Source organism: Bacillus sp. GM2, assembly GCF_056155945.1.
In genome coordinates this window covers 56,348-171,690 of the sequence record NZ_JBRKSZ010000008.1, presented here as the reverse complement: position 1 = coordinate 171,690, position 115,343 = coordinate 56,348, and the positions used below count along the sequence as shown (strand labels likewise).

The 115,343-nt window shown below is 46.6% G+C and carries 107 protein-coding genes and 3 pseudogenes (2 of these 110 running past the window's edge); 75 read left to right on the top strand and 35 right to left on the bottom strand.

Features of this window, described 5'->3' with window-relative positions:
* From ACVC9U_RS15690 to ACVC9U_RS15660, 7 genes are all read left to right on the top strand, one after another.
* Positions 1 to 369 carry the 3' portion of a YebC/PmpR family DNA-binding transcriptional regulator gene (locus tag ACVC9U_RS15690; protein ID WP_075755362.1) on the top strand. 351 nt of this gene lie to the left of the window's left edge, so 369 of the gene's 720 nt are visible here — the last part of the coding sequence; its start codon lies off the left edge, out of view; the stop codon is at positions 367 to 369.
* A 144-nt stretch (positions 370 to 513) separates the two neighbouring features.
* Positions 514 to 723 (top strand): helix-turn-helix transcriptional regulator, encoded by a 210-nt coding sequence (locus ACVC9U_RS15685; protein WP_020450493.1) that lies wholly within the window; start codon positions 514 to 516, stop codon positions 721 to 723.
* Positions 716 to 1,030 (top strand): DUF2178 domain-containing protein, encoded by a 315-nt coding sequence (locus ACVC9U_RS15680; RefSeq protein WP_441391280.1) that lies wholly within the window; start codon positions 716 to 718, stop codon positions 1,028 to 1,030. Before ACVC9U_RS15685 ends, ACVC9U_RS15680 begins: the two co-directional genes overlap by 8 nt.
* A 158-nt stretch (positions 1,031 to 1,188) precedes the next feature.
* Complete coding sequence (gene yfmT / locus ACVC9U_RS15675; protein ID WP_441391279.1) at positions 1,189 to 2,646, top strand: benzaldehyde dehydrogenase; 1,458 nt, start codon at positions 1,189 to 1,191, stop codon at positions 2,644 to 2,646.
* Positions 2,647 to 2,662: 16 nt separating this feature from the next.
* The gene (locus ACVC9U_RS15670; RefSeq protein ID WP_441391278.1) at positions 2,663 to 3,514 is read left to right on the top strand and encodes a methyl-accepting chemotaxis protein; all 852 of its coding nucleotides are present in this window, start codon (positions 2,663 to 2,665) and stop codon (positions 3,512 to 3,514) included.
* Positions 3,515 to 3,660: 146 nt separating this feature from the next.
* A complete protein-coding gene (locus ACVC9U_RS15665; protein WP_441391277.1) occupies positions 3,661 to 5,085 on the top strand; it encodes an SLC13 family permease in 1,425 nt (474 codons plus the stop codon).
* Between the two features lie 84 nt (positions 5,086 to 5,169).
* Positions 5,170 to 7,059 (top strand): ABC-F family ATP-binding cassette domain-containing protein, encoded by a 1,890-nt coding sequence (locus ACVC9U_RS15660; RefSeq protein ID WP_441391276.1) that lies wholly within the window; start codon positions 5,170 to 5,172, stop codon positions 7,057 to 7,059.
* Between the two features lie 29 nt (positions 7,060 to 7,088).
* On the opposite strand, the gene ACVC9U_RS15655 is transcribed toward ACVC9U_RS15660, so the two are convergent.
* Positions 7,089 to 8,003 carry a LysR family transcriptional regulator gene (locus ACVC9U_RS15655; protein WP_441391275.1) on the bottom strand — a complete coding sequence of 305 codons (915 nt, stop codon included), beginning with the start codon at positions 8,001 to 8,003 and terminating at the stop codon, positions 7,089 to 7,091.
* Positions 8,004 to 8,128: 125 nt separating this feature from the next.
* Here ACVC9U_RS15655 and ACVC9U_RS15650 point away from each other — a divergent pair, with 125 nt between their 5' ends.
* Positions 8,129 to 8,794 carry a DJ-1/PfpI family protein gene (locus tag ACVC9U_RS15650; RefSeq protein ID WP_075755015.1) on the top strand — a complete coding sequence of 222 codons (666 nt, stop codon included), beginning with the start codon at positions 8,129 to 8,131 and terminating at the stop codon, positions 8,792 to 8,794.
* A gap of 29 nt (positions 8,795 to 8,823) precedes the next feature.
* On the opposite strand, the pseudogene ACVC9U_RS15645 reads toward ACVC9U_RS15650, so the two are convergent.
* Together ACVC9U_RS15645 and folE2 are read right to left on the bottom strand one after the other, a co-directional pair.
* Positions 8,824 to 9,100, bottom strand: a pseudogene (locus ACVC9U_RS15645) (ArsR/SmtB family transcription factor).
* A 135-nt stretch (positions 9,101 to 9,235) separates the two neighbouring features.
* Positions 9,236 to 10,138: a GTP cyclohydrolase FolE2 gene (gene folE2, locus ACVC9U_RS15640; protein ID WP_075755017.1), complete on the bottom strand. Its 903-nt coding sequence runs from the start codon at positions 10,136 to 10,138 to the stop codon at positions 9,236 to 9,238.
* 132 nt (positions 10,139 to 10,270) lie between these two features.
* Here folE2 and ACVC9U_RS15635 point away from each other — a divergent pair, with 132 nt between their 5' ends.
* The 9 genes and pseudogenes from ACVC9U_RS15635 to ACVC9U_RS15595 all read left to right on the top strand — a co-directional run bounded on the left by ACVC9U_RS15635 (position 10,271) and on the right by ACVC9U_RS15595 (position 20,669).
* Positions 10,271 to 11,383, top strand: coding sequence for an NAD(P)/FAD-dependent oxidoreductase (locus ACVC9U_RS15635; protein WP_075755019.1), 1,113 nt, complete (start codon positions 10,271 to 10,273; stop codon positions 11,381 to 11,383).
* Positions 11,377 to 13,050: a nucleoside recognition domain-containing protein gene (locus ACVC9U_RS15630; RefSeq protein ID WP_441391274.1), complete on the top strand. Its 1,674-nt coding sequence runs from the start codon at positions 11,377 to 11,379 to the stop codon at positions 13,048 to 13,050. Before ACVC9U_RS15635 ends, ACVC9U_RS15630 begins: the two co-directional genes overlap by 7 nt.
* A 65-nt stretch (positions 13,051 to 13,115) precedes the next feature.
* Complete coding sequence (locus ACVC9U_RS15625) at positions 13,116 to 14,318, top strand: GTP-binding protein (RefSeq protein WP_075755023.1); 1,203 nt, start codon at positions 13,116 to 13,118, stop codon at positions 14,316 to 14,318.
* A gap of 181 nt (positions 14,319 to 14,499) precedes the next feature.
* Positions 14,500 to 15,285: pseudogene (gene bioW, locus ACVC9U_RS15620) on the top strand (6-carboxyhexanoate--CoA ligase).
* Entirely contained in the window at positions 15,266 to 16,612 is a 1,347-nt protein-coding gene (gene bioA, locus ACVC9U_RS15615) for an adenosylmethionine--8-amino-7-oxononanoate transaminase (RefSeq protein ID WP_441391273.1), read from the top strand. The pseudogene bioW and the gene bioA overlap by 20 nt, the downstream one beginning before the upstream one ends.
* Positions 16,602 to 17,753, top strand: a complete 1,152-nt coding sequence (bioF, locus tag ACVC9U_RS15610; RefSeq protein ID WP_441391272.1) for an 8-amino-7-oxononanoate synthase — start codon at positions 16,602 to 16,604, stop codon at positions 17,751 to 17,753. Before bioA ends, bioF begins: the two co-directional genes overlap by 11 nt.
* Positions 17,750 to 18,457, top strand: a complete 708-nt coding sequence (gene bioD / locus ACVC9U_RS15605; protein ID WP_441391271.1) for a dethiobiotin synthase — start codon at positions 17,750 to 17,752, stop codon at positions 18,455 to 18,457. Before bioF ends, bioD begins: the two co-directional genes overlap by 4 nt.
* The gene (gene bioB / locus ACVC9U_RS15600) at positions 18,454 to 19,455 is read left to right on the top strand and encodes a biotin synthase BioB (RefSeq protein WP_441391270.1); all 1,002 of its coding nucleotides are present in this window, start codon (positions 18,454 to 18,456) and stop codon (positions 19,453 to 19,455) included. The genes bioD and bioB overlap by 4 nt, the downstream gene beginning before the upstream one ends.
* Before the next feature lie 17 nt (positions 19,456 to 19,472).
* A complete protein-coding gene (locus ACVC9U_RS15595) occupies positions 19,473 to 20,669 on the top strand; it encodes a cytochrome P450 (protein WP_441391269.1) in 1,197 nt (398 codons plus the stop codon).
* Between the two features lie 37 nt (positions 20,670 to 20,706).
* Here the strand turns inward: ACVC9U_RS15595 and ACVC9U_RS15590 are convergent, their stop codons facing one another.
* Positions 20,707 to 21,537: an ion transporter gene (locus ACVC9U_RS15590; protein ID WP_145651942.1), complete on the bottom strand. Its 831-nt coding sequence runs from the start codon at positions 21,535 to 21,537 to the stop codon at positions 20,707 to 20,709.
* Between the two features lie 165 nt (positions 21,538 to 21,702).
* Between ACVC9U_RS15590 and ACVC9U_RS15585 the strand changes: the two genes are divergently transcribed.
* On the top strand, positions 21,703 to 22,125 hold the full coding sequence (locus tag ACVC9U_RS15585; RefSeq protein ID WP_003179703.1) for a MerR family transcriptional regulator: 423 nt from the start codon (positions 21,703 to 21,705) through the stop codon (positions 22,123 to 22,125).
* 59 nt (positions 22,126 to 22,184) lie between these two features.
* Positions 22,185 to 23,369 (top strand): MFS transporter, encoded by a 1,185-nt coding sequence (locus ACVC9U_RS15580; protein ID WP_441391268.1) that lies wholly within the window; start codon positions 22,185 to 22,187, stop codon positions 23,367 to 23,369.
* Between the two features lie 42 nt (positions 23,370 to 23,411).
* Here ACVC9U_RS15580 and ACVC9U_RS15575 read toward each other — a convergent pair whose 3' ends face one another.
* Complete coding sequence (locus ACVC9U_RS15575) at positions 23,412 to 24,968, bottom strand: ABC-F family ATP-binding cassette domain-containing protein (protein WP_441391267.1); 1,557 nt, start codon at positions 24,966 to 24,968, stop codon at positions 23,412 to 23,414.
* Positions 24,969 to 25,105: 137 nt separating this feature from the next.
* On the opposite strand from ACVC9U_RS15575, the gene ACVC9U_RS15570 reads away from it, so the two are divergent.
* Together ACVC9U_RS15570 and ACVC9U_RS15565 are read left to right on the top strand one after the other, a co-directional pair.
* Positions 25,106 to 26,236: a DEAD/DEAH box helicase gene (locus ACVC9U_RS15570; RefSeq protein WP_441391266.1), complete on the top strand. Its 1,131-nt coding sequence runs from the start codon at positions 25,106 to 25,108 to the stop codon at positions 26,234 to 26,236.
* Positions 26,237 to 26,355: 119 nt separating this feature from the next.
* Complete coding sequence (locus ACVC9U_RS15565; RefSeq protein ID WP_016886315.1) at positions 26,356 to 27,786, top strand: IS1182 family transposase; 1,431 nt, start codon at positions 26,356 to 26,358, stop codon at positions 27,784 to 27,786.
* A 38-nt stretch (positions 27,787 to 27,824) separates the two neighbouring features.
* Here ACVC9U_RS15565 and ACVC9U_RS15560 read toward each other — a convergent pair whose 3' ends face one another.
* Together ACVC9U_RS15560 and ACVC9U_RS15555 are read right to left on the bottom strand one after the other, a co-directional pair.
* Positions 27,825 to 28,847: an NADP-dependent oxidoreductase gene (locus tag ACVC9U_RS15560; RefSeq protein WP_441391265.1), complete on the bottom strand. Its 1,023-nt coding sequence runs from the start codon at positions 28,845 to 28,847 to the stop codon at positions 27,825 to 27,827.
* Between the two features lie 56 nt (positions 28,848 to 28,903).
* Positions 28,904 to 29,287, bottom strand: a complete 384-nt coding sequence (locus ACVC9U_RS15555) for a YfmB family protein (protein ID WP_145651935.1) — start codon at positions 29,285 to 29,287, stop codon at positions 28,904 to 28,906.
* Positions 29,288 to 29,484: 197 nt separating this feature from the next.
* Between ACVC9U_RS15555 and ACVC9U_RS15550 the strand changes: the two genes are divergently transcribed.
* The 6 genes from ACVC9U_RS15550 to ACVC9U_RS15525 all read left to right on the top strand — a co-directional run bounded on the left by ACVC9U_RS15550 (position 29,485) and on the right by ACVC9U_RS15525 (position 36,213).
* Positions 29,485 to 29,832 carry a YflT domain-containing protein gene (locus ACVC9U_RS15550; RefSeq protein ID WP_003179714.1) on the top strand — a complete coding sequence of 116 codons (348 nt, stop codon included), beginning with the start codon at positions 29,485 to 29,487 and terminating at the stop codon, positions 29,830 to 29,832.
* Positions 29,833 to 30,143: 311 nt separating this feature from the next.
* Positions 30,144 to 31,580 (top strand): anion permease, encoded by a 1,437-nt coding sequence (locus ACVC9U_RS15545; RefSeq protein ID WP_075755041.1) that lies wholly within the window; start codon positions 30,144 to 30,146, stop codon positions 31,578 to 31,580.
* 289 nt (positions 31,581 to 31,869) lie between these two features.
* Positions 31,870 to 32,289 (top strand): hypothetical protein, encoded by a 420-nt coding sequence (locus ACVC9U_RS15540; protein WP_145650776.1) that lies wholly within the window; start codon positions 31,870 to 31,872, stop codon positions 32,287 to 32,289.
* Between the two features lie 7 nt (positions 32,290 to 32,296).
* The gene (locus tag ACVC9U_RS15535) at positions 32,297 to 32,980 is read left to right on the top strand and encodes an ABC transporter ATP-binding protein (RefSeq protein WP_145650775.1); all 684 of its coding nucleotides are present in this window, start codon (positions 32,297 to 32,299) and stop codon (positions 32,978 to 32,980) included.
* A 12-nt stretch (positions 32,981 to 32,992) separates the two neighbouring features.
* Positions 32,993 to 35,551: an ABC transporter permease gene (locus ACVC9U_RS15530; RefSeq protein ID WP_145650774.1), complete on the top strand. Its 2,559-nt coding sequence runs from the start codon at positions 32,993 to 32,995 to the stop codon at positions 35,549 to 35,551.
* 83 nt (positions 35,552 to 35,634) lie between these two features.
* A complete protein-coding gene (locus ACVC9U_RS15525; RefSeq protein ID WP_441391264.1) occupies positions 35,635 to 36,213 on the top strand; it encodes a VanZ family protein in 579 nt (192 codons plus the stop codon).
* Positions 36,214 to 36,259: 46 nt separating this feature from the next.
* Here the strand turns inward: ACVC9U_RS15525 and ACVC9U_RS15520 are convergent, their stop codons facing one another.
* Positions 36,260 to 37,042 carry an MBL fold metallo-hydrolase gene (locus tag ACVC9U_RS15520; RefSeq protein ID WP_441391263.1) on the bottom strand — a complete coding sequence of 261 codons (783 nt, stop codon included), beginning with the start codon at positions 37,040 to 37,042 and terminating at the stop codon, positions 36,260 to 36,262.
* A 103-nt stretch (positions 37,043 to 37,145) separates the two neighbouring features.
* Between ACVC9U_RS15520 and ACVC9U_RS15515 the strand changes: the two genes are divergently transcribed.
* The 4 genes from ACVC9U_RS15515 to ACVC9U_RS15500 all read left to right on the top strand — a co-directional run bounded on the left by ACVC9U_RS15515 (position 37,146) and on the right by ACVC9U_RS15500 (position 42,325).
* Positions 37,146 to 37,940 carry an MBL fold metallo-hydrolase gene (locus ACVC9U_RS15515; RefSeq protein ID WP_441391262.1) on the top strand — a complete coding sequence of 265 codons (795 nt, stop codon included), beginning with the start codon at positions 37,146 to 37,148 and terminating at the stop codon, positions 37,938 to 37,940.
* 208 nt (positions 37,941 to 38,148) lie between these two features.
* The gene (locus tag ACVC9U_RS15510) at positions 38,149 to 39,792 is read left to right on the top strand and encodes a M14 family metallopeptidase (RefSeq protein WP_441391261.1); all 1,644 of its coding nucleotides are present in this window, start codon (positions 38,149 to 38,151) and stop codon (positions 39,790 to 39,792) included.
* A 388-nt stretch (positions 39,793 to 40,180) separates the two neighbouring features.
* On the top strand, positions 40,181 to 41,278 hold the full coding sequence (locus ACVC9U_RS15505; RefSeq protein WP_075755051.1) for a nitric oxide synthase oxygenase: 1,098 nt from the start codon (positions 40,181 to 40,183) through the stop codon (positions 41,276 to 41,278).
* Between the two features lie 15 nt (positions 41,279 to 41,293).
* Complete coding sequence (locus tag ACVC9U_RS15500) at positions 41,294 to 42,325, top strand: glycosyl hydrolase family 18 protein (protein ID WP_441391260.1); 1,032 nt, start codon at positions 41,294 to 41,296, stop codon at positions 42,323 to 42,325.
* Positions 42,326 to 42,365: 40 nt separating this feature from the next.
* Here ACVC9U_RS15500 and ACVC9U_RS15495 read toward each other — a convergent pair whose 3' ends face one another.
* The 3 genes and pseudogenes from ACVC9U_RS15495 to ACVC9U_RS15485 form a co-directional block, all read right to left on the bottom strand.
* Complete coding sequence (locus ACVC9U_RS15495; RefSeq protein WP_075755055.1) at positions 42,366 to 43,004, bottom strand: SdpI family protein; 639 nt, start codon at positions 43,002 to 43,004, stop codon at positions 42,366 to 42,368.
* Positions 43,001 to 43,285, bottom strand: a complete 285-nt coding sequence (locus ACVC9U_RS15490) for an autorepressor SdpR family transcription factor (protein ID WP_009329070.1) — start codon at positions 43,283 to 43,285, stop codon at positions 43,001 to 43,003. Before ACVC9U_RS15490 ends, ACVC9U_RS15495 begins: the two co-directional genes overlap by 4 nt.
* A 107-nt stretch (positions 43,286 to 43,392) precedes the next feature.
* Positions 43,393 to 43,665 (bottom strand): annotated as a pseudogene (locus tag ACVC9U_RS15485) (acylphosphatase).
* 111 nt (positions 43,666 to 43,776) lie between these two features.
* Here ACVC9U_RS15485 and ACVC9U_RS15480 point away from each other — a divergent pair.
* Positions 43,777 to 44,427 carry an MOSC domain-containing protein gene (locus ACVC9U_RS15480; protein ID WP_441391259.1) on the top strand — a complete coding sequence of 217 codons (651 nt, stop codon included), beginning with the start codon at positions 43,777 to 43,779 and terminating at the stop codon, positions 44,425 to 44,427.
* A gap of 40 nt (positions 44,428 to 44,467) precedes the next feature.
* Here ACVC9U_RS15480 and ACVC9U_RS15475 read toward each other — a convergent pair whose 3' ends face one another.
* The 4 genes from ACVC9U_RS15475 to ltaS form a co-directional block, all read right to left on the bottom strand.
* Positions 44,468 to 44,599 carry a DUF2639 domain-containing protein gene (locus ACVC9U_RS15475; protein WP_003179731.1) on the bottom strand — a complete coding sequence of 44 codons (132 nt, stop codon included), beginning with the start codon at positions 44,597 to 44,599 and terminating at the stop codon, positions 44,468 to 44,470.
* 130 nt (positions 44,600 to 44,729) lie between these two features.
* The gene (locus ACVC9U_RS15470; protein WP_441391258.1) at positions 44,730 to 44,885 is read right to left on the bottom strand and encodes a hypothetical protein; all 156 of its coding nucleotides are present in this window, start codon (positions 44,883 to 44,885) and stop codon (positions 44,730 to 44,732) included.
* 83 nt (positions 44,886 to 44,968) lie between these two features.
* Entirely contained in the window at positions 44,969 to 45,721 is a 753-nt protein-coding gene (gene map / locus ACVC9U_RS15465; protein WP_441391257.1) for a type I methionyl aminopeptidase, read from the bottom strand.
* 124 nt (positions 45,722 to 45,845) lie between these two features.
* Positions 45,846 to 47,807, bottom strand: coding sequence for a lipoteichoic acid synthase (gene ltaS, locus ACVC9U_RS15460; RefSeq protein ID WP_145650765.1), 1,962 nt, complete (start codon positions 47,805 to 47,807; stop codon positions 45,846 to 45,848).
* Between the two features lie 262 nt (positions 47,808 to 48,069).
* Here ltaS and ACVC9U_RS15455 point away from each other — a divergent pair, with 262 nt between their 5' ends.
* The 7 genes from ACVC9U_RS15455 to ACVC9U_RS15425 all read left to right on the top strand — a co-directional run bounded on the left by ACVC9U_RS15455 (position 48,070) and on the right by ACVC9U_RS15425 (position 57,575).
* Entirely contained in the window at positions 48,070 to 48,447 is a 378-nt protein-coding gene (locus ACVC9U_RS15455; RefSeq protein WP_075755065.1) for a DnaJ family domain-containing protein, read from the top strand.
* Between the two features lie 70 nt (positions 48,448 to 48,517).
* Positions 48,518 to 49,930: an alanine/glycine:cation symporter family protein gene (locus ACVC9U_RS15450; RefSeq protein ID WP_441391256.1), complete on the top strand. Its 1,413-nt coding sequence runs from the start codon at positions 48,518 to 48,520 to the stop codon at positions 49,928 to 49,930.
* Between the two features lie 188 nt (positions 49,931 to 50,118).
* Positions 50,119 to 51,531 (top strand): PTS system trehalose-specific EIIBC component, encoded by a 1,413-nt coding sequence (treP, locus tag ACVC9U_RS15445; RefSeq protein WP_003179744.1) that lies wholly within the window; start codon positions 50,119 to 50,121, stop codon positions 51,529 to 51,531.
* A 73-nt stretch (positions 51,532 to 51,604) separates the two neighbouring features.
* Positions 51,605 to 53,293 (top strand): alpha,alpha-phosphotrehalase, encoded by a 1,689-nt coding sequence (gene treC / locus ACVC9U_RS15440; RefSeq protein ID WP_441391255.1) that lies wholly within the window; start codon positions 51,605 to 51,607, stop codon positions 53,291 to 53,293.
* A gap of 21 nt (positions 53,294 to 53,314) precedes the next feature.
* A complete protein-coding gene (gene treR / locus ACVC9U_RS15435) occupies positions 53,315 to 54,031 on the top strand; it encodes a trehalose operon repressor (RefSeq protein ID WP_075755071.1) in 717 nt (238 codons plus the stop codon).
* 106 nt (positions 54,032 to 54,137) lie between these two features.
* Positions 54,138 to 54,830 carry an N-acetyltransferase gene (locus ACVC9U_RS15430; protein ID WP_025810396.1) on the top strand — a complete coding sequence of 231 codons (693 nt, stop codon included), beginning with the start codon at positions 54,138 to 54,140 and terminating at the stop codon, positions 54,828 to 54,830.
* 486 nt (positions 54,831 to 55,316) lie between these two features.
* Positions 55,317 to 57,575: an NTTRR-F1 domain gene (locus ACVC9U_RS15425; RefSeq protein WP_441391254.1), complete on the top strand. Its 2,259-nt coding sequence runs from the start codon at positions 55,317 to 55,319 to the stop codon at positions 57,573 to 57,575.
* 186 nt (positions 57,576 to 57,761) lie between these two features.
* On the opposite strand, the gene ACVC9U_RS15420 is transcribed toward ACVC9U_RS15425, so the two are convergent.
* The 4 genes from ACVC9U_RS15420 to ACVC9U_RS15405 all read right to left on the bottom strand — a co-directional run bounded on the left by ACVC9U_RS15420 (position 57,762) and on the right by ACVC9U_RS15405 (position 61,826).
* Complete coding sequence (locus ACVC9U_RS15420; RefSeq protein ID WP_075755075.1) at positions 57,762 to 58,853, bottom strand: DegT/DnrJ/EryC1/StrS family aminotransferase; 1,092 nt, start codon at positions 58,851 to 58,853, stop codon at positions 57,762 to 57,764.
* Complete coding sequence (locus ACVC9U_RS15415) at positions 58,850 to 59,392, bottom strand: acyltransferase (RefSeq protein ID WP_441391253.1); 543 nt, start codon at positions 59,390 to 59,392, stop codon at positions 58,850 to 58,852. The genes ACVC9U_RS15420 and ACVC9U_RS15415 overlap by 4 nt, the downstream gene beginning before the upstream one ends.
* Before the next feature lie 17 nt (positions 59,393 to 59,409).
* Complete coding sequence (locus tag ACVC9U_RS15410) at positions 59,410 to 60,384, bottom strand: NAD-dependent epimerase/dehydratase family protein (RefSeq protein WP_075755188.1); 975 nt, start codon at positions 60,382 to 60,384, stop codon at positions 59,410 to 59,412.
* Between the two features lie 68 nt (positions 60,385 to 60,452).
* On the bottom strand, positions 60,453 to 61,826 hold the full coding sequence (locus ACVC9U_RS15405; protein ID WP_441391252.1) for a glycosyltransferase: 1,374 nt from the start codon (positions 61,824 to 61,826) through the stop codon (positions 60,453 to 60,455).
* A gap of 321 nt (positions 61,827 to 62,147) precedes the next feature.
* Between ACVC9U_RS15405 and ACVC9U_RS15400 the strand changes: the two genes are divergently transcribed.
* The 5 genes from ACVC9U_RS15400 to ACVC9U_RS15380 all read left to right on the top strand — a co-directional run bounded on the left by ACVC9U_RS15400 (position 62,148) and on the right by ACVC9U_RS15380 (position 67,894).
* Complete coding sequence (locus tag ACVC9U_RS15400) at positions 62,148 to 63,230, top strand: glycosyltransferase (RefSeq protein WP_075755081.1); 1,083 nt, start codon at positions 62,148 to 62,150, stop codon at positions 63,228 to 63,230.
* 120 nt (positions 63,231 to 63,350) lie between these two features.
* A complete protein-coding gene (locus ACVC9U_RS15395) occupies positions 63,351 to 64,460 on the top strand; it encodes a DegT/DnrJ/EryC1/StrS family aminotransferase (RefSeq protein ID WP_075755083.1) in 1,110 nt (369 codons plus the stop codon).
* Positions 64,457 to 65,521: a Gfo/Idh/MocA family protein gene (locus ACVC9U_RS15390; RefSeq protein WP_075755085.1), complete on the top strand. Its 1,065-nt coding sequence runs from the start codon at positions 64,457 to 64,459 to the stop codon at positions 65,519 to 65,521. The genes ACVC9U_RS15395 and ACVC9U_RS15390 overlap by 4 nt, the downstream gene beginning before the upstream one ends.
* Before the next feature lie 85 nt (positions 65,522 to 65,606).
* Positions 65,607 to 66,902: a nucleotide sugar dehydrogenase gene (locus ACVC9U_RS15385; protein WP_075755087.1), complete on the top strand. Its 1,296-nt coding sequence runs from the start codon at positions 65,607 to 65,609 to the stop codon at positions 66,900 to 66,902.
* 80 nt (positions 66,903 to 66,982) lie between these two features.
* Positions 66,983 to 67,894, top strand: a complete 912-nt coding sequence (locus tag ACVC9U_RS15380) for an alpha/beta hydrolase (protein WP_075755089.1) — start codon at positions 66,983 to 66,985, stop codon at positions 67,892 to 67,894.
* On the opposite strand, the gene ACVC9U_RS15375 is transcribed toward ACVC9U_RS15380, so the two are convergent.
* Positions 67,891 to 68,283, bottom strand: coding sequence for a winged helix-turn-helix transcriptional regulator (locus tag ACVC9U_RS15375; RefSeq protein ID WP_075755091.1), 393 nt, complete (start codon positions 68,281 to 68,283; stop codon positions 67,891 to 67,893). The genes ACVC9U_RS15380 and ACVC9U_RS15375 overlap by 4 nt on opposite strands.
* A 131-nt stretch (positions 68,284 to 68,414) precedes the next feature.
* Between ACVC9U_RS15375 and ACVC9U_RS15370 the strand changes: the two genes are divergently transcribed.
* Positions 68,415 to 69,098 (top strand): NAD(P)H-dependent oxidoreductase, encoded by a 684-nt coding sequence (locus ACVC9U_RS15370; RefSeq protein WP_020450562.1) that lies wholly within the window; start codon positions 68,415 to 68,417, stop codon positions 69,096 to 69,098.
* A 249-nt stretch (positions 69,099 to 69,347) separates the two neighbouring features.
* Here ACVC9U_RS15370 and ACVC9U_RS15365 read toward each other — a convergent pair whose 3' ends face one another.
* A complete protein-coding gene (locus ACVC9U_RS15365; RefSeq protein WP_441391251.1) occupies positions 69,348 to 73,685 on the bottom strand; it encodes a multifunctional 2',3'-cyclic-nucleotide 2'-phosphodiesterase/3'-nucleotidase/5'-nucleotidase in 4,338 nt (1,445 codons plus the stop codon).
* A 229-nt stretch (positions 73,686 to 73,914) separates the two neighbouring features.
* Between ACVC9U_RS15365 and ACVC9U_RS15360 the strand changes: the two genes are divergently transcribed.
* Positions 73,915 to 74,430, top strand: a complete 516-nt coding sequence (locus tag ACVC9U_RS15360; RefSeq protein WP_043925908.1) for a type 1 glutamine amidotransferase domain-containing protein — start codon at positions 73,915 to 73,917, stop codon at positions 74,428 to 74,430.
* Between the two features lie 30 nt (positions 74,431 to 74,460).
* On the opposite strand, the gene ACVC9U_RS15355 is transcribed toward ACVC9U_RS15360, so the two are convergent.
* From ACVC9U_RS15355 to ACVC9U_RS15345, 3 genes are all read right to left on the bottom strand, one after another.
* Complete coding sequence (locus tag ACVC9U_RS15355) at positions 74,461 to 75,891, bottom strand: IS1182 family transposase (RefSeq protein WP_016886315.1); 1,431 nt, start codon at positions 75,889 to 75,891, stop codon at positions 74,461 to 74,463.
* 124 nt (positions 75,892 to 76,015) lie between these two features.
* Positions 76,016 to 76,231, bottom strand: a complete 216-nt coding sequence (locus ACVC9U_RS15350) for a DUF1128 domain-containing protein (RefSeq protein ID WP_065644584.1) — start codon at positions 76,229 to 76,231, stop codon at positions 76,016 to 76,018.
* Between the two features lie 90 nt (positions 76,232 to 76,321).
* Positions 76,322 to 77,680: an alanine/glycine:cation symporter family protein gene (locus tag ACVC9U_RS15345; RefSeq protein ID WP_441391250.1), complete on the bottom strand. Its 1,359-nt coding sequence runs from the start codon at positions 77,678 to 77,680 to the stop codon at positions 76,322 to 76,324.
* Positions 77,681 to 77,863: 183 nt separating this feature from the next.
* On the opposite strand from ACVC9U_RS15345, the gene ACVC9U_RS15340 reads away from it, so the two are divergent.
* Genes ACVC9U_RS15340 through ACVC9U_RS15330 form a run of 3 tightly spaced genes read left to right on the top strand, consistent with a single transcriptional unit; the run spans position 77,864 to position 79,519 of the window.
* Positions 77,864 to 78,334: a low molecular weight protein-tyrosine-phosphatase gene (locus ACVC9U_RS15340; RefSeq protein WP_075755095.1), complete on the top strand. Its 471-nt coding sequence runs from the start codon at positions 77,864 to 77,866 to the stop codon at positions 78,332 to 78,334.
* A gap of 22 nt (positions 78,335 to 78,356) precedes the next feature.
* The gene (locus ACVC9U_RS15335; RefSeq protein WP_020450568.1) at positions 78,357 to 78,707 is read left to right on the top strand and encodes a hypothetical protein; all 351 of its coding nucleotides are present in this window, start codon (positions 78,357 to 78,359) and stop codon (positions 78,705 to 78,707) included.
* Positions 78,704 to 79,519 (top strand): YihY/virulence factor BrkB family protein, encoded by an 816-nt coding sequence (locus ACVC9U_RS15330; protein WP_075755097.1) that lies wholly within the window; start codon positions 78,704 to 78,706, stop codon positions 79,517 to 79,519. The genes ACVC9U_RS15335 and ACVC9U_RS15330 overlap by 4 nt, the downstream gene beginning before the upstream one ends.
* A 211-nt stretch (positions 79,520 to 79,730) precedes the next feature.
* Here ACVC9U_RS15330 and ACVC9U_RS15325 read toward each other — a convergent pair whose 3' ends face one another.
* Entirely contained in the window at positions 79,731 to 80,909 is a 1,179-nt protein-coding gene (locus ACVC9U_RS15325) for an MFS transporter (protein ID WP_075755099.1), read from the bottom strand.
* Positions 80,910 to 81,009: 100 nt separating this feature from the next.
* Between ACVC9U_RS15325 and ACVC9U_RS15320 the strand changes: the two genes are divergently transcribed.
* The 3 genes from ACVC9U_RS15320 to ACVC9U_RS15310 all read left to right on the top strand — a co-directional run bounded on the left by ACVC9U_RS15320 (position 81,010) and on the right by ACVC9U_RS15310 (position 83,408).
* Entirely contained in the window at positions 81,010 to 81,390 is a 381-nt protein-coding gene (locus ACVC9U_RS15320; protein WP_075755101.1) for an OsmC family protein, read from the top strand.
* 104 nt (positions 81,391 to 81,494) lie between these two features.
* Positions 81,495 to 82,550: a calcium/proton exchanger gene (gene cax, locus ACVC9U_RS15315; RefSeq protein ID WP_075755103.1), complete on the top strand. Its 1,056-nt coding sequence runs from the start codon at positions 81,495 to 81,497 to the stop codon at positions 82,548 to 82,550.
* Positions 82,551 to 82,616: 66 nt separating this feature from the next.
* Positions 82,617 to 83,408: a YfkD famly protein gene (locus ACVC9U_RS15310; protein WP_075755105.1), complete on the top strand. Its 792-nt coding sequence runs from the start codon at positions 82,617 to 82,619 to the stop codon at positions 83,406 to 83,408.
* Positions 83,409 to 83,438: 30 nt separating this feature from the next.
* On the opposite strand, the gene yfkAB is transcribed toward ACVC9U_RS15310, so the two are convergent.
* Positions 83,439 to 84,560: a radical SAM/CxCxxxxC motif protein YfkAB gene (gene yfkAB / locus ACVC9U_RS15305; protein WP_441391249.1), complete on the bottom strand. Its 1,122-nt coding sequence runs from the start codon at positions 84,558 to 84,560 to the stop codon at positions 83,439 to 83,441.
* Positions 84,561 to 84,703: 143 nt separating this feature from the next.
* Here yfkAB and ACVC9U_RS15300 point away from each other — a divergent pair, with 143 nt between their 5' ends.
* From ACVC9U_RS15300 to ACVC9U_RS15290, 3 genes are all read left to right on the top strand, one after another.
* Positions 84,704 to 84,889, top strand: coding sequence for an SE1561 family protein (locus ACVC9U_RS15300; protein WP_003179806.1), 186 nt, complete (start codon positions 84,704 to 84,706; stop codon positions 84,887 to 84,889).
* 108 nt (positions 84,890 to 84,997) lie between these two features.
* A complete protein-coding gene (gene pdaA, locus ACVC9U_RS15295) occupies positions 84,998 to 85,789 on the top strand; it encodes a delta-lactam-biosynthetic de-N-acetylase (RefSeq protein WP_075755190.1) in 792 nt (263 codons plus the stop codon).
* A 174-nt stretch (positions 85,790 to 85,963) separates the two neighbouring features.
* The gene (locus tag ACVC9U_RS15290; protein ID WP_075755109.1) at positions 85,964 to 87,067 is read left to right on the top strand and encodes a glycerol dehydrogenase; all 1,104 of its coding nucleotides are present in this window, start codon (positions 85,964 to 85,966) and stop codon (positions 87,065 to 87,067) included.
* 179 nt (positions 87,068 to 87,246) lie between these two features.
* On the opposite strand, the gene ACVC9U_RS15285 is transcribed toward ACVC9U_RS15290, so the two are convergent.
* The 3 genes from ACVC9U_RS15285 to corA all read right to left on the bottom strand — a co-directional run bounded on the left by ACVC9U_RS15285 (position 87,247) and on the right by corA (position 88,860).
* Positions 87,247 to 87,468: a hypothetical protein gene (locus ACVC9U_RS15285; protein WP_441391248.1), complete on the bottom strand. Its 222-nt coding sequence runs from the start codon at positions 87,466 to 87,468 to the stop codon at positions 87,247 to 87,249.
* A 192-nt stretch (positions 87,469 to 87,660) separates the two neighbouring features.
* Positions 87,661 to 87,843, bottom strand: coding sequence for a hypothetical protein (locus ACVC9U_RS15280; protein ID WP_441391247.1), 183 nt, complete (start codon positions 87,841 to 87,843; stop codon positions 87,661 to 87,663).
* Positions 87,844 to 87,900: 57 nt separating this feature from the next.
* A complete protein-coding gene (corA, locus tag ACVC9U_RS15275) occupies positions 87,901 to 88,860 on the bottom strand; it encodes a magnesium/cobalt transporter CorA (RefSeq protein WP_075755113.1) in 960 nt (319 codons plus the stop codon).
* Positions 88,861 to 88,993: 133 nt separating this feature from the next.
* Here corA and ACVC9U_RS15270 point away from each other — a divergent pair, with 133 nt between their 5' ends.
* From ACVC9U_RS15270 to ACVC9U_RS15235, 8 genes are all read left to right on the top strand, one after another.
* Positions 88,994 to 89,857, top strand: coding sequence for a DNA-3-methyladenine glycosylase family protein (locus ACVC9U_RS15270; protein ID WP_075755115.1), 864 nt, complete (start codon positions 88,994 to 88,996; stop codon positions 89,855 to 89,857).
* Positions 89,858 to 89,859: 2 nt separating this feature from the next.
* A complete protein-coding gene (gene rlmD, locus ACVC9U_RS15265; RefSeq protein ID WP_154495829.1) occupies positions 89,860 to 91,266 on the top strand; it encodes a 23S rRNA (uracil(1939)-C(5))-methyltransferase RlmD in 1,407 nt (468 codons plus the stop codon).
* 49 nt (positions 91,267 to 91,315) lie between these two features.
* Positions 91,316 to 91,777, top strand: a complete 462-nt coding sequence (locus ACVC9U_RS15260) for a DUF6884 domain-containing protein (RefSeq protein ID WP_075755117.1) — start codon at positions 91,316 to 91,318, stop codon at positions 91,775 to 91,777.
* Between the two features lie 78 nt (positions 91,778 to 91,855).
* Complete coding sequence (locus tag ACVC9U_RS15255) at positions 91,856 to 92,818, top strand: hypothetical protein (RefSeq protein ID WP_075755119.1); 963 nt, start codon at positions 91,856 to 91,858, stop codon at positions 92,816 to 92,818.
* The gene (locus ACVC9U_RS15250; protein WP_441391246.1) at positions 92,815 to 94,482 is read left to right on the top strand and encodes a coiled-coil domain-containing protein; all 1,668 of its coding nucleotides are present in this window, start codon (positions 92,815 to 92,817) and stop codon (positions 94,480 to 94,482) included. Before ACVC9U_RS15255 ends, ACVC9U_RS15250 begins: the two co-directional genes overlap by 4 nt.
* Positions 94,483 to 95,150: 668 nt before the next feature.
* Positions 95,151 to 95,645 (top strand): RNA polymerase sigma factor, encoded by a 495-nt coding sequence (locus ACVC9U_RS15245; RefSeq protein ID WP_075755123.1) that lies wholly within the window; start codon positions 95,151 to 95,153, stop codon positions 95,643 to 95,645.
* Positions 95,635 to 96,198, top strand: coding sequence for a hypothetical protein (locus tag ACVC9U_RS15240; RefSeq protein WP_075755125.1), 564 nt, complete (start codon positions 95,635 to 95,637; stop codon positions 96,196 to 96,198). The genes ACVC9U_RS15245 and ACVC9U_RS15240 overlap by 11 nt, the downstream gene beginning before the upstream one ends.
* Position 96,199: 1 nt before the next feature.
* Positions 96,200 to 96,925, top strand: coding sequence for a YfjL-like protein (locus ACVC9U_RS15235; RefSeq protein WP_075755127.1), 726 nt, complete (start codon positions 96,200 to 96,202; stop codon positions 96,923 to 96,925).
* Between the two features lie 28 nt (positions 96,926 to 96,953).
* Here ACVC9U_RS15235 and ACVC9U_RS15230 read toward each other — a convergent pair whose 3' ends face one another.
* Complete coding sequence (locus ACVC9U_RS15230; RefSeq protein ID WP_075755129.1) at positions 96,954 to 97,529, bottom strand: TetR/AcrR family transcriptional regulator; 576 nt, start codon at positions 97,527 to 97,529, stop codon at positions 96,954 to 96,956.
* A gap of 107 nt (positions 97,530 to 97,636) precedes the next feature.
* On the opposite strand from ACVC9U_RS15230, the gene ACVC9U_RS15225 reads away from it, so the two are divergent.
* The 7 genes from ACVC9U_RS15225 to ACVC9U_RS15195 all read left to right on the top strand — a co-directional run bounded on the left by ACVC9U_RS15225 (position 97,637) and on the right by ACVC9U_RS15195 (position 103,870).
* Positions 97,637 to 98,830, top strand: a complete 1,194-nt coding sequence (locus tag ACVC9U_RS15225; protein WP_075755131.1) for a macrolide family glycosyltransferase — start codon at positions 97,637 to 97,639, stop codon at positions 98,828 to 98,830.
* A 99-nt stretch (positions 98,831 to 98,929) separates the two neighbouring features.
* Positions 98,930 to 99,250: a YckD family protein gene (locus tag ACVC9U_RS15220; protein WP_075755133.1), complete on the top strand. Its 321-nt coding sequence runs from the start codon at positions 98,930 to 98,932 to the stop codon at positions 99,248 to 99,250.
* A 103-nt stretch (positions 99,251 to 99,353) separates the two neighbouring features.
* Positions 99,354 to 100,559, top strand: coding sequence for an MFS transporter (locus ACVC9U_RS15215; RefSeq protein WP_075755135.1), 1,206 nt, complete (start codon positions 99,354 to 99,356; stop codon positions 100,557 to 100,559).
* Positions 100,552 to 101,055, top strand: a complete 504-nt coding sequence (locus ACVC9U_RS15210; RefSeq protein WP_075755137.1) for a YfjL-like protein — start codon at positions 100,552 to 100,554, stop codon at positions 101,053 to 101,055. Before ACVC9U_RS15215 ends, ACVC9U_RS15210 begins: the two co-directional genes overlap by 8 nt.
* 32 nt (positions 101,056 to 101,087) lie before the next feature.
* On the top strand, positions 101,088 to 101,291 hold the full coding sequence (locus ACVC9U_RS15205; RefSeq protein ID WP_075755139.1) for a hypothetical protein: 204 nt from the start codon (positions 101,088 to 101,090) through the stop codon (positions 101,289 to 101,291).
* Between the two features lie 320 nt (positions 101,292 to 101,611).
* Entirely contained in the window at positions 101,612 to 102,985 is a 1,374-nt protein-coding gene (locus ACVC9U_RS15200; protein ID WP_075755194.1) for a sucrose-specific PTS transporter subunit IIBC, read from the top strand.
* 42 nt (positions 102,986 to 103,027) lie between these two features.
* A complete protein-coding gene (locus ACVC9U_RS15195; RefSeq protein ID WP_075755141.1) occupies positions 103,028 to 103,870 on the top strand; it encodes a PRD domain-containing protein in 843 nt (280 codons plus the stop codon).
* Between the two features lie 31 nt (positions 103,871 to 103,901).
* Here the strand turns inward: ACVC9U_RS15195 and ACVC9U_RS15190 are convergent, their stop codons facing one another.
* The 5 genes from ACVC9U_RS15190 to ACVC9U_RS15170 all read right to left on the bottom strand — a co-directional run bounded on the left by ACVC9U_RS15190 (position 103,902) and on the right by ACVC9U_RS15170 (position 109,942).
* Positions 103,902 to 104,408, bottom strand: a complete 507-nt coding sequence (locus ACVC9U_RS15190) for a carbonic anhydrase (protein WP_075755143.1) — start codon at positions 104,406 to 104,408, stop codon at positions 103,902 to 103,904.
* A gap of 11 nt (positions 104,409 to 104,419) precedes the next feature.
* Entirely contained in the window at positions 104,420 to 107,041 is a 2,622-nt protein-coding gene (locus ACVC9U_RS15185) for a DUF2309 domain-containing protein (protein WP_075755145.1), read from the bottom strand.
* The gene (locus ACVC9U_RS15180) at positions 107,038 to 108,570 is read right to left on the bottom strand and encodes an NADH dehydrogenase subunit 5 (protein ID WP_075755147.1); all 1,533 of its coding nucleotides are present in this window, start codon (positions 108,568 to 108,570) and stop codon (positions 107,038 to 107,040) included. Before ACVC9U_RS15180 ends, ACVC9U_RS15185 begins: the two co-directional genes overlap by 4 nt.
* Before the next feature lie 175 nt (positions 108,571 to 108,745).
* The gene (locus tag ACVC9U_RS15175; protein ID WP_441391245.1) at positions 108,746 to 109,120 is read right to left on the bottom strand and encodes a Na-translocating system protein MpsC family protein; all 375 of its coding nucleotides are present in this window, start codon (positions 109,118 to 109,120) and stop codon (positions 108,746 to 108,748) included.
* 270 nt (positions 109,121 to 109,390) lie between these two features.
* Positions 109,391 to 109,942, bottom strand: a complete 552-nt coding sequence (locus tag ACVC9U_RS15170) for a DJ-1 family glyoxalase III (protein WP_075755149.1) — start codon at positions 109,940 to 109,942, stop codon at positions 109,391 to 109,393.
* Between the two features lie 214 nt (positions 109,943 to 110,156).
* Between ACVC9U_RS15170 and ACVC9U_RS15165 the strand changes: the two genes are divergently transcribed.
* The 5 genes from ACVC9U_RS15165 to ACVC9U_RS15145 all read left to right on the top strand — a co-directional run.
* Positions 110,157 to 111,131: a thiamine pyrophosphate-dependent dehydrogenase E1 component subunit alpha gene (locus tag ACVC9U_RS15165; RefSeq protein ID WP_075755151.1), complete on the top strand. Its 975-nt coding sequence runs from the start codon at positions 110,157 to 110,159 to the stop codon at positions 111,129 to 111,131.
* Positions 111,132 to 111,152: 21 nt separating this feature from the next.
* Positions 111,153 to 112,187 (top strand): alpha-ketoacid dehydrogenase subunit beta, encoded by a 1,035-nt coding sequence (locus ACVC9U_RS15160; RefSeq protein ID WP_075755153.1) that lies wholly within the window; start codon positions 111,153 to 111,155, stop codon positions 112,185 to 112,187.
* Between the two features lie 22 nt (positions 112,188 to 112,209).
* Complete coding sequence (locus ACVC9U_RS15155; RefSeq protein ID WP_075755155.1) at positions 112,210 to 113,337, top strand: dihydrolipoamide acetyltransferase family protein; 1,128 nt, start codon at positions 112,210 to 112,212, stop codon at positions 113,335 to 113,337.
* 18 nt (positions 113,338 to 113,355) lie between these two features.
* A complete protein-coding gene (lpdA, locus tag ACVC9U_RS15150; RefSeq protein ID WP_075755157.1) occupies positions 113,356 to 114,732 on the top strand; it encodes a dihydrolipoyl dehydrogenase in 1,377 nt (458 codons plus the stop codon).
* Positions 114,733 to 114,833: 101 nt separating this feature from the next.
* On the top strand, positions 114,834 to 115,343 hold the 5' portion of the coding sequence (locus tag ACVC9U_RS15145; protein ID WP_075755159.1) for a sigma-54-dependent Fis family transcriptional regulator. Its footprint extends 1,326 nt past the window's final position; 510 of the gene's 1,836 nt are visible here — the first part of the coding sequence; it begins with the start codon at positions 114,834 to 114,836; the stop codon falls past the right edge of the window.

Sequence of the window (115,343 nt, the reverse complement as noted above, 5' to 3'; positions counted from 1 at the left end):
GGCGGAAACATGGGTGTGAGCGGATCTGTCGCTTACATGTTTGATCCGACGGCCGTCATCGGCTTTGAAGGCAAAACGGCTGATGAGACGCTCGAATTATTGATGGAAGCGGATATTGATGTCCGTGATATTTTAGAAGAAGACGATGCGGTGATCGTCTATGCCGAACCCGATCAGTTCCACGCCGTACAGGAGGCGCTGCAAAACGCCGGCATCACAGAGTTCACGGTGGCCGAGCTGACCATGCTCGCGCAAAATGACGTCGCCCTTCCAGAGGATGCGCGCGCACAGTTTGAAAAGCTGATTGACGCGCTGGAAGATTTGGAAGACGTTCAGCAAGTTTACCATAATGTCGATTTAGGGGCGTAAAAAGAAATCGTGAAGTAAAAAGATAGATGAACAGGCGAAAGTCTGTTTTGTCTATCTTTTTTTATTTGTAAAGTTAATTTGACACCCAATTTTTTGTTAAGTATACTTTACGTATAGTAAACTTTACATTCCAATGGAGGAAAGATGAAAACGTTAATAAAGGAAAAGCGCACTTCGCTGAACATGACACAAGAAGAACTGGCTAAAAGGCTCGATGTGTCAAGGCAAACGGTGATTTCCCTTGAAAAGGGGAAGTATAAACCTTCACTTGTTCTGGCGCATAAACTGGCTCAAATTTTTGAATGTCTGATTGAAGATTTATTTATTTTTGAGGGGGATGAAAATATTGACTGAAACGATGACAAACACACTGATCGCTTTAGCAGGTTTAGGAATAGGCGTGCTTGGGATCGCAATGATTTACAGTGTAAACAGACGGATTGGAAAAAAAGAGAGGCTGTTCGATGAACGCCAGCAGAAAATTAATTATCAGGCTAAGGCGCTTTCCTGGAACATTACAATGGCGGCTATTTTAATTGCCTGGGCAGCGGCAATCATTTTCCAAGGGATTTCCTTTTCATTTTTCTTAATAACAGGTTTATATATCCTGCAATGTTTATCAATGCTGATCACAACCGTTTACCTTGCGCAGAAAAACTAAGATGTACTGTTCCCCTTTGCATCCGGATTTTACCGATTTATCGGTAAAATCTTTTTTTATATCCAAAAGACCCATAAGACTGAATTTTCTTGAAAGACTGCCGATACATAAGATGTAGTCTAACTTTTCCCAAAACTGTTTGATAGGAGATGGACTGAATGATTCAAATGACTGACCTCAACCGTCAATACATAGGAGGGGAATGGAGAGACGGCCAAAGTGAAAGCGTATTGGACGATCTGAATCCTTTTACCCATAAAACGATTACCTCTTTTCGGAAAGCAACGCGGGAGGATGTCGATGCGGCGTACAAAGCTGCGCTTGAGGCGAAAAAGAAATGGGATAACGTCAATCCCTATGAAAAAAGGGCGATTTTAGAAAAAGCCGCGGCTTATATTGAAGACAATAAAGAAGCGATCGTGTACCTCATTATGGAGGAACTTGGCGGAACACGGCTGAAAGCGGCTTTTGAAATCGATCTTGTCGTCAATATGATCAAAGAAGCGGCAGGTTTCCCGCTCAAAATGGAAGGAAAAATTCTCCCTTCACCGGTTGATGGGAAAGAAAATCGGATATACCGCATTCCGGCGGGAGTGGTCGGCGTCATCAGCCCGTTCAACTTTCCGTTCTTTTTATCTGTAAAATCGGTTGCGCCTGCGCTTGGCGCCGGGAACGGCGTTGTTTTAAAGCCGCATGAAGAAACACCGATTTGCGGCGGCACGCTGATTGCAAAGATTTTTGAAGAAGCCGGTCTTCCGAAGGGACTGCTGAATGTCGTCGTTACAGATATCGGGGAAATCGGCGACAGCTTTGTTGAGCATCCGATACCGAGAATCATCTCGTTTACCGGGTCAACGAAGGTCGGCAGCTATATCGGGCAGCTGGCGATCAAACATTTCAAAAAACCGCTGCTTGAACTCGGCGGAAACAGCGCATTGATCGTTCTTGAGGATGCCGATTTGGAATACGCCGTCAATGCCGCAGCTTTCAGCCGCTTCACACATCAGGGGCAAATTTGCATGTCGGCCAACCGGATTCTCGTTCAAAAAGAAGTGTATCCGGAATTTTTAAAGCTGTTCAGCCAAAAAATCTCCGGGTTTAAAACGGGTGATCCTCTGGATCCTGAAACCGTTATCGGCCCAGTCATTAATGAACGCCAAGCTGAACATTTAAGAAAATCGATTGAAAAAGGAATCGAAGAAGGCGCCACACCGCTTCTGAAAGGCGATATTAAAGGCAATCTCGTCGAGCCGACGATTCTTGCGGATGTCACGTCTGACATGTCTGTCGCCAAGGAAGAGCTGTTCGGCCCGGTTGTATGCGTCATGCCGTTTGAGACCGAAGCAGAAGCGGTTGAGATCGCGAATGACACTTCGTTCGGACTGAGCGGAGCCCTACACACGGGAAATGTGGAGCGCGGCGTTGCCATCGCAAAGCAAATCGAGACGGGCATGATCCATGTCAATGACACGACGATCAACGACGAGCCGCATGTCGCTTTCGGCGGTGAAAAGCAATCGGGGATCGGAAGACTGAACGGCGAGTGGAGCCTTGACGAATTTACGACATTAAAATGGATATCCGTTCAGCACCAGAAAAGGATTTTTCCATATTAAAAGGAGGATTTGATACATGAATGAAGTAGTAAAAACGGACATCCACCCGCTGCTGGATGCTTTTGTGAAAGTGGCGCCGTTTCTGAATCAGCTGATTCAGGACGATGTGACAGTGGGGATTTACGATACCGAAAAGCTGATCGTCAACATTCCGGGAAAGACATTTTCCCTTGATGTCAAAGCGGGTGATCCTTTGCAGGAAGGCGATATTATTACAGACGCCATCCGCCAAAACAAAAAGAAAGTGAGCATGGTGCCTAAGGAGCTGTTCGGCTTCCCTCTTGCGGCGAGAGCGATCCCGCTCCATGACGAGAACGGAAGGGTAATCGGCGGAGTCGGACTCGGCACGAGTCTTGAAAAATCGGATCAGCTTCACCGCGTCGCGGAAAGCCTGTCGGTCATCGTCGAGCAAACGGCCTCAGCCATTCAGGATATCGCCGAATCTGTCAGCGGATTTTCCGGACAAATGTCCGACATTTCCAAGCAGGCGAAAGAAGTCAGTGAAAGCGCCGGAGAAATCGAGAAAATTTCAGTCACCGTAAAAGGCATTTCAGATCAAAGCAACCTGCTCGGACTGAACGCGGCGATTGAAGCGGCGAGAGCCGGTGAATCAGGAAAAGGGTTCTCCGTTGTCGCCGACGAAATCCGCAAGCTTGCGACACACTCAAAAGAAAACGTCGGGCAGATTGACCAAATCACGAAAAAAATCCACGCGTTATTGAAAGACCTTGAGCATTCGATTGAAGTCATCAATGAACATACGAGCGGCCAGGCCGCCGGCGTTGAACAAATTTCCGCCACCATGCAGGAGATCAGCAGCAACGCGCAAAACCTCGCCAAGATGGCGGAACATCATTTTGAAGACTAGAACATTTACAAGCCCGTCGGCAAAACTGGCGGGATTTTCTCATATTTTCAATTATTAAAATTTTATTTTAAATTTTTTAGAGGAATTTTCCCCGGGCGAAGCGAAAGTGATGAATGGGAAATCGCTTTCAAAGGGGGAAGGGGTAAATGAGAGTATATACACCGACTAAACTGACCGGATTGTTATTGGGGCCGATCAGTTTTTTGCTGATTCTCGGCTTGATACCGGAAGCTGAGCTGGCTTATGCGCCGCGGATCGTTCTTGCGGTTACAGCTTGGACGGCCGCCTGGTGGATTACGGAAGCCGTGCCGATTCCGGCGGCATCGCTCTTGCCAGTCATTTTGCTGCCGACATTGGGCGGTTTAGATATGGAAGCGACGGCCAAAGCATACGGCGATCCGATTGTGTTTATGTATATGGGGGGATTTATCATTGCGATCGCCATCGAAAAATGGAATCTTCATAAACGGATGGCCTTGCATATTTTGAAGCGGATCGGGACTGAAAGCCATCGAATCGTGCTCGGCGTGATGGCGGCGACGGCGTTTTTATCGATGTGGATTTCGAATGCTGCGACCGCTTTGATGATGCTTCCCGTAGCGCTTGCAGTTATTAAAGAAGTGCAGGAAAAAGAAATTTTAAAAGGCGAATCGCTGCAGAAGTTCAGCAAAAGCATTTTGCTGGCTGTCGCGTATGCGGCTTCGATCGGCGGACTTGCCACATTGGTCGGTTCCGTGCCGAATGCGGTCTTTGCCGCGATGTCCAAACAGATGCTCAATCACGAAATTATGTTTTTTGAGTGGTTTTTATTCGGGTTCCCGGTTTCCGTTCTGTTTCTTGCCATTTTATATGTTTATTTAACGAAAATAAAATTTAAAGTGAGCACTTTTCAAGGAAAAAAGCCTGATTTTATCGATCATGATTTAAAGGCGCTTGGCGCAATGACGAGGGAGGAAAAATCGGTTTTTGCCGTTTTTTTGTTGACCGCATGTTTGTGGATGTTCAAATTCATCCTGCCGTTTCAAATTTCAGATACGGCGATCGCGATTTTCGGAGCGGTTTTGCTGTTTTTAATTCCGAGTACAGAGGATGAACGGATTTTGGAATGGAAGGATATGCAGACACTGCCATGGGGGCTGCTTCTGTTGTTTGGAGGCGGCTTGTCGCTTGCAGCCGGTTTTTCGGCGACCAATCTGACGGCGTGGATCAGCGGCAAGCTCAAGCTGTTGGAAGGCCACCCTTACTTATTAGTGCTGATTATTTTGACGGCTGCGATTTTATTTATGACCGAAATCATGTCTAATACGGCTGTCGCCAATATGGTGATTCCGATGACGATCGGCCTTGGCGCCGCGCTTCAGGTCGAGCCGTACGGGCTGATGGCGGCAGCTGCGCTTGCTTCATCATGCGCCTTTATGCTCCCGATCTCCACCCCGCCGAATGCCGCCGTCTTCAGCGCCAATCTGCTGACGATGAAGGATATGGTCAGGGCGGGCTTTTGGCTCAATATGGCAGGTGTCGTCTTGATCGTGATCAGCGTATATTTCTGGCTTCCGGCCGTCTTCCTGTAATGTCCGTGAAAAAGCTCTCACTAGTTTTCTCGCATCATCTGCATTAAAATAAGGTTATGACATTACGTTAGGATTGGTAGACAGATGAGCATTTTTAAAGCGGAAGGTTTATATAAAACTTACGGAGATAAAACATTATTTGACCATATATCGTTCCATATCGAAGAAAACGAACGGATCGGCTTGATCGGACCGAACGGAATGGGAAAAAGCAGTTTGCTGAAAGTGATCGCAGGCCATGAATCGACCGAAAAAGGAGATATCACCAAGCCCGGCAGCCTCCATATCGAGTACTTGGATCAGGATCCTGATTTGGACGGCCCGGAAACCGTGCTTGAGCACATTTATTCGGGAGATTCCGTGATGATGCGGACGATGAGGGCGTATGAGCAGGCGCTTCAGGAGCTGAATGCTTCGCCTGATGATCCGAAAAAGCAGGAAAACCTGCTGGCGGCACAGGGGAAAATGGACGAACACGGCGCCTGGGACGCGAATACGGCGGCAAAAACGATTTTAACGAAGCTTGGCGTCGCGGATGTGGCAAAAGAAGTGAGCTCGCTATCAGGAGGGCAAAAAAAGCGGGTTGCGATCGCAAAAACATTGATTCAGCCTGCTGACCTCCTCATTTTGGATGAGCCGACAAACCACCTTGACAATGAAACGATCGAATGGCTTGAAGGCTATTTGAGCGGGTACCCGGGCTCGGTCGTTCTCGTCACCCATGACCGCTATTTTTTAAACCGGGTGACAAACAGGATCTATGAACTGGATCGCGGGCGCCTATACACATACAAAGGGAACTACGGAGTGTTTTTGGAAAAGCGGGCCGAAAGAGAAGCGCTCGTCGAACAAAGCGAAACGAAGCGGCAAAACCTTCTCCGCAGGGAGCTTGCCTGGCTGAGAAGGGGAGCTAAAGCCCGTTCGACAAAACAAAAAGCAAGAATCCAGCGGGTGGAGGAACTAAAGGAACAAGATGCGCCTGAAACCGGTTCTTCCCTTGATTTCGCCATCGGCTCCCACCGTCTCGGCAAGCAGGTGATTGAAGCTGAAGGTGTTGACATCAGCCGCGGCGGCAATCAGCTTGTCCGTTCATTCGATGAACTGATTGTGCCGGGGGACCGGATCGGCATCATCGGACCGAACGGGATCGGCAAAACAACGCTTTTAAACGCGCTTGCCGGCCGCGTCAAGCCTGATGGAGGGCAGATCACGATCGGCCAGACTGTAAGAATCGGATACTATACACAGGATCACAGCGAAATGAACGATGCGCTGCAGGTCGTCGAATACATTAAGGAGACGGCTGAGGTCGTCAAAACGGCCGACGGACAAGTGGTCACAGCTGAGCAGATGCTGGAAAGGTTCCTTTTTCCGCGGAGCATGCAGCGCAACTTGATTCGCAAGCTGTCAGGCGGAGAAAAGAGGCGCCTTTATCTTTTGAAAGTGCTGATGGAAGAGCCGAACGTCCTGTTCCTTGATGAGCCGACAAACGACCTTGATACCGAGACGCTCGGAGTGCTGGAAGATTATTTGGAACAGTTTCCCGGCGTTGTCGTGACCGTTTCCCATGACCGCTATTTCCTTGACCGTGTCGTCGACAGGCTGCTTGTATTTGAAGGCAGCGGAAACGTTTCGCGTTTTCAAGGTTCATACAGCGAATATATGGAGAAGCAAAAGGAGACCAGCCGTCAAAAGCCGGCGCCTGAAGCCGCAGAACCTGCCAAACCTGAGAAAAAGAAAAGAAAGAAGCTGTCTTATAAAGATCAGCTGGAATGGGACGGCATCGAAGACAGAATCGCCGCTCTGGAAGAAAAGCATAAACGGCTTGAAGAGGAAATCGCCGCCGCCGGCAGCGACTTCGCCAAGATTCAGACATTGATGGAAGAGCAGGCGCAAACAGCCGCAGAGCTTGACGAGGCAATGGAGCGTTGGACCGAGCTGTCGCTGATGATCGAGGAGCTGGAACAATTGTAATGGAAGCTGCCGGGAAATCCCGGCAGTTTTTAATTTGTCGGGCTTTTTTCAGCATCGTTATAAAAATAGCCGATTAATTTTTCCTTTAATAAAGACTCCGCCAGACTCAGCTCTCTGTCTTGATGGACGATGAGCCCGTGGGTGGAGACAATCGGAGCAGTCACAGGCAGCAGTTTGAATTGCTTGGCTTCAAGTTCTTGTTTGACGGCGATTTCAGGAATGAAGGCAAAGCCGATGCCGCATTTTACCGCCTCTTTGATCATGGCGATGCTTGGGTACTCCAGGGCGCTGTTTCCTTCAATCCCGGCATCTTGCAATAATCTGCCCGCTTTTGTGTGGTAGACGCAGCTTGTGCCGAAGCTGATGAATGTTTCACGACTAAGAGCGCCAAGGCTCTCAGTTTCAACCTTTTCAGCGAGATCATTGGAAGCGATGAACACCAGCTTTTCTTCGAGCAAAGGGGTAAAAAGGATGTCGGGCCTATTCGGATTTTGCGGTACGATTCCGAAATCGACGGCATGATTTTGCACCTGCTGAACGATATCGTGCTGAAACCCGTTTTCCAATTGCAATCTAATCTTTGGATATTCTTTAATAAAATCCCGGATCAGGAGAGACGTGCGCGTCAGAAAAAACGATTCCTGCATGCGGATGCGGACGGTTCCTTGCGGCTGATCCAGTTCATTCATCGCTTCTTCCAAGGTGCTGCCTAAATGAATAAATTGATAGGCATATTTACTTAGCTTCAAACCGGCCGGTGTCGGCTTCACACCTCTTGACAGCCGGTGAAACAAACGCTGTCCGCAAGCCTGCTCCAAAAGCTGAATATGGCTGGTGACTGTCGACTGTACATACCCCAGCCGATCAGCGGCGTGGCTGAAGTTTTTTTCTTCCATGACGGCGATGAAGGTTTTAAAAAATTTACCCTCTAAAAGCTCAATCATAGCTTGTCATCTCCTTGATATCGAAAATCAAAATGATTTCTATCGTAATCATTCATAAGTAAAATGTCTCTCCCCATGATATCGTAGGTTTTGCAAGAATAAAAGAAAAATTGAGGAGGAAAACAATGAAAAGAACGAGAGGATTCAGACTTGGCGTGTACATTTTCAAGGATGCTGAAATCATCGACTATGCCGCCCCATACGGAGTGTTTTCAGTGGCGAGGAGGCTCGATCCTGAACTGGACGCCTTTCTTGTGGCGGATGCGATGAAACCGGTTCAGACGCAAGCCGGGCTTACCGTTCATCCGAATTACAGCTTCAATGACCAGCCAGATATGGATGCTTTCTTAATTCCGGGCGGTTTCGGTACACGACAGGAGACCAACAACAAACGGCTGCATCAGTTTATCCGCTCTCTGCCTGAGTCGACGCTTTTGGTGAGCGTATGTACAGGTTCATGGATTTACGGGCGCATGGGGCTCTTAGACGGGCTTTCCGCCACAAGCCGGAAAGAGCCGGATCGGCTTGAGGCGTCAGAGATGGGGCAAGTACCGATCGACCGCTTGGCGGACATCGCGCCGACCTGCCGCGTCAGCCGGGCGAGAATCGTCGACAGCGGACGGATCATCACCGCCGGGGGAATTGCTTCAGGCATGGAAATGGGCTTTCACTTATTGAGAAGAGCGGGCTATGATGAAAGCTTCATAGAAGAAACAGCGCGTGTTATGGAATATCAAGAGGGGTACAGCCAGTATCAGGATGATATTGAATACGTGCGGAAAGAGAAATAAGTCGAAGCTGCCGGGGAGAACCCGGCAGTTTACAACGGTTCGTCTGCCTGTAAAACGATTTGAAGCAACCCCGGAAAACGGCTGTCCAAGTCCTCTAGGCGAAGCCTAAATAAACCGTTGTGTTCTTTCTATTCTTGTATGAATGACTCCCGATTCCCTAAGGACTTTAAAGTGATGAGACAGGGTTGATTTTGGAATGGGAACGTTAACAGCGCTGCACGATTGTTCGCCGGCTTCTGCAAGATTTTTTATGATTTGAAGTCTGATTTGATCACTGAGGGCGTAAAGAACAGCGGATAAACTGATGTCAGGGCGGTTTGTCTGTTTGCATCGGTATTATACATTTCTTCAATGCTCCTGTTTAAAAACAGCCGGGCGCTGAATCAATCAAAAACTGCATAAGGATCGAGTCTGCCGGAAAAACCGGCAGCTCTTTTTGATTTATATTTTGGAAAACGACAGCCGCGCCACCGCATCATGCATGTGAATCGATTCTTCGTTCCGGCATTCGATCTCAAAGGCGGAGATCCAGTTCATTTCGTATAAGTCGGCAGCCGTTAAGCGGATGACGTCTTCTACAAATCTTGGATTTTCATAAGCCTGTTCAGTCACTCTTTTTTCGTCGGGCCTTTTTAAGAGGGGATGGAGCTTTGCGCTTGCGTTCGTTTCCGCTGCGGCAAGAAGCTCGGTTTTGAAATCGTCCGGCATCTCCGCCTGCTCATTGATATGTGCGGTGATCTTGATTATGCCGCGCTGGTTATGGGCGCTGTATTCGCTGATTTCTTTTGAACACGGGCAGAGCGTCGTCACATGGGCCGTGATGCCGACGGTTTGTGAAAAGCCTTTGTTTTCATGATAAGAGACTGTCATATGGATATCGGCGTGCATCAATCCTGACAGTTTGGTTTCCGGGCTAAGGCGCTCGAAATACCATGGAAAACTGACAGAGACGGATGCGCTTTGCTGTTCCATATTGTCGGCTAAATCCTTTGCAAAATCTTTCAGTGTATGGACATCAATCGTCCAGTTTGCTTCGTGATAGCGCTGCAGCTGTTCTGTCAGGCGGCTCATATTGATTCCTTTGCGGTCGCGCGCAAGGCTCGTCGTAAAGGAAAAAGCGCCGATCGTCGTTTGTGTAAACGGCTTGAGCGAGGAAGCAATCAAAATCGGATGCGAAACGTTTGAGACACCGACATGGTCAATGTCAAAAAAATAGTCGTTCGGTGTATTTTGAATATCCTTCATCTGTTCTTTATCAGTCGGTTTTATTCCTTTCACGGCTTCGACAGATCCGAAGCGGCGGTGGCGTTCGGGTTTTGCGGGCAAATGCAGTTTGCGTTCCATTGATGAGACCCCTTTCTGTGGTAAATCGAAATAGTTACTATTTATTTTGAGGCAATGCTGTGATAAAATCAAGTGGTCATGTCTAAAGCATGCAATTTAAATCGAAATGATTTCGTTTAGGGAGTGGTTGTTATGCAGCATAGCGAAATCGTCATTGTTGGAGCGGGACCCGCAGGTATTGGAATGGGGATCGTTCTGAAAAAACTCGGTTTTCAATCGTTTACGATTTTGGAAAAAGACCGTGCAGGAGCTTCATTCCGAAGCTGGCCTGAAGAAATGAAACTGATAACACCGTCCTTTACCGGGCAGGGATTCGGAGCTTTGGATTTAAATGCTGTTGCTCCAGGAACATCCCCTGCCTTTACTTTTCACCGCGAGCACTTGAGCGGGCGGGAGTATGGAAATTATTTGTCGCTTTTGGCCGATCATTTTCAGCTTCCAATTCAAGAAGGCACATCGGTTCGCAGCGTTCATAAAGACGACGGCGGTTTTTCAGTTGAAACTAATAAAGGCATGATGAAGGCCAAAGACGTTATTTGGGGAGCCGGTGAATTCCAATTTCCGAAATATTCGTTTCACGGTGCGGAGATTGGCATCCACAACAGCAAGGTCGCCAGATGGAGCCAATTTGAAAAAGCTCATTATTACGTGGTAGGCGGCTATGAAAGCGCAATGGATGCGGCGGTTCAGCTGGCGTTCTATGGCAGCGATGTGACGGTTGTGATGCCGAATTCGCTCAGCGAAAACGCTGAAGCCGATCCAAGCCGGTCGCTTTCACCTTATACATGGGAGCGTCTTGAAGATGCGTATGAAAAAGGGCAGGTTCAGTTTTTGGAAAAAGCCGTTGTAGAAAAACTGGCGGCAAACGGACCAGCCTATGATTTATATTTGTGTGACGGGAGGAAAATCCGCTCGGAAACACGGCCGGTTATCGCGACAGGCTTTCATTCCGGGACAAAACAAATCGAGCATTTGTTTGAATGGGGAGAGAACGGCAAGCCGCTTTTAACGAATGAAGATATGTCGACCGTGACGGACGGTCTTTATTTAATCGGGCCGAGCGTTCAGCACCAAAACGCCGTCTTTTGTTTCATTTATAAATTCAGACAGCGATTCGCCGTCATCGCTGAGCGTTTGCTGAAAAAACGAAAGTTTTCGATCGATGAAAAGGTGCTGACAGAATACAGGGAAAATCAAATGTTTCTCACGGATTTGAGCTGCTGTGAGGTGCAGTGTGAATGCTGAAAGAGCCAACGCGGCGGCAGCGCATGCTCTTCATCGGACTCGAATCAGTCGGAAAAACAACGCTTTTTTCCGCGATCACTGATCATAGAGCAGGGGAAGCAGCCAATGTGAAAGGATCGACGATATTTGCGGCTGAACGGGAGGTCAAAAGCCTTCCGGGCTGGCAAGCCATTGATACACCGGGCATTCGCGAGGATGACAGCGTGTCGAAAAGAGCGCTGAAAAAAGAGATCGAAAAGGCCGATGAGGTGATTGCCGTCTTGCGCGGCACCCATTTTTCAGAAGAGCTGAACGCGGTCTTGGACCTGATTCCGCCGGATGCCAGGCGCGTCTGCTTTATCGTTACGTTTCAGGATAAAATGACGGACACCATGCGCCGGACGCTTTCTGAGCAGGTCGCCAAGCACAGTCTCCCGATCCTGCTGGTTGATACGAGAACCGTGACAGACGATAAAAAAGAGCGGATCATCGCTTTTTTAAGAAAAGAGGCTGAATTTCATCCGCTGAAACGGAGGCGGATGAAACAGATTGAACTTGAAAGTGTGGCTGTTCAGCAGTTTGTGTTTCATCGTCCCGTAGTTGGGCCTGTTGTGAGCACTGCACTTTTATGTTTGTTATTTATGGCGCCGATCGTATTGGCTTATCATACATCAGAGTGGATGCAGCAATACGCGGACGAATGGGCGGTTGAACCGCTCCAAAATGCGGTCGGCGGCTTGCCGTCATGGCTGAGCGCGGCATTGGCGGGGAATTATGGCCTGTTATCCCTCGGTATTTACTCGTTTGTTTGGGCGTTTCCTGTCGTTTTGTTTATGTCTATAGCAAATGCGGCAGCAGATGATTCGGGTTTAAAGGACCGGATCGTTGATTCACTGGACCCGCTGATGCGGAAGATCGGTCTGAATGGCCGTGATTTAGTTCCGCTTTTGACCGGATTTGGCTGCAATGTCGTTGCCGTTCAGCAGACGCGGTCGTGCAGCATGTGTACGAGAAAGCGTTGTGTATCATTTATTTCTTTCGGATCAGCGTGCAGCTACCAAATCGGTGCGACGCTGTCGATTTTTCATGCTGCGGGAAGGGAGTGGCTGTTTATCCCTTACCTCGCTGTTCTTGTTGCCGCAGCAGCCACTCATAACCGGATATGGTATCGCATCGATCAGAAATGGGCCGCTTACTTCGAGCGCCGGCAAACGTTTTTACAGATGCCGTCCTGGAAAGGGATTGTCTTTCGAGTAAAAGAAGTGCTTCAGCAATTTATCTTTCAGGCGATGCCGATCTTTCTCATCATTTGCCTGGCGGCGACAGTATTGAATGAACTCGGTGTCATCCGTCTTGTGACATTGCTTGTCTCGCCTGTTTTAAGCCTGTTCGGCGCTCCGGAGGATGCGGCGCCGGGCCTAGTTTTTTCTCTGATCAGGAAAGACGGCATTCTCTTGTTTAATGAAGGGAATGGGGCGCTTCTTGATGTTCTGCCGGGGGCAACGCTCTTTCTGCTCATTTACTTGGCATCGACTTTTACTCCATGCATGGTGACGGTTTGGACAATTGCCAAGGAACTGGGGATGAAAACGGCGGCAGGCATTATGGGAAAACAGATGGCCACTTCAGTCGTTTCGGTTTTGATCATCATGATCATCTGGAAGCTGACGCTTTGCATTTTTAAATGAATTGTGATGAAATAAAATATAAATCGTAATAATTACGATTTGATAAGAGGAAGGAGAATGAAAAAATGAGTAAAAAGATTCCTGTAACAGTATTAAGCGGATACTTGGGGGCGGGTAAAACGACGCTGCTTAATCACATATTGCAAAACCGCCAAGGGCTGAAAGTCGCCGTTATCGTTAATGACATGAGCGAAGTCAACATTGACGCCGGGCTTGTCAAGCAAGGCGGCGGCCTGTCGAGGACGGATGAAAAGCTGGTCGAAATGTCAAACGGCTGCATTTGCTGCACACTCAGAGAGGATTTGCTGGTTGAAGTCGAAAAACTGGCGAAGCAAGGAAATATTGATTATATCGTGATCGAATCGACCGGTATCAGCGAACCGATCCCGGTCGCTCAGACGTTCTCTTACATCGACGAAGAATTGGGCATAGATTTGACCCGATTCTGCCGCCTGGACACAATGGTCACGGTTGTCGATGCTAATCGCTTTTGGCACGATTTTCAGTCGGGGGACAGCCTGCTGGACCGGAAAGAGGCTGTCGGTGAAGAGGATGAACGCGACATCGCCGATCTGCTCATCGATCAAATCGAGTTTTGCGATGTTCTGATTTTGAATAAATGCGACCTTGTCTCTGAGGAAGATCTGAAAAAGCTTGAGAAAGTGCTGAAAACGTTGCAGCCTAAAGCAAACATCATCAGAGCGGTCAAAGGAGAAGTCGATCCGAAGGTCATCTTAAACACCGGTCTCTTCAATTTTGACGAAGCAAGCGGTTCAGCAGGCTGGATCAGGGAATTAAACGAAGGACACCACCAGCATACGCCTGAGACTGAAGAATACGGAATATCTTCGTTTGTATACGAAGCGCGCCGTCCTTTTCATACCGAGCGGTTTTATAACTGGATTCATTCGCTGCCGGAAAACGTCGTCAGGGCGAAAGGAATCGCCTGGTGTGCGACGCGCAACAGCCTTGCCCTTTTGATGTCGCAGGCGGGACCTTCCGTGTCGCTGGAACCGATCTCTTATTGGGTGGCCGCGCTGTCCAAGCCGGAACAGGAACAAATCCTCACACAGAACCCTGAGCTATTAAAAGAATGGAATGAAGAATTCGGAGACCGCCACACAAAGCTCGTCTTTATCGGATTGGATCTGTCCCCGTCAGAAATTACCGCCGAAGCGGATCGCTGCCTTTTGACAGATTCGGAGATGGCGGACGACTGGTCGCTATTATCTGACCCGTTCGATTGGCAGATTGAAAGAGCTAGATAAATGAATTCCACATTAAGACAAAAGAGATATCTCTTTTGTCTTTTTTTATTTCAAACAAACCCGGTGATTTGTACACCATGTTGACATATCAGGAAAGGAATACTAATATTTTATTGTAATGTTAACTTAAATTATTTATAGGTTAACATATAAGTGCGGTGTTTAGAGGGGGGATGAAAGCATGAAAGGGGAAGCGTATTACAGTGTGAGAATGAGAGCCTCCGAGAATGGTCCCCATGAAGAGGGGGGAAACACATATCCGGAGGAGAGCGGCTTGCGCCTTTTATCGGTTTAAAGGATGCCGTCAGCGATTTATTGGAAAAAGCATTGTCTCATTCGCGGGGCAAGCCGGACTTTATGCAAATTCGCTTCGATCTTGTAAACGAACCGATAAAGTTTGTTCAGCCTCTGCGCATTGAAACGAATGAAACAAAATCAGCGGAAGAAGGACAAGCGCTTGCCCGTGAGCTGATCAGCCGCGCCGGCGTACCGAAAAACGCGGTAGACAAAGCGTTTCAAGGCATTGCCGAATACTCGGACGTAAGGGGCGCCGTTTTGGTTGACATTCATTCAGGCCGGAGGATTGACGGAAGAAAACAAAAAGGAGTGCGCGTCTCACGGCTCGATTGGCCGGAAGCCGATTTTCAAAGGTGGGCGGCTTCGTGCGGAATGCCGCCAAATCCGCGGTTGAAAGAGGCGCTTGCTATCGCTTCTAAGGTATGTGAGCACCCGGCTGTCGTCGCCGAATTATGCTGGTCGGATGACCCTGATTACATAACGGGCTATGTTGCCGCTAAAAAGTTAGGTTATCAGCGGATAACAAAGATGAAAGAGCATGGAGACGAGAGCGGCTGCCGGATTTTTTTTGTTGATGGATTAGCAGATATCAAGAGCTGTATAGACGGTTTGGAAAAACAGCCTGTATTCATTCGGTCGGGAGGTAAAACATGAATCAATCATTCGTTGAAAAAAGCAAAAAATATCTTTGGCTACCTTTTACACAAATGAAAGACTATGACGAAAACCCGCTGATCATCGAAAGCGGAGAGGGCATCAAGCTGAAAGATATCGACGGCAGAGAGTACTATGACGGATTTTCTTCCGTATGGCTCAACGTCCATGGCCATCGCAAGAAGGAACTGGATGAAGCCATCAAAAAACAGCTCGGCAAAATCGCTCATTCGACATTGCTGGGGATGACAAATGTTCCGGCGACAGAGCTTGCCGAGGTGTTAATCAAGATCACGCCGGAAAAGCTGACGCGTGTTTTTTATTCGGACAGCGGCGCTGCAGCAATGGAAATCGCGCTGAAAATGGCCTTTCAATATTGGAAAAACATCGGCAAGCCGGAGAAACAAAAATTTATTTCGATGAAAAACGGCTATCACGGCGATACGATCGGCGCTGTCAGCGTCGGTGCGATCGAGCTCTTCCACCATGTATACGGGCCGCTTATGTTTGAAAGCTTTAAGGTAAATGTTCCTTACGTATACCGCTCGAAAAGCGGCAACCCGGAAGAGTGCCGCGATGAATGCCTCGCAGAACTCGAACGGCTCCTGAGCGAGCGGCACGGTGAGATCGCCGCGCTGTCGGTCGAATCGATGGTCCAAGGGGCATCGGGGATGATCGTGATGCCTGAAGGATATTTGGCAGGCGTCCGGGAGCTTTGCACGAAGTATGACGTTTTAATGATTGTCGATGAAGTGGCGACAGGATTCGGACGAACCGGGAAAATGTTTGCCTGTGAGCATGAACGTGTTCAGCCGGACTTGATGGCGGCAGGAAAGGCCATTACCGGAGGCTATTTGCCGATCGCCGTAACGTTTGCGACAGAGGAAATTTATCAGGCATTTTATGATGACTATGACAAACTGAAAACGTTTTTCCACGGCCATTCTTACACGGGGAACCAGCTTGGTTGCGCTGTTGCGCTGGAAAATTTGCGCCTGTTCGAATCGGAAAAAATCGTCGCTCAAATTGCCGAAAAGTCGAAAATACTGGAATCGCTTTTTCATGATCTGGCAGCGCTCCCTCATGTCGGCGACATCCGCCAGCTCGGTTTAATGAGCGGGATCGAGCTCGTTCAGTCGAAAGAAACGAGGCAGACTTATCCGCCTGAAGAGCGAATCGGATACCGGGTGTCTTTGAAAATGAGAGAGCTTGGCATGCTGACGAGGCCGCTCGGGGATGTTATCGCATTTCTTCCTCCGCTCGCCAGCACTGCCGATGACCTGCGTGCTATGGTGTCCATTATGAAAGAAGCGATTCAAGAGGTTACAGGCTGTGCACATTGACGAATGGCTCAGCAGCCGGCTCGCAAAGACGAAGGCAGCCGAGCTTTACCGCTCGCTTAAACCGCCTCAAGCTGACGCGGAAGCAAAACGTACGAATTGGGCGTCAAACGATTATTTGAGCCTGGCGAACGACAAACGGCTGATTCACGCCGCAGAAACGGCGCTCCGCCGCTTTGGAGCCGGAAGCACAGGATCAAGGCTGACGTCCGGCAATACCAAATGGCATGAAAAGCTTGAGCGGAAAATCGCCGGTTTTAAGCAGACAGAAGCCGCTCTCTTGTTTTCAAGCGGATATTTGGCCAATATCGGCGTGCTTTCGTCTTTGCCTGAAAAAGGAGACGTCATATTAAGCGATCAATTGAACCATGCGAGCATCATCGACGGCTGCCGCCTTTCAAAAGCTGATCCGGTTGTTTACCGCCACACGGATATGAATGATCTTGAAGAAAAACTCCGTGCCGCACAGAGCCGTGCACGCCGCTTTATTGTGACAGACGGCGTGTTCAGCATGGACGGTACAATTGCACCGCTTGACGAAATCATGCTCCTTGCCAAGCGGTACCGGGCCTTTGTCATCGTTGATGATGCCCACGCAACAGGGGTTTTGGGAGAAGCCGGCAGGGGAACGAGCGAGTATTTCGGCGTCTCCCCAGATGTTGTGATCGGCACGTTAAGTAAAGCTGTAGGCGCGGAAGGCGGCTTCGTCGCGGGCTCTAAAGCATTGATCGATTTTTTGCTGAATCATGCGAGAACGTTTATCTTTCAAACGGCTGTCCCGCCCGCAAGCTGTGCGGCGGCATGCAAAGCTTTTGACATCATCGAAGATAGCCGGGATAAACGCCGGCTTTTGCAATCATCGGTGACCACGATCAAACGGGGTCTCGAGGATATCGGGTTTACGGTCAAAGGAGAAGATACGCCGATCATACCCGTTATGATCGGAGACCCTCTAAAAGCCGTTCGATTTGCAAACGGCCTCAAGGAGAAAGGGATTGATGCCCCGGCCATCCGCCCGCCGACTGTTGCGGAAGGAGAGAGCCGGATCAGGCTGACTGTCACCGCAGACCGCAGGTTAAGAGATATTGAAGAACTATTAGAGGGGTTTAAATTAGTGGGAAGAGAGTTGAACTTGCTGAAATGAAGGGTTTTTTTGTAACGGGAACAGATACGGGAGTCGGGAAGACGTTTATCGCTTGCGGCCTTGCCGCTTTGTTGAAAGAGCAGCAAGTTGATGTCGGCGTGTTTAAGCCGTTTTTGAGCGGCGAGCTCAACAGCGATCCGCAGAGTGATACAGCACTTTTGAAGAACAGCTCTGAAACGTCTCTTACTAATGAGGAGATCACGCCTTTTGTGTTTAAAGAGCCGCTTGCACCTTACACAGCTGCGAAGCTCGAAGGGAGGACCGTCGGGCTGGAAGAAGCCGTGAACCATTGGAAAAAGATAAAGGATCGGCACGATTGCTTCATCGTTGAAGGGGCAGGCGGGATTGTGGTGCCGCTCGGAGAGGATTATTTCGTCAGCGACTTGATCAAAGCGCTCGATTTGCCGGCTGTCATTGTGGCGCGCCCCAATCTCGGAACGATCAACCATACGTATTTAACCGTCCAATACGCAAAACAAATGGGGATACGCGTGATCGGAATCGTGATCAACGGCATCAGCAGCCGGCCCGGACTTGACGAACAGACGAATCCGGACATGATTGAAAGATTTTGCGGTGTGCCGCTCCTCGGCATTACGCCGAAGCTTGAAGACGCTTCACCAACACAAATTCACCACATGATCAAGGAGCATGTCGATGTTTCCTTGATTATGAATCAAATGCAAATGGGGGCAGAAACATGAATCAATGGATGGAACTTGCAGAACGGGTGCTGGATGGCGGAGAAGTAACTGAAAAAGAGGCGCTTTCCATCTTGGAATGTCCGGATGACGACGTTCTCCTGCTTATGCATGCTGCATTTCATATCAGAAAACGCTACTACGGAAAAAAAGTGAAGCTCAATATGATCATGAATGCAAAATCCGGACTTTGTCCGGAAAACTGCGGCTACTGCTCGCAGTCTTCAATATCAAAAGCGCCGATCGACAGCTACCGGATGGTCGACAAAACGACCTTGCTTGAAGGTGCAAAGCGTGCGCACGATTTAAATATCGGAACGTACTGCATCGTGGCGAGCGGCAGAGGCCCGTCCAACAGAGAAGTCGATCAAGTGGTCGGCGCCGTTAAAGAAATTAAAGAAACGTACGGCTTAAAAGTCTGCGCATGCCTCGGACTGCTAAAGCCCGAACAGGCCGAGCGGCTGAAGGAAGCCGGAGTGGACCGGTACAATCACAACATCAATACATCAAAAAGCAACCATTCAAACATTACAACGTCCCATACGTATGATGACAGGGTGAACACTGTGGAAACAGCCAAAAAATCCGGAATGTCCCCATGCTCGGGCGTCATTGTCGGGATGAAAGAGACGAAGCAGGACGTCGTCGATATGGCGAACAGCTTAAAGGCGCTTGATGCCGACTCCATTCCGGTTAATTTTTTGCATGCGATCGACGGGACTCCGCTGGAAGGAGTCAGTGAATTGAATCCGTTGTATTGCTTAAAGGTTTTGGCTTTGTTCCGCTTTATCAACCCGACAAAGGAAATCCGCATTTCAGGGGGGCGAGAAGTCAACCTCCGCTCCTTGCAGCCGTTGGGGCTGTATGCCGCCAATTCGATCTTCGTCGGAGACTATTTAACAACGGCAGGGCAGAATGAAACAGAGGACCATAAGATGCTCTATGATTTAGGATTTGAAGTCGAATCGGTGGAAGAAATGAAAGACAGTTTACAGCAGTAACACGGGGGAGATGTAACATGACGACAGAACTGCACGAGGCAGGGCCGCGTCTGAAACCGGATTCGGATTTTTGGAGAGATCCATATTTGTTTTACGATAAACTCCGGTCCGTTCATCCTGTATATAAAGGAACCGTTTTAAAGCATCCGGGATGGTATGTCACCGGATATGAAGAAGCGGCGGCAATTTTGAGGGACGCGGCATTTAAAAACCGCGTTCCTCTCCCTGAAGCCTCTACAAAATATGAACAACTTCACAAATTGCAGCGGAATATGTTGCTGTTTCAAAATGAGTCCGGCCATAAGCGGATGCGGACGATTGTCGGCAAAGAATTCATGCCGCAGAAGGCGGCATCTTTCCGTCCTGTTATAGAAGAAACCGTCCATGAATTGCTCGATCAGCTTGAAAACAAGAAGTCGGCGGACATGGTATCCGAATTTGCCTTTCCTTTGGCAAGTCTTATCATTGCCGGCATGCTCGGCGTCCCCGCAGAGGAAAGATATCAATTCAGGCAATGGACGGCTGATCTCATTCAAACGATCGATTTGACCCGCACACGAAAGGTGCTGGCAAAAGGCGGGGATACCGTTGCCAAGCTGACGGCTTATTTTAAAGATTTGATTGAAAAACGAAAAGCTCATCCTTCTCAAGACTTGATCAGCACATTCGCCGGTCATGAGCAGCTCGCCGAAGATGAAGTGCTTGCGACGTGCATTCTGCTTGTGATTGCCGGGCACGAGACGACGGTCAACCTTTTGACGAACGGATTGTTTTTGCTCATCAACCATCCCGGCCAGCTCAGCGCGCTGAAAGAAAGTCCGCTGCTGATTGAGTCAGCCGTCGAAGAATGCCTGCGCTATGAAAGTCCGACACAGCTGACAGCGCGCACCGCGTCAAAGGACTGCGAAATCAACGGGAAAGTGATCAAAAAAGGAGACCACGTATACATCCTTTTAGGCGCCGCCAACCGCGACCCAAAGATATTTCAAAACCCGCATGTATTTGACATCACGAGAAAACCGAATCCGCACCTTGCCTTTGGAGCCGGTGCACACGTATGTTTAGGCTCGGCATTGGCGCGGCTCGAAGCGCAAATTGCCATTCCCGCACTGTTGGAGCGGCTGCCTAAGTTGAAGCTTGCTTCAACAGACATTCCATTTCGCAGGTTAATCGGCTTTAGATCGCTGGCCGAGCTGCCTGTCATCCTCAATTAAAGACAAAAAAGGGCTGGCTTACAGGTGCCGGCCCCTTTTAATCTTTCTTTTCATTTTGCGTGATATAGGTTTCCAGAAGCGCTTTTAATTCTTTAACCTCCGCGCGCAGTTCTTTGATTTCTTTTGTATCCTCTTTCAGCTCGCCTGTCTCATCTTCTATTTCCTGAGAAATTTTTTGTGCATTATTCACGATTTCCCCGACGATCAAGTTGATCATAATGAAAGTCGCAATGACGATAAATGAAACGAAATAGAGCCATGACCAGCCGCTCTCGGCAAAAATCGGCCTGAATATGCCGCTTGCCCACGATTCGAGCGTGAAGGTTTGGAACAGTGTCAGAAGGCTGAGCTGCAAGTTGCCGAAGTATTCCGGTGCGATGGCAGAAAAGAACATCGTTCCGATGACGGCGTACACGTAAAAAATGATGCTCATTAGGATAATGACGCTGCTGATAGTCGGAATCGCCATAAACAGCGCATTGACGATCCGTCTTAATGAGGGAACGGAAGTGATCGTCCGCAACACCCGCAGCACCCGGAAGATACGGAGAACGCTGACAAAATTCGTGTTGTAAAGAATCAAACTGCCGGCGACGATTACAAAATCAAAAACGTTCCAGTTGTTTTTAAAAAAGTGCTGTTTTTGAACGAATAGTTTAAGAGATAGTTCGATTACAAATATCGTTAAAAACAAGCAATCCACAATAAAAAATACTTTTTGATAAGGTTTAAAGAAAGCGTAAGTTTCCAAACCGATCGAGATTGCATTCAACACAATGACCGTCGTGATGAATGACTGAAACAGCCGGCTTTCAATCAATGCCGAAACTTTGCTTTGAACTGAAAATCGATTTTGATGAGTGTTCACTCTTGTTATTTGTCCTCCTGTTTTGATGTCATTTCTATGATACGTTACAGCAGCAGGATGATGTCAAGTCAGTTCCTTTATTTTTGCATCGAAAAACTTAACGTTTACGTAAAAGTATAAAGGTAGTATAATAGAAAAGAAGAAAAATCTCGGGGGGATATGGACGTGGAGTGGATGAAGATTGATCAAATGGCCAAGCGAAGCGGCCTGACGAAAAGAACGATCCGCTTTTACGAAGAAATCGGTCTGCTTTCTTCACCGAAGCGGACGGAAGGCGGTGTCCGTCTTTACTCTGAAGACGATCTTGAAGAGCTTGAAAGAGTGATCAGCGCGAAGGAAGTGCTGGGATTCTCGCTGCAGGAGCTCCAGCAGTTCATGGAAACGGGCAAGCACTTGGAGATGAATAAAGAAGGATATCTTTTATCGCTGGACAAACGGGAACGAAAAGAAAAGCTTGAAGACATTCAGAGGATGCTGAATGAACAGATGAGAATGATTGATGAAAAGATTGAAAAATTTCAATCATTCAAGAAGCGCTTGGAGGGTATGCAGGCAAAAGCCGAGAATGCGCTTCAATCAATTGATTAAACAAGAAAAACGCTATTTTTATAGCGTTTCTTTATTTGCAAAGAAAGGTTTGATAGATAATGAATGAACAACGACCTGAGAACTCAAGTATGTTTAAACAGCCAAAAGCGGTCTGGGCCGTGGCCTTTGCCTGCGTGATCTCGTTTATGGGGATCGGGCTTGTCGATCCGATTCTGCCGGCGATCGCGCGGCAGCTGCATGCTTCCCCCAGCCAGGTTTCGCTTTTATTTACAAGCTATCTGCTAGTCACAGGTTTCGCCATGCTTTTATCAGGCGCCGTATCGAGCAGGATTGGAGCAAAGCTGACGTTAATCAGCGGCTTGATCCTGATCATCGTTTTTGCAGGCCTGGGCGGGCTTTCGCATTCCATCTCTCAGCTCGTCGGCTTCCGCGGCGGCTGGGGACTCGGAAACGCCATGTTTATCTCAACTGCGCTTGCCGTCATTGTCAGCGTGGCATCTGGCGGAAGCGCAAAAGCCATTATTTTGTATGAGGCGGCTTTGGGATTGGGCATTTCGGTTGGACCGCTTGCCGGGGGAGAGCTTGGCACAATATCGTGGAGAGCGCCGTTTTTCGGCGTATCGGTTTTAATGGCGGCTGCTCTTTTGGCCATCTTTTTTCTTTTGCCGCCTGTCCAAAAGCCGCAGAAGAAAATTTCCGTCAGCGCGCCGATCAAAGCGCTTCGTTATAAAGGGCTATTGACGCTGTCAGGAGCCGCATTCTTATACAATTTCGGTTTCTTCACCCTGCTTGCATATTCGCCGTTTGTTCTTGACTTAAATGAACGGGGCCTCGGCTATGTCTTTTTCGGCTGGGGGCTGTTTCTTGCGATCACTTCCGTTTTCATCGCTCCGGCCGTACAGCGGATCTTTGGAACCGTCCGCTCGCTGATCTTTCTGTTTATGCTGTTTGCAGCTGATTTGCTCGCGATTGGGATTTGGACGGAGCACATGGCGCTCGTCATCGGGGCGATCATCATAGCCGGAGGGATTCTGGGCATGATCAATACGATTTTGACAACAGCGGTGATGGAAGCTGCGCCTGTCGAACGGTCTGTCGCTTCATCTGCCTACAGCTCCATCCGGTTCATCGGCGGGGCCATTGCGCCTTGGATTGCCGGTGTGTTAGCCGATCATTTTACTGCGCATACTCCCTATTTTGCAGGATGCATCGCCGTGCTTGCCGGCATGGCCGTTTTGACTGGAGGCCGCCGTTATTTGGCAGGCATCAAAGCCGGTCATTAATGAAAAAAGCTTGTTTCTTTAAAAGGAAACAAGCTTTTTTGTTTATAAAACTTTCGTAGTCCATGACTCGCAATTCCATGTTTCTGTCGCGATGTCCATATAGAATTCAGGTTCGTGAGAGATGAGCAGGACGGAGCCTTTGTATTCTTTCAAAGCTCTTTTTAATTCTTCTTTTGCTTCAACATCAAGGTGGTTTGTCGGTTCATCGAGTACAAGCAGGTTCGTTTCCGAATTGATAAGCTTGCATAGCCTGACTTTTGCTTTTTCCCCGCCGCTTAATACGGAAACCCTGCTTTCGATATGCTTTGTCGTCAGACCGCACTTCGCCAGGGCCGCGCGGATTTCGTACTGTGTAAAGGACGGAAAGTCGTTCCACACTTCTTCTATGCATGTGTTGTTGTTGGTCTCTTTCACTTCCTGCTCGAAATAGCCGATATGAAGGTGTTCGCCGCGTTCGACTTCTCCCGACAGCGGTGAAATTTCTCCCAGGAGGCTTTTTAGCAATGTCGTTTTTCCGATGCCGTTGGCACCGTACAGAGCGATTTTTTGTCCCCGCTCCATTCTCAAGTTCAGCGGGCGGGACAGAGGTTCATCATAGCCGATGACGAGCTCTTTCGTTTCAAAAATCAGCTTTCCGGATGTTCTTGCTTGTTTAAAGTGAAATTCAGGCTTCGGTTTTTCCGAAGGGAGTTCGATCATATCCATTTTATCGAGCTTTTTTTGCCGGGACATCGCCATATTTCTTGTGCTGACGCGCGCTTTGTTGCGGGCGACGAAGTCTTTCAGCTCTAAAATCTCCTGCTGCTGTTTCTTGTAGGCTGCTTCAAGCTGCTGTTTTTTCACTTCATATACTTCGCGGAATTGGTTGTAGTCGCCGACATAGCGGGTCAGCTCCTGGTTTTCCACATGGTAGATCAGATTGATGACGCTGTTTAAAAACGGAATGTCGTGTGAAATCAAAATAAAGGCGTTCTCGTACTCCTGCAAATAGCGTTTCAGCCATTCGATATGCTGTTCGTCCAGATAGTTTGTCGGCTCATCGAGCAGCAGGATGTCGGGCTTTTCCAAGAGCAGTTTGGCAAGCAGCACCTTTGTCCGCTGGCCGCCGCTCAAATCCGCGACATCCCTGTCAAGGCCGAGATCGTTAAGCCCGAGGCCGCGGGCGATTTCTTCAACTTTTGCGTCAATCGCGTAAAAATCGTTGTTGGTCAGGGCGTCCTGGATCGTTCCGACTTCTTCGAGAAGCTTTTCAAGCTCATCGGGGTCGGCCTCGCCCATTTTTGTGTAGATGGCATTCATTTCTTCTTCCATCGCAAATAAATAATGGAAAGCGTTTCTCAGCACGTCGCGGATCGTTTGTCCGCGCTCAAGTGATGTATGCTGGTCAAGATAGCCGACCCGGACCTTTTTGGACCATTCCACTTTTCCTTCGTCAGGCTCAAGTTTGCCTGTAATGATATTCATGAAGGTCGATTTTCCTTCGCCGTTTGCTCCGATGAGACCGACATGTTCGCCTTTCAGCAAGCGAAAGGATATATCATGAAAGATCGCCCGGTCGCCAAAACCGTGGCTCAGCTTTGTGACTGTAAGTAAACTCATGTTTTGCACCTCAAAAAATATAATCTGTATTCTATAAGATTATATCGAACTCAGAGGGAACAATAAAAGAAAAATTGCGCAGCCGCTTTTGTTTTGAGATACTAGGAGCAGAATCAACCTGATAAAAGGAGAAAAACATGACAGAAAGATGGCCATTTTTAAATAAAGCAAAACCGTTTATTCAAGAAAACTGGAAGGCATCGGGCTTTCAAGAGCCGACGAGTGTCCAAAAAAACGCAGTCGATCTGATTTTGGACGGGCGTGACGTGATCGCCGAGTCGCCGACTGGAACGGGCAAAACGCTCGCTTACGTCCTGCCGATACTGGAAAAGCTGAAGGCGGAACAAAAGAACGTACAAGCTGTGATTCTGGCTCCGTCCCGCGAACTTGTCATGCAGATTTTTGATGTGATCGTCGAATGGAAAAAAGGCTCGGATATCAGAGCCGCTTCCCTGATCGGCGGCGCCAATATCAAAAAGCAGCAGGAAAAGCTGAAAAAACACCCGCACATCATTGCGGGCACACCTGGACGCGTATTTGAGGTGATTAAAATGAAAAAACTGAAAATGCATGAAGTGAAAACGATCGTCCTTGACGAAACAGATCATCTGCTTACGCCGGAGCATCGCGGGACGATACAAAGCATCATCAAATCGACGCTCCGCGACAGGCAGCTCCTCTGTTTTTCGGCGACTTTAAAAGACGACGCCGAACGCGAGCTCCGCGGCATGACGGCAGAAGCGGAAGTTCTCAGGATCAAGAGGTCAAAAGAAGAATCTGCAAAAATCAAACACCAATTTCTCGTATGCGACCAGCGGGATAAGGTAAAGATCCTGCAGAAATTCTCGCGGTTTCCAGGCATGCAGGCGCTCGTCTTTGTCAAAGACATCGGCAATTTAAACGTGTATGCCGAAAAGCTTAAATTTCATCATGTCGACATCGGCGTCCTTCACAGCGAGGCGAAAAAAATCGAGCGCGCCAAAATATTGCAGGCATTTGAAGCAGGCGAATTCACGCTGCTTCTCGCGACCGATATCGCAGCGCGCGGAATCGACATCGAAGATCTCCCTTATGTCATCCACGCTGATTTGCCAAACATTGAAGGCTATATCCACCGGTCGGGAAGGACGGGAAGAGCGGGGAATGAAGGAACCGTGATCAGCCTTGTCAACCGCATTGAAGAGGAAAGGCTGAAAAAGCTGGCGAAGAAGCTTGAAATCCCGCTTCAGCGGATCGTGTATGAAAGAGGACGGATTATTGAAAGATAAGAAAGAGGCCTGCTGCCGGCAGGCCTCTCAGCTTGTCGACAAAGTCACAAAAAAGTGGCTTGATCGACAAGCTTTTTTTGTTAAAATGTGTGTGGAATCTAATTTTTGGAGGTTTTACCATGTTGACCAAACACTCTAAAGATCAGCGTGAACAGCTTGAAGTCGTTGCCTTAAGTGAGCTTGTACCTGAAGACCATTTGGTCAGGAAGATGGAAGAAGCCATTGATTTTTCATTTATTTATCAAAAAGTTGCCCCTCTTTATTCTTCAAAAGGGCGTCCAAGTATTGATCCTGTTGTACTGATTAAAATGGTGCTCATTCAATACGTGTTTGGTCATCGCTCCATGCGCGAAACCATTAAGCGAATCGAAACTGATGTAGCCTATCGCTGGTTTATTGGATATGGATTCTCTGAAAAAATCCCTCACTTTTCAACCTTCAGTAAAAACTATGAACGTCGCTTTCATGACACAGACCTATTTGAAACAATCTTCTATAGGATTTTACGTCAGGCCATGGATCTCGGCCTCGTCGATCCTTCGGTTGCCTTCATCGACAGCACACATGTCAAAGCGAATGCCAATAAGAAAAAGTTTGTGAAAAAGATCGTAAGAAAAGAAACAAGAGCTTATCAGGAACAGTTAGATCAAGAAATTAATGCCGATCGCGAAGCCAACGGCAAAAAGCCCTTAAAGCCCAGGCAATGCTCAGAAGAACGAGAAATAAAAGAAAGTACAACAGATCCTGAGAGCGGCTATTTTGTAAAGGGTGAACGGGAACGCCTTTTTGCTTATGGTTTTCATACAGCTTGTGACCGGAACGGATTTGTGCTGGGGACGGTTGTTGAGCCTGCCAATATTCATGACAGCCAAGTGTTCACGACCCTGTTTCAACAAGTGAAAGAGCGCGTCGCCAAGCCTCATACGGTCGCAGTTGATGCCGGATACAAAACACCGGTTATCGCAAAATTTCTTCATGAAGAAAACGTTCGCCCTGTTATGCCTTACACGCGTCCGCAAACCAAAAAAGGATTCATGAGAAAACACGAGTATGTTTACGATGAATTTTATGATGTCTATATCTGCCCGCAAGACCATATTCTCTCCTATCGCACAACCAATCGGCAAGGTTATCGAGAGTATGCTTCAGATCCAAATCGATGTAAACAATGTCCATTACTACATACGTGTACAGAAAGTAGAGATCATCGAAAGATGATTCACAGACATATCTGGCAGGATCATTTAGACGAAGCTGATCATCTTCGGCATACGGAAGAGAATAAACAAATCTATGCCAAACGTAAAGAGACGATCGAACGAGTTTTTGCCGATTTAAAACATAAGCATGGCTTGCGCTGGACAACCTTACGGGGAAAGAAAAAATTGTCCATGCAGGCGATGCTTGTTTTCGCTGCCATGAATCTGAAAAAGCTGGCGAATTGGACCTGGAAAGGTCCTAACCGCCAGCCTTCTGATCGAAATAATAGAATAAAATGGACAAAAACAGGTCGGATTTTTAAAATCCGACCTGTTTTGTCAACGGTCTGAGAGGCCTGCTGCCGGCAGGCCTCTTTTTTAATGAATGCTCAGGCATTGTCGGAATCGGCGACTTTGATCAGCTGTTTGCCGAGGTTTTTTCCTTCAAACAAGCCTAAAAATGCCTCAGGTATCCGCTCGAAACCTTCTGTTATCGTTTCCTCATATTGAAGCTGTCCGCTTTTTACCCATTCGGCGAGCTGTTTGGTTCCTTCAGGAAAGCGGTCCCTGTAATCGTTGACGACAAATCCTTTCATCAGGGCGCTTGTTTTAATTAAGGCCGTTTGTACACGCGGCCCCATATCATCTTCTGCGCTTTTGACGTTATAAGAAGAAATCGCCCCGCAAACCGGAATTCGTGCAAACTTATTGAGCAGGGTGAAGACGGCATCTGAAATCGTGCCTCCAACGTTGTCAAAGTAAACATCGACACCGTCCGGACAAGCTTGTTCAAGCGCTGAAGCCATATTTTCCGTTGTTTTATAATTGATTGCTTCATCAAAACCGAGCTTTTCTTTTAAGTATGCCGTTTTTTCGTCAGAGCCCGCAATACCAACGACTCTCGCCCCTTTAATTTTGGCAATTTGTCCGACAGCGGAGCCGACTGCTCCCGCGGCCCCGGAGACAACAACTGTTTCGCCAGCTTTTGGCTGTCCGATGTCCAGAAGCCCGAAATAAGCCGTCAAACCGGTCATGCCGAGAATCCCAAGAAAAGCGGTAACAGGCGCGAGGGACGGATCGATTTTCTGCAGATTGTCTTCGCGAACCGCTGAATACTCCTGCCAGCCCAAGCGGCCCAAAACAATGTCCCCTTTTTTGAGCTTGTCTCCTTTTGCAGATATCACTTCGCCGATCACGCCTCCGGTGATCACTTTATCAAGCGGAAATGGCTCGACATAGGATTTCGTGTCCTGCATTCTTCCCCTCATATAAGGGTCCACTGAGACATAAAGCGTTTTTACAAGCGCTTCACCGTTTTTTGCTTCCGGAATATCCGTTTCTTTTATGCGAAAATCGTCCATAACAGGTATGCCCTGCGGACGTCTTGCGAGTTCAATTTGCTTTTGCGGCATAATGATTCCTCCTTTTACTTATAACTTACCACGTAAAAAAGAGGTTTAGCAAAAGATCAGCGGGTTGCATGAAAGGTTTTCTTCAGCACAGAATCGGGCAGAAAAAGATGAAAAACATCAGCATTTCTTTCATTTAAAAGGTATTGATTGGCATTTTCTCTCGAAAATTGAAACATGTCTTTTGTGATAAAAGGAAGCAATGACAGGAGATATGAAGAGAGGAGGTCTTCGGTGCTGCTCGCCGTTCTCCTTTCTTCCGGATCGCCGATGTTCATGATGATTGAAAAGACGTAATCGATATTGATGCCGAATCGTCTGGCGGCAAAAGATTCAAATCGATGAGTATCAGCTTCTTGATGACCTTCTCTTGAAAAAATCTGCTTGACCAAATCGCTAATGATCCATGCGTTATACTGCTGTTCCGGTGAAAAATAATACACGCTCCAATCACCCCATCTAAAAAGCCTTGTCTATTTGTTAATGTACCTGAAATGGCAACCCTTTCAAACGTATGATCTGAAAATTTATAACAATTGTAACATTGAAATGAAAATGTCATGACAGAGCATTCATCCGTTTAGCCGCGTGAACAAAGGGTAAGTCTTAAATACAACATGAAAAAAGGGAGGAGATTCATATGAAACCGGTAGTAAGACAATATACTAATGATGAAAAACTGATGAAGGATGTTGAGGAACTCAGGGAAATCGGAGTTGCAAGAGAAGATATTTACGTTCTGTCACATGATGACGACCGTACTGAAAGACTCGCGGACAACGCGGATGCCAATACGATCGGAGCCGAAGAGACAGGCATTAAAAATGCCGTCGGCAATATCTTCAACAAAAAAGGGGACGAACTCCGCAATAAAATTCATGAGATCGGCTTTTCAAAACAGGAAGCAGAACAATTCGAGAAGCAGCTTGATGAAGGAAAAGTCCTCCTCTTCGTCACGGATCATGAAAAAGTGAAATCCTGGGTATAACATGAGACTGCCGACAAGGTCGGCAGTTTCAGCGTGTCGAGAAACCCTCGCATTCGTTGTCAGGCCTGCGCGTCGGTGCTCACGAATTCCAACATTCGCTGCGCTCCGATGCTCGGCCTTCCTAGACTGCAAGGGTTTTCAATCACGCTGAAGGGATGACAAAATCCCAAAACAAAAAGTCGTTTTGGGATTTTGTCAAAAATCTGAGACTGCCGACAAGGTCGGCAGTTTTTTTAATAAAATAAAATTTGAATGATAGCAGGAAAGGAGTAGAATAATAAACGAAAACGATATGAATGGAGGAAAAGGTTTTGGCTAAAGAAAAAGATGCAGAACAAAAATCGGCATTGAACATCATTCCTCTTGCGGTCACGATTTTAGTCGGAGCGGTGATTTGGTTTATTCCGTCGCCCGCCGGATTGGACCCGAAAGCATGGCACTTATTTGCAATCTTTGTGGCAACGATTATCGGCTTTATTTCAAAACCGCTGCCGATGGGGGCAATCGCCGTATTCGCATTGGCGGTCACGGCGCTGACCGGAACGCTGTCGATTGAAGAAACGCTCAGCGGTTTTGGAAACAAGACGATTTGGCTGATCGTCATTGCCTTTTTTATTTCACGGGGATTCATAAAAACCGGTTTAGGTGCGCGAATCGCCTATTTATTTGTGCGGATGTTTGGCAAAAAAACACTCGGACTCTCGTATTCACTTCTTGTCAGCGATTTGATTTTGTCGCCGGCGATCCCGAGTAATACCGCACGGGCCGGGGGAATTATTTTTCCGATTATCCGTTCGTTATCCGAAACTTTTCAGTCAACGCCCAAGGACGGCACGGAACGGCGCATTGGCGCTTTCTTGCTGAAGGTGGGCTTTCAGGGGAACTTGATCACTTCAGCGATGTTCTTAACGGCTATGGCGGCAAACCCGCTGATTGCCAAACTTGCCCATGATGTGGCAGGTGTGAATCTGACCTGGACAAGCTGGGCTGTGGCGGCCATCGTCCCGGGACTTGTCAGCTTGATCATCACCCCGCTTGTCATTTATAAACTGTATCCGCCTGAGGTGAAAGAAACACCTGATGCGGCGAAAATCGCAACAGAGAAGCTGAAAGAAATGGGCCCGTTCAAAAAATCGGAACTCTCGATGGTCGCGGTCTTTTTGCTCGTCCTTTTTTTATGGATTTTCGGAGGAAACCTGAAAATTGACGCAACGACAACGGCATTGATCGGTTTAGCCGTCCTGCTTTTGACACAGGTTCTGACGTGGGACGATATTAAGAAAGAGCAAGGCGCATGGGATACGCTGACATGGTTTGCCGCGCTCGTCATGCTGGCGAGCTTCTTGAATGAACTCGGCATGGTCGGCTGGTTCAGCGATGCGATGAAATCGTATGTTTCAGGATTCTCCTGGGTCAGCGCATTTCTCATTTTAATTGCGGTTTACTATTATTCGCATTATTTCTTTGCGAGTGCAACCGCTCATATCAGCGCGATGTACTCGGCCTTTCTCGCCGTGATTATCGCTGCAGGCGCTCCGCCGCTCCTCGCAGCATTAAGCCTTGCGTTTTTCAGCAACCTTTTTGCTTCGACGACACACTACGGAGCTGGAGCGGCACCCGTCTTTTTCGGGGCCGGCTATATTCCACAAAGCAAATGGTGGTCAATCGGATTTATCTTGTCGATTGTTCATATTGTGACATGGCTTGTTGTCGGAGGGTTGTGGTGGAAATTTTTGGGTATATGGTAAAATGAAGGGCAGGAGAGATCCTGTCCTTTCTTTTATGTCCATTTCGATGCTGTTGATTTGAAATTCCACACTTGCGGTTAAAAGTCGTAATAAATTAAAAGCTTTGGAATTAGCCTATCTATCATCATATATCCGTTTTATATTAGTTATTTCTTTGAAACAAATGATGGATATAGAAATCTAATTTATGCATTGACTTACATTATTTTTCGTATTAACCTAATATATGACAGATCTGTTTCTGATTGGACAATCGAAAAAAAAGATAAAAAGGAAGAGGGGATTATTTATGAAAAAATTATTAAAGAGAAAGAAAATATTAGTTACTTTCTCTGTTGTAGCTTTGGTCTTTATTTTTGGCTTTAGTACGGTGAGTTTAGCTTATAATGAGCCATATTCTTTCAATATCCGATCAGCAATAACTGGGGAAGCTAAGCATAAACTAAGCAATAAATCTACAACTATAACTGCTAGTGCAAGAACGATTAAGGCTGAAACTGGTGAAACTCTGTCACAAACTCATAAATATACTGTCACAATTAGCAAAGGATTATTTACTAGCTACAGTACAGGTAGACTAACCACTGGAAAAAGTTATAGCAAAAATGTAGGGAAAGTGGCTAAAGGGACTTACAGAGTTAATGTTACGAAGCACACATATTCAGATTACGGAATTAATATAAAAGGTGGAGGAAGGATCAAACAATAGGAATATTATGAGACAAGATAATAGAATTATAATATCGACAAATCAAGTAACAAAATCATATGGGGAGGGTGCTTCATTATTTAATGCGTTGCACCCTACTACTCTTTCTATAAGCAAGGGTTCAATTAATGTAATCTTAGGAAAAAGTGGATCAGGTAAAACAACTTTGCTGAGTCTTCTTGGTGGAATGGAAATACCTACCAACGGTCATGTGTGGTTTAAACAGCAAAATTTTTATAAATTAAAGGATCCTGAACAAGCTAATATTAGAGGTAATAATTTCGGTTTCATTTTTCAAAGTTATCATTTAATACCTGAAATTTCAGTGTTTGATAATATTATCCTACCACTAATGATTAATAAAAAGGAAAAAGACATTTCGGACATTAAGAAACTGACAAATATTTTAGGGATTGGGCACAAGTTGAAATCTTTTCCTTTCCAACTGTCAGGTGGTCAGCAACAAAGAGTTGCTATTGCAAGAGCAATGGCAAATGATCCAGAAATCATTTTTGCGGACGAGCCTACTGGTAATTTAGATCAAAAAAATGCGAAAAAAGTTATTGAACTTTTAGTTTCTTTATGCAAAGAATTTGATAAAACATTAGTGATTGTTACACACGAAGAGAACTTGATAGAGAGGCCAGATCAGCTTTTTTTAATTGAAGATGGACGAGTCAAAACTTTATAAAGGTGTTGAAATATGTTTTGGGTTAAATTAGCTTTTAAGTCGTTGTTCCAAAGAAGAAAAATATCTTATTTAATGGTTTTAATAATCTCTATCTCAATGGTCTTTCTTATTATGGTGAACAGCGCTACAGAAGAAATTCTGAAATACACAAAAGAAAAGGCCTATGAAAAATATGGTGAGCATCATGCTATAATTAACAATCTTAATGAAAAGGAGTTCAAAGAGTTAAGAGGAATACATAGTGTAAAAAAAGGAGGAGGAATTTTTTTAGTTGGTTACACTGAAGATTTTAATGAATCTTCAGTCGGAGCATCTATTGGATGGTTTGACAAAAGTGCTTTAGAATTAGGGCATATACATATTTTACATGGGAGGATGCCTGTACACAAAAATGAGATTGCAATTGAATCATTTTTAACTGACTCTTTTAAAACAAATGACGTTATTGGAGCGGATGTTAAATTAAAAATAGGTGCTGTTGAGGAAGTTTATCAAATAGTAGGGATTGTGAATAACTATTCCTCAAATTGGTCTACTCCAATAAATATAGAAAAAGGAAAGAATACATATCCAAATGTTTTTATAAGTCCGACAAAATTTAATGCAGATAAGCACATTGATATACAAAAAAGTTTTATCTTTTCACTTCAAAATGAAAATGTAGAAAAGATCGAACAAGAAATAAATGAAAATTTTGAGCAACATTTGTCTAGCCCTGAACAATTATATGAAAATGAGAATCTTTTTAATGAAGGATATAAAAACTATAATAGAATTTTCTATATATGTTTATTTTTTTCTATCATTCTAATATTTGGTTCGTTGTGTTGCTGTTTTCGAATATTTGAGGTGTTCTATCAGAATTACCGGCAAAAAATTGCGATACTGAGATCCCACGGAGCAAAAAAAAATCATATAAGGCTTCTTGTTTTTTTTCAGAGTACCGTTATTGTTTTAGTGAGTTTCTTAATATCTTTTCCTGTTGGGGTGTACTTGAAAAAGATATTAAATCATCAAACATATCGTACTGAAAACTACAGTTCTTCACCTCTGTTGGAATCTACTCTGTTCGTCACGATTTGGCTCACCTTATTATTTTTTTCATTATGTATAACAGCACTAATTGTAACGGAAAAAATAAGCAAAGAAACAATTCATACGAATTTAAAAGGGAATCCGCTTATAGCAAAAGGATACCGTGTTTATCAATTTATAGAAAAGTTTCCTTTTAAATTGAAGTCTTTGGTGATTCAACTTACGTTTCGATGGAAATCTTCTATATTATTTATTGTTATACTGTCTTTCTCGATCATGATTTTTTTCTTCACCCAGTTAATAGCCGATGAAACAATTGAAAAATCCGAAGAAACAACACCGGATTTTATACTTTCATCTAAGCAACTGACTGCTGAGGAACATGTAAATGGCTATATTATCGAAACCAACCAATCTGTTTCTTTTGATTATAAAAGTGTAGAAGATCTTCAACGCTTGCCAGGAGTTGTTTATATTGATAAAGTTCCAAACTCCCTAGGGAGCACCTTGCTCCTAACCAAACAACAACTTTCACCCAAAATTAAATCTTGGATAAACACCTATAAGATGGAAAATATAAATGTTGAAATATCTGAGGACACAATAGATAATTTAGTACCAAATAATCTTATACCTATTCCTAACGTGAATTTTGTATTAGTGAATGACAGTGAACTTAAACATCTCCAACGCATGTATAGTTTTGATGAAAGTTCCGTAAGGAAAGTGAAAAAATCAAGATCAGCCTTTATTTTCTTTCCTGAAATAAATCAAAAAGAAATGAATAATAAAATTATAAATGGAGACGAAGTGAAAATCGGCAGGATTGCATATTCTGATGAAAAAAAACCAAAATTTGAAAATTGGGATCTGAAGGTAGAACGGATTATCTTGTCTCCTTACTTGATGAAAAAAAATCAGATTTCTCAAGAACGTGAAGGAATTACAGTTTTAATTTATGAAGAAGTGGCTAAAAAAATTGGGGTTTTTGATGGCTATAAAGAATTGACAATATATACTGACCATTCAATTTCTAAACAAAAAAAGAAAGGGATTATTAATAAGACGAAACAAATGGTTTCCTCAATTCCTGGAAGTCTGTATTATTCAGAAACAGAAGATAATAAGAGACTTGAGTCAATTTCTAATTATCTATCCATACTTGGGACTGTGTTATTTGCGGTTACTGCATTTTACTCTGTTTTAACATTAGCTGCAACAATGTATTCTAGAATCATTCAAAGAAAAGCTGAAATTGCAATTAATCGAGCCTTTGGAAAAAGCGTCACAGCCGTCTTGAAAGACCTGATAATTGAAATGACTATTTATTTAATATTAGCTTTTCTTTTAAGCGGAACGATAATTCTTTTTCTTACATTATCAATGCCTGAAAACTATAATAATTATAATTATTTCAAATATTATTTTTATTCAGTTGCTTTCACAAGTACTTTATCTTTGATTTCACTATTTATCTTATTTTTTGTATTGAAAAAAATAAGTATTTCTGACGCTTTAAAAACTAAGGAAGAATAGTTTGGTAATTAGTGTTTATGAGCTATGGTGAAAATCCACAAAACTTGTTAGTATAGTGACTAAAAATAAAGGTGTGAATTTTAATGTTTTGGTCAGTTGATTTCATGCTGCTCGGTTTCTTGTATGCAATCGTCTACTTTTTGTATGACATTGTGAAAAACCGAAAAAAGACAAGTGTGTTTAGAAAAATGGTGTTTGCCAGTTTTATTGTTTATTTGAGCGTCGTTTATCACTATACGATAGGCGGAATCAACATTCCGCCGCAGGCGGCATACGCTCAAATGAACATTCAGCTCATTCCGTTTTATTTTGTTGCTGAATGGGTGCAAATGCATCAGCAGAGCGGGTTTGATTGGTTTTTTTGGAATTCTGTCAAGCTTACTTTTTTTAATGTTTTATTGCTCATTCCTTTAGGTGTGTATCTTTCCGTTCTATGGAGGAAAATTCCGCTGAAAAAAGCGGCGGTTTTTGTTTTTTTGACAAGCTTTTTGATTGAGAGTCTCCAGCTTGTGCTGTCTGTGACTGGATTCATAATGGCGAGAACCTTTAATGTGGATGATTTAATTTTAAATACGGCCGGCGGTGTAATCGGTTTCTGCCTGACGTCTTTCATGTTTGGAGCTAAAGAATCAGGTTCCCGCAGGAAAGGTCTGCATTTTTGAGGAAAGCGCGAAAGATGATTCCCGGCTGGGCAATCATCTTTTTTATTTAAAATTGAAAGCTCAGGCTCTTAAATCGGTGCAAGCCTGTGCCGTGCTTTGCCAGCCCATGCTTCTTGAAGTGCTGGGCCGCATGTCCGGCTTCCTGCAAAATGTCGGGATCAAGGCCGAGCTGATGATGCCCGCCGAAAACCTTTTTTACGCGCTCGATAGCCGAAACTTTTTCAAGCGACTGAACCAGTTGAGCCGGATCAGTCGTCGGATAGAATGCATAGATGGGTGCTCCGGTATACAGCAGGTCGCCGGTAAACAAGTAGCCTGACGCTGGATCAAAGATACAGATATGCCCCGGGGAGTGACCGGGCGTGTGATAAATAACGAGCGGCCTTGAATCGCAGCCGACTGTATCGCCGTCTTGCAGCGTTCCCGACGGTTCGCCTCTGAACGGGGTGTATGTATCAGCGGAAAAGCCGGCCGGTACAGGCTTGGTGATATCTCTCGAGACATCACGGCGAATTTGTTCGATCGGAAGCCCTTTGATTCCGTCCATCAGCCATTCTTTCTCAGCTTCATGGACGTAAATGCGCTGATATTCACCGTGGCTTCCGATGTGATCCCAATGGACATGGGTTGTGATGACGCTGACCGGCAGATCGGTCAGACTATCCGTTACCGTCTTCATGCTGCCGATACCAAGCCCTGTATCAATTAAAACGGCTTCCTTCGCCCCTATAAGCAAATAAGAGTTTACTTTTTCCCAATGCCCGTATTCGCTGATCGCATATGTGCATTCATCAAGCTCTGTCACAGTAAACCACTGACCATCTCCCATTGGTTTGTCCCTCCTTCATTTTTCAAAGGTGCTCATCCATGCATATCCTACAGTCAAATGTGCAAAGTAATAAAATATATAATAAGTGAGTGTGGTGAACATAATGAGTGATCCTTACATGCCTTTGACGTCCATCAACAGCGGGGTCCTGGAAGAGTATGCCGAAGGCGTATTCGGTTTGACGGTGCAAATCGTCAATGTGTATTTTATTTTTGATCCCGATTCGCGGGAAGCCGTTTTAATCGATGCCGGAATGCCCAAGTCCGCTCCATTTATTTTAAGAGAGGCGAAGGAGCGGTTCGGTGATTTTCGCCTAAAAGCAATCGTTTTGACGCATGGACATTTCGACCATATCGGCGCTTTGGAAGGTCTTCTCGAAACATGGCCGGTTCCAGTTTACGCCCATGAGAAAGAAATGCCTTATTTAACGGGAAAAGCCGATTATCCGCCTGCCAAACCGCAAGTAAAAAGCGGGCTGGTTGCAAAGATGTCTCCGTTGTTTCCGAGGCACTCAATCAACATTTCATCCCATGTAAAGCAGCTTAATAAAGATGGTTCGCTTCCGTTTCTTAAAGGGTGGAAATGGATTGAGACGCCGGGCCATACACCGGGTCATGTTTCGCTTTTCAGGCAGTCGGACAGAACCTTGATCGCAGGTGACGCCGTTACAACTGTAGAGCAGGAGTCTCTGTTTGAAGTGGCGATTCAAAAGCAGGAGCTGAACGGCCCCCCGGCTTATTTCACAATGGACTGGACAAAAGCGGCGGACTCGGTTCGGAAGCTGGCGGAATTAAAACCGGCTGCATTATTGACGGGACACGGTGTACCGATGAAAGGAAGCGATTTTTCGGAAGAGCTCCTTGATCTATCAGACCGCTTGCCCGCCTCTGATTCGTAAAACGCCATATGCTGCCCTTAAAACATTCAGCCAGGCTGAATGTTTTTTTTATAGGGAAAAACTAACCATTTACATGTGATGATGGCCATCCATCGTTCTATATTCCGGATATTGTTGTATACCAAAGGAATCATTTTCTGAAATTTTAGACAAAATATGCTGATATTTCATTTATAATGCAGGTATGCCTGAAAGGAGCTGAGAAAAGATGAACATTCAAAAAAGGGTCCAAGCTTTGCTGGCAGCTGCGGCAATGTTTGCAGGACTGATGGTGTCTGATGCGGTTCACGCTGCGGAAACCCCTTACTATGGAAAGAACTATACTCAGCCAGAGCAAGTGTCATCATTATATCCGGAGCCTGAAGAAAGATTCTCAACCCCTGCTTTTGTAAAAGAAGGGGAAGCCTTTACGACACAAGAAGAAATGATGAAGTTTATAACCAGTCTGACAAAGAAAAGCCCGAATGTCAAAATCGGGAATATCGGTTTTTCAATTGAAAAAAGAAATATTCCCGTGCTTTATTTCACAAAGGATAAGCAAATACGTTCCATATCAAAAAAACCGACCGTCTGGCTGCAGGGACAGATACACGGAAATGAGCCGGCAGCGGGAGAATCGGCCCTGGCGATGGCTGAAAAACTGGCCGGACCGTACGGCGACAAAGTGTTGGACAAGATCAATGTCATCGTCGTTCCGCGGGTCAATCCTGACGGCTCGTATCAGTTTAACAGACGGCTGGCGAGCGGAATCGACGGAAACAGGGATCATGTCAAGCTCGAATCTCCGGAAGTCCGCGCCATTCACCAGGAATTCAATAAATATTCGCCTGAAGTCGTTATTGATGCCCATGAATACGGTGTCGGCCAAAACGAATTTCAAAGCGTAGGCGAAAAAGGGTCATTAAAATACCATGATATTTTAATTTTATCAGGAAAAAACTTAAACATTCCCGAATCGATCAGGTACGCGTCTGACAGCCTTTATGTGAACGGCGTCAGAGCTAAACTTGATGAAAAAGGTTTCTCTAATGATGCATATTATACGACAGGAAAAAGCAAGGACGGAAAAATCGAAATCTATGAAGGCGGTACTGAAGCGAGAATCGGGCGTAATGCATTCGCCCTCCAGCCTGCTCTTTCCTTCCTAGTGGAAAGCAGGGGGATAGACATCGGACGCGAAAATTTTGCAAGAAGAGTCGCGGCTCAGGTTGCTACACATGAGACGATCATCGACACGACAGTGAAGCATGCGGCCGAGATCAAGCGCCTTGTCTCCAAAGAAAAATTAAAGCTGATACAAAACAGCGCAAAAGTGAGCGATAAAGACCAAGTGGTCATCAACAGTGAATTTGCAGGCCCGTTTAAAGACACGCTGAAAGTCGCTGATATTGCCTCTGGACAAGCAGTTGACGTTCCTGTCCAATATTACAGCGCCTCAGAGGCCGTTCCTGTGCTGTCGAGAACACGGCCGACCGCTTACCTTGTTCTTCCGGGCCATCAAGATATCGAACAGAAGCTGAAGGATCAGGGATTAAAAAGCGTGACACTGCCTTTCAAACAAAAGCTCACCGCTGAAGCGTATGAGGTTTTATCGAAAGAAACATCAGGAGAATCCGAGGGCCGGCCTGTGATCAAGGTGGAAACGAAGCTTAAAAAACAGAAAAAAGAGTTTCCAAAAGGAACAAAAGTCTATTTTACAGCTCAACCGCAAAGCAATCTGCTGTCGATTGCGCTTGAGCCGGAATCGGTTGACAGTTATGTGAGCACGGGTTACATCCCTTCTCAAACAGGCAAAGAGCTGCCGGTTTACCGCTTCATGCTGAACACCAAAACGCTTAACATGAAGGAATAATCATCAGGCATCCGTCTTTGACGGATGCTCAGCGTGTCGACAAACCCTCGCATTCGTTGTCAGGCCTGCGCGTCGGTGCTCACGAAAATAGGAGAAGGGTCGGCGGCTAACCGCCCAGGCGTCCTGCCTGAACGCCGCCGTCATCACCTCCTGTGAAAGTCCGCTCCGATGCTCGTCCTTCCTAGACTGCAAGGGTTTTTAATCACGCTGAAAGGATGACAAAATCCTAAAACTGAAAACCGTTTTAGGATTTTGTCAACAATCTAGGCATCCGTCTTTGACGGATGCTTTTTAGCGGTTTTTTGTCTTTTCATACATAATGGTTTTAAACTGAGATCGAAACCTATACAATAAATATCAGTCTGAAATCTGGAAGGAGAGAATCCGGTTGGAATCATATGAAGAATTATGGAGGGAAGCCAAGACCTTCATCGAGCTCTGCTACGGGGAACTGTCGAAGTCCGAAGAAGAAACAAGGATGCGCTTACATAAAATAGACGAAGAAATCAGAGAAACCGGAAGCTATACACATACATTAGAAGAAATCGAACATGGCGCCAGAATGGCGTGGAGAAACAGCAGCCGCTGCATCGGCCGGCTGTTTTGGCACTCTCTTACTGTCATCGATCAAAGAGGCGTTCAAACCGAGGCAGAGGTGCGGGATGCGCTTTTTCACCATATAGAGCTTGCGACAAACGGAGGGAAAATCAGACCGTTCATTACGATTTTTCCCCCGGAACAAAGCGGGCAAAAAAAAGTGTCCATTTGGAACCATCAGCTGATCAGGTATGCGGGGTATGAAACGGAGCAAGGTGTCATCGGCGATCCGGCGTCATTGGAACTGACAAAAGCGTGTGAAGCGCTCGGCTGGAAAGGCGAAGGTACGCCTTTTGACGTTTTGCCGCTTGTTTTTCAAATAGATGGCCGTTCCCCTGTGTGGTATGATTTGCCTCGTGAAATCGTCAAAGAGGTTCGGATTGAACATCCGGAGATTGAAGGCTTCAAAAGTTTGGGGCTGAAGTGGTACGCTGTGCCGATTATAGCCGATATGAAGCTGGAAGTCGGAGGGATTCATTATAATGCCGCCCCGTTTAACGGCTGGTATATGGGAACGGAAATCGGAGCGCGCAACCTCGCGGATACAGACCGCTATAATGTGCTCGAAAAAGTGGCAGCCATTATGGGGCTTGATACGGAGCGGAATACTTCGCTGTGGAAAGACAAGGCGCTTGTTGAATTAAATACGGCGGTGCTTCACTCCTATAAAAAAGCCGGCGTCAGCATTGTTGACCACCATACCGCGGCAAGCCAATTCAAGCGGTTCGAGGAGCAGGAAGCTGAAGCGGGAAGGGAGCTTTCAGCAAGCTGGACATGGCTGATTCCGCCGTTATCTCCGGCAGCGACCCATATCTTTCACAGCTATTATGAAAATAAAACGCTTAAACCGAATTACTTTTATCAGGAAAAGCCTTATTTGAACGATTGAGAGGATAAATAGACAATGAGAAAAATCTACTTGCTATGCAGCGTATTCGCTGTATGTTTAACGATGCTTACATATACAGCAGAAGCAAAAGCGGCCAAAATCGTACTCGGCTATACAACAGGGGAAGCGGCATCCTATCAATCGCTGACGGCATACCATCACTATATCAATGCCGCAGCTCTCGACACGTACGCGTTTAATAAAAAAGGAGATATCATCGGAGACACTCCGAAAAAGCAATTATCGTTTGCAAAGAAGAAACGCCTCAAGACGTGGGCGGTCATTTCAAATTACAATGAATCTATTCACGATTTTGACGGGAATCTGGCATCAACGGTCATGTCCGGCAAAACGGCGCGGCAGCACTTTACAGAACAGCTTATTACGCTTGCGAAGAAGCAGTCGCTTACCGGAATCAATATTGATTTTGAAGCTGTGAAGCCGAACGAGAGGGCTAAATACTCAAGCTTCATCCGTCATGTCGCAGCAGCTTTGAAAAAACACAAGATCAAAACGATGGTTTCGGTACCGGCGAAGAGCGCAGATGACCGAAAAGATGGATGGAGCTGGCCGTATGATTATGCTGAAATCGGAAAGTCAGCTGACTATGTACAAGTCATGACCTACGATGAACACGGGATCTGGAGCGAGCCGGGCTCTGTTGCCGGAATGAACTGGATCAAAAGCTCATTAGCATATGCGGTGAAAACGATCAAAGCCGAAAAAGTCATTATGGGCATTCCCTCATACGGGAATGATTGGGATTTAACATCCCGAAAGAACAGCAAATTGAAGCAGTGGAACGACATAAAGGCGCTTAAGAAAAAAGTGAAAGCTAAGCCTGTATATGATAAAAGATCGGGGTCGATGAGATTTTCTTATACAGATCAACACAAGCACCGCCATGTCGTTTGGTATGAAGATGAAAAAACGATTGCGGCGAAAAGCCGCCTTGCCATGCGATATAAAATCGCAGGAGTTTCCGTCTACTCGATGGGACATGAATCGGCCTCTTTTTGGCAGGCGGTTCGGAAGGGAATAAAATAAAGGCTCCAATTCGGAGCCTTCTTTTTCATTTGTTCTCATGTCAGCTTTTCATATTGATTTCTTTCCGGTACAGGACATAAGAATAAATATAGGGCGCGAAAACCGTTGCCAAAATAACCGGAAGCATGATTTCTGGGCTGATAGATAACAATCCGTCCGCAATGATCAGCAGTCCTGCTAAAGTAAATACTTTCGCCGCAAATCTGTGGGTTTTTTTCCAGATTGAATCGCTGCTCAATGTCCAAGGGTTTTTGATCCCGAAAAAAAAGTTTGAGCGGACTCTCGGGAGGTAATTGCCTATGACAATGAGTAGAGCGCCTACTAGAACCGGTACAATGCTGCCCGCGGGCAGATCATACCCGAGCCCTGTCATGATGACAAGCACGTTGATCAGGGAAAACAGAATCAGCATGGCATTGATGAGAAGGTAATAAGTCTTTGAAAAAAGCTGATAGTTTTTTCTGCGCGGATCGATTTTTGGCGTTAAGAACATTAGGATATACATAAAAACGAGCAGCCCAATCATGGCAAGCATCGCTTCCATTTTTGAAGCATACCTGTCGACTTCTCCCGAAAATGACCAATGGATTGGAACTTGAGTTGAAATATGCGGATAAGCGATTGCCCACATGATTAGATTGACGGCAATTAATGCGAGTGAAAAGATGTGTTTTCTCATTTGGCATCCCCTTTATCTTTGCCGGCTTGTTCAGTAAAACTGAAGGCCCAGCCGATGATTTCTTGAAACATTGTGGTGTTCAGCGAGTAAATGATGTATTGGCCTTTTTTTTCATCTTGAATTAATTCAGCCTGTTTTAAAATTTTTAAATGCTGAGATATACTTGGTTTAGACATTTGAAATTGGTCAGATATTTCACCGGCAGTCATATCCCGATCCTTCAGCAGATTTAAAATTTTTCTTCTCGTCGGGTCGGCTAGAGCTTTAAAGGTTTGATTCATATTCAGCATCCTTGGAATTAAGTAATTAGCTATTTAACTAAATACTAAAATAAAAGAGGAATTTAGTCAAGATCCGTTTGAAAAATCCGCCGTAGATGGCGGATTTTTCAATAGCTGATATTAAAGTTGTGGAATCCGTCAATTTCTTTTGTTTCTTCGACATTCACGTCCGTTACTTTTGAGAAGGGACTTCCTTTTTGAATCGCTTTTAAAAATTTCTTCAGGCTTTCCTCGGGTCCTTCGGCGCGGATTTCAACTGTGCCGTTGTCGCGGTTCCGGACTCAGCCGGTCAATTTGTGCTTATCTGCTTCCATTTGAACAAAATAGCGAAATCCCACGCCCTGAACGCGTCCGTCTACAATGATTCTGTATTGAAGCATCGAGAACACTCCTTTTCTTTTATGCTACCATATTTCTCATTTTGAGATCATGGGATAGACATGCTTCGGATAAATCGTTAAAATATGAAAATAAAGGAAGGACGTGAGATTTTGGAGCATCAGGAGTATGAAATTTTATCTATTCATGTAGGCCGTCCGTGTACATTCGAATTCGACGGAAAACAGGTGGAAACGGCAATCGTGAAGGAGCCTGTCGGCGGACCCGTATATTTGAGCCGTACGAATTTTGAAGGGGACGGGCAGGCGGATCTGATTCACCACGGAGGAGAGGATAAAGCGGTTTGCGTCTATCCGGCGGATCACTACATGTATTGGGAAAGCGTCTTGAAGCGGAAGCTGCCGGAGGCAGCATTTGGAGAAAACGTGACGGTTAAAGGGCTCACCGAAAAAGATGTGTGCATCGGTGATATCTTCAAGTTGGGGGAGGCTCTTGTTCAAGTCAGCCAGCCGCGCCAGCCTTGTTTCAAGCTTGCCAAACGGCTGAATCAAAAAGATATGGTGTTAAAGGTGAGGGACACCGGGTTCAGCGGATTTTATTTCAGGGTTCTCGAAGAAGGAATCGTTGCGCCCGATTCCGGGCTGCAGCTCGTTTCAAGAGATGCTCATGAAGCCACAGTTTCGCACGCCAATCATTTGATGTACCATGACAGGGGCAATCATCCCGCCATTCGGAAGATCCTTGAGGTTGAAGCGCTGTCGGAAAGCTGGAGAAACTCATTTTTAAAGGAGCTGAGCACATAAAAACAAGCCGTGTCCGAAAAGGAGCACGGCTTTAACATGTTTATTTTTTGACGCTTTCAAGCAGGTTGGCCAAAAAGTGTTTTTTATAGCTTTGAAGCTTTCTTCCTTCATACTTTGTCATTCCCAGCTTTTTCAGTTCTTCTACATACCAGCCTTTGCTTCCGTAATGCATGGCAGAAAACTCCCTTCTATAATTCGATGCAATTGGCATTCTAACATCTATAGAAAAACGCTGAAAAGGGATAGGCGGCAATTTTTAAAAACTGAGTCTTTCGTCGTGGTTTGGAAGTTTGAGGCAGACTTCAGCCGTGTGTCAAACTGGTGACGATCATCACAATGATCGAGATGCTGAGGACGACTCCGATATATTTTAAGAAGCCGTTCTTTTTTTTATGAGCATATACGATTAACAGGATGCTCTCGATGAAAAAGATCAGCCCGATGATGGCAAACAGCATGCGGTAAAGCTCCTTTCGGCACAGTTTGTCTTTTATTTTAGCATAAAAGCCCGGACTTCTATGAGCCGGGCTTTTTTACGTAATCAGTCAAGCTGTGTTAAAATGATCGGTTCGTTTTTCGTAATGACGATCGTATGCTCGATTTGCGCCACAAAGCTGCCGTCAGGCGTTTTGAATGTCCATCCGTCTCCGGCTTCGATGGTATGCTCGGCTCTTGTGGAAACAAACGGTTCAAGGGCAATGACCGTTCCATTTTTAAAGAGCGCATTATCAAACGGGTCATAGTAATTTAAGATATGGTTGGGTGCTTCATGGAGGTTCTTTCCAATCCCGTGGCCCGTCAGGTTTTTAATGACGGTGAACCCGTTTGCTTTTGCTTCATTGTATACGGCTCTGCCGATTTGGTTTTGTTTCTTGCCGGCGCGCGCCTGCAAAAGCCCTTTTTGAAAAGCGCTTTCTGCACTTTGGCAAAGCTTGTGCAGCGTTTCATCGCCTTTCCCGAGGACAAAAGAAATGCCCGTATCAGAATAGTACCCGCCAATTTCAGCGGAGATGTCGATGTTGATCAAATCCCCTTCTTTTAAAATTCTGGATTCGCTTGGGATGCCGTGGGCGACTTCGTCGTTCACACTGATGCACGTCGTTCCCGGGAAATCGTACTCTTTTTCCGGAGCTGATGCGGCGCCATGAGCTTCAAGCACTTCTTTACCGATGAGGTCCAGCTCTTTTGTGCTCATGCCGGGTGCTGCTTTTGCCTTCATTTCCTCCCTGGCTAAAGCGACGATTCTGCCGATTTTCTTGAGCCCTTCCAGCTCTTGGTCATTCGTTACAATCACAATTCATTCCCGCTTTCTTTTTTTATATTCCATTTCAAGCTTACCATATTTGTTTGCGAAAAAGGAACAGAGCGGCTTCAAGACAAAAAAAGCACCCGCTTATTTAGAAGCGGGTGCTGTCTGTTTATTGTCCGGAATCTGATTTCGTTGTTTGCGCCGCATCAGATTCTGATGTTTTCGGATTGTGGTTGGTGTAGTCGTAGTCGCTCGGGTTGATCGCTTTAAAGCCTTTCGGTTTATAGAAGCGCAGCAAATCTCCGTCGACGATTTTATCCGACATTTCGAGTTCTTTTTTCACGGACTCATCGATGTTCGGATCGATGTCTTTTTCGTTCAGAAGCTCTCCTGTTTTCGTGTCGTAGTAGTTTCCGTTCGTTTTCGTATATTCCGGAGAAACGAAATCGCCGTTGCGGAACGGAATAACTTCACGGTGTTCCGGTGACAGAAGGTCTGAACCGCTCATCAGGTAATCTTTCGTATTCACGCCCATCAAATGAAGCAGGGTAGGGGCTACATCGACTTCGCCGCCGTATTTATTGGATTTGATTCCCTTGACCCCAGGCGCGTGGATGAACAGCGGAACCCTTTGCAATTGGGCATTTTCATATGGTGTGATGTCTTTGCCCAATACTTTGGCCATCGCTTTGTTGTGATTTTCCGAAATACCGTAGTGGTCTCCGTACATGACGACAATCGTATTATCATACAGTCCGGATTTTTTCAGATCGTTGAAAAATTGTTCAATGGCCTGATCCATGTAGTTGGCCGACTGGAAATAATGGTCAACGACGCTGTCGCCGGTATCGCCGGCAGGGAAGTCTGTATCGCCTTCATCCATTTCGAACGGAAAATGGTTCGAAAGGGTGATAAACTTCGTATAGAACGGCTGTTTCAGGCTCTTCAACAGCGGCATTGATTCTTCAAAGAACGGTTTATCTTTCAACCCGTAGTTTTTCGTTTTATCTTCGCTCATATCGTAATACGTAGCGTCAAAGAATTTGTCATAACCGATGGCTTTATACATTTCATTGCGGTTCCAGAACGTTTTGTAGTTGCCGTGGAAGGCCGCTGATGTATAGCCTTGAGACTTCAAAATGGCCGGAGCCGACTGCAGCGTGTTTTGCGCTTTATTAATGAACACAGACCCTTGTGATAAAGGATACAGCGAGTTGTCCATCATAAATTCCGCGTCGGATGTTTTACCTTGTCCTGTTTGGTGGAAAAAGTTATCAAAATAAAACGTTTCATTGTCGTGCGCCAGTGAATTTAAGAACGGCGTGACTTCCTTGCCGTCGATCTTATAGTCGATCGCGAACGTCTGAAGTGATTCCAGTGAAATGTAAACCACGTTCATGCCTTTCGCTTTTCCGAAGTATTCGGCATTCGGCTTATCATGATTGGCTTTAATATAGTTCTCTACTTCCGTCACGTCGCTGGAGCTTGCCAGTGCGCGCTGGCTGTTTGACTTGATATTCTGCACCGCATCATAGATTGTGAAGTTGTAGGTTCCCAAATATTTCACAAGGTAGTTGCGGTCAAAAGAACGGGTCAGAAGCTCTGGACGATCAATCTCGGCAACGGCCAGGTTGACGAGGAAGACAAGGATGCTTGTTCCCATCACAATTTTAAACGGGCGCTTCGTTGTTGTTTCAGAAGGTCTGTTATAGAAAACAGCCAGCCCGATTAAAATAAAGGTGTCGATGAAATACAGAACATCAAGCGGGTGCATGAGCGAGAAGATGCTGTCCCCGAGCTGCCCCCCGTTTGTTTTTGCCTGCATGATCGTAGGCAGCGTGATAAAGTCGCTGAAAAATCTGTAGTATACGACGTTTGCATATAGCAAAAAAGACATTAAAAAATGAATCACTATAATCGCTGTCTGCTGTATTTTTTTCTTGAACAAGAGTCCCAATCCAAGAAAGAACAAGCTTGAGCTAATCGGATTCACAAAAAGCAAAATCTGTTGTACTGTGTTGGTTATTCCTAAATTAAATTCAATTACATACGCAGCATAAGTTTTCAGCCATAGCAATATGGCGGCTATCAGGAAGAAGGCAAGACCTCTTTCCTTAATAAATCTTTTCAATTGTTACACTCCTTTTTTCCGGATCAGTAAAAAACCATCGGAACGAAAGAAAAAAACGAATGTATAAAATATACCATGAAATACCGATTTAGAAAAGCGGAAACCAACTTTGTGAAAAGAAGCGCAAAACCCCCGGTAAATCAGGGTTTTACAGTTTTCTAAAAAATATTTGGGAATATTTTACGCTTGTCTTGCATTGGCGGGAACGCATCTTTATGGCAGACTGTTGTTAGTATATGAACGAAAGGGGAGGATATAGACCATGGATTTTTCGAGCATCGTTTCTGAAGACAAGATTAAGCGGGCCATTATGGACGGCGAATTCGAAGGGCTTCCGGGAATGGGGAAACCTTTGAAAAAAGATGATGCCGCCCATGTTCCAGAGCATCTCCGCATGGCTTACCGGGTGATGAAAAACGCCGGAATGACGGAGGATGAAGGGGCTTTGAAGAAAGAGCTGATGACAATTGACGACTTAATCGCAAAGTGCGCGGACGAAGACGAGCGCGATCGTTTAATTGAGAGAAAAACAGAAACGCGGCTCAGGCTCGACAGGCTCGCCGACAAAAAAGGCATGTTTTCCAAACCTGCCTCAGCGTTTTATAAAGAAAAAGTGTACCGAAGGCTCAGTGGGAAATAAAAAGCGCTGAAGCAGGTTTATTTCTGTCCTGTAGTGGTATTGACCCATAAACGAATAAAAGGGTGATAGGATGGAACGATTGTTGAAATGGGTTGAATACATATCAGATTGGCTCTGGGGGCCTCCGCTCATCATACTGCTGACAGGGACAGGAGTCTATTTAACGATCCTGCTGAAATTTTTTCAATTTCGCTATCCTCTCTATATCTTTAAGCAGACGATCGGAAGCGTCGGCAAAAAGCCGAAAGGAGAAGGGACGGTTACACCGCTGCAGGCTTTGACATCGGCTCTCAGCTCAACAGTCGGCGCCGCCAATATCGTCGGTGTGCCTGCGGCGATCATGTTCGGCGGTCCGGGAGCCGTGTTTTGGATGTGGCTGGTCGCGCTGTTTGCCATGGCGATCAAGTTTTCGGAAAGCGTCCTCGCCGTCCACTACAGAGAAAAAAACGAAGAAGGCGAATATGTTGGGGGGCCGATGTATTACATTACAAAAGGGCTCTCTATGAAATGGCTCGGCGTCTTTTTTTCGGTGGCACTGATGATCGAGCTTGTTCCGAGCATCATGGTGCAGGGAAATTCGGTTTCCGCATCATTAGTTGAGACGTTCTCGTTCAATCGTTTATACACCGGAATCGGGATTGCTATTTTGATCGGTTTAGTGGTGCTCGGAGGGATTAAACGGATTGGAAAAGTGACAGAGCTTGCGGTTCCGCTTATGGCAGGGGCGTACATCGGGGCCGGTTTCCTGATTGTCGTCATGAACCTTTCTTCTGTACCCGCATTTTTCTCTCTCATCTTTTCGAATGCGTTTACATCTTCTTCGGCATTCGGCGGCTTTGCAGGTGCGGCAGTTGCCGAAACCGTTCGCTGGGGGTTTGCCCGGGGCCTTTATTCCAACGAAGCCGGGATGGGGACGGCCCCGATCGCCCACGCGGCGGCGATGACCGACCACCCTGTGAGACAGGGATTCTGGGCGGTGATCGGCATCGTGGTCGATACGCTGCTGATATGCACGACCACAGCCTTCGTCGTGCTCGCATCAGGCGTCTGGACCGGTGAAAATGCGGCGAGCAATCCAGGGGCACTGGCGGCAGCCGCATTCCGCAGCTATTTCGGCTCTGTGGGCGGATACTTCGTCTCCGTCGCGCTCGTTTTCTTTGTTTTATCAACGATCACAGTGGTCATTTTTTACGGGGTAAAACAAGCTGAATTTCTGTTCGGACGGCTCGCGGGGCATATGATTAAATTCGTCTATCTGGCCGCCGTCATCATCGGGGCTGCCGGAGGAGCAAAGGCGATATGGGGATTCCTTGATCTTGCGCTCGTTTTCATTCTTCTTCCGAATATTTTGGCGGTGCTGCTTTTGAGCAGAAAAGTAAGGTCTTTATATGATGAGTTTTTTACATCAGAAAAGTATTATTTGAAAGACATCGGTCAGCAGGACGACGCTTATGAACGTGATGAAAAAGTGAACAATTTATGATCACAGCCGGTTGTTCCCGGCGCATAAATCGGAGGAAGCCTTGCTGTCCTTCGTTTTATGAAGGGAACGGCCGGGCTTTTTTTATTTTTGAAAGCGCTATAAAAATATGTTGACTACTTGTATATACAGGAATACAATATAGGTATAACATGTATATACAGGTTATAAGAGGAGAAGGAGGGATTGGAATGACTGATTTAAATCAATCAGCGCGAAGGATTGTCGATGCTGTCGGCGGTGCGGACAACATTGCAGCGGTAACCCATTGTGTGACGCGGCTGCGATTTGCATTGCTCGATGAAAGCAAAGTCAATCAAGAGGTGCTGGAGCAAATAGATGTTGTCAAAGGATCTTTTTCAACTAACGGCCAATTTCAAGTGGTGATCGGCCAAGGAACGGTCAACAATGTATACGCGGAGCTGGTGAAGGCCACAGGAATCGGCGAATCGTCAAAAGATGACGTCAAGAAAGCCTCAGAGAAAAATATGAATCCTTTACAGCGTGCTGTGAAAACGCTTGCAGATATTTTTATTCCAATATTGCCGGCGATTGTCACCGCCGGACTGCTGATGGGAATCAACAATATCCTGACGGCTCAAGACATTTTCTTCAGCGGAAAATCGATCGTTGAAGTCTATCCGCAATGGGCGGATCTCGCCAATATGATTAACTTGATTGCGGGAACGGCTTTCGCATTTCTCCCGGCATTAATCGGCTGGTCGGCCGTCAAGCGGTTTGGCGGAAATCCGCTGCTCGGCATCGTGCTGGGCGTCATGCTTGTGCATCCTGATTTGTTAAACGCTTGGGGATACGGGGCTGCCGAGCAAAGCGGAGAGATTCCTGTCTGGAATTTATTCGGCCTGGAAGTGCAGAAGGTCGGCTATCAGGGGCAGGTGCTTCCCATTTTGCTTGCATCTTATTTGCTGGCAAAAATTGAGCGCTTTTTGACAAAGCGGACGCCTGAGAGCATTCAGCTCCTTGTCGTGGCACCGATTACGCTGCTCGTCACAGGTTTTGCTTCATTTATTGTCATTGGACCGATTACGTTTGCCATCGGAAATGTCTTAACATCAGGCCTTATTGCTGTCTTTGAACAATTCGCCGTACTGGGCGGACTGTTATATGGCGGACTTTACGCCGCTCTCGTCATTACCGGAATGCATCATACATTCCTTGCCGTTGACCTTCAGCTGATCGGCTCAAAGCTCGGCGGAACATTTTTATGGCCGATGCTGGCGCTGTCCAATATCGCACAAGGTTCAGCCGCGCTTGCGATGATGTTTATTGTCAAAGATGAGAAGCAGAAAGGCCTGTCTCTGACATCCGGCATTTCAGCTTATCTCGGAATTACCGAACCGGCGCTGTTCGGGGTGAATCTCAGATACAGATTTCCGTTTGTGATCGCGATGATCAGCTCGGGGATTGCCGGAATGTTCATTTCTTCGCAAGGTGTTTTGGCAAGCTCAGTCGGCGTCGGCGGTGTACCCGGCATTTTCTCTATCATGAGCCAATACTGGGGAGCGTTTGCAATCGGGATGGCGATCGTGCTGATCGCGCCGTTCGCCGGAACATATCTCTATGCAAAATTAAAAATGAAATAAGAGAGGGAGAGGGGCGCGCATATTTGTCAGCCCTTTTCCCATTTCATAAAGAAGAAAACGGTGGTGTTGAAAAGTGGAAACGAAAGAAAATCCATGGTGGAAAAAAGCAGTTGTCTATCAGATTTATCCGAAAAGCTTTAAAGATACAACAGGGAACGGTGTCGGCGACATTCGCGGCATCATCGAAAAGCTTGACTACATCAAGGAGCTCGCCTGTGATGTCATTTGGCTGACGCCGATTTATCAATCGCCGCAAAACGACAACGGCTATGACATCAGCGACTATTACAACATTCATGAAGAATATGGAACAATGGCCGATTTTGAAGAGCTTCTAGAAGAGGCCCACAAGCGCGGCATAAAGGTGATCATGGATCTTGTTGTCAACCATACATCAACAGAGCACAAATGGTTTAAAGAAGCAGCGTCCGGAAAAGAAAATCCGTACCGCGACTTTTATATTTGGAAGGACATGAAGCCGGACGGTACTCCGCCGACAAACTGGGATTCGAAGTTCGGCGGCTCGGCGTGGGAGTTTCATGAAGAGACCGGACAGTATTATCTCCATCTCTATGATGTCACACAGGCGGATTTGAATTGGGAGAACGATGAAGTCAGAAAAAAAGTGTACGAGATGATGCATTTCTGGTTTGAAAAAGGAATCGACGGCTTCAGACTTGATGTCATCAATGTGATTTCAAAAGACCAGCGTTTCCCTGATGATGATCATGGGGACGGGCGCAGATTTTATACGGACGGGCCGAGGGTTCATGAGTTTTTGAATGAAATGAACAGGGAGGTCTTTTCAAAATACGACAGCATGACGGTCGGGGAAATGTCATCGACCACAATCGCAGATTGCATCAGGTATACAAACCCTGAAAGCCGGGAGCTCGATATGGTGTTTAACTTTCACCATTTAAAGGCCGACTATCCAAACGGGGAAAAATGGGCGCTTGCGGATTTTGATTTTCTAAAGCTGAAGAAGATTCTTTCTGAATGGCAGACTGAAATGCATAAAGGAGGCGGGTGGAACGCATTGTTCTGGTGCAACCACGACCAGCCGCGGATCGTCTCACGCTACGGAGACGACGGAAAATACCGCAAAAAGTCTGCGAAAATGCTGGCAACCGCGATTCATATGCTTCAGGGGACGCCATACATTTACCAGGGAGAAGAGCTCGGAATGACCAACCCGAAATTCGATGACATTTCTCTTTATCGGGATGTCGAATCTCTCAATATGTACCGTCTGCTGAAAGAAGCAGGAAAGCCGGAAGCCGAAATCATTGAAATCCTGAAATCAAAGTCCCGCGATAATTCGCGTACGCCGGTGCAGTGGAACGGGGAAGAAAATGCCGGGTTTACGACGGGGACACCGTGGATTCCGGTGCCTGACAACTACAAAGAAATCAACGCAGAAAAAGCGCTCAGCGATCCTGCCTCGATTTTCTACCATTATAAAAAGCTGAATGAGCTCCGCAAGGAATTCGATATCATCACAACCGGCGATTATCAGCTCATACTGGAAGACGATCAAGCGCTTTACGCGTATTTGAGAAACGGAGCGGATGAAAAACTGCTGGTGATCAATAATTTTTACGGGAAAGAGACCGAGTTCCAGCTCCCTGATGATATTGATATTGAAGGCTATGATGCCAAGGTTCTCATTTCCAATGACACCGATATTCCCGAGTCATTTACACGCTTTAAAGTGAAACCGTATCAATCGATTGTTTATCATCTCGCCAAACCATGCTAAACTAAGCGTGGTGGTAAAAAAATGAAGATCAACAAGTATATGATGATTTACAAACAAATTGCAGAACAAATCGATCAAAGCATACTGAATGCCGGAGATATCCTGCCGTCTGAAAACGATCTTGCCGAACAGCACGACACCTCGAGGGAAACCGTTCGGAAAGCGCTGAATGTGCTTGCCCAGAACGGATATATTCAAAAGATCAAAGGAAAGGGGTCAGTCGTGCTGCACAGGGAGAAAATGCAGTTCCCGGTTTCCGGTTTGGTCAGCTTTAAGGAACTTTCAGAAACGCTTGGCAAAGAGACAAGCACGACGGTCCACGAGTTCGGCTTGACGCATCCGGATGCATATATTCAAAAGCAGCTTCGCACTTCCGGAGATGAAGAGGTATGGCGTGTCGTCAGATCGCGGAATATTAACGGAGAGCGCATCATCCTGGATAAAGACTATTTTATCCGCAAGCATGTGCCGCTCTTGACGAAAGAAATATGCGAGGACTCGATCTACCAATACCTTGAAGATGAATGCGGGCTCGTCATCAGCTATGCCCATAAGGAAATTGTTGTCGAGTCATGTACGGCTGAGGATCAAGAATATTTGGATTTGAACGGATACGAACACATTGTGGTTGTGAAGAATTTTGTTTTCCTTGATGATACAACCTTGTTTCAATATACGGAAAGCAGACACCGCCTGGATAAGTTCCGGTTTGTCGATTTTGCAAGAAGAGAAAAGTAGCACGGTGCGCCTGACGGCGGCCGTGTTTTTTTATGAAGCCGTTTCTCATCACGTCGGCATTGAATATGCTACAGCAGGTGTAAATGAGAAATGGAGGATGTAAGCAATGATTCATGAAACCGTAAAGATCGGAAAGAACGTGGTATTGGGAGAGCACGCTGTCATTGAAGAAAACGTGGTCATCGGGGACAACGTAACAATCGGTCATCATGCCATTATTAAAAAGGATACTCAGATCGGCAGCGGGGTGAAAATTGGCGATTTGGCCGTCCTTGGCAAAGCGGCTTCTTCAAATAAAAAAATGGCCCGCCAGCCGAAGCAGGCGGGAGCGCCTTTGCGGATAGAAGATGATGCCGTAGTCGGTGCGAGTGCTGTTATATACCGGGACGTGCTGTTGGAAAAAGGCGTTTTCGTGGGAGACATGGCGAGCATTCGCGAAAATGTTGCGATCGGAAGAGAAAGCATTATAGGACGCAATGCGATGGTTGAAAACAATACTAAAATTGGAAAGAGAGTAACGATTCAAACGGGCTGTTATATTACCGCTGATATGACGATCGAAGATGAAGTGTTTATCGGTCCTTGCTGTTCCACATCAAATGATAAATATATGGGAATGGGAAACTACCCGTATCAAGGTCCAACTATTAAAAGAGGAGCGAAAATCGGGAACAACGCAACATTGCTGCCGGCGGTCGTCATCGGGGAGCATGCGGTCATCGGAGCAGGCGCCGTCATCACAAAAGATGTTCCCGCAGGCAAAACGGCTGTGGGCAATCCAGGCCGGTTGCTGAAATGACGTTTTTTCAATCTTAGCCGTGTTAAATAATGTGACTGATGGCGGAACAGCCACTTCATATATTGCTCAATTTGTTCCGGCAAGAGGGGGTGAAGGGAAAGAGTTTATAGAAACGGAACTTTATTTCAAATCAGAATATTCAATAGAAGTCTCGCAGCGGATGGTACACAAAGATTTCCATTGGCTAGTAAAATTGTTGATACAGCTCCGCAGCAGCATTCAATAGAGATTTAAATCTATTCGGTTCCCTTTAAGGGAAGGGGAAAGCTAAATGGAGCTTTCCCCTTTTGAAGTTTCATATTAAGTAAAAGGACGTTGTTGTTAAAATTAATATATTTTGCTTCTCTCGGATTTAGCTGCTATAAATGTGTTTTAATCATATGGAAAATAACGTGACCGAGCTTAGCAAGGAGACATAGTATATGTTAGCTTCATTCTCGAAAAGGGAATTGAAGCTAATCTAATGAAAGGGAGGTAAAATCCTAGATGTCGATCCAAAATTTGGTTGTAAACGGCAGTTTTGAAAACGGGGCACTTCCACCCTGGGTAGGCCAAAATGCAACCGTCACAACTCAATTTTCGCATTCAGGTTTTTGGTCGGCAAGATTACTGGGCGGGGCTGTTACTTCTTTTATTGCACAATTTGTTCCAGTAGATGCAGGAGAAGGTTTGGAATTTTTAGTTTCTCTAGCTAAAGAAGGTTTTCCTGCTCCATCGCCTCAGGTGCAAATTCAAGTGTCTTATTTTGATAGTTCATTTAATTTTCTAGGCCAAGGTCTCTTTTTAAATATCCCGTTCAACAGACTACCAATTGTTGAAAATAATACATGGCTTGAAGTCTATCAAACGACGACCCCAGCTCCAGCTGGATCTACTATGGCTTTCATTTTGATTAATACTTTGCCGCAGGCAGGTACAGCGAATGTCATTGTAGATGATGTAGCACTATTAGATGTAGAAGGCGGAGGAACAGGTCCAACCGGCCCAACAGGTCCAACAGGTCCAACAGGTCCAACCGGCCCAACAGGTCCAACCGGCCCAACAGGTCCAACCGGCCCGACAGGTCCAACAGGCGCAACCGGCCCAACTGGAGCAACCGGCCCAACTGGAGCGACAGGCCCGACGGGAGCGACAGGAGCAACTGGAGCGACAGGAGCAACTGGAGCGACAGGTCCGACGGGAGCAACCGGCCCGACGGGAGCAACCGGCCCAACAGGTCCAACAGGAGCAACCGGCCCGACCGGAGCAACAGGTCCGACGGGAGCAACCGGCCCAACCGGTCCAACAGGCGCAACCGGAGCAACGGGAGCGACAGGAGCAACCGGCCCGACGGGAGCAACCGGCCCAACCGGAGCAACAGGTCCGACGGGAGCAACCGGAGCGACAGGAGCAACAGGTCCGACTGGAGCAACCGGAGCGACAGGAGCAACCGGCCCGACGGGAGCAACCGGTCCAACAGGAGCGACCGGAGCAACTGGAGCGACAGGTCCGACGGGAGCGACAGGTCCAACGGGAGCAACCGGCCCAACCGGAGCGACAGGTCCGACGGGAGCAACCGGCCCGACCGGAGCAACAGGTCCGACGGGAGCGACCGGCCCGACAGGAGCGACAGGAGCAACTGGAGCGACAGGTCCGACGGGAGCAACAGGTCCAACAGGAGCGACAGGAGCAACTGGAGCAACTGGCCCGACCGGAGCAACAGGTCCGACGGGAGCGACAGGTCCAACGGGAGCAACCGGCCCAACCGGAGCGACAGGTCCGACGGGAGCAACCGGCCCGACAGGAGCAACCGGCGCAACAGGAGCAACCGGCCCGACAGGAGCAACAGGTCCGACGGGAGCGACAGGAGCAACAGGTCCGACGGGAGCGACAGGAGCAACCGGCCCGACCGGAGCAACAGGCGCAACTGGCCCAACAGGTCCAACAGGAGCGACAGGAGCAACAGGTCCGACGGGAGCGACCGGCCCGACAGGAGCGACAGGAGCAACAGGAGCGACAGGTCCGACTGGAGCAACGGGAGCAACTGGCCCAACAGGTCCAACAGGAGCGACAGGAGCAACAGGAGCGACAGGTCCGACTGGAGCGACAGGAGCAACAGGAGCAACGGGAGCGACAGGCGCAACGGGAGCAACAGGTCCGACGGGAGCGACAGGCGCAACTGGCCCAACAGGTCCAACAGGAGCGACAGGCGCAACCGGCCCAACAGGTCCGACGGGAGCGACAGGAGCAACAGGAGTAACCGGCGCAACAGGAGCGATAGGAGCAACCGGTGCAACCGGAGTGACAGGTCCAACGGGAGCAACAGGAGCAACAGGAGCGACAGGTCCAACGGGCGCAACGGGAGCAACAGGTCCGACCGGCCCAACAGGAGCAACAGGTCCGACGGGAGCAACAGGAGCAACCGGCGCAACCGGAGCAACCGGCGCAACGGGAGCGACAGGAGCAACCGGCGCAACCGGAGTGACAGGTCCAACGGGAGCAACAGGAGCAACCGGCCCGACAGGAGCGACAGGTCCGACGGGAGCGACAGGAGCAACAGGCGCAACGGGAGCAACAGGCCCAACAGGCGCAACAGGCGCAACCGGACCGACGGGAGCGACAGGCGCAACGGGAGCAACAGGTCCGACCGGCCCAACAGGAGCAACAGGTCCGACGGGAGCAACAGGAGCAACCGGCCCGACCGGCCCAACAGGCGCGACAGGTCCAACGGGAGCGACAGGTCCGACCGGCCCAACAGGCGCTTAATATTTAACGGCTATTAACAAATATTTTCCGTTTGTTTTTCCGGAACTTCGCTGCAATGCTATGCGAATGATTCAGGGGGCAGTAAACCTATGGTTTACTGCCTTTTTTCTATTTTTATTCTTGCTTATTTCTAAGAATAAAAAAACATCCCTGTCACTATTTTGTGAAAGGGATGTTTTTGATTGATTAACCTTTACGTTGGCTAAATGATTGAATGGCTGAGACTACTTGATCCACATTGACTTGGTCATGACAGGGGAGGGTGATCGTATTTTGTTCAAGAAAAATGGAATTGGGTTTAATCTGCCTGTATTTGCGGCGGTAATAGGTAGTGCCGCTTAAGCAATAGGTGCCGAAAGTCGACTCTATATGGCAGTCGCTCAAATATTGAATCAATTCGTCGCGAACGATGTTTTTTGGAACTTTGAAAACGGCGGATTGTATGTTGTGTACAACGTCAGGACCGATTTTTTGACTTTGAAATCCGAGGGGTTCAAGCCGTTCACTATATGCTTTCTGCTGAAGGTTTCTGCGATGAATGATGTCATCTAGTTTTTGGAGCTGTTTAATTCCAAGAGCGGCTTGGATATCAGATAATCTATAGTTATAGCCGAAATCCATAAAATCCATTTGGCCGTCAGCGATGGCGGCGCCATGATTTAATTTGACGGAAAGCCATTCTTTCAACTCTTCCCGGTCGGTTGTAATTGCCCCGCCTTCGCCTGTCGTAAGCAGCTTTCTGGGGTGAAAGCTGAAACAGGTGAGATCGGCAATTTTTCCGGATTTACAGCCGTATTCACTGCTGCCGATCGCACACGCGGCATCATCCACAAGCGGTAAGCCGTACGCTTCACAAATGTGTTTGATGTTGGTGATGCCTGTCGGGTTTCCCAGAGCATCTACAAAAAGAACGGCTTTTGTGCGGGACGTGATTTGACTTTCCAGCTCTTCTGGAAGCATGTTAAATGTTTCAAGATCGACATCGGCAAAAACAGGCTTGGCACCTAAATCTTCTATTACATTGACAGTGGCGGGAAACGAAAAGTCTGAGACGATTACTTCATCTCCGGGTTGCACGTTGAGGCTTTTAAGGCACATCGATAAAGCAGTTGTAGCCGATGTTGTTAAAAAAGCATGCTTTGCATTGATATACTGACTAATATGGTCTGCAAATGTTTTGACGAAAGGGCCTTTTGTCAGAATGCCGGAGGAAAATATTTCTTTTAATTCTGCTTGCACTTCTTCAAACGTAATATACGGCTCGATCAATCTGATCATGAGAGCTCCTCCTCTTTCATCCTTCGGTTTTTAATCACCTTTGCCGGCACGCCTACCGCTATGCTGTACGGAGGAATATGACGATTGACGACGGCATTTGCTCCGATTTTGGAGTGGGCGCCTATCGTAACGCCTGCTAAGATAGACGCACCGATCCCGATGTTGCAGTTTTCTTCAATATGAATAGGAGCGAATGTAAGCGGCGAAAACAAAATGGTACTATCGGGTTTATCAGGATCGGTATGGTAGGCGGCGTGTATCCGGACATTCGGACCAATTCCGGCAAATTCTCCGATTGTAACTCCTCCGGCACCGTGTATGAAACATTGCTGTCCGATCCAGCTGTTTGCGCCGATGATCAGGTCATGCTTATAATAGCCTTTTAAAATCGTGTCATGGCCGATATAAACGTTATCTCCGATATAGATGTTTTCCGGATGAAAAATGCGGACCCCGTCTTCAATAACGACATTTTCGCCGCATCCTCCGAGCTGGGAAAGGGTGAATTCACCTTTTCCTTCGCTTTTCCATTGTTTCAACAAAAGCGCCTCCTTTCTTATTGATCCAAATTTTTTTGAATGCTTTCAGCTGTTCTTCTGATCCCTTCTTCCAGATCCACTTTTGCGTTGAAACCGAGCATTTCTTTTGCTTTATTGACCTGAGGGATGCGAAGTTCAATATCGGCTTCTTTTTTCTCCCCAAAGAAGATTTGCGATTTTGATCCAAGAACTCTGATAATCGTGTTTGCCAATCCGTATACAGTGATCACAGTGCGTTCATTGCCGATGTTGAAAGACTCTCCTATGGCTTCTTTCATCGTCAAACAGCGCAATATTCCGTCGATCATGTCATCTACATAACACCAGGCCCGGATTTGCGTTCCATCGCCGTGAATATAGATCGGCTCATCTAACAGAGCTCTGTGAACCATCGTTTTGATGGCGCCTTCCCCGACTTGTTCCGGTCCATAAACATTAAAAGGGCGGACGGTGACGGTCGGGAGCCCCAGTTCTTTAAAATAGGCATATGCCATATGTTCCTCGGCGAGTTTGCTGACAGCATATGTCCAGCGAGCTTCTCCCACAGCTCCTAAAACAGTATGACTGGTCTCGCGTGCTCTGAAAGCGATTTGGCCGAAAACTTCACTCGTACTGAAACATACGACCCTTTTGCATTCGGTTAAACCGGCAGCCGCTTCAAGCAGATTGGCTGAACCGATCATGTTGACCTGCATCGTTTTAACCGGGTTTTGAATGACCGTGTCAATCCCCGCGATGCCAGCGGCATGGACAATGTGACTGGCCCCCTGGATCGCCTTTTTAAGCGCGTTCAAATCCAAAATGTCTCCCTGCACCACTTTCAAGTGAGGATGGTCCCGGTATGGTTTATACCGGAGGGAGTCTCTTGAAAAATTGTCGTATACGGTGACACTGTTGCGCTCTATCAGCTTTCCTATTAAAGAGGATCCGATAAAGCCTGCTCCGCCAGTTATGAAAATATGCTGGCCGGATAACTCTGTCATATCGCTCATCAATTGTTCACCTGCTTGTTTCGTTTTTTTTTGAATTACAAATCCCGCGACGCGAAAGGTGTTCAACATCATCCCGAAAGTAGCGCCTGATAAACAGCCAGCGCTTTTTTGCTGTTTTTCACCATATCATGATGAACTTCTGCATACTTTCTTCCTTTCTGGCCGATTTCCGGCAGCATATCCCGGTTTTTCAGTACATTTTCAATCACTTCTGTAATGTTGTCGGGATTTGCTCTTATGAGAGGCAGTTCGGAAGGGTAGTGATCCTTCATAAAATCACTGACCCAGCAGATAACGGGTTTCCCCATTGCCATCGATTCGACGGCAAATAATCCGTAGCTGCCGATATGAAGCTGATCAATGATCAAATCTGCCTTTTGATAGATTTTCTTTGCCTGTTCATGAGAGACCCCTCGTACTAGGTGAAAATGAAAATCGTATTTTTCTTTTAAAGACTCCACCGCCTTAAGGATATGGCGGGTTCCTTTTATTCCTGGAGAGGTGGGGGCATGAACGATGAGCGGCTTTTCATTTGACCTGTAGTCAGGAATATAGCGGTCAAGCTGGATCATGGTTGGAATCATGTGGATATGCTCATAATAGTCTTTTACATACTCGTAAAGTTCCATATCGGCAACGATGCAGTGCTGGACATATTGTGAAATTCGTTTGAGGTGATATCGAATTCGCGCTTCATTTTTCGTTTTTACAACGGCGTATGGATTTGTTTTAGCCAATGTTGAATAAAGCCTTACATCGCTGCCCCAATGATGCATGATCATTGGTTTACCCGCCTGTTTTAAAATGGGATAATCCGACATGTCCAGTGTAAAGCTTGTGCCAAAATGAAAATGGAACAAATCATAGGATGGCAAGAGATCACTGGCAAGCCTTCTCAGCCTCGCATTCATGACGGGCGTATTGCGTTCTTTCAGCAATGACCAGGTGTAGTCGGCAGCGTAATTTAAATAATAAGGATAGTAATTTAAAGTGTGGGCAAGCGCGCCATGCTGTGAGAGCCCTTTAGCCAAGGTATTCATTTGATTGGCGATTTCCATTGTGCCTTGCAAAACGCGGATTTGCCCAGCCGGAGGCTCGGTTTTTTCATGAACAGGAAAATCAAGCTTTGGCCCGCTTTCGGTTTCTACTCTATCTCCTTTTTGAAGATAGGCCACGCTCTCTTTTTCCCTTCCGGTGCGCAGACACACTTTTCCCATCAGCAGATTTAAAGATCTGTTATCAGGAAAAAGGTCAAGCCCCCTCCAGAGCCACAGCCAGGCGTTATGGTCATGGCCGAGATAAACAGAAAGAGAGGCTTGAAGAAAATAAAAATAAGGCTCGTTATGCGAGCCGTCGGCTTCCCACTCTTTTAGGCGCTTCATGGCTTTGTTCCAATCTTTTTGTTCCAGACAATGAATGATGTCTGATTTGAAATCTTTCATGATGACCTCCCATCGATCATGCCGCTTTCAATTTCTCCTTTATATGGCAGAATAAAAACGCTTTGTGCGCTCTATCATACGTATAAATGAATCTATATGACTGTGTATTTGTGCGAGAGTGTAAGAGAAAAACGTTAAACACATGTTCACTAGTAGTATTCCATTCAAGCGAGAAAAGAAAGTTCTATAAAAAACACTTCGGAAATGGCGCAGCCTGAAATGCTAAAACAGTGACAGCGGCACAAACGCGATCAGCTGCTGGTTCATATTTTATGGGTAGATTTTAAAAATAGAGTCTTGAAAAAACGGGGAGTGAAGGCTTTGGTTACAATCAGTCTATGTATGATTGTCAAAAATGAAGAAGAAGTATTAGCGAGATGCCTTGATACAGTGAAAGACATTGTAGATGAAATTAATATTGTGGATACGGGGTCGACAGATAAAACTGTAGAGATTGCGAAGCGATACACAGACCGCGTCTTTTTCTTTGAATGGATCGGCGATTTTGCGGCTGCCCGCAATGAATCGTTCAAGCATGCCACGAAGGATTATATTCTCTATCTGGATGCGGATGATGTATTGCTTGAGAAAGATCAGAAAAAATTAAAAGAGTTGAAGGAAACGCTTGATCCTTCCGTTGATTCCGTGTCCATGTACTATGATGCGGGAACTGACGAATTCGGAAATGTGACCTTAAGGTACCGCCGCAACCGCCTGGTGAAAAGGGAGAAAAACTTTAAATGGAAAGGCGACTGCCATCAATATTTGGAGGTATTCGGGAACATCATCAATGCCGATATCTCGGTGACGCATAAAAAAATCCGCCACTCTGTCGGACGAAACCTCAATATTTACCAAAAGAAGATCGACCGCGGCGACACGTTTACCCCGCGCGATTATTTTTACTACGGAAATGAATTAAGAGAAAACAGGCACTACGAAAAAGCGATTGAAAGCTACAATAAAAACATTGAAATGAAAGAAGGATGGATTGAAGACAAAGTATACGCCTGCATCAACAAAGCCGACTGCCACCGCTTTCTTGGCGACTTGGACAATGAGCTGAGATCGCTCTTCCAGTCATTTGAATTTTCCAAAACGCCTCGTGCCGAAACATGCTCAAGAATCGGCTATAACTTTCAGCGGCGGCGGGAATACAATGCCGCTATCTACTGGTATGAGCTGGCGACAACACTCGTGCCTGATTCAAATAAATGGAGCTTCACCTATCCGGCATACTACACTTGGTACCCTCACTTGCAAATGTGCGTGTGCTACTACAATTTAGGAGACTTTGAAAAGTCGTATCAGCACAATGAAGAGGCGAGAAAATACCGTCCCGATGACAAATCCGTCCTTCATAACAAACAGCTGCTCGAAGGGAAATTAGGCATTAACAAATAGCATGGTCAAGACTTACTGAACAAGTAGGTCTTTTTTTATGAAAAAAATCAAGCCGTGCCAAATTACCGGCAGGCATCATAACTTATTTTGGAACTTTTTGATTTTGGAGGAGGAACAGAGATGATCCCGTTAATCAATTTAAAACGCCAGTTTCAAACGGTAAAACAAGAGATTTTACAAGAGTTTGAGCATGTGTTGGACAGCGGCCAATATATATTGGGGCCCAAGGTTGAAGAGCTGGAGAAAAGAACAGCCGAAAAGCTTGGTGTAAAAGAAGCGGTCGCGGTCGCCAACGGAACGGACGCATTAGTGCTGACGCTCGAAGCTTTCGGCATCGGCAAAGGGGATGAAGTGATTACGACGCCGTTCACTTTTTTCGCCACCGCCGAAGCTGTCTCAAGAGTGGGGGCTAAGCCTGTGTTTGCTGATGTTGATCGTGAAACCTGCAACCTTGATCCGAAAAAAATAGAAGAAAAAATCACCCCTGCTACTAAAGCGATCATTCCCGTCCACATCTTCGGACAGCCGGCTGATATGGACGAGGTCATGGCGGTTGCCAAAAAACACGGACTGCTTGTGATTGAGGATGCCTGCCAAGCGTTCGGCGCCTCGTATAAAGGGCGGCCTGTCGGCAGCATCGGGGATGCCGCCTGTTTTTCATTTTTCCCGACAAAAAACTTGGGAACGTTGGGAGACGGGGGAATGGTGACGATTTCAGATCCGGATGCGGCCCGGCAATTAAGAACACTCAGAACCCATGGCACAAGCAAAAAATACTTCCATGACAAAATCGGTTTCAACAGCCGTCTTGATGAATTACATGCCGCAGCTTTGCTCATTCTTCTTGAGAAAATCGACGGCTGGAATGAACAAAGAAGAAAAGTGGCCAGCCGCTACAGGGAAGGTTTGAAAACGGCGGAGCATCTCACGCTGCCTGCTGAGAAAGAAGACCGCACACATATCTATCATCTCTATTGTATCGGCGCGAAAGACCGCGACGAATTCATTCAATCGCTGAAAGAGCAGAACATTCATTCAGGCGTGTATTATCCTTGCTGCCTTCATCTGCAAGCGGTCTATTCTTCATTGCAGTACAAAAAAGGCGATTTTCCTATAGCCGAGTCCTTGTCCGAAACCCTTTTCGCGATTCCGATGGATCCTTTTCTAGCCGCTGAGGAACAAGAGCAGATTATTTCCGCGCTGCTGAAAAAAGGGGGAGGGGAAAAGTGACGGTTCATTTCGGTTTAATCGGCTGCGGCTATATGTCAAGAAAACATCTTCAAGCACTGGCCGGGTGCGATGATGCAAAGTTGTCGGCCGTCAGTGATTTGCAGGAAGAACGGATGAAGGAAGCGGAACAATACTATGCTTCCTTCGCCGGGGATGAAAGCCGAGTGACCTGTTATCAGCAGTATCAAGCGCTGCTTTCAGATTCTAAAATAGAAGCAGTCATTATTGCGGCGGTTTCGGGGCTGCACGCCGAAATGGCCAAAGCCGCGCTGCTGGCAGGCAAGCACGTCATCGTCGAAAAACCGATCACCTTGTCATTGAAGGATGCCGATGAGCTTATTGAACTGGCGGAACAGAACGGGCTGAAGCTCATGGTCTGTCACCAGATGCGCCACCGGCCGATCATGAAAAAACTGAAGGAAACGATTGAGAGAGGAAAACTGGGAAGGATCTACTTAGGCACAGTATCGCTTCGCTTAAACAGGTCACCCGCTTATTATGAAGCGGCATCTTGGCGAGGAAGCTGGGAAAAAGATGGCGGGATGCTGGTCAATCAAGGGATACATCTGATCGATCTGCTGCAATGGTTTTTAGGTGATGTAAAAGGTGTTTACGGAGATATACTGGGCGGCTCAGGAGTTAAAGAAACGGAAGATGTTGCTGTCGGTGTTCTGACGTTTGCCAGTCAGGCGAAAGGAGTAGTAGAAGCGAATATCGTCACACAGCCAAACAATATCGGAAGCTCTCTCTCGATTTTTGGAGAACATGGAACGATTTCATTGGAAGGCCCGGCATTAAACAGGATCAGCCGCTGGTATATCCAAGGGGAGAAGGCGGCTGCTGAAGAAGCGGCGCAACTGATTGATCTCGGCGGCGAACAAACCGCCATGTATCAAAACTTTATAAGCGCCGTCAAGCGCCAAGACACACTATTGGTTGACGGCTATGAAGGGAAAAAGGCGATTGAAACGATTTTCGGAATCTACCAGTCTGTGCTGCAGAAGCAGCCGGTGCAGCTGCCTCTTTCTTCATTTCAAACATCTGATATGAAAAATAAATAGGTTTTGATTTGGTAGATCGTCCCTTTCAAAAAAAGATTTAAAACATAGTTTATTAAAGGAATGTACAGAAGGGGCGATTTGATAAATGAGCAAACAGGAAATGCATAACGAAACGATAGCGGTCATCGGCTTGGGGTTTGTCGGTCTGCCCTTGGCCATGTTGTTGATATCAAAAGGAATTCGGGTTATCGGTGTTGATTTGGATAAAAAGAAAGTCGAGGCATTACGGAAAGGGAACAGCTATATTTCAGATATCAACGATCAAGCGGTGCAGGACGGAATAGGCACCGGTTTCTTTCGTCCTGTTTCAGACTACGGTTTAATCGGCGAAGCGGATGCCGTCATCATCTGCGTACCGACGCCGCTGAATGATGATGCGGGTCCTGATTTGACTTATGTGAATAGAGCGGCGCAATCGATTGGAGGGCACTTGAAAAAAGGGCAGCTCGTCGTGTTGGAAAGCTCGACATATCCGGGTACGACAAGGGACATCGTCAAACCGATCCTCGAAAAAAGCGGCCTTGTATGCGGAAAGGATTTTTATTTGGCTTATTCTCCAGAACGCGTTGACCCGGGCAATCAATTCCCGATTGAAGTCGTGCCGAAGGTAGTGGGAGGAGCGACGGAGGCATGCCTTGAAAAGGTGCATCAATTATACAGCGGCATTTATGAAGAGGTTGTGCCTGTCACATCGCCTGAAACAGCGGAGCTGACAAAGCTGCTCGAAAATACGTACCGGTTTATTAATATTTCATTCATTAATGAATTCGCGATGATCTGCGACAAGCTCGGGGTGAATGTATGGGAAGTCATCGAGGCGGCAAGCACGAAGCCGTACGGCTTTGCGGCGTTTTATCCAGGTCCCGGCATCGGCGGCCACTGCATCCCCGTCGATCCGCTGTATTTGCAGTTTGTCATGAAACAAAGCGGTTTATCGAGCGACTTTATCGAGCTGTCGGAAGCGACAAATGAAAGAATCGTCCGCTATATCGCAGAGCGTTCCTTGCAACTGGCAGGGAAAGATCAGGCGACAGACGCCCGCATTTTAATCTACGGCGTCACCTATAAACGAAATATAGCGGATGTCCGCGAATCAAAATCGCTTGATATTATAGAGAAGCTGATCGGCATGGGGGCGGATGTTTCCTACCATGATCCGCACGTTCCGGAACTCGATCTCAGCGGCAAAAAACTGGCAAGCATGCCGATAGATTCAGAGATGCTGAAAGAGTACGACTGTGTTGTCGTTTTGACCGATCATGACGCACTTCCGAAAGAGCTGTTACTAAACCATGCAACCGTGATATTTGATACAAGAGGCGTATTGAGGGAAGCAGCCGGAAAAGCGAAAGTCATCCAGCTCGGAAACGGGTGCTCTTGACGCCAATTTTTTGCCGCGACTCACGCCCAGACCCGTTCGGAATACAATAAGTTAAAACAAGAACGTAAAGGGTGAGGGCAGTGTGGATCGGAATTTTGTTGATGGTCTTTGGAATTGGGATCAGTATTTTTGCCGTCAGTCTGATTGTCAGCTATTTGTTTGTTATGCCGAACAGGAGCACATATGAAGAAACCTTTTTCAGCGGACTCAAACACGGCGAGATCATCGATGATGTGTTTGAGTCACACGACAAAGAAGAGCTGTTTTTGACGGCGGGGGATGGATGCCGGCTGCATGCGCTGCTTTTTCCCGTTCAAAAGAGCAGGAAAGCCGTTATCGTCTCCCACGGCATCAAGTGGTCGCTGTTTGGAGGGTATAAATACGTCGAGCTGTTCCAGTCCATCGGCTACAATGTCCTGCTTTGCGACAGCAGGTGCCACGGGTTGAGCGGCGGTTCACACGTTTCTTACGGATTTTACGAAAAGGACGATTTGGCGAGGTGGGCTGACGAGCTTGAGAACAGGTTCGGCAAAGACCTTTGGATCGGGGTGCTTGGCGAATCGCTCGGTGCCGCGGCTGCCATCGAGCTGATGAAACAGGACCGGAGAATCAAGTTTTGTATTGCCGATTCCTGCTTCAGCGATTTAACAGAGCTATGCCGCTTTCAGCTGAAAGCCGCCGTCAAATTGTCTGTGCCGTTTCTCATCCCGTTGGCAAGCGGGCTGATCAAACGGCGCCACGGCTGGAGCCTTGCCGACATATCGCCGGTTAGCAATCTTGAACAGTCAGACACGCCGCTGTTTATCATCCACGGCACAAATGATCAGCTTGTTCCGCCGGAAATGGCCAAAAGCCTGTATGACCGGAAAAAAGGGATAAAGAAACTGTATTTGATTGAAGGCGCGGGACATGTCGGCGGATTTCGCCACGATCCTGAAGAATACTTAAGCAGAATCAAAGACTTTCTCTTAAAAATCGAACCGGCCAATTAGCCTTGCGATTCCAGCATTTCAGCGGCAGCCGATCTTTGGCGCGCTTCCTTGATTTTGCCGGCATAGGAAGCTCCCCAATTCATCATTTGACTGATGATCGGGATCAGCGTCTTGCCGAACTCAGTTAAACTGTACTCGACTTTCGGGGGAACCTGCTTATAAATCGTGCGGCAGACGATGCCGTCGCGCTCAAGTTCGCGAAGCTGGAGGGTCAGCATCCGCTGTGTCACGGCGGGAATTAAACGCCGCAGCTCATTAAAGCGTTTTTTATCATCGATCAAATGATACAGAATGACGCTTTTCCATTTGCCGCCGATGATATCGATCGTTGCTTCCACCGGGCATGAATAACCGTCCGGTGCTTCACATGCCTTCGGATTCTGTTTCACTTTCCTCTCTCCTTAGTATAAAAAATGATACTATGCCACAAAAATGTGCGTACTTTCTTATTGCTATTATAATGATTAGAATGAAATTAAGAAAGGAATATAAACTATAGACAAAAGGAGAGAGCCAGAACATGACACAGCAATCCAAGAAGCAGGAGATTCTTGACGCATTCCAATTTAGACACGCGACTAAAGAGTTTGATCCGGACAGAAAGATATCAGACGAGGATTTTCAGTTCATTTTAGAAGCGGGCAGACTGTCGCCAAGCTCGGTCGGCCTCGAGCCGTGGAAGTTCGTCGTCGTCCAAAATAAAGAGCTGCGGGAAAAACTGCGCCAGGTCTCATGGGGCGCGCAGGGACAGCTTCCGACGGCCAGCCATTTCGTTTTGCTGCTCGGACGCACGGCTAAGGAAATGCGACATGATTCCGGATATGTTGCAGATCAGTTAAAGCATGTGAAAAAAATGCCGGAGGACATCATTGAAAATATGCTGAAAGAAGACGGCGTTCTGAAAAGTTTCCAAGACGGCGATTTTCATTTGTACGAAAGCGACAGAGCGATGTTTGACTGGGTATCAAAGCAAACGTACATCGCGCTTGCCAACATGATGACGGCGGCCGCCTTGATCGGTATTGACTCCTGCCCGATTGAAGGCTTTAACTACGACAAAGTCCACGACATCCTTGAAAAAGAAGGATTGTTGGAGGACGGCCGCTTTGACATCTCGGTCATGGCCGCCTTCGGTTACCGCGTGAAAGAGCCGCGTCCGAAGACGAGACGGGCGCTTGATCAAATCGTGAAATGGGTTGAATAAGAAAAGTGCGGTTCTGCCTTTAGCAGACCGCCTCAGCGTGTCGACAAACCCTCGCATTCGTTGTCAGGCCTGCGCGTCGGTGCTCACGAATTCCAACATTCGCTCCGCTCCGATGCTCAGCCTTCCTAGACTGCAAAGGTTTTCAATCACGCTGAAAGGATGACAAAATCCCAAAACTAAAAGTCGTTTTGGGATTTTGTCAACAATCTGAGTGCGGTTCTGCCTTTAGCAGACCACACTTTTTTTTATTTAGATTTGGAGCTTGCGCCGCTTCCTTTGGTAAAGGTACAGGCCGCTTCCGGATATAAGCAGCAACAGGCCGAGCATCAGCCAATGATAGGCGTTTGAAGCGGTGTCGGGCAAAAACCCGCCGTTTGAACCATCTGAAGGTTCATTTCCGTCATCTGACCCGCCGCTGTCATGACCGCCTGATCCGTCTCCGCCGTTTCCGGCGCCGGGCGAAGCAGGGGGTTCACCGCCGCTGCCGCCATCCGAACCGTCATCATCGCCTGAACCCGGCGGAAGTGAAGGAGACCCGGCATCATTGTCATTCATCACGGTATACTCGCTGAAATGGTCGACATAGCCTGCAACGGTACGGTCTTTCGTATAGCCGTTTGTCACTTTTGTGAAGCTGTTGTTTTTGCGGTCGACATAATAGACGCTCAAATGTTTGTCAGGAGCATCGACTTGGAAAAACAGTCCGACAGGCTCTTTAAATGTGCTGACCGTTTTTCCATTCTGCTGAATGTTGAAATCATATACCTTTGTGACCGCCTGTTTGATATTCTTGGCAATTTTGATGCTGATTTTTGTTTTTTCGCTTGCCAGATTAACGGCTGGAAGCTGCATCGCAATGCGATCGTTTTTCAGGGTGATACTTGGATCATCAGTTCTTTCTTTGACAAGGTCAGTCTGTGCTTTTGTCATATTCAGCTTGATGTGGTCTTTTTCTGTGTCAGGGAAATAAGCAATCACCTGATTTGCGTTTTTCGCGTATGTTTCGAACGGCTTTTCCGCAAGCGTCCAAGTGCCGTCTGTCTGACGGTCAGGAAGGAACACTTCTGTGATTCTGTTTTCGATGTTCGGTGAAACAGAATCGTACAAGGCAAGCTGTTCTGTAAAAATGTCGTAATCGGTAAAGCCGAGATCGACACCGTTTTTCGCTTCTTTAAAAACGGAATAGCCGTCTCCGCCGCCGCCCATGAAGTTATTTGTAGCCACCCGGTAGGTTTTGTCCAAATCGAGCGGAACAGCGTCCCCTTTGTCATTGACAAGGTTCACATCAAGGATGCGCTCACCTTTTGGCTTGCTCAGTGTAAAGGTGAAGGATAAACCCGCGACATGCGGAAACGCGCCTCCGCCTTCTTCGACTTGGCTCACCCCGTGCTCAAGCGCTTCTTTAATTTGCGCCCCCGTCAGATCAGCGGCATAAAGGGTGTTGCCGAACGGCATGACCGTCAGCACATCGCCGAGTGTGATGTCGCCTTTGGCAATACCGCTTCTGATTCCGCCGCCGTTTGTGATTGCGATGTCAGCGCCGCCGGCTTGTTTGGCTTTCTTCAGCATGCCGTCCGCGATAAAATTGCCGAGGTTGGTTTCTTTTGAGCGGACATGCTCGCGTTTTCCGTCAAGCGGGACATCGGCATAGCCTACTTTTTTCTTTTTCAGTTCGTCAATATCTTCTTTAAAGCCGTCAAGCACTTCTTTCGCAGGAGGGTCTTCGTCCACTTTGCCGTCGATCGCGATCAAATTGAACCTTGATTGATCCGTTTGAACGACGCCGTTCTCATCAAACACAACATCGACCCTTCCTAAAAACTGCCCGTAGTCTTTCACTTGGGCGACGATTGTCGGTTCTTCGCTCTCCACCACTTTTAAATGATCGACGAGTGTATGCGTATGCCCGCCGATAATCAAATCGATGCCCTTCACTTTTTTGGCCAGCTCCAGATCCCGGTTGTAGCCGAGGTGGGTGAGGGCGATGATTTTGTTGACCTTTTCTTTTTCTTTCAGTTCCTTGACCGTTTTCTCCGCTGACAGATAAGCGTCATGAAACGCAATGTTCGGACCGGGGCTTGACGTATATGACGTATCTTCCGTCGTCAGGCCGAATACGCCGACTTGTTCGCCGTTTACATCAAGCAGAATATAAGGATAGATGCCGCTTTCTTTCTTTTCTCCCGCTGTTAAGAGTGCAGGCTCTTTTTGAAAGCTTCGCAGCTGAGGCTCCTTTGATACATCGACATTGGAGCTGACGATTGGAAAATCGGGCTTTTCCAGCTGGTGTCTGTTTAACGGATCGACGGCCGCATTGTTTCCGCTGAGAAAGTCTGCGAGCACTTTTGGCCCTTTATCAAATTCATGGTTGCCGAAGGTCATGGCGTCATAGCCCATCATGTTCATCAGCTTCAAATCGGCGAGTCCGTTCCATTTTGTAAAATACAAGTCACCGGAAAAGACGTCGCCGGCATCGAGCAGCACATTGTTTTCTGCTTCACTGCGGATTTCTTTCACTTTGGCAGCGCGCCTTGCCGCTTCATCTAGGTGGGCGTGCGTGTCGTTCGTGTGCATGACTGTTAACGTCCAGTTTCCATCATCAACCGGAGGCTCTGAACCTTCAAAGTTCAGCTTATAGACGCCATATCCGCTGTTTTCGGATTCTCTGACAAAATCGATGTCCTTCGCTTTTTCAGCAAACGGTTTGGCGAGGAGAGAAGATTCGAATGTCACATCGGCTCCTTTAATCGGAGCGATCGACCAGTTGTTGTCGGCGGCAGGATTGACCGTTTTCTTTTCCATGATGTAGTTCATGAGCACCTGCCTGTTTTCATCAGCCGCCGCATAAACGACTTTGTCCTGAGTCAGATGCGGGAATCCGCCGCCCCCGGATGCGCGGTAATTATTTGTGACCACAAGGAATTCCTGATCATTGCGGACGGGTTTTCCGTTGTAAGACAACTGTTTGACGCGGTTTGCCTGCGGATTTTTCACCCCGCCTGACGCATTGTATTTTGCCGGTTGTGTGACATCGATCTGGTAGGTCACACCGTCAATGACATCGAAATTATACGACCTGAAATCGGGGTTGAGGAGCGCCTGTTCACCCGATTTTGAAGGGTCGATCTGGTTGAACTGCCCGGCCGACATTTCGATCCAGTCCTTCACTTCGCTTCCCGTCAGCTTGACGATATAGAGTGTATTGTCGTACAAATACAAATCGCCGATGTTTTTGATCGCAAGGTTTCCTGCTTTAATGTTTGTATAATAATCAGCACCGTTGCGCCCTCCTGCTTTAAACGGCGCGCCCGCTGATAAAATCGGCAGGTTTTCGTATTCCGTTCCCTTCATGACATCTTCCGCATACCATTTTTGTGCGTCTGTGACAATCTGAATCGAAGGGTCATCTTTTACCTGTGCGAAAAAGCTGTTAATATCGGCTTCCGTTTGGCCTACCGGCGCGCGGACGTATTCAAGCGTTTTTTCGTGCGTGTCTTTAATCGCGGAAACGACGGTTTCGTGTCGTGACGTCACATTTCCGGCAATCGCTTCCGTTTTTGCGCTGGCATCTTTCACTGTCCATTTGCCGCCGTCCTGTTCAAGCTGCATATCGATGATTCCTAAATGGCTGCCCCAGTTTTTCGGCATGACGACAGGGATGCCGTTGATCGTTCCTTTTTGATTGTCGATCACGCCGTTTCCGGGATAGTCGGTGCCGGGGAACAGACCGTGCTGGTGTCCGGAGATGATCGCATCTATTCCTTCCGTCTTGAGAGCCAGATCATATACGGCGTTTTCTGCTCCCGCCGCCTGTTCGCCATTTTCAATTCCGGAGTGGGCGATTGCAATGATCACGTCGGCGCCTTCCTGCTTCATTTTCGGAATCGTTTCTTTCGCTGATTCGGTGATGTCCTGCACCGTGATTTTGCCGTCCAGATGCTTTTTATCCCATGTTAAAATCTGCGGCGGAACGAAGCCGATGTAACCGACTTTAAGCTGGTGCTTTTGGCCGCTTTCATCCGTCAGCGTCCGCTCTTCAATATGATATGGCGTATATTTGTTCTTTCCGTCCGGTGTTTTAATATTGGCATTGACGATGGGAAATTCGGCGCCTTTTATCGTGCCGTCAAGGAATTCAAGGCCGTAGTTGAATTCGTGGTTTCCGAGCGTGCCGGCGTCATAGTGCAGTTTGTTCATGACATCAATGATCGGGTGTGTTTTCGTTCCGGAGATAATCGCTTCACGTTCGTGTTTGAAGATGTATTCCCCTAGAGGGTTCCCTTGAATTAAGTCGCCATTGTCGACAAGAATCGTGTTCGGGTTCCGGCTCCGGTGCTTTTCAATCAGCTTTGCCGTGCGGGCCAGTCCGAATTCTGCCGTTTCTTTGTCGGCATAGTAGTCATAGTCCATGATATGGGCGTGGATATCTGTCGTACCCAGGATGCTGAGGTTGATCAGCGGGTGTTCATTTGGTTCTTCTGCATATGTCTGGGTGTTTGGAATGAGTAAACTGAGTATCATCACTGAGGTTAGCAGAATACGGAGAATGTTTTTCCTTGAAAACCGTCTTTTCTGTATTCCCACCATTTCTCCACCTTTCAGATTAGAGTAACAATTTCTATTGTAAGAACTTTTTGTAAAGTTTTGTAGAACTTTCGTTACGAATATTGTAAACACTCAGAAAATGATTCCAAAGTCTGTCCCTGTCTGCCGGATGATTTAGGTACTTTGTCGCGAGGAACGTGCGGATGTTTTATTTAGTGTGGCAGGGGGAAATGGATTTATGTAGACAGAAGCTTTTGGGAGGGTGATCAATATGAGCAAAAAAATTGCAGTTGTTCTGACAGATTACTTTGAGGATTCGGAGTATACCGAGCCTGCGAAAGCGTTCAAAGACGCCGGGCACCAGCTTACGGTTATTGAAAAAGAGAAAGGCAAAACGCTGAAAGGCAAGCAAGGCGAGGCGCAAGTGGAAACAGATGCGTCCATTGATGAAGTCAGCCCGGCCGATTTTGACGCGCTGTTGATTCCGGGCGGATTTTCACCGGATATTCTCAGAGCCGACCAGCGTTTTGTATCGTTTGCGAAATCCTTTATGGATGACAAAAAACCGGTGTTTGCGATCTGCCACGGCCCGCAGCTTTTAATCACCGCCAAGGCTCTGGACGGACGCAGTGCAACAGGCTACACATCGATTCAAGTCGATTTGGAAAACGCCGGGGTTCAATTTAAAGACGAGGAAGTTGTCGTCTGTCAGAATCAGCTTGTCACAAGCCGGACGCCTGACGACATCCCCGCGTTTACACGCGAATCTTTGAAGCTGCTCGGCTGATGAAAAAAGACCGGAATAGATTCCGGTCTTTCAGACCGTTGACAAAACAGGTCGGATTTTAAAAATCCGACCTGTTTTTGTCCATTTTATTCTATTATTTCGATCAGAAGGCTGGCGGTTAGGACCTTTCCAGGTCCAATTCGCCAGCTTTTTCAGATTCATGGCAGCGAAAACAAGCATCGCCTGCATGGACAATTTTTTCTTTCCCCGTAAGGTTGTCCAGCGCAAGCCATGCTTATGTTTTAAATCGGCAAAAACTCGTTCGATCGTCTCTTTACGTTTGGCATAGATTTGTTTATTCTCTTCCGTATGCCGAAGATGATCAGCTTCGTCTAAATGATCCTGCCAGATATGTCTGTGAATCATCTTTCGATGATCTCTACTTTCTGTACACGTATGTAGTAATGGACATTGTTTACATCGATTTGGATCTGAAGCATACTCTCGATAACCTTGCCGATTGGTTGTGCGATAGGAGAGAATATGGTCTTGCGGGCAGATATAGACATCATAAAATTCATCGTAAACATACTCGTGTTTTCTCATGAATCCTTTTTTGGTTTGCGGACGCGTGTAAGGCATAACAGGGCGAACGTTTTCTTCATGAAGAAATTTTGCGATAACCGGTGTTTTGTATCCGGCATCAACTGCGACCGTATGAGGCTTGGCGACGCGCTCTTTCACTTGTTGAAACAGGGTCGTGAACACTTGGCTGTCATGAATATTGGCAGGCTCAACAACCGTCCCCAGCACAAATCCGTTCCGGTCACAAGCTGTATGAAAACCATAAGCAAAAAGGCGTTCCCGTTCACCCTTTACAAAATAGCCGCTCTCAGGATCTGTTGTACTTTCTTTTATTTCTCGTTCTTCTGAGCATTGCCTGGGCTTTAAGGGCTTTTTGCCGTTGGCTTCGCGATCGGCATTAATTTCTTGATCTAACTGTTCCTGATAAGCTCTTGTTTCTTTTCTTACGATCTTTTTCACAAACTTTTTCTTATTGGCATTCGCTTTGACATGTGTGCTGTCGATGAAGGCAACCGAAGGATCGACGAGGCCGAGATCCATGGCCTGACGTAAAATCCTATAGAAGATTGTTTCAAATAGGTCTGTGTCATGAAAGCGACGTTCATAGTTTTTACTGAAGGTTGAAAAGTGAGGGATTTTTTCAGAGAATCCATATCCAATAAACCAGCGATAGGCTACATCAGTTTCGATTCGCTTAATGGTTTCGCGCATGGAGCGATGACCAAACACGTATTGAATGAGCACCATTTTAATCAGTACAACAGGATCAATACTTGGACGCCCTTTTGAAGAATAAAGAGGGGCAACTTTTTGATAAATAAATGAAAAATCAATGGCTTCTTCCATCTTCCTGACCAAATGGTCTTCAGGTACAAGCTCACTTAAGGCAACGACTTCAAGCTGTTCACGCTGATCTTTAGAGTGTTTGGTCAACATGGTAAAACCTCCAAAAATTAGATTCCACACACATTTTAACAAAAAAAGCTTGTCGATCAAGCCACTTTTTTGTGACTTTGTCGACAAGCTGAAAGACCGGAATAGATTCCGGTCTTTTTTATATTTATTTTCGGAGTGCAGCCAGTTCCTCTGCGATTGCCTGCATTTCGCTCGGACTGAAAGATTTCTTTTTCATCACCATTTGGTGCAGGTATTCAAGATCTTCAAGCTTTTCATTGCTGAAGGCTTCAGCTTTGATGACGCCGATGTTCAGCATGTTTAGTTTTTGCGAGATCTCTTCGATCATTTTGTTCAGCTCGGCTGTTTTCTGCTCTGACAAGAAGGCACATCCTTTCTCACTGATTTCGTAGTCTTTATTGTAACAGAATTAAGCGAGAAGAAAAGACGGCTGTCAAAAAGCATCTCCGGCTTAAACGGATACGCTGTTTTGCTTTTCCGCTTTTTCGGCTTTGATTTTGGCGAGGATCTGTTTGGACTCATAGATGACAATCCCTGTCAAACCGAGCAGGCCGATCAGGTTCGGTATCGCCATCAGACCGTTCAGCATATCGGCGAGCGCCCAGACGAAGTCATTTTTAAAGACCGCTCCGAAAAAGACGGCGATCACAAAGATGACACGATAGACGATCGCATATTTTTCATTCAGCAGGTAGGTGAAGCATTTTTCTCCGTAGTACGACCAGCCTAAAATCGTCGAATAGGCGAACAGCAGCAGTCCGATCGCGACGATTGTCGATCCCGCAGGGCCGAGAAAATGTGCGAATGTCATCGATGTCAGCGCATCGTTTTTTTCTGTCAGATACGTGTTTCCCATGACAATCGATATCCCCGTAATCGAGCAGACAATCAATGTATCGATGAAAACCTGGGTCATAGAGACAAGCGCTTGGCGAGCCGGCATATCGGTTTTTGCCGCGGCTGCCGCGATCGGCGCCGAGCCGAGACCTGCTTCATTTGAAAATACGCCCCGCGCCACGCCCCAGCGGATCACGGTTCCGATCGCGCCTCCTGCCACAGCCTGGCCGGTAAACGCGTCAGAGAAAATTAAACCGACCGCGCCGGGGACGAGTTCAAAGTTTGTGACAAGAATGATCAATCCGGCGATGACATAAAATAAAGCCATGATCGGCACGAACAGCGAGGTGACTTTGCCGATGCTTTTAATTCCCCCGAGAATGACAAGGGCTGTAAAAATCGTGACAATGATGCCGGTTACCCAGGCAGGCACGGAAAATGTGGAGCTCATGACTCCGGATACAGAATTTGACTGAACCATATTGCCTATTCCGAAAGCGGCAAGCGCCCCGAATATGGCAAATAACACGCCAAGCCACTTTTGCTTGAGGCCGTGTTCCAAATAATACATCGGACCGCCTGACATTTCGCCGTTTTTGTCTTTCACGCGGAATCTGACGGCAAGCACCGCTTCGGCATATTTCGTCGCCATTCCGAAAAAGGCGGCGAGCCACATCCAAAACACGGCGCCAGGCCCTCCGGCAATAACAGCTGAGGCGACACCGACGATATTTCCAGTACCGACCGTAGCGGCAAGGGCAGTCATCAGCGCCTGAAAGTGGGAAATATCGCCTTCGGAGGATTTATCCTGATGTCTTGAAAAGGCAAGCTTTAATGAGTAAGGCAAAAGTCTGATCTGCAAAAAAGCCAGCCTGAAAGTCAAATAAATACCTGTTCCAACAATGAGGATCAAAAGCGGAGGTCCCCATAAAAAACCGTTCATTGTATCTACAATATGTGAAATAAAATCCATAGGCGAAATATCCCCCTTTAATTTTGTGTCTAACTAGAATATTCTGAAAGTTTGTTAGATTTGTCAATAGCATTGTCATTTTTTCTTCCCAAAGTTGAAAAAAACAAAAAAATCTTTAGTATAAAAGCAAAAGTGTTTTTTCTTTCTGAAATGTGGGGAAAGAATAGAGGAGGCTCTTGGTTGATGATCAAAGTGCTATTTGTCTGCCTCGGCAATATTTGCCGCTCTCCGATGGCAGAAGCTGTATTTAACGACATGCTCAAAAAAAGCGGACTGGAGGACCGGATCGAAGCCGATTCGGCGGGGACAGGGAGCTGGCATGTCGGCAAACCGCCTCATGAAGGCACACGGTCGCTGCTGTCTGCAAAAAAGATCAACTGCGAAGGCCTTTACGCGAGGCAGATTACCGACAAAGACCCGGAAGCGTTCGATTATATCATCGCGATGGATGCCGAAAACGCGGGCCATGTGAGAAGCCTTGCCGGCTACGGGAGCAAAGCCGTCATCCGGAGGCTGCTCGACTATGTCAAGGACTGTGAGACGGCAGATGTTCCTGATCCATACTACACCGGGAACTTTGAAGAGGTGTACGAACTCGTCGCGAAAGGGTGCAGCGAATTGCTGAAGGACATTCGAAAAGAGCACAATTTATAAAAAACGAAGGGAGAGATTTTTTATGAAAAACGACCGTGTTTTCATCAGAAATATCCTCCTCGGCGCTTCGGTCGGGGCGGTTATGTCACTGCTGCACAAACCGACTAGAGAAGCGTGCGGCGCAAAGCTTGATGCGTGCAAAAACAAAGTCCGCCTTTACCGCGCAAATCCCGGAATGTTCACCGAATGCGTGAAAGAAAAAATGGACGAAGCCAAAAAACTGACCGCTTCCATATCGGACGATTTAAGCTTCTTAAATCAACAGATGAAAGAACTGAAAGAGACGACGCCAAAAGTGATCGGTCTGATCGAGGAAACGAGGGATCACTTCACAGCCAAATCCAAAGGGCGTACGGAGCCGGAAAAAGAATGAGCTTTTTGAAAGAGCTGGCTTGGCGTTTTTTCCTTCATGAAGGGCCGAGCAAATCGGCGGAACTTGCCTACTTTTTCCTCCTGTCCCTGTTTCCGTTTATGATTTTCCTATTGACTTTGATCGGCTACCTGCCTGTCAAAACGGGCGATGTCATCGGGCTGATTGAACAGTATGCCCCAGAAGACACGATGTCCGTTATTGAAGAGACGCTCAATACAGGAAACAGGGGCCTGCTTTCTTTCGGGATCATCGCGGCGCTCTGGTCTGCGTCAAACGGATTGAACGCGATTGTCAGGGCCTTTAACCATGCTTATGAAGTGGAGGAAAACCGCTCATTCATCATGGTACGGCTGACATCGCTCCTCCTGACCGCCGCGATGGTTTTCACCATATTGGTCGCGCTTCTTCTTCCGGTATTCGGGAGGGCCATCGGCCATTTCATCGCCAATCTGGACGGTACGCCGGAAATGTTTCTAGCGGTATGGTCAGCGCTCCGTTGGGGAATCAGCCCGCTTGTGCTGCTGATCGTCTTTACGGCTTTATACTTTTTTGCCCCGAATAAGCGGCTGTCATTTAAATTCGTGCTTCCGGGAGCCGTTGCAGCGACAGCCGGCTGGATCCTCGTCAGCATGCTGTTTTCATACTACGTCAGCGAATTTGCAAACTACAGCGCGACATACGGAAGCCTCGGCGGCATCATCGTCCTGATGATCTGGTTTTATTTAAGCGGAATGATGATTATTCTTGGAGGGGAGATCAATGCCCTTTTACATAAACGTAAAATCATTCCTGAAGAAAATCCGCAGAAATGAGCAATCTATAAAAGAACGTTTCATGAGTTCAAAAGCGGAGGGATCATCATGACAAAACACACGAAAAAAGGCGGCAGCCATAATAAACAAAATTCAAAGCAAAGTTCGAAAAACAAAACGAGCGGAAGCGCCAACGGACAAAACGGATATCATTAAAACTGCCTGACGTTTTCGAAAAGGCCGGCTGCCTATTGTAAGCAGCCGGCCTTTTTTACATTGGCGCTGCCTCAGATTGTTCGAGAGCACTTTTCTTCTTCGTTTTGCCAAAGAGCACCCCGGTCCAGATCAACACCATCACGCATGTAATCAAATAAAACAGGTTGCTGTTATGAAATGTCTGCATATACCAGCCGCCGGCAACCGGGCCGAAAATGCTTCCGAAGCTGAAGGTTATTCCGCACATCAAGTTTCCGGCCGGAAGAAGACGTTTTGGAAGAAGGTCGGCCATAAAGCTGATGCCAAGTGAAAATGTTGAGCCCACAGCCATGCCGGCTATGAAAAAACATGCCGCAAGCAGGGGGACGGAATCGAAAAAGCCCGCCGCAAAGAAGCAGCCTGCCCCGACAGCCAATATGACAAGGAGCACATTTCGTCTTCCATACTTGTCGCTCAACACGCCGAGCGGATATTGAAAGACGATGCTTCCGATCGCAAAAGCCGGAAGAATAAATGATACGCCTTCGACGGAAATGCCCGAGCGGAGCGCATAGACGGGAAAATTGCCGTTCAGGGCGGTTTCCAAAAAGCCGTAGCCGAATGTCGGCAAAAACGCGACCCATCCTAGCAGAAAGGCTTGGACGAAGCGCTTCAAGCTGTTATCGCTGCGGCTTTCAGAGCCGCTTTTCTCAGGAAAATCGTTTTGAAGGCAAAAAATAAACAGCCACGCCAGCAGGCTGAATGCACCTGAGACGATAAACGGCAATGACGGGGCGATGTTGACAAGCGGCGTTAAAAAAGGACCGGCAGCAAACCCCAAACCAAACGAAAGGCCGTACAAAGAAATATTGCGGCCGCGGTTTTTTTCAGACGATAATGTGGTCACCCAAGTTTGCGTTGAAAAGTGAAGCATATGATCCCCGATTCCAATCAGGAGCCGCAAAAAGAACCAGACGATAAACGACTGAATAAAAACAAAGGCGAACAAACTCGCGCACACCATGATCCCGCCGATGACAATCAGCGGTTTAAAACCGAGCCTGCGAAGCGGCGCTTCCATAAACGGCGAAGCGATCAGGACGCCGATGTAGAGGCCTGTCGCATGAAGCCCGTTCAGCGCAGCCGAATGGCCTTCCTGTTCGAAAATAACAGAGATGACCGGAAGGAGCATCCCTTGCGAAAAACCTGATATACTGACAATCAAAACGAGAATGAAAAAGTGAAATCTAGTCATCGGCCGATTCTCCTTATCCGTAATCCTTCTTTGATCGTACAACTTTCAGAAGTTTTTAGGCAAGGCGATTTTTCTTTTTCTTTCAAAAGAGGTGTGAATCATGGAAATCGTGTGGAATCAGAACGGCTTTGAGGCTGATCTGGAATATGGAAAGCTTAAGATATCAGTCAATGAAAAAGCAGGATTCAGGCCTTATCAATTGCTGGCCGCTTCGATTGCGGCATGCAGCGGAACCGTTCTTCATAAAATATTGGAAAAGAAAAGGATACAGCTGAAAGATATGACCATCGAGACAAAAGAAGAACGCATTTCCGAAGAGGCGGGCCGCATCAAAAGCATCCATCTTCACTTCATATTGAAGGGAGAAAACCTCGGTGCAGAACAAATTCAAAAGGCGCTGAAAGTAGCGCTGAAAAACTGTGCCATAGTGAGGTCTGTTGAAAAGAGCATCGAGATCATCGAAACATTTCAAATTCGCTGATGTTTAAAAACCTGCGCCAATGCGGAATAGATCAGTATGCTGTATATAAACTGAAAAGTTCGCACAAAAATAACCTACACCAAAATAGAAAAGAGGAATGAATAATGGGCCGTTTTTTCTTTTGGATGATGGCTGCGGGAGTTCCCCTTTCTGTCGCAGGGAGCATTCTGCATTGGCCGCAAGTTTTATTGTTCATCATATACTGCCTGACGATCATCGCGCTTGCAAGCTATATGGGAAGAGCCACCGAAAGCCTTGCGATTATTGCGGGCCCGAGGATCGGGGGCCTTTTAAATGCGACGTTCGGAAACGCCGTTGAGCTGATCATTTCGATTTTCGCGTTGCGGGAAGGACTGATCGGCATTGTGCTCGCATCGCTGACAGGATCTGTCCTCGGCAACCTTCTCCTGGTCGCCGGCCTGTCGTTTTTCATCGGGGGCCTGAAATATAAGCGCCAGGAATTCAACGTGTATGATGCGAGACACAATTCAGGTTTGCTCATGTTCGCGGTGATTGTCGCTTTCGTCATCCCTGAAGTATTTTCAGCCGAAATGACAGAGCCGAGGAAGCTGTCGATGAGCGTCGGCATCAGCATCATCATGATTTTGCTTTACCTGGCCGCGCTTTATTTCAAGCTTGTCAGCCACCGCGGGGTTTACCAGACGAATCAAAATGAGCGGGAAGAATCGCATGAAGAGCCGGAATGGTCGGGAAAGAGGGCAACATTGATTTTATTTTTGGCGACCGTTGCCGTTGCCTACATTTCCGAGCACCTCGTCCATACATTTGATACGGTGGCCGAACAATTCGGCTGGTCGGAGCTTTTCATCGGGGTCATCATTGTCGCGATCGTTGGAAATGCGGCAGAGCATGCTTCCGCCGTCATTATGGCCTATAAGGACAAAATGGATGTCGCAGTTGAAATTGCGATCGGATCAACGCTGCAGATCGCGATGTTTGTCGCACCCGTTCTTGTGATCAGCTCTTTGTTTTTTCCAGCGAGCATGCCGCTCGTCTTTACCTTGCCGGAGCTCGTCGCCATGGCTTCCGCCGTCCTTTTGATGATCATCATTTCCAACGACGGGGATACGAACTGGTTTGAAGGCGCGACATTGCTGGCCGCTTATATCATCATGGGAATCGGTTTTTTCCTTCTTTAAAAAAATTGGGATAAACGGAGAGCATCCGGAAAACAATAAGGGAAAAGAAACAGAAAGAGTGATAGTATGAAAAAGCTTTTGTGTTTTACGCTGACTGCGTTTTTATCCTTTAGTTTTTTCGCTGTACAGGAAGCTGATGCAGCCAAGCCGATCAAGATTCCAAGCTCTGTCACGAATATTTCCAAAGAGAACACATACCCTAACGCGTCTCAGGATCAGCCGAGGCTGCAGCCGAGCGAACTCGCCGAAGAACTGCTGAAAACAACCGATATCGCGATTGAAAATCCGCATCTCATCAAAATGCTGAATGAGTCAAGCATTTCCGGCACACCGCTGGCAATCGGCTACAGAGCGACGATTTATTTGGGCAGATGGGCGCTCGGGTATACCTCGAATGAAACCGTTGCGAACTGGGAATACCGCAAAATCAACACAAACCGCTTTGACAACCGGGGCGGGAAAGCACCTGCCGAACTCACGTATTCCCAGGAACAGACGAGCAAAATCAAAGGCGGCTTAACAGCGAAAGTTCCGAAAGCGGACGATGTGAAAAACATGATGATGCTTGAAGCCATGGAAAAAACAAAGCTGCCGCTCGCCTTTGAAACAGTCGTCGGCGCCGGTACAAAACGCGATCAGATTTATAAAGTACAGCCGAAAAAACTGGGGAATTTACACGCCTATGCACCGGCCGTCAATGAAAAAGGAAAAGTCACCTACGGCGAAGTGTACATCGTATTAAAAGGCAACAAAAGAAAGCTGGTCGTCAAAAATATCACCTCGCAAGGAATCGGCGCCTGGATTCCTGTACAGGATCACCTCACATTCGGCTTTCAGCTTAGCCATCAGCCGAATTAAAAAAGCAAGCCTTTTTGAGGCTTGCTTTTTTCATACTCTTGCTGTTCTGGAAGTGAAATCAACATCTTGATAATAGCTGTTTTTGACGAGTACATTCGGTCCGAGGCACCGGACGTGCGGGCAGTGGCAGTTGAGCTCTTTGGCAAGCTCTGTTTTTCTCCACTTCGCGTAGGCGCTTGGCAGGCTGTCTGTCTGAATGTTGCCGAGCGGCGGAGTATCTCCGAAATCGGTCACGATGATATTGCCATCAAAAATATTGACGTTCAGGCGCGATCTGCCGTCAGGGTCGTTTCTGACGGTGACGTTTTTCGCTTCGCGCAGCCGCTGTAAGAGGGCGTGATCTTCAGGATCAGGGCTGCACGCGTAAAACGGCAGGGTGCCGAACAGCATCCACGTATTTTCGTCGCGAATTTCAAGAAGGCGGTGGATCGCTTTCCTCATGTCTTGTAAGCTTAAAGATTCAAGTACGCTTGCAAAGTCACTCGGATACATCGGGTGGACCTCATGGCGCTGGCATTTCATGTCTTCGACAATTTGCCGGTGAATATGCTCGATGTGAGGGAGCGTCCGTTTGTTGAGCATCGTCTCGGCGGATACCATAACCCCTTCATCAACAAGCGTCCGGCTGTTTTCGATCATTTTTTCGAAATAGCGCGCCCGCTGGGCAAATGTCGGCTTTTTATCCATCATGGCGAAGCCGATTTCTGCAAAGTCTTCGACTGTTCCCCAGTTGTGGGAAATATGAAGTACATCAAGGTAGGGGATGATCAGCTCGTAGCGGCCGATATCGAGCGTCAAGTTTGAGTTGATCTGCGTCCGCACGCCGCGTTCATGAGCGTATTTTAATAAAGGAACGACATATTCCTTTACGGATTTTAATGAAAGCATCGGCTCGCCGCCCGTAATGCTTAAAGAACGAAGGCGGGGAATCTCATCAAGCCGTTTCAACAGAAGGCTGACTGGCAGCGCGTCCGGGTCCTTCGTCTGGAGCGTATACCCGACGGCGCAGTGCTCGCAGCGCATATTGCAAAGAGTCGTCGTCGTAAATTCAACGTTTGTCAGCTGTATATCTCCATATTGGTCAACGTCCATGTAGGCTTCCCACGGATCATATTCCGGGGTAATCGGACGAACCTGCGTTTTTTCTGTCATGACACATCTAACTCCTTTATGATAGGACATACTAATATAGCCCAACTATTCATTTTAGACCTGATCCTTGAGGCGTGCAAGTCATGGATGATTGAAAAAAGGCCGTTTATAGGCTACGATAAAGGAACAAAAGGAGGAGAATCATGGGTAACGCAGTACATGACAAAGAACAGCAAGTCAATTATTTAAAAAACAGATTGGATATGTTTATGTCAGTCATCGATTCTTTAGACCCGGAATCGACCGACCTTGAAGATATTGACAGACTGATCAGCATGCTCGACGATTTGGAAGCCAAATACGAGCGCTTTAAAAAAGACTGGAAATAAAACCGCGCATTCTCTGCCGCGGTTTTTTTGTTTTCCAAGTGTTGCTTGGTATGAAAAGCTCCGTCCTTCTGCACAATAAGAAAAAATAAAACTAGGAGCGAGAAGATGATGAAACGAATCTGTGCCATATGCTGCGGATTCCTGCTGACGCTGGCCTTCAGCTGCAATGCTGAAGCAATTTCCAACAAGGCGATTCATTGGGGCTTTTCAAAAAGCAAAAACCATCAGCCGGCAGATGCGGGTCAAGAGCTGAACAGCCTTTTACAGCAGTATGACGCCTTTTATTTGGGCAACACAAAGGAAAAAACGATCTATCTGACCTTTGATAACGGCTATGAAAACGGCTACACCCCTAAGGTGCTCGATGTTCTGAAAAAACAAAACGTCAAAGCTGCCTTTTTTGTGACGGGCCATTTTGTCAAAGATCAGCCGGAGCTGATCAAACGAATGGCCGAGGAGGGGCATATCATTGGGAATCATTCATATCACCATCCGGATCTCACGACGAAAACAAGCCGCGTGATACAAGAGGAATTGGAATCGGTCGATGAGGAGGTTTACAAAATTACAGGCGAAAAAAACAACCTCTACCTGAGACCGCCTCGGGGCGTTTTCAGCGAGCGGGTGCTTGAAGAAACGAAAAAGCTCGGTTATCAAACGGTATTCTGGTCTGTTGCTTTTGTCGATTGGAAAATCAATGCCCAAAAAGGGTGGCGCTATGCGTACGACAATATGATGAAACAGGCCCATCCCGGCGCCATCTATTTGCTTCACACCGTCTCGAAAGACAATGCAGAAGCGCTTGATCAGGCGATCACCGACTTGAAAAAAGAAGGTTATACATTTAAAAGCCTTGATGACCTGATGTTTGAAAAATCTATGATGCTAAAGCCCCTATGAAGTCAATGCCCCGGTTGCTGAGCCGGGGTTTTTGCTTTGATCGGAAAAGTTGATGGTTCAAGCTCTTTTATTTCCCCTAGTCAATTCCATAGAATAAAAATCCATTCTATATACATATATTACTAGATTTAAAAAGAAAATAGGTATATCATTGATAGTGAAGGGGGAATTACCATGTCAAAATTAGTAAAATCAGTCACATCACCTAAAAAATTTATTACAGGAAAACGACTCCTTGAGAACTTGAACGATTACATTGAAGATTATGGCGATCACGCATATATCATTTGCGATGAATTCATTTTGGAACGCGCTCAAAAAGAAGCGGGGAATTCGATTCAGAAAGCCGGCAATCAAGCTGTTTTTGAAAAATTCAATTACGAATGCACACAGGAAGAAATCGATCGTAACCGGGAGCTTGCACGCAATGCAGGCGCTAATATCATCGTTGGGATCGGCGGGGGAAAAACGCTTGATACAGCAAAGGCCACCGCTTATTACGAGAAGCTGCCGGTTGTGATTTTCCCGACAATTGCTTCAACAGATGCTCCATGTACGGCCCTTGCCGTCATTTATAAACATGATGGATCGTTTGACCGATATCTGTTTTTACCGACGAACCCGGATGTCGTTCTCGCGGATTCTGACATTTTGGCATCCGCGCCGCCGCGCTTTTTCGCAGCCGGTATCGGAGACGCCTTGGCGACATATTTTGAAGCGCGCGCCTGCTTTAAAGCAAACGGCGACAACCTCGTGCTGATGAAGCCTTCAACAACTGGATTGGGACTTGCCCGTCTTTGCTATGATACGCTATTGGAAAACGGCGTAAAAGCGATGCAGGCGGTCAAGCATGGCGTTTCTACACGAGCCGTCGAAGATACAATTGAAGCGACCATCTATTTAAGCGGCGTCGGCGCCGAATCAGGCGGTCTTGCCGCTGCACATGCGATTCACAACGGTATGACAGCCGTTCCTTCCCTGCACAGGGCTCAGCACGGCGAAAAAGTTACGTTCGGCCTTTTGGCACAGCTTGTTCTTGAAAACGCGCCGGCCGAAGAGCTGGAGACCGTGATTGACTTTATTAAAGGCGTCGGTCTGCCGTTGACATTACAAGACCTCGGAGTCGACGAATTTGTCGAAGAAGAATGGCGCCAAGTCGCTCAAAGCGCTTGTGCGGAAGGCGACACAATGGGCAACATGCCGTTCCCGGTCACCCCTGACGACGTCTACAATGCGATCGTCGCCGCCAACGCGATTGCAGAATCTTATCGCGATTAATAGACGAAAAGCCGCTTCCGTGAAGGAGCGGCTTTTTTCTTTGAGGGTTGTCTATTAGTTTGTGAATCGGCTGTTTGCAGTTCGTTTTTTCTGTATACCTTTTCATTCTAAACTTTCTCTTCCGTGCAATATATTTAAAAGTTCCCAAAAACGTGCTGTTTGACTCGAGTGACAGCCGCTCATTTCAATACTTTAATTTTGATTCTCGGTTCTTCTTCCATCCCTGACTCATACACATCCTCATTTCCCGGAGCCGTAAAAGTGACGCTGTACATTTCCTGTGAATGCGGAGACAGTTCCAGCTCTTCCGGCTGAAAGTCAAATTCATTTCCCATATCAGGGGTGAGCTGGACGCGTTCGGTATTTTTCCCGTAGTTGTTCACTTTGACCTCACAGTCCATGCTTCCTTCCTCCATATCGCCCTCATAGCTGCAAGTGCTTCCCCTTGTCATATATTCCACGGCATCATCGCCTTGTGCATTCCATTTTTGAAAGAGCATCAGCTGTTCTGTGACCAGCGGGTAAAATACTGAAATGCCGATAATAAACAAAAACAGCTTAAAGCGGATCCACGGTACTCCATCATAATGGCGCTACGCCATAATGAAGCCGATGATGAGCATCAACATGCAGATCAGAACCACTAAATTCCGGACAGGCAGTCCGAAAAAGCCCAAAAGCGCGTCCGCTGCAGACACGCTTTGATGATTCTCGGCGCTAATCAACAAGCCGAGAACGATCAGGATGATGCCGGCAAGCCCTGTATGTACCTTCATTTCTTTCCCTCCTCAGTTGTAGGAATAGTCGAACAGAGAGGAAAAAGGTTTCCGGTTTTACTTGAAAATGTCAAACCATCCTTTATGCCGGAACCAGAAGATCATGCCGGCGACAACGGCTCCCATCATGACGAGGATGAAAAAATAGCCGTAGCGCCAATGCAGTTCAGGCATGTTGTCAAAGTTCATGCCGTACACTCCGGCAATGAAGGTGAGCGGAATAAAAATCGTTGAGACGATTGTCAGCGTCATCATAATGGCGTTCATCCGATTGGAGTTGAGCGTCTGGTAGCTGTCCCTCAAATCGGCTGTCATGTCGCGGTTGTTTTCAACGATTTCGGTCAGCTTCAAGAGGTGGTCGTAAATGTCGCTGTAATACGCTTTTCGTTCGCGGTTTTCTTTTGAAATTTCAATGTTTAAAATCCGGTAAAGCAAATCCCGCATCGGAATAATTGTTTTCCTCAGCTTTAGAAGGTCGCTCCGGATATCAAACACCTCATTCATCAGCGTTCCATACGTTTTTCTGCTGTCGCTTTCAGCAATTTCATTGAGGCGGTCTTCTATTTTGTAAAGAATCGGGAAATATTCGTCCACAAGCTGATCCATGATCATATAGGCGATATGGCTCGGGCCTTTTTTCCACAACTCGCTGTTTTCCGAAAGCTGTCTTCTAACTTTTTCAATGCCGTCTGAACGATGAAAGTGAAATGTGACGATGAAATCTTTTCCAACGAATAGATCAACTTCTTCAGACGCCAAAGTCCTTTGATTCAACGCATGAATGACGAAAAAAAGATATTCTTCGTATTGATCAAGCTTGGGACGCTGCAAGCGATGTACGCAGTCCTCAACTGATAAAGGGTGAAAGTGAAAATGGCTTTTGAGCATGGAGACTTCTTCATCCGAAGGCTGATCGAAATCGGTCCAAAACCACTCAATATCTTGATCTGTCAGCCTTTCTGCTTTGTTGTCGGATAAAAGCCGTCCGTCCTTTGTCATCGCAAAATGTTTAATCATCGACACCCCTCCGCTTCCATAGGATGCTGCGCTGTGCTGTGATTCATTCGATGAAAAATAAAATGTTGTTCTTTTTTAAGAGAATTTGAAACATGGTATACTGTGGACAAAGAAGAAAAAGGGATGGGAAGCGATGTGGAAGGAAACTGTAAGCGTATCACCGCCGTATCATTTTGACCGCGTCTTGGACAGGCTTTCGCTTGATCCGCTCAATGCGGTCAACCTCGACAAAAGGGAGGTCAAGCTGCCGCTCCGCAATCAAAACAAAGAGCCCCGGATTGTCGCTGTGCAGGCGACGGGAACTGTCGATACCCCGGTGTTTGCCGTCAGCGGTACAGACGATCGAGACGACATGATGAAAGAAGTGAAACGGATCTTCAGATGGGAGGAAAATCTTCAGCCTGTACTGGATCACTTTTCACAATCGAGCTTATCATCAATTTTTGCAGAGCATGCCGGAACGCCGCTGGTGCTCGATTTTCATTTGTATCATTGCTTGATGAAATGCATAATCCACCAGCAGCTGAATCTGTCTTTTGCTTATACGCTCACGGAGCGGTTCGTTCACACTTTTGGAGAGCAAAAGGACGGGGTCTGGTTTTATCCGCTTCCCGAAACGGTTGCACAGCTCGACTATAACGACTTGCGCGAACTTCAATTCAGCATGCGGAAGGCTGAATATGTCATCGATACATCAAGGATGATCGCAGACGGCCGTTTAAATCTTGATGAGCTTGATCAATTATCAGATGAAGACATGATGGAAAAGCTGGTGAAAATCAGAGGCATCGGCCCGTGGACCGTCCAAAACGTTCTGCTGTTCGGACTGGGCCGCCCCAATCTGTTTCCGGCCGCCGATATCGGCATCCAAAACGCCATCAAACGCCATTTTGGCTTAAACGATAAACCGACAAAAGAACAAATGCTTGAAATGAGCAAAGAATGGCACCCTTATTTAAGCTATGCTTCCTTGTATTTATGGAGGAGCATTGAGTAGAAATGGAGAGAACATCAGTGAAACGTGATAAAAAAGGATCATCAGCAGAATTAAAAGTCGGACAGCAATTTCCGCTGACGATCAAGCGCCTCGGCATCAACGGCGAAGGCGTCGGCTACTTCAAGAAAAAAGTCGTCTTCGTCCCCGGCGCACTGCCTGGTGAAGAAGTCGTCGTCGAGGCGACAAAGGTTCATCCGAAATTTTCCGAAGGGCGGGTCAAAAAGGTGCGCAAGCGTTCAGAGCACCGCGTCAAGCCGCCCTGCATCATCTATGAGCAATGCGGGGGCTGCCAGCTCCAGCATCTGGCTTATGAAGAGCAGCTGAAAGGAAAACGGGACATCGTCATTCAATCGCTCGAACGGCATACCCGTTTTGACATCGGCAAAATGGACATCAGGCCGACGATCGGCATGGAAAACCCGTGGCACTACCGGAATAAAAGCCAGTTTCAGCTCGGGCTTTCGAAAAACGGGAAGATGGTGGCCGGGCTGTACGGCCTTGACTCGCACCGTCTTGTCCCGATTACGGAATGCATTGTTCAGCATCCGGCGACGAACAAAACGACGCAAACCGTCAAGCAGATTCTTGAAGACTTCGGCATTTCCGTCTACAACGAACGGAAGCGCACGGGCGACGTCCGCACGATCGTGACGAGGGTCGGCTTTGAGACGGGGGAAGTGCAGGTTGTCCTTGTCACGTCAAAAGAAGATCTGCCGCGCAAGGAGCTCATTGCAGAAGAAATCAAAAAGCGTCTGCCTGAAGTGACCTCCGTGATTCAAAACGTCAACAAAGCCAAGACATCGGTTGTCTTCGGCGAGGATACAAGGCTCTTAGCCGGCAATATGGTCATTCAGGAATTTCTCGGCGAGGTTTCATTTGAGCTGAGTGCCCGCGCTTTTTTTCAGCTAAATCCGATCCAGACGGTCAAGCTGTATGACGAAGTGAAAAAAGCGGCGAAACTGAGCGGGCGCGAAAAAGTCGTCGACGCCTATTGCGGCGTCGGCACGATCGGAATGTGGATCGCCGACGGGGCAAAAGAAATCCGCGGCATGGACGTCATTAAAGAATCGATCGATGACGCCAACCAAAACGCCAAAAAGCACGGAATCGAAAATGCGCGCTATGTCACAGGGACGGCGGAGCACTGGCTGCCGAAATGGACAAAAGAAGGCTTCAGGCCGGATGTCGTCATCGTCGATCCGCCGAGAACAGGCTGTGACCGCACCTTCCTTGATACGATCAGGCAGGTTAAGCCGAAACGGTTCGTTTATGTCTCATGCAATCCGTCAACACTTGCGAAAGATTTGCAGTACTTGGCGAAGGATTACCATGTCGAATACATTCAGCCTGTCGATATGTTTCCGCAGACGGCGCACGTCGAATCGGTCGTATCGCTGAAGCTGAAATAAAACGCCTTTTCAAAGGCGTTTTTTAGCGGAACCAAAAGGGGGATACATGATGAAAAGACTCTGCATCATCCCGTGCGGGGCGAAAAAGATCTGGGATGTCGATCCGGGCATCGGCCCGTCCTCCGCAAAAGATGTCTATCTGAGCCCGTTTCATCGGGCGTGCCGCGCATATGCGCAGACGTTTTTTGCGGATTGGGTGATTCTTTCAGCAAAACACGGGTTTTTAAAGCCAGAAGATATCGTTCCTGAAAACTATGACGTCACATTCGGGATGCGCTACCCGGAGATTATGGCGGATGATGAACTGAAAGCTCAAGGTGAACGGAAAAACCTGATGGATTACGATGAAATCGTCATGCTCGGCGGAAAAAAATACAGGCCTGTTTTGAGGAACGTGTTCGGCAGCCGCCAGCAGATCACTTACCCGCTGGCGGGATACCGGGGAATCGGCTATATGCTGCAGGCGCTGAAAGCGGCTGTCGATGAAGGACGGGAGCTAAAGGTGAACTGAAGCAGCTTGAAGTTTATTGAAATATAACCTGTAATCGTTTACCATTATTATATAATTAAATTTTAGGGAGAAGTCAGTATGTGCAATTTTGAAAATGGTGGAGCAATTGCTATTAAAGGATTTAATTTTCAAAAAGCAGCGATAACATTTATAGCAATAAAAAACTTTGATAAACCAAATTTCCATATTTTGGTTGAAACGAAAGATGATTTTGAAGTTAAATATAATGGTTATGATGCATATATTCAAGTGAAAAGTCAAAAGTTAAGTTTAAAAAAACTTTTAAATAGTAATGATGGAAAGTCAATACTTGAAAAAAATCTTAGTAATGGTAGCACTAATTCGCATTTTAAAATATTTGTTAAAGGATTTGTTGAGTCAGATATAAAAAAAATGGTGCAAATCACTGAGGGCAATATTTGTAGCCCTCTATATTCTTATAACGATGAACAAAAAAATACTATACTTGAAAAATTAAAGGGTAATGAAAACATCAAAGAATTTGAGGGAAAATTGTTAACTAGTTATTTGTATATACCACCTTTTAAAGATAAGTTGTCTGAGGCTATCACAGTTTTACTTGGAGAAATGGCCCTAAGAGATATTGATGTTAGCCATAAAAGAGGCCAAGTTGCAATTAATGAACTTTTTACACTCATTGACCAAAAAAGCGAATTCATTATTAAGACTCAAGAAGACTATAAAAAAAAAGAAATATTAAAAAAAGACTTAAAAGAAATATTTAAACTTTCTTCTACTTTAGATGCGTTTGATGAACTTCTAAAATCGACATCTTATTCTTTCTTTTATAAAAAGCAGATAAAAAAAGAACAACTTAAAATAATTCATTCGTACGCAAATGAAAAGCAAACAGCTAAAGAATTACTCGAAGATTTTGATTTATTTAATGGAACAGAGGAAGGAATTATTGATAGTGCCATTGAGAAGTGTAATTGTAATGAAAAATTTAATAACATAAATGAATTTGCTAAAAAAGCAATTGTAATTGAAGTTTTAGTAGAAATGAGTGAAATTGCATGATAGTAGAGAGATTAATTATTTTAGATTATGAAAATGAAGTAGCAAATGAATTTTCTTTCTCACAAAACGCAAATATAATTACAAGTGATAGGACTACAATTGGAAAATCAAGTTTAATCAAATCTTTATATTATGCTTTAGGATTTGAGATTAAACAATTTCCGCATGGTTGGAATTTTAACACTATGCGATTTCGGGTCGACATATTAATAAAAGGTTCAGCTTATTCAATTATTAGGTATAACACTTTATTTTATGTTTCAGACTCTGACGGTGTTTTAAGTCTTAAAGAGTTTTCTGAATGGCTAGAAGAAAAACTATCCATCAATATGAAATTAAAATTGAAAAAGTCAAAAACTAATGAACTTTCTTCTGTGTATGCTACCGAAATATTAACATCTTTTTATCTTGATCAGGATAAATCATGGAATGGGTATATTTTTAAAAACTCTTCTGATTCATTGGGGAGATATTCGAACATACCAGGTGATATTTTGGAATATGTTTTAGGCATTTCAAACCAAGGAATTCTTGAGAAAGAAAATGAAAAAAGTAAAAATCAAAAAAAAGTTAAGCAAATTAAATCTAAAATTGAAGTACTAAATAGTTTGCAAGAAGAATATGTTAAAAACACAAAAATGATCGATACATCACCTTACGATCTTAAAAAGCTTAAAGAAACCTTTAATAATTATTTGAAACAGTTAAGTAGAATTTCAAGTGAAATTTCTGTGAAAAAGAAAGAGATATTTGCTAAAAAAACGAAACAAGATTTAAATTCTCAAGATAATGTTGAACTTGAAAAAATAATGACTGTTAACAAAAAAACATACAAGGACGTTGAGTTAGAATGTATACATTGTCATTCAAAGCTAACCTTAGAACAGTCATTAACAAGGCTTAAATTAAAAAACAATTTGTTAGAAATACAAAACATGCTTGATTTTAACAATAAGGAGAATGAGAAATTACAAAATGAAATTGAAGAGTTACAAAATGAAATTGCCGAATTAGATTCAAAATATAGCACTCTTTCCAAACGAAAAATGGAAATTAAAGAGATTCTAAATCTAAAAGAATATATTGATTTGGAATCTAAGAGATTAGCTAATGAAGAGTTTTTAAAAACAATCGACAAATTAAGTGATGACAGAAAAGATTTGGAGGTATTGATTAAGACTTTAGCAAAAGAAATTAGAGAACTAAAAGAAGATCAAAAGGACAGAAAATCTAATATAAGTAAAAGGTTTTATGAGATATTAAGTGATATTAATTTGCGATTAGGAAGTACAAAACTAAGTGAAATTGAATTCTTTAATTTTAGTGAAGTTAAAGGCAGTGGTATGGATAACAATAAAACTCTCCTTGCACTGTATTTGACATACATAAGATTAATTTCAGAGTATGGTGTATATACTATCCCATTTGGAATAGACTCTTTTGTAAAAAATGAAATTGATAAAGAAACTGTGAAAATCACGTTTAAAGAGGTTGAAAAATATTTTCTATCGATACCAAGCCAAACTTTTTTTGTAACTATTTCGGAGAACTTACAGTATTTATCTAGTTTGGATAAATATAATGTAATAAGATTGAAATATCCGATACTTGATAAAGAAAATTATCAAAAGTTGTTATCCATGGTTAGAACAAGCAATCAATAAAAACTTCTTGTATGCAATTAGTAGGGTTAATCGTAGTTAATATGAGAGTTTGAGTAGATCAATTATTTTTGTTTGTATTTTTTAATTAGAGGAGAGAGTATAAATAAAGGTTTACAGGGAGGCAAAATGAAACTTTCATTTTGCCTGTTTTGGTTTGCAAGTCAGAGAGCGCTAGCGGGAGTAATTTTGTGTCTCATACGAATTGAAATTTGTGTGGTTACACCGAAAGATATGACATAGTTTTTATGAATTTCACCATGCACATTGAAAACGTCGATTAGACGAATAAAGAGGAGGATGAGATACACTGATGAAAAGTGTGCCAAAAGAAAAGATTTATACGAGTAAACAGTTACAAAAGAAATTGAAGCAGGTGTAGATGTCACCTATAAATGCTTCACGGACTCGTCGCACTGGTTCAAGTTGAGAGACAAGGTGGCTGTGGTGGAAGGACGGCAGATGATGATCGACCATTTGAACAGCTGTCTAGATGAGGTGTCTTTTTGCCTCCTTTTCATACCGCGGGCAGACTGCTACGGATACCGGAGATAACATGAATGTTTCGGTGTTGTCTCTTTTTTTATGCGATTTTTTGTAACAAAAAGAAGTTCAGCGGTACTAATAAGTGAATAGAAAAATAGCGGCATGCCCAGCCAGGGAGGGGCTTTATGAAGCTTGAGGAAGTCTACAAGAGTATTCAGCCTTCCGTTTATGCCTTTTTCTACGTTAAGACATTCCATAAAGAAATGGCGGAAGATTTAACACAGGAAGTATTTTATCAGGCTGTGAAAGGCTATCATACATTTTCGGGAAAGTCGACAATCAAAACATGGGTGTTTGCGATTGCTAAAAATGTGTTGAAAAAACACTTTCGTTCAGGAGCGTCAAAAGCCGGGGCAAACACGATATTTCAGCATGAGGAAGCGGCTTGCTTATCTCCTGAAGAACAACTTCTGAAAACCGAGAAAGAGCGGCGGCTTCTCGAGGAAATCAACCGGCTTGATGAGGATTCAAAGGAAATGGTCACCCTCCGTATCTACGGAGAATTGTCATTTAAAGAAATCGGCATGCTCACAGGCAAAACCGAAAACGGTGCCAGGGTCGGGTTTCACAGAGCGAAGCTCAAGCTGCAGCAAGAAATGGAGGGGTATGATGAAGGATAAGGAACGCAGTGTATTCAAAGATTTGCTTCCTTTATACCATGAGGGGCTGTTAAGCAAGGAGACGGCTGAATGGATTGAGGAAGCGGCCGAAAACGATGAAGAGCTTCATAGGCTTTTGAAGATGACGGAGGCCGAGCTTCCGAAGGAACATATCGAGTCGTCTGTTCATGAAAGTCAAATGTTTAAAAAAATCAATCGGAAGCTCTCCTTGTACCAATTGATGTTTACAGCCATTTCGTTTTTTCTCGCGATTCACACATCCCTGTTAAATGAGAGCTTCGGCTTTATTTTGTGGTACGCCGTGCTTGGGCTTGCGGTGTACTTGTTTTACCGGGATATGAAACTCGTGATGCTCCTCTCCTTTGCGCCGATTTTCATTTGGGGGATGGGGGATATTCTGGCCGGATGGGACGCAGCTGACGGTACAGGGGTTGTGGAGCACCTGCTGTATGCCGTCTTTGGCGCTTTCATGCTTGCTGCTATTCACTGTTTTTTCGCCGCGGCCGGGATGATGATCGGATGGCTGTTCTTAAAGCTGAAAGAAAGTAGTTGATATGATGAAAAAGAAAATCTTGTATAGCGTATTGATTGTGCTGCTCGTTTCCTTTGTACTTGCCGCATACAACGCCTTCAACGGAAATCCCGTAAGCAAGAAGCTGTCTCAAACGGCGCTTGAGCATTATTTGACTGACCGCTATCCTGAAAAAAACTTGCGGATCGACAACGGACTCTATCATTTCAAGTTCACCGAATATGTATTTGAAGTCACTGATACCGACGATCAAAAGCGCAAAGATCCCTATCTGTTTTCTTTGAGAGGATTTGTTCAACCTGAAGTGCACACGGACGGGATCTATGAAGAGAACCTCAACGAACCGCTGATGGAACGGCTTGGAGAAGAAGCCGGAAAAGAAATCAAAACATTTTTATCGAAAACCATAAACGATCTGAAAGACGTTGACGTGCATGTGGAAGTATTAAAAGGAAAGCTGAAAAATGACGCAAAATGGGAGAAAAGCCTCCGCTTAGAGCGGCCGATGGAGATTCATATTTTACTTGATGCCGCAAATGCCGACCGAAAAGACGTATACAATACAGCGCAAAAAATTCAGCGCCTGTTGAATAAGGAAGGGTATGACTACGAAAGCGTGATGATTAATGCCAACATTTTTGAGGGGGAAGATATCAAAGACGAGGAGATCGGCTATGTCAAATACAGCACCTCCTTTGAAAAAAATACGGATATCAAGCTGAAGGATGTTGAAGAGCTGAATGAATAGCGATCCATCCTTCAGTTGAAGGGTGATATCATATTTGCAAACCGTCGCAGAAAGCGGCGGTTATCTGTTTAATATAAGTGTCTTTAGCGGTTTTTTGAAACCGGCCGTCAGCCAATGCGCCAGAAGAGAAGTATCCGTATAAAGATGACAGAAAAGCGAAGGCCTGTGAATCTGGATCTCCCTTTTTCATCAGGTTTTTGTCCTGCATCGTCTGAAAGTAGTCTGTTAAATAACTGAGGAGCTCTTCCATATGCTTTAACAGAGAGTCGAAAAGATCAGTCATCCTTCCGCCGTCTTGAACAGCGATGAGGTAGAGCGGTTTGTTATTTTCCATATGGAGCAAATACGATTCCGCAATCAATGTTAAATCTTTTTCTAGGTTCCAAGTGATATCGTTTTCAAATACGCGCTGAAAGGCTGGGATATAAGAAAATTGTTGAACGGCCGCTTCCAAAAGTCCGAGCTTTGTGTTGAAGTGCCGATAGACGGTCATTTCGCTGACGCCTGAACGAAGCGCGATATCCTTTATCGTCACCGACTTGAATCCGTATTTTTGCATTAAGTCTAAAGCAGCAGATATGATCCGTTCGTTCGTCTCTTGCAAAGGTGTTTACCCCCATTTTATGATAGTTAGTAGCAACTAACATCAGTCTAATCAGGCGCTGAATTGATGTCAACCCGTTTCAAAAAGGATAAAAAGGAGTTTTAATCATGAAAAATATTTTAATCGTCAATTTTCCGGCGGAAGGGCATGTCAACCCTACATTAGGGATCACCAAAGCATTTGCTGACAGAGGCGACAATGTGCACTATCTTTCAACAGAAAAGTATAAAGACAGGCTGGAGGGCGTCGGGGCTACCGTCCATTTATACAAAGATCTGGTAAGAAACGCGCATATTGATCCGAATTCACCGTCCGGCCTTCTTGAATTTTTAAAAATTCATCTCAAAACCTCGCTGTATATTCTAGACATTGTAAAAGAGCTGTCCAAAAGCATTTCGTTCGACGTCGTATATTATGACACATTCGGTGCGGGTGAATTGGTCAGGGATTATTTGAACATTCCGGGAATCGCTTCGTCGGCTTCATTTCTCTTCGGACAAGAACATATGAAGATTCTGCCGCTGCATCCGGATTCAGGCGCGGAGCTGCATTTGGACAAAGAATGCGAAGACCTGCTAGCGGAACTGAAAGAAAAGTACGGCGTCTCACCTAGGCATACAGGACAGTTTATGAGCAATCAGGCGGAGTTGACCGTTGTGTATACAAGCCGGTATTTTCAGCCTGACAGCGACCGTTTCGGGGATGATGTGCTGTTTATCGGCCCGCGTTTTCCGAAGCGGCTCGACAAGACCGATTTCCCGGTAGAATCGTTAAAGAATGAGAAAGTCATTTATATTTCAATGGGAACCGTACTTGGTAAAACCGCTGACTTTTTCAATATGTGCATCGATGCTTTCCGTGATTTCGACGGCAAGGTTGTCATCGCCGCCGGCGAAAAGTCGGACTACGCGGATATTAAAGAAGTGCCGAAGCATTTTATCATCGCCCCGTATGTGCCGCAATTAGAGGTTCTTAAAGAGGCCGATGTGTTCATTACGCACGGCGGCATGAACAGCGTCAATGAAGGCATCCATTACCGTGTCCCGATGGTCGTGCTTCCGCATGATAAAGATCAGCCAATGATCGCCCAACGCCTGAAAGAGCTGAATGCGGGATATCCGCTGTTTGCAGAAGAGGTCAATGCTGAAAGATTAAGAGATGCAGCAGAACAAGTACTCACTGATGGAAAATATCAGGAAGGCATTCAAAAAATTGATGAAAGCTTCAGCAACTGCATGGACATGAAAGATGCATTGGCGCGCATTGATGAATATACGGCGCGGAAATCGCTGCAGCCTTAATAGAAAGCCAAGCCGCTTTATCAAGCGGCTTTTTTTATGCATAAACTCCGCAAAAAAGAAAAAATAGAATGAATCATAGATCAGAAAGGATGTTGCATGATGCGCAAACTGTGCGTCAGCCTGCTTCTCGTCATTCCGCTGTCATGTACGGCTGTCATGTCTTCTGCCTACGGGGAAACACGCGTTTATCAAGAGTTGACCGACAAGCAAAAAAATGAACTGGCTTCTTTGCAAAAGGACATTATGGAAAAGAAAAAACAGCTGATCAATAAGTATGTGGAGTACGGAATCCTTGATCAGGAAAGGGGAAAAGAAATCAAATCTCATATTGAAAAGCGCTATGAAAAAGAGCGGGAAAACGGGTTTCTGCCAAAATTGAAGCACCAAAAAGAAAAGTTTCACAAGCATCATATTCATTAAACTGAAAAAGACGGCGCCTCATTTTCTTCGTGACAAAAGTGTAAAGACAGGTGTAAACTAATACTCATGTAAACTGCTAAGAGAGTAAAGAGGTGTTGTGAGTATGAAGAAGAACCGTCCTGTTTCAGAGCGCAGACTGCTTGGCATCGCCGGTCTCGGCTGGCTTTTTGATGCCATGGAGGTTGGCATATTATCGTTTATCATCGCTGCTTTGCACGCGGAATGGAAGTTGACGCCGCAGGAGATGAGCTGGATCGGCAGCGTCAACTCAATCGGCATGGCTGTCGGGGCATTTGTCTTTGGCCTTTTGGCTGACCGTGTCGGAAGAAAATACGTTTTTATGATTACGCTGCTGTTTTTCTCGATTGGCAGCGGGTTGTCCGCTTTAACGACGACATTGTGGGCATTTTTAGTGCTGCGCTTTTTCGTCGGTATGGGTCTTGGAGGAGAGCTTCCAGTCGCATCTACGCTCGTATCCGAAACGGTTGCGCCGGAGCGGAGGGGAAGAGTCGTCGTCCTGCTCGAAAGTTTCTGGGCGTTCGGCTGGCTGGCTGCCGCGCTCATTTCGTATTTTATTATTCCGGCCTACGGCTGGCAGATTGCTTTATTAATAACCGCGATACCGGCTATTTACGCCTTATATTTGCGGATCGCCCTGCCGGATTCTCCGAAATATGAGAAGCTTGCGCAGGAAAGGAAGCCGACCGTCGCGGAAAATGTGAAAAACGTCTGGTCCCGCAAGTATGCCCGGCCTACGGCCATGCTGTGGATTGTCTGGTTTTGCGTCGTCTTTTCCTACTACGGCATGTTTCTTTGGCTGCCGAGCGTCATGGTGATGAAAGGATTCAGCATGATCCAGAGCTTTGAGTACGTCTTGATCATGACGCTGGCTCAGCTGCCCGGCTATTTCTCCGCGGCATGGCTGATTGAAAAAGCCGGCCGGAAAATGGTGCTTACCGTCTACTTGTTAGGGACGGCTGTCAGCGCCTACTTCTTCGGATCGGCTGAATCGCTGGCGCTTCTGCTTGCGTCAGGCATGTTTTTATCGTTTTTCAACCTTGGTGCCTGGGGCGCGCTTTATGCTTATACGCCTGAACAATACCCGACATCAATCAGGGGGACCGGTGCAGGAATGGCAGCCGGCTTTGGCCGAATCGGCGGCATCCTCGGCCCGCTTCTTGTCGGCTATCTCGTCGCCCGGGGGACAGAGATTTCAATGATCTTTTTGATCTTCTGCGTCGCCGTTGTTGCAGCTGTCGCGGCCATCTTCTTTTTGGGAACGGAGACGAAGCAGAAAGAGCTTGCCTAATGTCCGAATTCTTCTTCATAATGGACGGGACGCGGGAATTTGGAAAGAGTTGATTGAATTGAAAAAGAAAGCCTTCATTACAGGTCTCTCGTTGTTGATTCTTGTGACGGGCTGTTATGTGTATAACGCCTTTTACGGAAATCCGGTCAGCCGCGCGCTGGCTGAACAAAAGCTATCGGCATACTTGCAGGAAGCCCACTCCGGCGAAACCTTAAATATGAAAGGGAGCTCCTATAATTTCAAGTTTGCTGAATACCTTTTTCGCGTGTCAGATGAGCGGAATGATGAGTACATTTTCAGCGTAAAAGGAGGCTTGCACCCGGCTGTCACAAACGATGGCATTAAAGAAGTCAGACAGGAAAAGACGAGAGCCAGAATAAGCAAAGAAGCTTCAAATGAGATCAAGGCAGAGCTTGAAAAAAAGCTGAAAAACGTAATCGACGTCCAAGTTTCTCTATCTGGAAGCTATATGTCAATACAGATTGGAAAAAACTGAAGCAAACAGAACCGATCGCTGTTACAGTTACCTTGAATTCAGGCCGGGACGGCCAGAGGCAGGTCTATGACCAGGCAAAAGCGGTGAAAAAGTTATTGAGCGGCTACCATTATGAAAACATTGAGATTGACAGTATGGGCTTAGACGGGGAAGACCGGCCCGGCTATGTGAAGTACAGTGTGCATGTTTTAAAGGACCGCGCGATAGCCATTGAAGATGTAGAGAAGGCGCTTTAACGCCTTCTCTTTTTTATATGCAGGATATATAGGCGGTTTGCACTATTGATGTCCATGCCCGAAGCGAATAGAATCATATTAAGAACAAATAAATATCGACGGGATTGTTACTGGTAAGGCAGGCAAGACCTAAAATGTGCTAAAGGAACTACAGACCTTAGTGTGCTTTTTTTGCGCCTATCGGCTGTTGCTTTCGCATGTTTTAGGTCTTTTTTTATTCCTTTCACCGGGGGTCTTTAGATGTGATGGCACATTTTTCATTTTGATCGTCTTCTGTTGATTTGATAGGATAGAAAAATTGGAGGAGGTAGATCCGGGTGCTGCAAAAAGAGATTGCAAGAGTTCTCTTGCCCCTCATTGGAGGCGCGGAGAATATCATCAGCATCAGCCATTGTACGACAAGGCTGCGCTTCAATGTCAGAGATGAAGAAAAAATCGATATAGCTGCTATTGAAAAGATGGAGTCTGTGCAGGGGACTTTTTTCAGATACGGTTTGTTCCAGATTATTTTCGGTACAGGTGTAGTCAATAAGATTTATAAGGAAATGATCCAATACAGCGATCCGGCTCCTCTTGAAGAAGCCCGCCGGGAGGCGCGGCCAAACATGAACATATTGACGCGATTTGCCAAAACGCTGTCAGATATCTTTGTGCCGATCATTCCTGCAATCGTTGCGAGCGGATTGCTCATGGGTCTCATCAGTGTGCTTAAAGAATTCAGCCTCGGCGCCTATGGCGGCCCGCTGATGAAAATGCTCGACATTTTTTCAAGTTCAGCGTTTGTCATTTTGCCTGTGCTGATCGGGTTCAGTGCAGCTAAACAGTTTGGAGCGAATCCGTTTTTAGGCGCTGTCATCGGCGGAATTCTGACCCATCCCGATCTGCTCGATCCTTCATTGCTCGGCAGCCAAAAGCCGGAATCCGTCGAAGTATTCGGCCTTGAAGTTCCTTTGATCGGATACCAGGGGACGGTCATTCCGATTCTCTTATCCGTCTATATAATGAGCAAAATCGAAAAATTCTTAAAAAGAATCGTCCCCCGTTCTTTAGATTTGCTCGTCGCACCGTTTATTACAGTCATGGCTTCGGGATTTGCCGCGCTGTTTATCATGGGGCCGCTCTCACTGATCATCGCCCATTTTGTAAGCGACTGTCTCGGGTTTGTTTATCATTTTGCGGGGGCTTGCGCCGGATTTTTATTTGGCGGGCTTTACTCCTTACTCGTTTTGAGCGGCCTGCACCACAGTTTTTATGTGATTGAAGCGTCGCTGCTCGCAGATCCCGAATACGGGGTTAATTTTCTGCTTCCAATATGGTCGATGGCCAATGTCGCGCAGGGGGGAGCGGGACTCGCCGTGTTTTTGAAAACAAAGAATGCCGGCATCAGAAAGATTGCGATTCCGGCTTCTCTCACCGCTTTTTTGGGAATCGTCGAACCTGTCATGTTTGGCGTCAACCTGAAGCTCGCTAGGCCGTTTATCGGTGCATCGATCGGAGGCGCCATCGGAGGTGCATACGCTGTTTTCACACACGTTGCGGCAAACTCTTACGGATTGTCCGGCATCCCGATGATTTCAATCATTCTTCCTCTTGGCACCGCCAATCTCATTCATTATTTAATCGCTTTTGCGATTGCGGTGATTTCAGCATTCATTGCGACTTTGTGTCTTGGCTTTAAAGATGAAAAAGAATAATTCCGTTTTCATTCATTAAAACAGGATGAAAGGAAGGCAGCTATGAAAGTAAAAAAAATCTTAAATAACAATGCGCTCGTCGTCAAGGATGGCGGCGAGGAAAAGATCGTATTAGGTTCCGGAATCGCATTTCAAAAAAAGAAGAATGATATTGTCGATAGATCTAAAATTGAAAAAATATTCGTAATGAAAGATTCATCAGAATACCGCCAATTTGAGGAGATCTTAAAAACGTTGCCGGAAGATCATATTCAGGTGGCGGAGGATATTATTTCTCATGCGGAAAAAGAGCTCGGAATCAAAATCAATGAGCGAATCCATGTTGCTTTTTCAGATCATTTATCATTCGCGATAGAACGGTTAAGCAAGGGAATGGTCATTAAAAATCCGCTGCTTCAAGAAGTCAAAGTCCTCTACACGAAAGAATTTCAAATCGGCCGCTGGGCAAAGGCCCTCATTAAAGAAAAGCTGAAGATCGATATTCCGGAGGATGAAGTCGCCAATATTGCACTTCATATTCATACAGCCAAAACAAACGCGGGAGATATGACAAAAACGCTCGATCTCACAACGATGATCAAAGATATTATCGAGATCATCGAAAACAAACTCAACATTAAAATAAAGGATGAGACGATTTCGTATGAGCGGCTTGTCAACCATCTCCGTTTCGCCATTCAGCATATCGAATCGGGAGAGACATTTTACGAAATGGATGGTGAAATGATCAGCCTCATTAAAAAGAAGTTTGGACAAGCGTTTATGTGCGCAGAAGAAATCGGGGCATTTGTGAAGCGGGAGTATGGTTTTGAATTTCCGGAAAAAGAGCTGTGCTACATTACCATGCATATTCAGAGATTTTATCAGCGGTCTGCTGTCGTGTAAAGAATGGTGTGTTTAAGAAAACGGAGCCCTGTTATCGGGCTCCGTTTTTGTTTAAGGCTTCAATTTCCGTTAAAACCGAATTTTCGATTAGAAATCCTTTCACTTTAACGTGCGAAGGGATTAACGGGTGCCGGCGGATGGCGGCGACACTTTTGTGTACACCTTCGGCCGCGTTTTTGCTCGGTGACAGCCATTCATCGATGCTGCTCTGCGTAAACTCCGGACTGCAGTTTTGGAAAAGGTACTCTAAAGTTTGCATTCTATCACTTAAATCTTTGTTTCTATTTAAAAGGTCAGAAATATCTTCATCTGCCGTTTGCTCGTGCTTATCGCGGACAATCCAGATTTCTTCCGCTTTGTTCCGGTGGACAAGGGTGATGATATCTCTCATCAAATCACCGTAGGGCTGTGAAATATCAGGGAAGACGCTTTTTAAAACGAGGGCGTTTTCAGGCTGAATATTCGCTGCCCGGCAGATGGTCTGTTCAAGCTGCTTCTCCATTCCGATAATCATCAGTATTTTTTTGTCTTCTTCCATGACATTTCACCTCATTTATTTATCGTGTGTGTCCAGTTCTTCCATTTTCCCTCCGGGTTAATAGATGCCAGGTGGATCCATCCGTTCTCGGCCTTTTGCCGGAAGCTGTGATCGCGGTCAAGGAGACGTTCGATAGCATCATCCGGCGCTTCGATCACGATCAGGAGCCTGAGAGGCGCATGATATATTTCGTCATCTGACCGCATGACGGACTGCCACGGGAGGCCGGCCAAAAGATCGCTTGCATTTCCTTGCATGACGCCGAGGCCTGAAGTAACGGTTTGGGTTGCCTTATTTCCGCTTCCATAATAATGCGGCGCAACGGTTGACGCGTAATACTGCAGATTGATCCATTGGGCAACTGTTCCAGGCCCTGAAATGATGCCGCTGAGGATGGAGCCGTCCTCGTCATTCCGCCAGTCATAGCTGTGCAGAAAAGCTCTTCCTTCAAGATCAGCTCCGCGTGTAAGCCGGCGTGTGCCGATGATGAATGAAGCATTTCGGGCCAGCCCCCATTCGGGACGGATTTCGCTCCAATCTTCGGCGAAGCGCTCAACTTCACTCCGCGGATTTTGGTAGCCGAGCTGCGGCAGCTCTTCTAAACGTTCGGCTCCGACAGTGCGGCTCACATCGGGAAGCACCGAGTTGATGCGGTCGAACGCTTGTTGAGCTTTAGCCGGAAGCTCAGGTACATAGAGCCACTGCAGTTCGTCCAATGTTGTAATGTGCTCTGCGGCGGCGAATACCGTATCATCCGGAATAAAAATGCCGTCGGAGCGGAGTCTCTGTCTGACGCTCGGAAGGTTGCATAAAGCGGCTAGGACGCGTGCGTTGAAAGCGCCTGATGCGCCTCCGCAGGCGCCGCAGTCCAGTGCTGATGCATAAGGGTTATTCGTGCTTCTGCTGGCGTGCCCGCAAATGACAACGAGCGGAGCGAACCGGTCAGTGATCCCCATCATCTTTAATGCCTGTCTGGCATAGGCGGCTTTTTCTTTATCCGTAAATCCGACCGGAATGCCGGATTCAGATGTTTCCATGCGATCAAGCGAGAGCTTTGCCTGAGGCTTCTTCAGCCATGTTTTCCGCGCATTCCGGAAAGCTTGCCCGGCTGCGCGGGGGACCAGGCTGCGCGCGGCCATTTGCACGCTCAGCCACGGCCCGCTCACTTCGGGAAGCAGCATACCCGCCAATAGATTCTGTTTCATCTTTTTAAAGGCGGAGCTCAGCGAGGATGCCGCTTTTTTATGTTCTTGGTACGATTTGAAACTTGATTCATCGGCCGTTTCATTTACTCGATGCTGAGGTTTAAGGATGACCGGCAGAGAGCTGTGAGTGTGCTTAGTGCCAAGCTCGCACGTTTCGATCGCCAGATTGAAAAAGCCCGCTGTTCCATACGTTTCAAAAGGGCCTGACTTTTCCAATGCCCGTCGGAACGGCTCTGAACGGACATCAATACAAAATGCAAGCTGGGCCAGCGCCGCTTCACTTTTGGCGGCAGCGGCAGGTTTGTTTGCCGTGATGAGATTTCTTACCTCAGCAGCGTATGATTGTTCCCACGCTTCCAGCCAGATGCGCCTGCGTGTTAGATCATCAAAGCGGCGGGCGAGTGTTAATCTCGCTTTTTGCTCTGCTGCTGAAAGTTTGAGCCATTCGTCAGGCGTCAGGAGGCCCCAATGCAGCCAGGCCGCAATCAAAGGAACGACCTGCATCTCTTTTTCAGGTTTTGGCTTAGACAGCGGCAAATAAGGTTCAATAAGCATCCATTCCATTGAAAGCCGGATGGCTAAATACTCGAGCAGCAGCCCTTGTTCATCCTGCGATTGCTGGGAACGCCAAAGCATCATCCCGGCCCATCCCGGAAGAGAGAGCAAATGAGCTTCAAGGTATGCCTGAACGTCTCCATCAGAAATATCAAGCGCTCGGAGTGCTCTTTTCATCGCGTCCCGAGGCTCTTCCGGCCACCCTTTCAGTCGTTGACGTTCCGCTCGCGCCAGGGCGGGATCATGTTCAACAAGCTGCCGCCAAGCGCTGTAAAACCCTTTCTCGCGATGCGGAAGCCGCCATGCCGATTGTGATTCATCGAGGAACAGCTTGCACCATTTAATCACATGATGATCAAGAAGGTGAGCGGTTTTCTGTCCGGCAAAAACGCTGAGCGGTTTGATTAAGCGTGTTTTTCGATCATCGATTGTCCCGCGCGCCGCTTGTTTGGCAAGCTTTTCGACTTGCCGGGATCTCAAGAGCTGTTCAGGGATTTCGTCGAGCTTGAGCGCAGCTTTGCAAAACGCTTCCGCTGTTTCCCTCTGCATGCCGGGCTGATATGAATCGAGCCAATGCGTCAGCTTTTTTTCAAGAATGGCCTCATCGATTTCTCCCCGTTGTTTTGCGGAGCGGAAAATGGAGGACTTTGGGTAAATATCAACATGAAGCTGCTGTTTAAGCTGCCGGGCCGTCTGTTCAAATGTCTGTTCTTCAAGACCCATCCACGGATGGCGCGCGGCAAAAGTTTCAATCGGCCATAGCGGCGCAATGACCCGTGCTGCTGATTGAACCGATTCATCAATATTAAAGTCCGCTGTCTGATGTTCATATTTGAAGATCAATTGTTTAGACAATGTGGGTGCTGCTTTCATGATTGACGACCTCCTTGAGTAAGATATTGGTCAAGATAATTCGGCCGTTCTTCGACCGATTCAAAATGAGGCTCACCCGTTTTTACAAGACGCAGATAAAGTGCGCCGGACCATGAAAAGCGCTGCCGAACGATCAAGGCGCCGGCCGCACTGCCGGCTAACAAAACGACTGCCGTTATAACGGCCGCCATTGCAGGCGGCTGCGCTCCTTGTACAACAGCTTCCTTCAGGAGCCCGTGTAAACCGGAATGAATGATGGCAAACGCGAGTGAAGCCCCCGATAAAATGAAAAGCCCGGCCATTCGTGTGACGCGTCCGTCATTGGCTGTGACAAGCTGTCTCCAAGCAATGAACAGTGCCCAGCCTAAAACAAGGGCGCTGATCAATTGATAGCCATCGTCCGCAGAGGAGACCCAGATTCCGATGACGACAGTAAGAGCAAAGACGCCGCCTATCATGTCCCAGAAAAGAGCCGGTCTGCCCCGTTTAGATGCGAACGATTCATAACGGCGCACCGCTGATCCGGCTTGCAGGAAAAGGGCGGCTTTGAACAGGCCGTGTAACATGAGGTGAATAACAGCCGCAATATAGGCCCCTAATGCGCATTGGACGAGCATAAAACCCATCTGCGCGACCGTTGAAGCTGCGAGCTGCCGCTTGTAGTCCGTCTGGACGATCATCATGCCCGTTCCGAGCAAGACGGAAAAGACGGCGGGAACAAGCAAAATAAGCTGCAGCCCATCACCGCTGAACATCGGTGCGAAACGGGTCAGCATGACGCCGCCTACATTTACGAGTCCGGCGTGCATGACCGCGGAAACGGGAGTCGGGGCGATTGCCGAATCGAGCAGCCAGCGATGAAACGGCCACTGTGCCGCAGGAATCATCACCGTTAAAATGATAAGGAGGCCGATCCCGGTTTTCTCCCATGAGCTGAGCTGTACAAGGCTTTCTTCCGCTATGGCGGATGATAATCGCCAGTGTCCCGTCGAAAGAGACAGCCAAAGAGCGGCAGCTGCTATCGCCAGCCAGCTGAGCGCAAAGATCCGGCCCGCATACAAAGCGGCATTTTTCGCCGCCTGCCACGCGCTGTTTAAGCCGATTAGCGCGGTCAAGCCGAAAAGCGTAATACCCCAGCATAAGAGGAGCCAGCGAAGATCATCGTTCAGCCAGGCGCATGAAGCGCCTCCTGTTGTAAGCGTAAGCAGCACAAAAAATTTACGGTAGGAGCGGTCGCCGAACAAATACCGGACAGAGTAGCGCTGGACGATGAAGCCGATGGTCAAGACAAACAAGGCGATCAGCCAAGCCAGCGAATCCAAGCGCCAAGGAGCTCCAGCTTGCCCGGGATTCACCGTTATCAATGCTGCCAGCGCGGCAAGCGGCGGCAGGGCGATGATCTTGGCGTGAATCCGTACATATGCCAATGGAACCTTTCGATTCAGGACGAGCAGTGCGCTGAACAAACAAAGCGCAAGCGACGCGAAAAATATTTTCAGCCAAAATAAAGAATCTAGCAGATCAAACATCCGGCATCCCTCCGTCGGGATGATGGAAAAGAACATACTGTTTCATGTCTTGCCTTCCTTTCTGAAAACGTAAAAAAAGCCGGTATATTCAGGATCGGCCTATTTCAGCCAATCTTTCTGAATAATACCGGCTTATCTTTAACTCATGTTCATGCTTTAAAGATCTTCCGTTTTTCTATGCCAATTTTTTTTGCAGGTCGTTTGCCAATTTAAATACCATGATCCGCTCGCCAGTGCGGGTGCTGATATCCGTGTGAAAGCTGATCGTCTCTTCACCGGTCACCTCCTTCATTATGCGGCTCAGTTGTTCTATACCCGATTCCACCAAACCGGAGCGGGTTCTTTTAATTGACAGCAGGCCTTCTTTTGTACTGCAAAGTTCGTATTCGGCGGGCGTCAAAATACCGTTCAGGGAAATGATGACCATATTTCTGAGAATGTCTGTTTTAACAGACACGGAGCCGCGGCCCAAATAGTCTTTTTCCCATTGGGTTAAGGTTTTGCTGATCTCCGCCTCCAAAGACCCCTTCGTCACTTTCTGTTTTTTCAATGTTATATCCTCCTGAAAAACGGTATATTTCTTTTCCTTATACATGAATATAGGGAAAATGAAATATACCGTCCTATCAAAATGTTAATGTCATACATGGCAAAGGTTGCTTTTTCACGCGACCATAATGGGATTATAGCCGAATGCTAAAGCTCTTTTGCATGAGATTACAATTATTGATTTTACGGAATTACTTTTTAAATATCATATCTTTTAAGATTTATGATGTCAATACCGTTCTTTTATTGGATAAAAAAGAGGAATGCCGTCTTAGCAGACGAGCATTCCCTTGGCAACTGCATCGGCTTTTTCTTTGCCGTTCAGCAATTCGGCAAGCTTGAGGGCAAATGGAATCGTGGTCGCCGGGCCTCTGGAAGTAATGATGTTTCCATCCACGACAACAGTTTCATTTGCAGTGACATCCGCTCCTGTCAAATGTTCTTCAACTCCGGGATAGCAGGTCGCTTTTTTTCCGCTGACAAGCCCCGTTTTTCCGAGCGTCATCGTTGCGGCGCAGATAGCGGCGACATATTTTCCTGCATCCGCCGCTTCTGTCAGCGTCTTGTGCAAAGCTTGGTGTTCCAGCATTTTTTTGCTGCCTACATTTCCGCCCGGAAGAATCAGCATATCCGCTTTTTGAAAATCAGCATCCTCAAACATGACGTCTGCCTCGACGATGATGTCATGCCCGCCTTTCACGCTGCGGGATGGATCAAGCGAGATGGTGACAGTCTCGACTTCAGCCCTCCGTAAAATATCAATCGTTGCTATCGCTTCGATTTCTTCAAATCCGTCGATTAAAAAAACATACGCTTTCTTCATGAAAAAAACCTCCTTCGTCTCTACCGTTCATTCTAACTGCGGCAAAGACATTTCCGCAACCGACGAAGTAGACAAATTGAGACACCCGTCTCGTTTTGTCTCTTGTTCTGGAAGGATGTCCGCCTGAAAAGCGGCTTATGTTCGCGTCGAAGAGTTGGCACGATTTTTGCATCATAATGTGTGTGAGTAAAAAAAAGACAGGAGGTTTATTCATATGGAAGAGGTACTGACAAAGGAAAAAGCGGTGTGGATGTATCAAAAAATGCTGGAAATCCGCCATTTCGAAGATCGGGTTCATCAGCTGTTTGCTAAAGGAATACTGCCGGGCTTTGTCCATCTTTACGCCGGAGAAGAAGCGGTTGCCGCGGGCGTCTGCGCCCATTTAAATGACGAAGACACCATCACGAGCACACACCGCGGCCACGGGCACTGCATTGCAAAAGGGTGCGACTTGAAGGGGATGATGGCCGAGATATACGGAAAATCTGCGGGACTTTGCAAAGGAAAAGGCGGATCGATGCATATCGCAGACTTTAACAAAGGGATGCTTGGCGCAAACGGGATCGTCGGCGGGGGATTTCCCTTGGCCTGCGGAGCTGCCCTCACTGCAAAGTATAAAAAGACTAAAAATGTAAGCGTTTGCTTTTTTGGCGACGGAGCCAACAACCAGGGGACGTTTCACGAAGGGATCAACCTTGCCGCCATTTGGAAGCTGCCTGTCATATTTGTCGCCGAAAACAACGGGTATGGCGAAGCGACGCCGTTTTCCTATGCGTCAAGCTGCGAGTCGATTGCAGATCGTGCGTCCGCCTATGGGATTCCGGGCATTCGCGTGGATGGAAAAGATGCGGCCGCGGTTTTCCAGGCTGCGGGCCGGGCGATAGAGCGTGCCAAAAACGGAGAGGGACCGACGCTCATTGAGTGTATGACATACAGGAACTACGGTCATTTTGAAGGAGATGCCCAGCGCTACAAAACAAATGAAGAAAAGGCGGTGCATCAGGAAGAAAAAGATGCCATTGCCGCGTTCAAAAGCGAATTGTTGGCAAAAGGGCTGATGAGTGAAGAAGAGCAGTCGCGGATTGAAAAAGAAGTTGAAGAAGCGGTGGAGGAAGCGGTCGCATTCAGCGAAAAAAGCGCTTATCCGGAAGAAACCGAACTGCTGACAGATGTATATGTATCTTATTAATTCATGAAGGGGGAAGGAAACATGACAAGGGAAATCAGCATGTCAGCCGCATTGAATGAAGCGATCAAACTTGCGATGAGAAAGGACGATCACGTCATTTTAATGGGGGAAGATGTCGCAGGAGGAGCGAATGTTGATCATCTGCAGGATGATGAAGCATGGGGCGGTGTGCTCGGCGTCACGAAAGGGATTGTTCAGGAATTTGGACGGGAGCGCGTCCTTGATACGCCGATCAGTGAAGCGGGGTACATCGGCGCAGCCATGGCGGCGGCTTCAACAGGTTTAAGGCCGATCGCGGAATTGATGTTTAACGATTTTATCGGAACATGTTTGGACCAGGTGCTGAACCAGGGAGCGAAATTCCGCTACATGTTTGGTGGCAAAGCGGAAGTTCCAATTACGATCCGGACGACCCACGGCGCGGGCTTTAGGGCAGCCGCCCAGCATTCGCAAAGCTTGTATGCCCTATTTACAAGCATTCCCGGCCTGAAAGTGATTGTTCCGTCGACCCCGTACGATGCGAAAGGCTTATTACTCGCTGCGATTGAGGATCAGGATCCGGTTATCTTTTTTGAAGACAAAACGCTGTACAACATGACAGGCGATGTGCCGGAAGAATATTACACGCTGCCGATCGGAAAAGCCGATATCAAGCGGAAAGGCGCTGATGTAACGATTGTCGCAGTCGGCAAACAGGTTCATACGGCGCTTCAAGCGGCGGAACATCTCTCACTTCGGGGAATCGAAGCCGAAGTCCTTGATCCGAGGAGTCTTTCGCCGCTTGATGAAGAGGCTGTCCTTTCATCTATAGAAAAAACAAACAGGCTTGTGATCGTCGATGAAGCCAATCCGAGATGCAGCATTGCCGCGGATATCGCATCATTGGCGGCAGATAAAGGATTTGATTCGCTTGACGCACCGGTTAAAAAGGTGACGGCTCCGCATACGCCGGTGCCATTTTCACCGCCTCTTGAAGACCTGTATTTGCCGACACCGGAAAAAGTGGTGAACACCGTGCTTGAGATGCTAGGAGAAACCTCAACACATACGGTGTAAAGATTGGAAAGGAGAGGAGAACATGGCTGTCGAGGTTGTCATGCCGAAATTGGGAATGTCGATGAAAGAAGGTACGGTTTCCGTCTGGAATAAAAAAGTCGGTGAAGCCGTTGAAAAAGGAGAAAGCATTGCCAGCATCAATTCCGAAAAAATCGAAATGGAAATCGAATCTCCGGCAAACGGAACCGTGTTGGACATCAAAGTGTCCGAAGGAGAGGGAGTGCCGCCGGGAACGGTCATCTGCCAGATCGGGAATGAAAACGAACAAACGCCGGAAAGTCAAACAAAACAGCCGGATCCCCCGAAAGAACGGATTAAAATTTCTCCGGCTGCACGCAAAATCGCGCAAAGCGCAAATATAGACATCAAAACGCTGAAAGGCACAGGGCCCGGGGGGAGAATTACGAAAGCGGATGTGCTGCAGGCGCTTCCCGACAGGCCGAACAAGCAGGCGGATAAGGCGGAAGATCGTCCGCCGGCAAGCCCGATGAGGAAAACGATTGCCGCAAGAATGACGGAAAGCCTGCAAAACAGCGCCCAGCTGACGATTACGATGAAGGCGGACATCACGAAATTAACAGCCCTGCAAAAACAGCTCAATGAAACAGCCCAATCCAGGTATGATACAAAGCTGACGATCACTGATTTTGCCGCAAGGGCAGCTGTTTTTTCGCTTTTGGATCATCCGGCCATGAACAGCGTTTATCAAGACGGAAGGCTTGCGACCTTTGAGCACATTCATTTAGGAATGGCGGCCGCTTTGGATGAAGGCCTGGCCGTTCCCGTCATCCGCCATGCCGAGCGGCTCCCGCTGATCGATCTGGCCAAGAAAATCAAATGGTACGCCAAAAAAGCGCGGGAAGGCCGGCTTCTGCACGACGAAATAGAAGGATCGACATTTACGATTACAAATCTCGGCGCATATGGTGTCGAGCACTTTACGCCGATCTTAAATCCGCCGGAAACCGGGATACTCGGAATCGGCCAAATGTATTCGGCCCCCGTTTATCAAGACGGAGAACTGACAAAGGGCGCCATTCTGCCGCTCAGTCTGACTTTTGATCACCGCGCGCTTGATGGTGCGCCTGCCGCAGCATTCCTTTCAGATGTAAAAAAATATTTGGAAGATCCTGCATCGATTCTTTTATAGAGAGAAGGTGGATAGACTGTGACACTCGCGATTATAGGAGGGGGACCTGCGGGTTACGTGGCGGCGATAACAGCCGCCAAGAATAGCAGAGAAGTCATCCTGATTGAAGATGGCCCCCTCGGAGGGACGTGTTTAAATGAAGGGTGCATACCGACAAAAACGCTTCTTGAAAGCGCCGATATGTTCGAGAAAGTAAAGTCCGCCGGCGCATTCGGCATCGGGCTGTCAGGCGAAAGCCCGACGGTTCAGTGGCAGGCCGTCCAAAGCCGTAAAAGAGAGATCATTCAGCGGCTCGCCGGGGGTATTAAATATTTGATGAATAAAAACAAAATCAAGGTACTGCAAGGAAAAGCATCGTTCTTGTCGGAACACGACATACTTGTTGAAAAGGGCGGAAAACAGGAGGTCATCAATGCCGGTCATGTGATTATAGCGGCAGGAGCGGAACCTGCCGCACTGCCTTTTGCGTCTTTTGATGGGAGCTGGATCATCCACAGCGGAGATGCCATGTCATTGCCGTCCATCCCTGAAACGATTTTTATTATCGGCGGAGGAATCATCGGTTGTGAATTTGCCAGTATATACAGCAGGCTGGGAGCGAACGTAATTATAGCCGAGCAAGCGGAACAGATTTTGCCTGAGGAAGATCCGGATATTGCCGCCTTTCTGCACACAAGTCTTGAAGAGTCCGGCGTCCGTGTTTTCACATCTGTACAAGTGGAGCGTCTTGATCCTGCCTGGCGGCGCGTCTTTCTGAAAAATGGCGATGATAGCTTTAATATTCAAGCGGATCGATGTCTGGTCGCCGTCGGCCGAAAACCGAGAACTGCTGATCTGAAGCTTGAGCATATTGGTGTCCAATATGACAGGAAAGGGATTCAAGTCAACCAACATATGCAGACAAACATTCCGCATATTTATGCGTGCGGGGATATCACAGGCGGGGTTCAGCTGGCGCATGCCGCTTTTCACGAAGGAATCGTCGCCGCATCCCATGCCTCAGGCAAAGACATGAAGGCCAACAGTGAAATCATTCCGCGCTGCATCTATACCTCGCCTGAGATCGCAAGCGTCGGCTTAAATGAAAAAAAAGCGAGGGAGCGCTACGGGGATGTTCGTATCGGTGAATTTCCGTTTTCTTCAAACGGAAAAGCGCTTATTTTAAATGAGGCTGCCGGTAAGGTCAAGATCATCATAGAGCCGGAGTATCAGGAAATTGTCGGGGTTTCGATCGTGGGTCCGAGAGCAACCGAACTGATCGGCCAGGCAGCCGTGATGATGCACGCTGAGCTGACGGCAGACGCAATGGAGCACTTCATCGCGGCTCATCCGACTCTTTCGGAAACGATTCACGAAGCTTTGCTGCAAGCCGCAGGTCAGGCGGTTCACTGCTGAATAATGGAAAACTTCGCACAGCAGGTAAGTGCGAAGTTTTTTTATCGATATTGAAAGCGCTTTTATAATATAATGAGGAAAAAGCATTAGGAGAGGATGGAATGAATCCGACGCCCTGCTATTTAAATACGTGGAAACGTTTTGTTCAGGAGGGGCTCCTTGACCAGGCCCGCTTGAACAAAAGAGTCATGGAATCATGGTACCGCTGCAAAAGCCGAAATGTAAATCCGTATTTAGATAAAGGACAGTCAATTTTAAAAAAGGATTTATTCAACGCTCAAAAAAAGAAACACTCGTTATTCCTCGATATCGCCCTGCCTTATTTACACAATATCAGCCGTGAATTAAAAGAGTCGGAAATGATGGCGCTCCTGATCGATGCCGACGGGTACGTATTGAGCTTGGCCGGATGCCTGAGGACGCTTGAAGAGGCGAAAAAAATCAATTTTGTTGAGGGGGTGCGCTGGACGGAAACAGAAGTCGGCACGAACGCCATCGGAACCGCCCTTGAAATCGGCGAAGCTGTCACCATTCACGGGACCGAGCATTTTTCAGTGGCATCCCATCATTGGAGCTGTTCTGCTGCACCGATTCGCGATGAAGACGGCACC

What these genes read in the sequence shown, in the direction of transcription:
- ACVC9U_RS15685 (WP_020450493.1), top strand. Translation starts at nt 514, where the DNA reads ATGAAAACGTTAATAAAGGAAAAGCGCACTTCGCTGAACATGACACAA.
- yfmT (WP_441391279.1), top strand. Translation starts at nt 1,189, where the DNA reads ATGATTCAAATGACTGACCTCAACCGTCAATACATAGGAGGGGAATGG.
- ACVC9U_RS15670 (WP_441391278.1), top strand. Translation starts at nt 2,663, where the DNA reads ATGAATGAAGTAGTAAAAACGGACATCCACCCGCTGCTGGATGCTTTT.
- ACVC9U_RS15665 (WP_441391277.1), top strand. Translation starts at nt 3,661, where the DNA reads ATGAGAGTATATACACCGACTAAACTGACCGGATTGTTATTGGGGCCG.
- ACVC9U_RS15660 (WP_441391276.1), top strand. Translation starts at nt 5,170, where the DNA reads ATGAGCATTTTTAAAGCGGAAGGTTTATATAAAACTTACGGAGATAAA.
- ACVC9U_RS15655 (WP_441391275.1), bottom strand. Translation starts at nt 8,003, where the DNA reads ATGATTGAGCTTTTAGAGGGTAAATTTTTTAAAACCTTCATCGCCGTC.
- ACVC9U_RS15650 (WP_075755015.1), top strand. Translation starts at nt 8,129, where the DNA reads ATGAAAAGAACGAGAGGATTCAGACTTGGCGTGTACATTTTCAAGGAT.
- folE2 (WP_075755017.1), bottom strand. Translation starts at nt 10,138, where the DNA reads ATGGAACGCAAACTGCATTTGCCCGCAAAACCCGAACGCCACCGCCGC.
- ACVC9U_RS15635 (WP_075755019.1), top strand. Translation starts at nt 10,271, where the DNA reads ATGCAGCATAGCGAAATCGTCATTGTTGGAGCGGGACCCGCAGGTATT.
- ACVC9U_RS15630 (WP_441391274.1), top strand. Translation starts at nt 11,377, where the DNA reads ATGCTGAAAGAGCCAACGCGGCGGCAGCGCATGCTCTTCATCGGACTC.
- ACVC9U_RS15625 (WP_075755023.1), top strand. Translation starts at nt 13,116, where the DNA reads ATGAGTAAAAAGATTCCTGTAACAGTATTAAGCGGATACTTGGGGGCG.
- bioA (WP_441391273.1), top strand. Translation starts at nt 15,266, where the DNA reads ATGAATCAATCATTCGTTGAAAAAAGCAAAAAATATCTTTGGCTACCT.
- bioD (WP_441391271.1), top strand. Translation starts at nt 17,750, where the DNA reads ATGAAGGGTTTTTTTGTAACGGGAACAGATACGGGAGTCGGGAAGACG.
- bioB (WP_441391270.1), top strand. Translation starts at nt 18,454, where the DNA reads ATGAATCAATGGATGGAACTTGCAGAACGGGTGCTGGATGGCGGAGAA.
- ACVC9U_RS15595 (WP_441391269.1), top strand. Translation starts at nt 19,473, where the DNA reads ATGACGACAGAACTGCACGAGGCAGGGCCGCGTCTGAAACCGGATTCG.
- ACVC9U_RS15580 (WP_441391268.1), top strand. Translation starts at nt 22,185, where the DNA reads ATGAATGAACAACGACCTGAGAACTCAAGTATGTTTAAACAGCCAAAA.
- ACVC9U_RS15575 (WP_441391267.1), bottom strand. Translation starts at nt 24,968, where the DNA reads ATGAGTTTACTTACAGTCACAAAGCTGAGCCACGGTTTTGGCGACCGG.
- ACVC9U_RS15570 (WP_441391266.1), top strand. Translation starts at nt 25,106, where the DNA reads ATGACAGAAAGATGGCCATTTTTAAATAAAGCAAAACCGTTTATTCAA.
- ACVC9U_RS15565 (WP_016886315.1), top strand. Translation starts at nt 26,356, where the DNA reads ATGTTGACCAAACACTCTAAAGATCAGCGTGAACAGCTTGAAGTCGTT.
- ACVC9U_RS15560 (WP_441391265.1), bottom strand. Translation starts at nt 28,847, where the DNA reads ATGCCGCAAAAGCAAATTGAACTCGCAAGACGTCCGCAGGGCATACCT.
- ACVC9U_RS15550 (WP_003179714.1), top strand. Translation starts at nt 29,485, where the DNA reads ATGAAACCGGTAGTAAGACAATATACTAATGATGAAAAACTGATGAAG.
- ACVC9U_RS15540 (WP_145650776.1), top strand. Translation starts at nt 31,870, where the DNA reads ATGAAAAAATTATTAAAGAGAAAGAAAATATTAGTTACTTTCTCTGTT.
- ACVC9U_RS15535 (WP_145650775.1), top strand. Translation starts at nt 32,297, where the DNA reads ATGAGACAAGATAATAGAATTATAATATCGACAAATCAAGTAACAAAA.
- ACVC9U_RS15530 (WP_145650774.1), top strand. Translation starts at nt 32,993, where the DNA reads ATGTTTTGGGTTAAATTAGCTTTTAAGTCGTTGTTCCAAAGAAGAAAA.
- ACVC9U_RS15525 (WP_441391264.1), top strand. Translation starts at nt 35,635, where the DNA reads ATGTTTTGGTCAGTTGATTTCATGCTGCTCGGTTTCTTGTATGCAATC.
- ACVC9U_RS15520 (WP_441391263.1), bottom strand. Translation starts at nt 37,042, where the DNA reads ATGGGAGATGGTCAGTGGTTTACTGTGACAGAGCTTGATGAATGCACA.
- ACVC9U_RS15515 (WP_441391262.1), top strand. Translation starts at nt 37,146, where the DNA reads ATGAGTGATCCTTACATGCCTTTGACGTCCATCAACAGCGGGGTCCTG.
- ACVC9U_RS15510 (WP_441391261.1), top strand. Translation starts at nt 38,149, where the DNA reads ATGAACATTCAAAAAAGGGTCCAAGCTTTGCTGGCAGCTGCGGCAATG.
- ACVC9U_RS15500 (WP_441391260.1), top strand. Translation starts at nt 41,294, where the DNA reads ATGAGAAAAATCTACTTGCTATGCAGCGTATTCGCTGTATGTTTAACG.
- ACVC9U_RS15495 (WP_075755055.1), bottom strand. Translation starts at nt 43,004, where the DNA reads ATGAGAAAACACATCTTTTCACTCGCATTAATTGCCGTCAATCTAATC.
- ACVC9U_RS15490 (WP_009329070.1), bottom strand. Translation starts at nt 43,285, where the DNA reads ATGAATCAAACCTTTAAAGCTCTAGCCGACCCGACGAGAAGAAAAATT.
- ACVC9U_RS15475 (WP_003179731.1), bottom strand. Translation starts at nt 44,599, where the DNA reads ATGCATTACGGAAGCAAAGGCTGGTATGTAGAAGAACTGAAAAAGCTG.
- ACVC9U_RS15470 (WP_441391258.1), bottom strand. Translation starts at nt 44,885, where the DNA reads ATGCTGTTTGCCATCATCGGGCTGATCTTTTTCATCGAGAGCATCCTG.
- ACVC9U_RS15455 (WP_075755065.1), top strand. Translation starts at nt 48,070, where the DNA reads ATGGATTTTTCGAGCATCGTTTCTGAAGACAAGATTAAGCGGGCCATT.
- ACVC9U_RS15450 (WP_441391256.1), top strand. Translation starts at nt 48,518, where the DNA reads ATGGAACGATTGTTGAAATGGGTTGAATACATATCAGATTGGCTCTGG.
- treP (WP_003179744.1), top strand. Translation starts at nt 50,119, where the DNA reads ATGACTGATTTAAATCAATCAGCGCGAAGGATTGTCGATGCTGTCGGC.
- treR (WP_075755071.1), top strand. Translation starts at nt 53,315, where the DNA reads ATGAAGATCAACAAGTATATGATGATTTACAAACAAATTGCAGAACAA.
- ACVC9U_RS15430 (WP_025810396.1), top strand. Translation starts at nt 54,138, where the DNA reads ATGATTCATGAAACCGTAAAGATCGGAAAGAACGTGGTATTGGGAGAG.
- ACVC9U_RS15425 (WP_441391254.1), top strand. Translation starts at nt 55,317, where the DNA reads ATGTCGATCCAAAATTTGGTTGTAAACGGCAGTTTTGAAAACGGGGCA.
- ACVC9U_RS15420 (WP_075755075.1), bottom strand. Translation starts at nt 58,853, where the DNA reads ATGATCAGATTGATCGAGCCGTATATTACGTTTGAAGAAGTGCAAGCA.
- ACVC9U_RS15410 (WP_075755188.1), bottom strand. Translation starts at nt 60,384, where the DNA reads ATGAGCGATATGACAGAGTTATCCGGCCAGCATATTTTCATAACTGGC.
- ACVC9U_RS15405 (WP_441391252.1), bottom strand. Translation starts at nt 61,826, where the DNA reads ATGAAAGATTTCAAATCAGACATCATTCATTGTCTGGAACAAAAAGAT.
- ACVC9U_RS15395 (WP_075755083.1), top strand. Translation starts at nt 63,351, where the DNA reads ATGATCCCGTTAATCAATTTAAAACGCCAGTTTCAAACGGTAAAACAA.
- ACVC9U_RS15385 (WP_075755087.1), top strand. Translation starts at nt 65,607, where the DNA reads ATGAGCAAACAGGAAATGCATAACGAAACGATAGCGGTCATCGGCTTG.
- ACVC9U_RS15370 (WP_020450562.1), top strand. Translation starts at nt 68,415, where the DNA reads ATGACACAGCAATCCAAGAAGCAGGAGATTCTTGACGCATTCCAATTT.
- ACVC9U_RS15365 (WP_441391251.1), bottom strand. Translation starts at nt 73,685, where the DNA reads ATGGTGGGAATACAGAAAAGACGGTTTTCAAGGAAAAACATTCTCCGT.
- ACVC9U_RS15360 (WP_043925908.1), top strand. Translation starts at nt 73,915, where the DNA reads ATGAGCAAAAAAATTGCAGTTGTTCTGACAGATTACTTTGAGGATTCG.
- ACVC9U_RS15355 (WP_016886315.1), bottom strand. Translation starts at nt 75,891, where the DNA reads ATGTTGACCAAACACTCTAAAGATCAGCGTGAACAGCTTGAAGTCGTT.
- ACVC9U_RS15345 (WP_441391250.1), bottom strand. Translation starts at nt 77,680, where the DNA reads ATGGATTTTATTTCACATATTGTAGATACAATGAACGGTTTTTTATGG.
- ACVC9U_RS15340 (WP_075755095.1), top strand. Translation starts at nt 77,864, where the DNA reads ATGATCAAAGTGCTATTTGTCTGCCTCGGCAATATTTGCCGCTCTCCG.
- ACVC9U_RS15335 (WP_020450568.1), top strand. Translation starts at nt 78,357, where the DNA reads ATGAAAAACGACCGTGTTTTCATCAGAAATATCCTCCTCGGCGCTTCG.
- ACVC9U_RS15330 (WP_075755097.1), top strand. Translation starts at nt 78,704, where the DNA reads ATGAGCTTTTTGAAAGAGCTGGCTTGGCGTTTTTTCCTTCATGAAGGG.
- ACVC9U_RS15325 (WP_075755099.1), bottom strand. Translation starts at nt 80,909, where the DNA reads ATGACTAGATTTCACTTTTTCATTCTCGTTTTGATTGTCAGTATATCA.
- ACVC9U_RS15320 (WP_075755101.1), top strand. Translation starts at nt 81,010, where the DNA reads ATGGAAATCGTGTGGAATCAGAACGGCTTTGAGGCTGATCTGGAATAT.
- cax (WP_075755103.1), top strand. Translation starts at nt 81,495, where the DNA reads ATGGGCCGTTTTTTCTTTTGGATGATGGCTGCGGGAGTTCCCCTTTCT.
- ACVC9U_RS15310 (WP_075755105.1), top strand. Translation starts at nt 82,617, where the DNA reads ATGAAAAAGCTTTTGTGTTTTACGCTGACTGCGTTTTTATCCTTTAGT.
- yfkAB (WP_441391249.1), bottom strand. Translation starts at nt 84,560, where the DNA reads ATGACAGAAAAAACGCAGGTTCGTCCGATTACCCCGGAATATGATCCG.
- ACVC9U_RS15300 (WP_003179806.1), top strand. Translation starts at nt 84,704, where the DNA reads ATGGGTAACGCAGTACATGACAAAGAACAGCAAGTCAATTATTTAAAA.
- pdaA (WP_075755190.1), top strand. Translation starts at nt 84,998, where the DNA reads ATGAAACGAATCTGTGCCATATGCTGCGGATTCCTGCTGACGCTGGCC.
- ACVC9U_RS15290 (WP_075755109.1), top strand. Translation starts at nt 85,964, where the DNA reads ATGTCAAAATTAGTAAAATCAGTCACATCACCTAAAAAATTTATTACA.
- ACVC9U_RS15285 (WP_441391248.1), bottom strand. Translation starts at nt 87,468, where the DNA reads ATGGACTGTGAGGTCAAAGTGAACAACTACGGGAAAAATACCGAACGC.
- ACVC9U_RS15280 (WP_441391247.1), bottom strand. Translation starts at nt 87,843, where the DNA reads ATGAAGGTACATACAGGGCTTGCCGGCATCATCCTGATCGTTCTCGGC.
- corA (WP_075755113.1), bottom strand. Translation starts at nt 88,860, where the DNA reads ATGATTAAACATTTTGCGATGACAAAGGACGGACGGCTTTTATCCGAC.
- ACVC9U_RS15270 (WP_075755115.1), top strand. Translation starts at nt 88,994, where the DNA reads ATGTGGAAGGAAACTGTAAGCGTATCACCGCCGTATCATTTTGACCGC.
- rlmD (WP_154495829.1), top strand. Translation starts at nt 89,860, where the DNA reads ATGGAGAGAACATCAGTGAAACGTGATAAAAAAGGATCATCAGCAGAA.
- ACVC9U_RS15260 (WP_075755117.1), top strand. Translation starts at nt 91,316, where the DNA reads ATGAAAAGACTCTGCATCATCCCGTGCGGGGCGAAAAAGATCTGGGAT.
- ACVC9U_RS15255 (WP_075755119.1), top strand. Translation starts at nt 91,856, where the DNA reads ATGTGCAATTTTGAAAATGGTGGAGCAATTGCTATTAAAGGATTTAAT.
- ACVC9U_RS15250 (WP_441391246.1), top strand. Translation starts at nt 92,815, where the DNA reads ATGATAGTAGAGAGATTAATTATTTTAGATTATGAAAATGAAGTAGCA.
- ACVC9U_RS15245 (WP_075755123.1), top strand. Translation starts at nt 95,151, where the DNA reads ATGAAGCTTGAGGAAGTCTACAAGAGTATTCAGCCTTCCGTTTATGCC.
- ACVC9U_RS15240 (WP_075755125.1), top strand. Translation starts at nt 95,635, where the DNA reads ATGAAGGATAAGGAACGCAGTGTATTCAAAGATTTGCTTCCTTTATAC.
- ACVC9U_RS15235 (WP_075755127.1), top strand. Translation starts at nt 96,200, where the DNA reads ATGATGAAAAAGAAAATCTTGTATAGCGTATTGATTGTGCTGCTCGTT.
- ACVC9U_RS15225 (WP_075755131.1), top strand. Translation starts at nt 97,637, where the DNA reads ATGAAAAATATTTTAATCGTCAATTTTCCGGCGGAAGGGCATGTCAAC.
- ACVC9U_RS15220 (WP_075755133.1), top strand. Translation starts at nt 98,930, where the DNA reads ATGCGCAAACTGTGCGTCAGCCTGCTTCTCGTCATTCCGCTGTCATGT.
- ACVC9U_RS15215 (WP_075755135.1), top strand. Translation starts at nt 99,354, where the DNA reads ATGAAGAAGAACCGTCCTGTTTCAGAGCGCAGACTGCTTGGCATCGCC.
- ACVC9U_RS15195 (WP_075755141.1), top strand. Translation starts at nt 103,028, where the DNA reads ATGAAAGTAAAAAAAATCTTAAATAACAATGCGCTCGTCGTCAAGGAT.
- ACVC9U_RS15190 (WP_075755143.1), bottom strand. Translation starts at nt 104,408, where the DNA reads ATGGAAGAAGACAAAAAAATACTGATGATTATCGGAATGGAGAAGCAG.
- ACVC9U_RS15185 (WP_075755145.1), bottom strand. Translation starts at nt 107,041, where the DNA reads ATGAAAGCAGCACCCACATTGTCTAAACAATTGATCTTCAAATATGAA.
- ACVC9U_RS15180 (WP_075755147.1), bottom strand. Translation starts at nt 108,570, where the DNA reads ATGTTTGATCTGCTAGATTCTTTATTTTGGCTGAAAATATTTTTCGCG.
- ACVC9U_RS15170 (WP_075755149.1), bottom strand. Translation starts at nt 109,942, where the DNA reads ATGAAGAAAGCGTATGTTTTTTTAATCGACGGATTTGAAGAAATCGAA.
- ACVC9U_RS15165 (WP_075755151.1), top strand. Translation starts at nt 110,157, where the DNA reads ATGGAAGAGGTACTGACAAAGGAAAAAGCGGTGTGGATGTATCAAAAA.
- ACVC9U_RS15160 (WP_075755153.1), top strand. Translation starts at nt 111,153, where the DNA reads ATGACAAGGGAAATCAGCATGTCAGCCGCATTGAATGAAGCGATCAAA.
- ACVC9U_RS15155 (WP_075755155.1), top strand. Translation starts at nt 112,210, where the DNA reads ATGGCTGTCGAGGTTGTCATGCCGAAATTGGGAATGTCGATGAAAGAA.